General features: G+C 50.9%; 90 protein-coding genes (2 of these 90 cut by a window edge). 14 read left to right on the forward strand and 76 right to left on the reverse strand.

Features of this window, described 5'->3' with window-relative positions:
- The 3 genes from ACFQ0N_RS21170 to ACFQ0N_RS21180 form a co-directional block, all read left to right on the forward strand.
- Positions 1-260, forward strand: the 3' portion of a protein-coding gene (locus ACFQ0N_RS21170; RefSeq protein ID WP_379329883.1) for an NINE protein. The gene continues 172 nt to the left of window position 1, outside the view; the window shows 260 of its 432 coding nt (coding positions 173-432); the start codon falls outside the window, past its left edge; its stop codon occupies positions 258-260.
- A 130-nt stretch (positions 261-390) separates the two neighbouring features.
- Positions 391-1,665, forward strand: a complete 1,275-nt coding sequence (locus ACFQ0N_RS21175) for a DUF445 domain-containing protein (protein ID WP_379329885.1) — start codon at positions 391-393, stop codon at positions 1,663-1,665.
- 8 nt (positions 1,666-1,673) lie between these two features.
- On the forward strand, positions 1,674-3,044 hold the full coding sequence (locus tag ACFQ0N_RS21180; RefSeq protein ID WP_379329887.1) for a DUF445 domain-containing protein: 1,371 nt from the start codon (positions 1,674-1,676) through the stop codon (positions 3,042-3,044).
- Between the two features lie 55 nt (positions 3,045-3,099).
- On the opposite strand, the gene ACFQ0N_RS21185 is transcribed toward ACFQ0N_RS21180, so the two are convergent.
- The 3 genes from ACFQ0N_RS21185 to ACFQ0N_RS21195 all read right to left on the reverse strand — a co-directional run bounded on the left by ACFQ0N_RS21185 (position 3,100) and on the right by ACFQ0N_RS21195 (position 7,216).
- Positions 3,100-4,683, reverse strand: coding sequence for a peptide chain release factor 3 (locus ACFQ0N_RS21185; protein ID WP_379329889.1), 1,584 nt, complete (start codon positions 4,681-4,683; stop codon positions 3,100-3,102).
- A gap of 111 nt (positions 4,684-4,794) precedes the next feature.
- Positions 4,795-6,324 carry a glucose-6-phosphate dehydrogenase gene (gene zwf, locus ACFQ0N_RS21190; RefSeq protein ID WP_379330185.1) on the reverse strand — a complete coding sequence of 510 codons (1,530 nt, stop codon included), beginning with the start codon at positions 6,322-6,324 and terminating at the stop codon, positions 4,795-4,797.
- A 121-nt stretch (positions 6,325-6,445) separates the two neighbouring features.
- Complete coding sequence (locus ACFQ0N_RS21195) at positions 6,446-7,216, reverse strand: YwmB family TATA-box binding protein (protein WP_379329891.1); 771 nt, start codon at positions 7,214-7,216, stop codon at positions 6,446-6,448.
- 134 nt (positions 7,217-7,350) lie between these two features.
- Here ACFQ0N_RS21195 and ACFQ0N_RS21200 point away from each other — a divergent pair, with 134 nt between their 5' ends.
- Complete coding sequence (locus ACFQ0N_RS21200) at positions 7,351-7,704, forward strand: hypothetical protein (RefSeq protein ID WP_379329893.1); 354 nt, start codon at positions 7,351-7,353, stop codon at positions 7,702-7,704.
- Positions 7,705-7,909: 205 nt separating this feature from the next.
- Here the strand turns inward: ACFQ0N_RS21200 and ACFQ0N_RS21205 are convergent, their stop codons facing one another.
- From ACFQ0N_RS21205 to ACFQ0N_RS21420, 44 genes are all read right to left on the reverse strand, one after another.
- Positions 7,910-10,018, reverse strand: coding sequence for an ADP-ribosylglycohydrolase family protein (locus ACFQ0N_RS21205; protein WP_379329895.1), 2,109 nt, complete (start codon positions 10,016-10,018; stop codon positions 7,910-7,912).
- A gap of 43 nt (positions 10,019-10,061) precedes the next feature.
- Positions 10,062-11,213 (reverse strand): ADP-ribosylglycohydrolase family protein, encoded by a 1,152-nt coding sequence (locus tag ACFQ0N_RS21210; protein ID WP_379329897.1) that lies wholly within the window; start codon positions 11,211-11,213, stop codon positions 10,062-10,064.
- 12 nt (positions 11,214-11,225) lie between these two features.
- A complete protein-coding gene (locus tag ACFQ0N_RS21215; RefSeq protein WP_379329899.1) occupies positions 11,226-12,737 on the reverse strand; it encodes an extracellular solute-binding protein in 1,512 nt (503 codons plus the stop codon).
- A gap of 119 nt (positions 12,738-12,856) precedes the next feature.
- On the reverse strand, positions 12,857-13,732 hold the full coding sequence (locus tag ACFQ0N_RS21220; protein ID WP_379329901.1) for a carbohydrate ABC transporter permease: 876 nt from the start codon (positions 13,730-13,732) through the stop codon (positions 12,857-12,859).
- Positions 13,733-13,746: 14 nt separating this feature from the next.
- Positions 13,747-14,640 carry an ABC transporter permease gene (locus tag ACFQ0N_RS21225; protein ID WP_379329903.1) on the reverse strand — a complete coding sequence of 298 codons (894 nt, stop codon included), beginning with the start codon at positions 14,638-14,640 and terminating at the stop codon, positions 13,747-13,749.
- Positions 14,637-14,969, reverse strand: a complete 333-nt coding sequence (locus tag ACFQ0N_RS21230) for a DUF4387 domain-containing protein (protein ID WP_379329905.1) — start codon at positions 14,967-14,969, stop codon at positions 14,637-14,639. Before ACFQ0N_RS21230 ends, ACFQ0N_RS21225 begins: the two co-directional genes overlap by 4 nt.
- A gap of 40 nt (positions 14,970-15,009) precedes the next feature.
- A complete protein-coding gene (locus tag ACFQ0N_RS21235; RefSeq protein ID WP_379329907.1) occupies positions 15,010-16,359 on the reverse strand; it encodes an acyclic terpene utilization AtuA family protein in 1,350 nt (449 codons plus the stop codon).
- A 101-nt stretch (positions 16,360-16,460) separates the two neighbouring features.
- Positions 16,461-17,159 carry a FadR/GntR family transcriptional regulator gene (locus tag ACFQ0N_RS21240; protein WP_379329909.1) on the reverse strand — a complete coding sequence of 233 codons (699 nt, stop codon included), beginning with the start codon at positions 17,157-17,159 and terminating at the stop codon, positions 16,461-16,463.
- Positions 17,160-17,982: 823 nt separating this feature from the next.
- A complete protein-coding gene (locus ACFQ0N_RS21245) occupies positions 17,983-19,302 on the reverse strand; it encodes a glycoside hydrolase family 125 protein (protein WP_379329911.1) in 1,320 nt (439 codons plus the stop codon).
- Positions 19,303-19,323: 21 nt separating this feature from the next.
- On the reverse strand, positions 19,324-20,250 hold the full coding sequence (locus ACFQ0N_RS21250; RefSeq protein WP_379329913.1) for a carbohydrate ABC transporter permease: 927 nt from the start codon (positions 20,248-20,250) through the stop codon (positions 19,324-19,326).
- Between the two features lie 24 nt (positions 20,251-20,274).
- Positions 20,275-21,213 (reverse strand): ABC transporter permease, encoded by a 939-nt coding sequence (locus tag ACFQ0N_RS21255; protein WP_379329915.1) that lies wholly within the window; start codon positions 21,211-21,213, stop codon positions 20,275-20,277.
- 76 nt (positions 21,214-21,289) lie between these two features.
- A complete protein-coding gene (locus ACFQ0N_RS21260) occupies positions 21,290-22,792 on the reverse strand; it encodes an ABC transporter substrate-binding protein (RefSeq protein ID WP_379330187.1) in 1,503 nt (500 codons plus the stop codon).
- Positions 22,793-22,938: 146 nt separating this feature from the next.
- Positions 22,939-24,462 carry a response regulator gene (locus tag ACFQ0N_RS21265; RefSeq protein WP_379329917.1) on the reverse strand — a complete coding sequence of 508 codons (1,524 nt, stop codon included), beginning with the start codon at positions 24,460-24,462 and terminating at the stop codon, positions 22,939-22,941.
- Positions 24,455-26,299, reverse strand: coding sequence for a sensor histidine kinase (locus tag ACFQ0N_RS21270; RefSeq protein WP_379329919.1), 1,845 nt, complete (start codon positions 26,297-26,299; stop codon positions 24,455-24,457). The genes ACFQ0N_RS21265 and ACFQ0N_RS21270 overlap by 8 nt, the downstream gene beginning before the upstream one ends.
- A 140-nt stretch (positions 26,300-26,439) precedes the next feature.
- Positions 26,440-27,099 carry a response regulator transcription factor gene (locus ACFQ0N_RS21275; protein WP_483874989.1) on the reverse strand — a complete coding sequence of 220 codons (660 nt, stop codon included), beginning with the start codon at positions 27,097-27,099 and terminating at the stop codon, positions 26,440-26,442.
- Positions 27,074-28,231, reverse strand: a complete 1,158-nt coding sequence (locus ACFQ0N_RS21280; RefSeq protein ID WP_379329923.1) for a sensor histidine kinase — start codon at positions 28,229-28,231, stop codon at positions 27,074-27,076. Before ACFQ0N_RS21280 ends, ACFQ0N_RS21275 begins: the two co-directional genes overlap by 26 nt.
- A gap of 96 nt (positions 28,232-28,327) precedes the next feature.
- On the reverse strand, positions 28,328-29,017 hold the full coding sequence (locus ACFQ0N_RS21285; protein WP_379329925.1) for a PspA/IM30 family protein: 690 nt from the start codon (positions 29,015-29,017) through the stop codon (positions 28,328-28,330).
- A gap of 2 nt (positions 29,018-29,019) precedes the next feature.
- Positions 29,020-29,559 carry a PspC domain-containing protein gene (locus ACFQ0N_RS21290; protein WP_379329927.1) on the reverse strand — a complete coding sequence of 180 codons (540 nt, stop codon included), beginning with the start codon at positions 29,557-29,559 and terminating at the stop codon, positions 29,020-29,022.
- Positions 29,556-30,251 carry a PspA/IM30 family protein gene (locus tag ACFQ0N_RS21295; RefSeq protein WP_379329929.1) on the reverse strand — a complete coding sequence of 232 codons (696 nt, stop codon included), beginning with the start codon at positions 30,249-30,251 and terminating at the stop codon, positions 29,556-29,558. The genes ACFQ0N_RS21290 and ACFQ0N_RS21295 overlap by 4 nt, the downstream gene beginning before the upstream one ends.
- Before the next feature lie 72 nt (positions 30,252-30,323).
- Positions 30,324-30,614, reverse strand: coding sequence for a LiaF transmembrane domain-containing protein (locus ACFQ0N_RS21300; RefSeq protein WP_379329931.1), 291 nt, complete (start codon positions 30,612-30,614; stop codon positions 30,324-30,326).
- Positions 30,615-30,965: 351 nt separating this feature from the next.
- Positions 30,966-31,652 carry a response regulator transcription factor gene (locus ACFQ0N_RS21305; protein WP_379329933.1) on the reverse strand — a complete coding sequence of 229 codons (687 nt, stop codon included), beginning with the start codon at positions 31,650-31,652 and terminating at the stop codon, positions 30,966-30,968.
- Positions 31,649-33,139, reverse strand: a complete 1,491-nt coding sequence (locus ACFQ0N_RS21310) for a sensor histidine kinase (protein ID WP_379329935.1) — start codon at positions 33,137-33,139, stop codon at positions 31,649-31,651. Before ACFQ0N_RS21310 ends, ACFQ0N_RS21305 begins: the two co-directional genes overlap by 4 nt.
- Positions 33,140-33,172: 33 nt before the next feature.
- Positions 33,173-33,922, reverse strand: coding sequence for an ABC transporter permease (locus ACFQ0N_RS21315; RefSeq protein ID WP_379329937.1), 750 nt, complete (start codon positions 33,920-33,922; stop codon positions 33,173-33,175).
- Positions 33,915-34,664, reverse strand: a complete 750-nt coding sequence (locus ACFQ0N_RS21320) for an ABC transporter ATP-binding protein (protein ID WP_379329939.1) — start codon at positions 34,662-34,664, stop codon at positions 33,915-33,917. Before ACFQ0N_RS21320 ends, ACFQ0N_RS21315 begins: the two co-directional genes overlap by 8 nt.
- A gap of 70 nt (positions 34,665-34,734) precedes the next feature.
- Positions 34,735-35,628, reverse strand: coding sequence for a hypothetical protein (locus ACFQ0N_RS21325; protein ID WP_379329941.1), 894 nt, complete (start codon positions 35,626-35,628; stop codon positions 34,735-34,737).
- 537 nt (positions 35,629-36,165) lie between these two features.
- A complete protein-coding gene (locus ACFQ0N_RS21330; RefSeq protein WP_379329943.1) occupies positions 36,166-36,555 on the reverse strand; it encodes a RidA family protein in 390 nt (129 codons plus the stop codon).
- A gap of 28 nt (positions 36,556-36,583) precedes the next feature.
- Positions 36,584-37,579, reverse strand: a complete 996-nt coding sequence (locus ACFQ0N_RS21335) for a Gfo/Idh/MocA family protein (RefSeq protein WP_379329945.1) — start codon at positions 37,577-37,579, stop codon at positions 36,584-36,586.
- Entirely contained in the window at positions 37,572-38,711 is a 1,140-nt protein-coding gene (locus tag ACFQ0N_RS21340; RefSeq protein WP_379329947.1) for an aminotransferase class V-fold PLP-dependent enzyme, read from the reverse strand. The genes ACFQ0N_RS21335 and ACFQ0N_RS21340 overlap by 8 nt, the downstream gene beginning before the upstream one ends.
- 20 nt (positions 38,712-38,731) lie before the next feature.
- Entirely contained in the window at positions 38,732-39,472 is a 741-nt protein-coding gene (locus tag ACFQ0N_RS21345; protein ID WP_379329949.1) for an MBL fold metallo-hydrolase, read from the reverse strand.
- Positions 39,469-40,653, reverse strand: coding sequence for a M20 family metallopeptidase (locus ACFQ0N_RS21350; RefSeq protein WP_379329951.1), 1,185 nt, complete (start codon positions 40,651-40,653; stop codon positions 39,469-39,471). Before ACFQ0N_RS21350 ends, ACFQ0N_RS21345 begins: the two co-directional genes overlap by 4 nt.
- A 21-nt stretch (positions 40,654-40,674) precedes the next feature.
- Positions 40,675-42,798, reverse strand: coding sequence for a hypothetical protein (locus ACFQ0N_RS21355; RefSeq protein ID WP_379329953.1), 2,124 nt, complete (start codon positions 42,796-42,798; stop codon positions 40,675-40,677).
- A gap of 181 nt (positions 42,799-42,979) precedes the next feature.
- Positions 42,980-43,669 carry a DUF6033 family protein gene (locus ACFQ0N_RS21360; RefSeq protein ID WP_379329955.1) on the reverse strand — a complete coding sequence of 230 codons (690 nt, stop codon included), beginning with the start codon at positions 43,667-43,669 and terminating at the stop codon, positions 42,980-42,982.
- A 76-nt stretch (positions 43,670-43,745) separates the two neighbouring features.
- Positions 43,746-44,132, reverse strand: coding sequence for an MmcQ/YjbR family DNA-binding protein (locus tag ACFQ0N_RS21365; RefSeq protein ID WP_379329957.1), 387 nt, complete (start codon positions 44,130-44,132; stop codon positions 43,746-43,748).
- A gap of 50 nt (positions 44,133-44,182) precedes the next feature.
- Positions 44,183-45,121, reverse strand: a complete 939-nt coding sequence (locus ACFQ0N_RS21370) for an Rpn family recombination-promoting nuclease/putative transposase (protein WP_379329959.1) — start codon at positions 45,119-45,121, stop codon at positions 44,183-44,185.
- Between the two features lie 128 nt (positions 45,122-45,249).
- On the reverse strand, positions 45,250-45,948 hold the full coding sequence (locus ACFQ0N_RS21375; protein ID WP_379329961.1) for a GntR family transcriptional regulator: 699 nt from the start codon (positions 45,946-45,948) through the stop codon (positions 45,250-45,252).
- 155 nt (positions 45,949-46,103) lie between these two features.
- Entirely contained in the window at positions 46,104-48,026 is a 1,923-nt protein-coding gene (locus tag ACFQ0N_RS21380) for an alpha-L-fucosidase (protein WP_379329963.1), read from the reverse strand.
- 166 nt (positions 48,027-48,192) lie between these two features.
- Positions 48,193-49,167, reverse strand: coding sequence for a Gfo/Idh/MocA family protein (locus ACFQ0N_RS21385; protein WP_379329965.1), 975 nt, complete (start codon positions 49,165-49,167; stop codon positions 48,193-48,195).
- Between the two features lie 21 nt (positions 49,168-49,188).
- The gene (locus ACFQ0N_RS21390; protein ID WP_379329967.1) at positions 49,189-49,929 is read right to left on the reverse strand and encodes a sugar phosphate isomerase/epimerase family protein; all 741 of its coding nucleotides are present in this window, start codon (positions 49,927-49,929) and stop codon (positions 49,189-49,191) included.
- Positions 49,930-49,957: 28 nt separating this feature from the next.
- On the reverse strand, positions 49,958-53,845 hold the full coding sequence (locus ACFQ0N_RS21395) for a DUF4838 domain-containing protein (RefSeq protein WP_379329969.1): 3,888 nt from the start codon (positions 53,843-53,845) through the stop codon (positions 49,958-49,960).
- Positions 53,846-53,886: 41 nt separating this feature from the next.
- Positions 53,887-54,723 (reverse strand): carbohydrate ABC transporter permease, encoded by an 837-nt coding sequence (locus ACFQ0N_RS21400; protein ID WP_379329971.1) that lies wholly within the window; start codon positions 54,721-54,723, stop codon positions 53,887-53,889.
- A gap of 15 nt (positions 54,724-54,738) precedes the next feature.
- Positions 54,739-55,677, reverse strand: coding sequence for a carbohydrate ABC transporter permease (locus ACFQ0N_RS21405; protein WP_379330189.1), 939 nt, complete (start codon positions 55,675-55,677; stop codon positions 54,739-54,741).
- Positions 55,678-55,710: 33 nt separating this feature from the next.
- The gene (locus ACFQ0N_RS21410; RefSeq protein ID WP_379329973.1) at positions 55,711-57,159 is read right to left on the reverse strand and encodes an extracellular solute-binding protein; all 1,449 of its coding nucleotides are present in this window, start codon (positions 57,157-57,159) and stop codon (positions 55,711-55,713) included.
- Between the two features lie 210 nt (positions 57,160-57,369).
- A complete protein-coding gene (locus ACFQ0N_RS21415) occupies positions 57,370-59,433 on the reverse strand; it encodes a helix-turn-helix domain-containing protein (RefSeq protein WP_379330191.1) in 2,064 nt (687 codons plus the stop codon).
- A gap of 22 nt (positions 59,434-59,455) precedes the next feature.
- Positions 59,456-59,587, reverse strand: a complete 132-nt coding sequence (locus tag ACFQ0N_RS21420; protein ID WP_379329975.1) for a hypothetical protein — start codon at positions 59,585-59,587, stop codon at positions 59,456-59,458.
- Between the two features lie 165 nt (positions 59,588-59,752).
- Here ACFQ0N_RS21420 and ACFQ0N_RS21425 point away from each other — a divergent pair, with 165 nt between their 5' ends.
- Positions 59,753-61,333: an extracellular solute-binding protein gene (locus ACFQ0N_RS21425; protein ID WP_379329977.1), complete on the forward strand. Its 1,581-nt coding sequence runs from the start codon at positions 59,753-59,755 to the stop codon at positions 61,331-61,333.
- A 326-nt stretch (positions 61,334-61,659) separates the two neighbouring features.
- Here ACFQ0N_RS21425 and ACFQ0N_RS21430 read toward each other — a convergent pair whose 3' ends face one another.
- From ACFQ0N_RS21430 to ACFQ0N_RS21440, 3 genes are all read right to left on the reverse strand, one after another.
- On the reverse strand, positions 61,660-62,958 hold the full coding sequence (locus ACFQ0N_RS21430) for an aspartate aminotransferase family protein (RefSeq protein ID WP_379329979.1): 1,299 nt from the start codon (positions 62,956-62,958) through the stop codon (positions 61,660-61,662).
- A gap of 27 nt (positions 62,959-62,985) precedes the next feature.
- Positions 62,986-64,707, reverse strand: a complete 1,722-nt coding sequence (locus tag ACFQ0N_RS21435) for a dihydroxy-acid dehydratase (protein WP_379329981.1) — start codon at positions 64,705-64,707, stop codon at positions 62,986-62,988.
- A gap of 246 nt (positions 64,708-64,953) precedes the next feature.
- Complete coding sequence (locus ACFQ0N_RS21440) at positions 64,954-65,727, reverse strand: IclR family transcriptional regulator (RefSeq protein WP_379329983.1); 774 nt, start codon at positions 65,725-65,727, stop codon at positions 64,954-64,956.
- Positions 65,728-65,947: 220 nt separating this feature from the next.
- Between ACFQ0N_RS21440 and ACFQ0N_RS21445 the strand changes: the two genes are divergently transcribed.
- Positions 65,948-67,147, forward strand: coding sequence for a M20 family metallopeptidase (locus ACFQ0N_RS21445; RefSeq protein ID WP_379329985.1), 1,200 nt, complete (start codon positions 65,948-65,950; stop codon positions 67,145-67,147).
- Between the two features lie 163 nt (positions 67,148-67,310).
- Here ACFQ0N_RS21445 and ACFQ0N_RS21450 read toward each other — a convergent pair whose 3' ends face one another.
- From ACFQ0N_RS21450 to ACFQ0N_RS21480, 7 genes are all read right to left on the reverse strand, one after another.
- Positions 67,311-68,888 carry an FAD-dependent oxidoreductase gene (locus ACFQ0N_RS21450; protein ID WP_379329987.1) on the reverse strand — a complete coding sequence of 526 codons (1,578 nt, stop codon included), beginning with the start codon at positions 68,886-68,888 and terminating at the stop codon, positions 67,311-67,313.
- A gap of 21 nt (positions 68,889-68,909) precedes the next feature.
- Complete coding sequence (locus tag ACFQ0N_RS21455; protein WP_379329989.1) at positions 68,910-70,436, reverse strand: extracellular solute-binding protein; 1,527 nt, start codon at positions 70,434-70,436, stop codon at positions 68,910-68,912.
- A 106-nt stretch (positions 70,437-70,542) separates the two neighbouring features.
- Complete coding sequence (locus ACFQ0N_RS21460) at positions 70,543-71,442, reverse strand: carbohydrate ABC transporter permease (protein WP_379329991.1); 900 nt, start codon at positions 71,440-71,442, stop codon at positions 70,543-70,545.
- Positions 71,443-71,454: 12 nt separating this feature from the next.
- The gene (locus ACFQ0N_RS21465) at positions 71,455-72,411 is read right to left on the reverse strand and encodes an ABC transporter permease (RefSeq protein WP_379329993.1); all 957 of its coding nucleotides are present in this window, start codon (positions 72,409-72,411) and stop codon (positions 71,455-71,457) included.
- A 132-nt stretch (positions 72,412-72,543) separates the two neighbouring features.
- Complete coding sequence (locus tag ACFQ0N_RS21470) at positions 72,544-74,145, reverse strand: response regulator (protein ID WP_379329995.1); 1,602 nt, start codon at positions 74,143-74,145, stop codon at positions 72,544-72,546.
- Positions 74,142-75,980 (reverse strand): sensor histidine kinase, encoded by a 1,839-nt coding sequence (locus ACFQ0N_RS21475; protein ID WP_379329997.1) that lies wholly within the window; start codon positions 75,978-75,980, stop codon positions 74,142-74,144. The genes ACFQ0N_RS21470 and ACFQ0N_RS21475 overlap by 4 nt, the downstream gene beginning before the upstream one ends.
- 318 nt (positions 75,981-76,298) lie before the next feature.
- Positions 76,299-77,072: an SDR family NAD(P)-dependent oxidoreductase gene (locus tag ACFQ0N_RS21480; RefSeq protein WP_379330000.1), complete on the reverse strand. Its 774-nt coding sequence runs from the start codon at positions 77,070-77,072 to the stop codon at positions 76,299-76,301.
- Positions 77,073-77,336: 264 nt separating this feature from the next.
- On the opposite strand from ACFQ0N_RS21480, the gene ACFQ0N_RS21485 reads away from it, so the two are divergent.
- A complete protein-coding gene (locus tag ACFQ0N_RS21485) occupies positions 77,337-78,536 on the forward strand; it encodes a Gfo/Idh/MocA family protein (RefSeq protein ID WP_379330002.1) in 1,200 nt (399 codons plus the stop codon).
- Positions 78,537-79,062: 526 nt separating this feature from the next.
- Here ACFQ0N_RS21485 and ACFQ0N_RS21490 read toward each other — a convergent pair.
- The 4 genes from ACFQ0N_RS21490 to ACFQ0N_RS21505 are packed head-to-tail and all read right to left on the reverse strand — an operon-like array spanning position 79,063 to position 82,692.
- Positions 79,063-79,977 carry an NAD-dependent epimerase/dehydratase family protein gene (locus tag ACFQ0N_RS21490; RefSeq protein ID WP_379330004.1) on the reverse strand — a complete coding sequence of 305 codons (915 nt, stop codon included), beginning with the start codon at positions 79,975-79,977 and terminating at the stop codon, positions 79,063-79,065.
- 13 nt (positions 79,978-79,990) lie between these two features.
- On the reverse strand, positions 79,991-80,698 hold the full coding sequence (locus tag ACFQ0N_RS21495; RefSeq protein WP_379330006.1) for an SGNH/GDSL hydrolase family protein: 708 nt from the start codon (positions 80,696-80,698) through the stop codon (positions 79,991-79,993).
- Positions 80,698-81,717, reverse strand: coding sequence for an alcohol dehydrogenase catalytic domain-containing protein (locus tag ACFQ0N_RS21500; RefSeq protein WP_379330008.1), 1,020 nt, complete (start codon positions 81,715-81,717; stop codon positions 80,698-80,700). The genes ACFQ0N_RS21495 and ACFQ0N_RS21500 overlap by 1 nt, the downstream gene beginning before the upstream one ends.
- Before the next feature lie 18 nt (positions 81,718-81,735).
- Complete coding sequence (locus ACFQ0N_RS21505) at positions 81,736-82,692, reverse strand: zinc-dependent alcohol dehydrogenase (protein ID WP_379330010.1); 957 nt, start codon at positions 82,690-82,692, stop codon at positions 81,736-81,738.
- Positions 82,693-82,868: 176 nt separating this feature from the next.
- Here ACFQ0N_RS21505 and ACFQ0N_RS21510 point away from each other — a divergent pair, with 176 nt between their 5' ends.
- Positions 82,869-83,729 (forward strand): helix-turn-helix domain-containing protein, encoded by an 861-nt coding sequence (locus ACFQ0N_RS21510; protein ID WP_379330012.1) that lies wholly within the window; start codon positions 82,869-82,871, stop codon positions 83,727-83,729.
- Positions 83,730-83,736: 7 nt separating this feature from the next.
- Here the strand turns inward: ACFQ0N_RS21510 and ACFQ0N_RS21515 are convergent, their stop codons facing one another.
- The 5 genes from ACFQ0N_RS21515 to ACFQ0N_RS21535 all read right to left on the reverse strand — a co-directional run bounded on the left by ACFQ0N_RS21515 (position 83,737) and on the right by ACFQ0N_RS21535 (position 93,635).
- A complete protein-coding gene (locus ACFQ0N_RS21515) occupies positions 83,737-87,918 on the reverse strand; it encodes an S-layer homology domain-containing protein (protein WP_379330014.1) in 4,182 nt (1,393 codons plus the stop codon).
- A gap of 38 nt (positions 87,919-87,956) precedes the next feature.
- Positions 87,957-90,329 carry a right-handed parallel beta-helix repeat-containing protein gene (locus ACFQ0N_RS21520; protein WP_379330016.1) on the reverse strand — a complete coding sequence of 791 codons (2,373 nt, stop codon included), beginning with the start codon at positions 90,327-90,329 and terminating at the stop codon, positions 87,957-87,959.
- 35 nt (positions 90,330-90,364) lie between these two features.
- Positions 90,365-91,243, reverse strand: a complete 879-nt coding sequence (locus ACFQ0N_RS21525) for a carbohydrate ABC transporter permease (RefSeq protein ID WP_379330018.1) — start codon at positions 91,241-91,243, stop codon at positions 90,365-90,367.
- An 18-nt stretch (positions 91,244-91,261) separates the two neighbouring features.
- Positions 91,262-92,137 carry a carbohydrate ABC transporter permease gene (locus ACFQ0N_RS21530; RefSeq protein ID WP_379330020.1) on the reverse strand — a complete coding sequence of 292 codons (876 nt, stop codon included), beginning with the start codon at positions 92,135-92,137 and terminating at the stop codon, positions 91,262-91,264.
- A 79-nt stretch (positions 92,138-92,216) separates the two neighbouring features.
- A complete protein-coding gene (locus ACFQ0N_RS21535; protein ID WP_379330022.1) occupies positions 92,217-93,635 on the reverse strand; it encodes an ABC transporter substrate-binding protein in 1,419 nt (472 codons plus the stop codon).
- A 133-nt stretch (positions 93,636-93,768) separates the two neighbouring features.
- On the opposite strand from ACFQ0N_RS21535, the gene ACFQ0N_RS21540 reads away from it, so the two are divergent.
- The gene (locus tag ACFQ0N_RS21540) at positions 93,769-94,707 is read left to right on the forward strand and encodes a cache domain-containing protein (RefSeq protein ID WP_379330024.1); all 939 of its coding nucleotides are present in this window, start codon (positions 93,769-93,771) and stop codon (positions 94,705-94,707) included.
- Here ACFQ0N_RS21540 and ACFQ0N_RS21545 read toward each other — a convergent pair.
- Positions 94,688-96,460, reverse strand: coding sequence for a sensor histidine kinase (locus ACFQ0N_RS21545; protein ID WP_379330026.1), 1,773 nt, complete (start codon positions 96,458-96,460; stop codon positions 94,688-94,690). The genes ACFQ0N_RS21540 and ACFQ0N_RS21545 overlap by 20 nt on opposite strands.
- Positions 96,457-97,263, reverse strand: a complete 807-nt coding sequence (locus ACFQ0N_RS21550; RefSeq protein WP_379330028.1) for a response regulator transcription factor — start codon at positions 97,261-97,263, stop codon at positions 96,457-96,459. The genes ACFQ0N_RS21545 and ACFQ0N_RS21550 overlap by 4 nt, the downstream gene beginning before the upstream one ends.
- A 272-nt stretch (positions 97,264-97,535) precedes the next feature.
- Between ACFQ0N_RS21550 and ACFQ0N_RS21555 the strand changes: the two genes are divergently transcribed.
- Genes ACFQ0N_RS21555 through ACFQ0N_RS21575 form a run of 5 tightly spaced genes read left to right on the forward strand, consistent with a single transcriptional unit; the run spans position 97,536 to position 105,110 of the window.
- Positions 97,536-98,444, forward strand: coding sequence for an ABC transporter permease (locus ACFQ0N_RS21555; protein WP_379330031.1), 909 nt, complete (start codon positions 97,536-97,538; stop codon positions 98,442-98,444).
- An 18-nt stretch (positions 98,445-98,462) separates the two neighbouring features.
- Positions 98,463-99,326, forward strand: coding sequence for a carbohydrate ABC transporter permease (locus ACFQ0N_RS21560; protein ID WP_379330033.1), 864 nt, complete (start codon positions 98,463-98,465; stop codon positions 99,324-99,326).
- A gap of 45 nt (positions 99,327-99,371) precedes the next feature.
- The gene (locus ACFQ0N_RS21565; RefSeq protein ID WP_379330035.1) at positions 99,372-100,961 is read left to right on the forward strand and encodes an extracellular solute-binding protein; all 1,590 of its coding nucleotides are present in this window, start codon (positions 99,372-99,374) and stop codon (positions 100,959-100,961) included.
- Between the two features lie 12 nt (positions 100,962-100,973).
- On the forward strand, positions 100,974-102,785 hold the full coding sequence (locus tag ACFQ0N_RS21570; protein ID WP_379330037.1) for a heparinase II/III domain-containing protein: 1,812 nt from the start codon (positions 100,974-100,976) through the stop codon (positions 102,783-102,785).
- A gap of 15 nt (positions 102,786-102,800) precedes the next feature.
- Positions 102,801-105,110 (forward strand): helix-turn-helix domain-containing protein, encoded by a 2,310-nt coding sequence (locus ACFQ0N_RS21575; RefSeq protein ID WP_379330039.1) that lies wholly within the window; start codon positions 102,801-102,803, stop codon positions 105,108-105,110.
- A 360-nt stretch (positions 105,111-105,470) separates the two neighbouring features.
- Here the strand turns inward: ACFQ0N_RS21575 and ACFQ0N_RS21580 are convergent, their stop codons facing one another.
- The 8 genes from ACFQ0N_RS21580 to ACFQ0N_RS21615 all read right to left on the reverse strand — a co-directional run.
- Positions 105,471-107,111: a response regulator gene (locus ACFQ0N_RS21580; RefSeq protein ID WP_379330041.1), complete on the reverse strand. Its 1,641-nt coding sequence runs from the start codon at positions 107,109-107,111 to the stop codon at positions 105,471-105,473.
- Positions 107,086-108,858, reverse strand: a complete 1,773-nt coding sequence (locus ACFQ0N_RS21585) for a cache domain-containing sensor histidine kinase (protein ID WP_379330043.1) — start codon at positions 108,856-108,858, stop codon at positions 107,086-107,088. Before ACFQ0N_RS21585 ends, ACFQ0N_RS21580 begins: the two co-directional genes overlap by 26 nt.
- 136 nt (positions 108,859-108,994) lie before the next feature.
- Positions 108,995-109,885 carry a carbohydrate ABC transporter permease gene (locus ACFQ0N_RS21590; protein ID WP_379330045.1) on the reverse strand — a complete coding sequence of 297 codons (891 nt, stop codon included), beginning with the start codon at positions 109,883-109,885 and terminating at the stop codon, positions 108,995-108,997.
- A gap of 16 nt (positions 109,886-109,901) precedes the next feature.
- A complete protein-coding gene (locus ACFQ0N_RS21595; RefSeq protein ID WP_379330047.1) occupies positions 109,902-110,822 on the reverse strand; it encodes an ABC transporter permease in 921 nt (306 codons plus the stop codon).
- Positions 110,823-110,912: 90 nt separating this feature from the next.
- Positions 110,913-112,547 (reverse strand): type 2 periplasmic-binding domain-containing protein, encoded by a 1,635-nt coding sequence (locus ACFQ0N_RS21600; RefSeq protein ID WP_379330049.1) that lies wholly within the window; start codon positions 112,545-112,547, stop codon positions 110,913-110,915.
- A 575-nt stretch (positions 112,548-113,122) separates the two neighbouring features.
- A complete protein-coding gene (locus tag ACFQ0N_RS21605; protein WP_379330051.1) occupies positions 113,123-114,070 on the reverse strand; it encodes a nucleoside hydrolase in 948 nt (315 codons plus the stop codon).
- Positions 114,051-114,980 carry a carbohydrate kinase family protein gene (locus ACFQ0N_RS21610; RefSeq protein ID WP_379330053.1) on the reverse strand — a complete coding sequence of 310 codons (930 nt, stop codon included), beginning with the start codon at positions 114,978-114,980 and terminating at the stop codon, positions 114,051-114,053. The genes ACFQ0N_RS21605 and ACFQ0N_RS21610 overlap by 20 nt, the downstream gene beginning before the upstream one ends.
- Before the next feature lie 13 nt (positions 114,981-114,993).
- A protein-coding gene (locus ACFQ0N_RS21615) for an ADP-ribosylglycohydrolase family protein (protein WP_379330055.1) crosses the window boundary here: on the reverse strand, positions 114,994-115,343 show its final stretch. It continues 1,747 nt past the right edge of the window; the window shows 350 of its 2,097 coding nt (coding positions 1,748-2,097); the start codon falls outside the window, past its right edge — the gene reads right to left on this strand; its stop codon occupies positions 114,994-114,996.

The raw sequence follows: 115,343 nt of genomic DNA on the forward strand, positions 1-115,343 counted from the left end.
TTATTGCAGCCATACTGTTTTACTTTTTGGCGATCGTTAGTTCATCGCAGGAAGCTGAACCGTTTTTCATTCTCTGTATGGTCATGTTCGTTTTGTCCGCTATTGGCCTTACGATTTGGATCATTATCGATCTTTTTCTGCTGCCGCACATGCTGCATGAATTTAATAGCCATGTCGAGCAGGAGATTATCCAGGCCATTTTGCATCATCGGCATATGGAACAGCTAATGGGGCGCAGCAAGCCGGAACAGCATTTCTAAAACTGACTTTTATGGCAAGCTGACCTCTCTTTTGACAGAGAGGTCAGCTTGTTTAGTTACTTTTGTCAAAAAGAGCGTATAATGACACTAAGGCTTATCAAAAAGTCATCTTGCGCATAAGGGGATCATAATGATAAAAGCTTATATTAAACGTATCGCCGACGCTTCACTTGCCGCAGCCTTTGTCGGGACGATGGCTGCTTATCCATTCCAGCATACCTTCGCCGGGGGACTGCTGTTTGCCGGCTTCAGCGCGGCTACCATCGGCGGCATTGCCGACTCCTTTGCTGTTTCAGCCTTGTTTCGCCATCCGCTCCGCATTCCGTGGCCGCGTTTCATGGGAACGCGCGTTATTCCCCGCAACCGCGAGCGGCTCATTAACGAGGTTGTCAATATGGTCCAGCACGAGCTGCTGTCGATCCCTAATATTTATAAGAAGCTGGATAGCTACCATGTTGCCGGCCTGCTCATGCACTACTTGCAGGAGCGTGGTGGACGGGCAGAGGTTGAACGATTGCTGCAGCAATTTATGACCGATGCGCTGTATACAGTCGATCTCAGCGAATTAGCAGCAGGGCTGCAATCCTTCCTGCTTGATCAGGCTGAACGTTGGCCGGTCTCCGATACGGTGGCTGATATCGGCGAATGGACGATCAAGAACGGATATGATGAGCGTATTATCGACTTTTTTATTATGGAGCTAATTCGCCTTGTCAGAACAAATGAATTCAGGACGCTGGCTGAGCAGCTGATCGCTTCCGCTATCGAGTCCTACGAAGCCGGCAAACGAAATCGCAAATTCGTCAATGCAGTCGCCGGCATTCAAGCTGACCAGCTTAGCGGCATTGTCCAGCAGAAGATCATTGCCTTGCTGCAGCAGCTGCAGTCGCCGGAGCATCCGAATCATATCCGCCTCAAGGAGCAGATCGCCGCATTCGTTACCCGATTGCGGGAGGACGAGCAGCTGCGCGACCGCGTAGAAGCGATCAAATTAGCGCTTATTGCTACAGCCAGAGAGCAATTTCAGCTATGGCCTTACTTGGAGCGCTGGCTGGAAAGCTACCGCAAGCAGGACGCGTTGCGGTCCGGCGATTTTGCTGACGTGTTTCCGCGGCTGCACCAGCTGATCGGCGATTTGATCGAGAAGCTCGCTCGCGATGAAGCGTCGCTGGATCGGTTGGACACGCTGATCAAAAAAAATGCGATGAAATGGCTGGAGCGCAAGCATGACAGTATCGGCAAGCTTGTCCGCGATGGCCTGAGCCGCTTTTCCGAAGAGCAGCTGCTGGAATTCGTGCATGATAAGGCCGGACATGATCTGCAGTTCATTCGGCTTAACGGCACCTTCGTCGGCGGACTGATCGGTATTGTACTTTACTTGGCTACTTTTTGGGTCGGGAGGTGAGCGGCAGCATGTCACGGAAACAAAAAGCCGATCTTACTCTGCTCGCCGTCGCCATTTGCTTCATCGGCTCCTCAGCGGCGCTTTATTTCCATCCCGCATGGTGGACAAGGCTGCTTTTCTATATGACCGAAGCCGGTCTCGTAGGCGGTCTTGCAGACTGGTATGCGGTTACGGCATTATTCAGACATCCGTTAGGCATTGCCAGCAAGCATACAGCCATCATCCCCCGCAATCGCATTAAGCTCATCGATGGCGTCGTTACGATGGTGGAGACACAGCTGCTCCCGCCGGACCGCTTGAAGGAAAAGCTGAGCGACATCACCATTATGGACACGGTAATCGAATGGATTGACGATCGCTTCCCGCGCGGCGCACTCGGTGCGGCCGGCTGGAAATGGGCTACATCATTGCTTGCCAAATTCGATTTCAGCCGCATTGCCGCGGGCTGGGATTCCCAGCTCAAGCAATTGCTGCGGCGCACAGACATTACGCCATACGCCGGCAAAGCGCTGAATGCGCTGCTCGAACACGGCAATATTCATGTATGGCTCGATCGGATCATTGAGGAAATCGAGAAGCGTACGAGCAGCCCTGAAGCAAAAGCGTTCATTCTCCAGTTGCTGCAAAAGGAGCATGAAAAGCAGCTCAATGTCGGCAATGCTTTTACCCGTTTTTTGAAAAAAGCTGCTTCGATATTCGCCGAGGAATCCGATGCGCTCAATTTGGAGGATGCTGCCGAGGCGCTGTACCGCGACCTTGGACAATTCATTCAAGATTTAAAGCGCCATGACCATAAGCTGCGGCTTTTGCTAATCGACACGCTGCGCCGCCTTGCAGCCGATTTGAATCAAAACCGCGAGCTGGCGGCCACGATCGAGGAATGGAAGCTGGAGGTGCTTGAACGCATCACGCTTGCTCCTTCCATTGAAGCGCTGCTGGCTGCCCTGAAAAATCTGCCTGCAGATGCTGAAGAACAGCCGGCTCCTGAGCTTCAGGAAGATACCGGTCAACAGCAGCCTGCTACTGCTGCGCCTTCCAGCGGCTTGCTGGGCCTGCGCAGCGGACTTAGCAATCTGATTGAAAACTATTGGGCACAATTCAAACAGGACGAGGCGAAAAAGCTGTGGATCGAAGGCTATATCAAGTCGTTTCTGACGACCGTTATCGATAAGGAGCATCGTTTAATCGGGCAGATTGTCCGCGATACGCTGAACGCCTTCACCGAAAAACGGCTCATTGCCTTTATCGAGGATAAGGTCGGCGAAGATTTAAGCCGCATTCGGATCAATGGCTCGCTTGTCGGAGCTGGTATCGGTGCGCTGCTGTACACTTTTCTTCACGGGATCTACGACCCGCTTTTGCGGCTGCTCGGATTATAACGCCAAAAAAAGATCGCCTTCAGGCATGGGCATGCCGGAAGGCGATCTTTTTTTATTATGGAGCCATCTCCAAAAACTTGGAGGTTGGATTTTTTTCCATAGCGGTACGCATGGCGTACTCATTCTCAAACAGCGCTACGTAATTCTCCTTCTTATCCTTCACCAGCGTCGAATTAATCCGATACTTCGCCGGATCGATATTATCATCGATAATCCACCGCGCGAACTGGAACGGCATGCGCTGCAGCTGTACCTCTACCCCGTACTCGGCGCGCATCCGGTATTCGAACACCTCGAACTGCAGCTGACCGACTACGCCGAGAATCGTATCTTCAAAGCTTGTCGTACGGAAAACCTGGATTGTTCCTTCCTCCGTCAGCTGATCGATTCCTTTTTGGTACTGCTTATGCTTCAGCGCATTTTTCACCGTTACTTTGGCAAAAATTTCTGGCGAGAAAGTCGGCAGCTCGGCAAATTCAATGCCGCCGCCTTGCGCCAGCGAATCGCCAATCCGGAAAATGCCCGGATCGAACAATCCGATAATGTCGCCCGGATAAGCCGACTCAACAATGTCCCTGTCCTGAGCCAGAAATTGCTGCGGCTGCGAGAGCTTAATATCTTTGCCAGCGCGCACATGCTTAACGCTCATACCGCGGTCGAATCGTCCCGAGCAAATCCGCAGGAAGGCAATCCGGTCACGGTGAGCCGGATTCATATTGGCTTGAATTTTAAAAATATACCCGGAAAATTTCTCATACGTCGGTTCAACAGTCCCTTCCAGCGAGTTGCGCGATGTCGGATGGGGTGCAAGCTGCAAAAAGTTCTCTAAAAACGTTTGTACGCCGAAGTTGTTTACGGCACTGCCAAAAAACAGCGGTGTCAGCTCGCCGGCACGAACTTTGTCATAGTCAAACGGATCGCCGGCGACATCAAGCAGTTCAAGATCCTGAATAAGCTGCTCATGCAAATACTCGCCCGCCATCTCGCCAATGATCGGGTCGCGGTAATCGGTGACTTTGCGCACTTCAATCTTGTCATGATCATTGCCCTGGAACAGCTCGACCTGGTTTTTCATCCGATCGTAGACGCCGCACAGCTCGCGCCCCATGCCAATCGGCCAATTCATCGGCACAGAGCGAATGCCGAGCACCCGCTCCAGCTCTTCCATCAGATCGAACGGACTTTGCCCCTCGCGGTCCAGCTTATTAATAAAGGTGAAAATCGGAATTTTACGTTTGCTGCAAACCTGGAACAGCTTGATCGTCTGCGCCTCGACGCCTTTGGCCACGTCAATCAGCATGACTGCGCTGTCGGCAGCTGTCAATGTCCGGTACGTATCCTCACTGAAATCTTGGTGGCCAGGCGTATCCAAAATATTGACGCGATGGCCGCTATAATCGAATTGCATAACTGACGAGGTTACCGAAATCCCCCGCTGCTTCTCAATTTCCATCCAGTCAGAGGTGGCATGGCGGCTTGCTTTGCGCGCCTTTACCGAGCCTGCCTCGCGAATCGCGCCGCCAAACAGCAGCAGCTTCTCGGTAAGTGTCGTTTTCCCGGCATCCGGGTGGGAAATAATCGCGAATGTGCGGCGTTTGTCGACTTCTTTTTTCAGTTCTTCTGTTAACGATTTACTCATGGCACTATCCCTTCATTATTGCGTGCCGCCGGCTCGCGGACGACGCAGCGCGCCACTGGCGCAGCCACGCTCCGAACCGGATCGACTTCCTGTAAGATACCTTATACCGCTTTATTTTGGATTGCCGGAAATCCAGATGACATTGTCCTCATCCTGTCCATTAACCGGCCACCAGTGAAAGCCATCCTCGGCCAGCAGCTCATCCGTATGCGCAGGTCCCCATGTCCCCGCAGCATAAGTATGCAATTGCGAGCTGTCCTCGCGCCAAGCTGCCGCAATTTTGTCGACGAACGCCCATGCCTGCGCTACCTCGTCCCAGCGTGTAAAGTAGGTCGATTCGCCGCGGCTTGCATCATGCAGCAGACGCTCATAGGCTTCCGGCGTATTCAGCCCGATCTGGCAGCTTTGGCAAAATTCCATAGATACCGGCTGAACGACATTGTCCGAGCCCGGCTTTTTGGCATTGATCTTAATGTAGATCCCTTCCATCGGGTTAACGCGAATGACGAGCAAGTTCGGCGACAAATCGTGACGGCGCGCGAACAGCACATTGTCCGGCACATTTTTAAACTCGATGACAACCTCGGTCGTTTTCACCGGCAGCCGCTTTCCTGTCCGGATATAGAACGGTACGCCCGCCCAGCGGAAATTATCGACAAAGACGCGGGCGGCAAAATACGTCTCCGTAACGGAAGCCGGATTTACCGAATCCTCCTGACGGTAGCCTGGCAAAGACTGACCTTTCAGCGAGCCCTCTATATATTGTCCCCGTACTACGTGACGGGCTACCTCGTCGCTGGTCGTATATGGACGCAAAGAACGCAGCGCCTTCACCTTCTCATCGCGAATATCTTCGGGATGGAGGCGGCTTGGCGGCTCCATGGCAATCATCGCCAGCATCTGCAGCATATGATTTTGCGCCATATCGCGCAGCGCGCCAGACTTGTCGTAATAACCGCCGCGTTCTTCTACCCCGACCGTCTCCGACAACGTAATCTGCACATTAGCAATATGCTTATTGTTCCAGAGCGGCTCAAAAAAGGCGTTGGCAAAGCGCAGCACTTCGATATTTTGCACCATTTCCTTGCCCAGATAATGATCAATGCGGTAAATTTCTTGCTCTTTGAACACCTGGCTTAACTGCTCATTCAGCTTGCGCGCTGATTCGAGATCGTACCCAAAGGGCTTCTCGATAACAAGACGCGTCCATCCGCTCGTCTCCAGCAGGCCGCCATCGCGCATATTGAAGGAAACTGGCCCAAACAGCTCCGGCGCCAGTGCCAAATAAAACAAGCGGTTGCCCGGAATGCTGAACTTGGCGTCCAACTGCTCGGTCAATCGTCTCAATTCGCGAAAACCGTCAACATTGTTAATATCCAGCGACATATAAACGAAATGCTGGGCAAACTTTGCCCACAGCTCGGCATCGTCGGCCTTGTACCGGCAAAACTCGCCGATCGAATCATAAACATCTGTTCGAAATTGCTCATCCGTGCGAGGTCGGCGCGCCAAGCCCACTACTGCGAAATCTTCGGCAAGCTTACCTTCCTTGTATAAGCTGAACAGCGCGGGGAAAAGCTTTCTCCGTGCCAGATCGCCTGTCGCTCCGAATAGGTAGTACACCGCACCCTCAGCGGCCATCGCCTCATGTTTGCTCACGAAAGTCATTCCCTCATTCTTCCCTCTGTATTTTGTATGCTCCAGCCCAAGTCTTATTGCACAATTTTATGTAATGTAGTTTAGCATAACGAACGGCCAGATGCTACATGCGATAATCGCCTGTAATCAGCGGCACGCCAACCACGAGCTCGCGCGGCGCTCCCGCATCTCCGGAAATGTCCGCAATTTGTAAATTAACGGTCGCCGCCCCGCTCGCTACACCGGTCTGTAATTCGGGACTGCTATATGTAATGCTTTCCGTATGGCCGTCATTATACACCTCCCGCCGCTCCGCTTTCGCTTTGCCGGCCAATACGGCAGCCGCATCCTCCTGGCCAGGCTCCCCCCGGACAGCAAAGCTACCCGCATAATCCAGCTTGTTGACGGTTGCCGCCTGCTCCAGGCTCAGAATAAGCTCAGCCAGCTTCGACTTCGCCGCACCCGCATCGGTCTGAACCAGAACGACCGCAGCACCGGCTTCGTAGCGGACGATCGTCCGGTAAACGCCGTCAATCTCCGTCTTGCCGCTATATGCCTGCCCCGCTGTCGCTGCCCCGAGCGCCCCCTTTTCCGCCGCCGGCTCCGCAGACAGCGTCACCCCGAGCGCACCGGCCAAACGCGCCGTCTCCTCCTGCGACCATCTTCCGTCCATCCGGAAGGACCACCTGCCTTGCGCCGCCCCGTCGGCAAGGACGTCATCCATCCAATCCCACACCGCGGCAAAATCGTGCATCAACCTCGTCTTGCCATGCACGCTTTGCTCCAAGTGTTCTTTATTCCACAAACTATAAATCGCGGTAGCCAGCAGCACAATGACTGCCAGCGCAATGCCGGCCGAAAATTTTCTCGATGTCTGTTTTGCATGTAAGGTCATACGTACACGCTCTCCTTTCATCGAATTTTAAGCATGGGTGATCAGGCTGCCGGCGGACCGCTCTGGGCAAGCGTCCATACGCATCAGCCTCTGGGTGAATATACTCCTACTATATAAGGAGGTGTCGATAACGGATGGAACCGATTTATCCGCTCCATGAGGAGCGTATTAAACGCTTTAATGGTATGCCTGTTTGCGTCATTACGAAGGACGGCCAGCGGCATATCGGGATACTTTCCGCTTGCAAGGATGGCCGGGTATTGCTAAATGGCCATTCCACTGGTCCAGCTTCCGGTCCGCAAGGGAAGAAGAAGAACAAGAAGAAGCGCCCGGCTGCAGCAGCTGCCAAAAACATGAAAACGTCCGAGAAAACGCGAATACAGGGTCATTCTCCCTATCAGCCCTATCCCCCGCATCCGTACAATCCGTGGGGAAAGGCTATTGCAATCGATCAAGCGCAGATCGCGTTCCTCTTTCTGCTATTCTAGCCGGTCGTTATAAATTCTATAAAATCAAAAAAGGCATGAATGTAGCAGTATGTTGCTGCCCTTCACTCATGCCTGTTAGTTCTTCAATTTCTCATGTGATTTTTATTGGCAATGCCTTATTAATTATAGATTTTACACATTTGGGTTGTCAAGCTTGCGGGCAAGCAAAGCAGAACCAACGTGCGTAACCGTGCTTCAAGATTCCCTAATCCAAGTGCACCAGCACATCCCTGATCTCGTTCTCTCCCCGCTCCAGACTGCCGAATCCGAACATCCCTTTGGTGAAGGCCGCATCCCTGCATTCCAGCACATTAGCGCCGTTAATAAATAAAGTAAAACGATCCTTGTCCGCTACCAGTTTCATCCGGTACTCCTCGCCATGCCGCCAGTCGTAAGCCGCGCTGATCAGACGTACGGGCCCAAAATCCTGGCGAATAAAAGATACGGTTCCTTCGCCGTCGAATCCGGCCAGATAGTGGCGCATAATCCCTTGTGCCCGTACAATAATGCAGTGGCTGCTCCCGGCGATCGGCTTAATCGTTGCTTCCACGACAGCTTGCTCAGCATAATAATTGCCCGAATATGCCGAGCAATCCGCCGTGTCGCTCACGCAATGCAGCGCCCCGTCCTTGAGCTCCCATTTGCCGCGATGCTGGGAGAAAGGAGTGACGGAGCCGAATTCTTTGTACTGCTTCGCAAAATCTATGGAATAGTTCGCCGCGCCTGTTACATGGAACCGCCCCAGGAACAAGCTGCCGATCGCACGGTCGGTTAGCGGCGAATCGCTCTCCAAAATCCAGCCGACCTCGTCGATGACGGCTCCTTCCGTATCGGGAACGGTGAACGCGATCTCCAGCCACTGACCGTTTGCCGGCATGACAGGCGTAAGCTTTATTTCTTCCTTCGTATGCGAGTTGCGCACATATGGCGTAAGCGTCAGCGGCTCGCCTTCCCATTGATCCAGATAAAACTGCCCCTTCACCTGTTGCCCGGCGCAAACAAGCGGTGCAAATACCGGCTTGTATTTTTCATCATTGAAGTCCTCACGGCGGTAGAACGGTTTGAAATACAGCTTGCTGCTGTCGCCCATGACCATCCGGTCGAAAACGACTTCAAGTGAGCCTCTGCTGTTCACCGTATGCTGCTTGGAATGACGGATGACCGGCGTCTTGAAGCTGTTGCTCGTACGAAACCCATGCGTCGACCCGGGCAGATCAAAGTCAAAGTATAGCTCACCTGGCTTTACTCTCCGTAGCAGATCTTCCGGCGCCTCCTCTCCGTTCACGCGATAGCCAAGCAAGGCCAGTTCCTTCGAGAACGTCGGGAAATCGACCAGATTAAGGTAACCAGACACGCTGGAAGCAACAATAAAGTCATTGATCGGTTTGCGATAATGAGCCGGTATTCCGTCAAGACCGGCCATGACGCCAAGTATAGTCCCGACATTGCCCGCATTGCAGTCCGTATCCCAGCCGCACATGGAAGCTATCTCTACCGTACGTGCAAAATCTCCGGCGCCGTACAGCATCGCAAGCACACAGACGCCCGCGTTCGGAATGATGTGGCAGACGCCTGTATACTTGTCATAGCCCCAGTTAGCATCAAGATAATGCCAGCATGCCCGAAAATCGTCCGGATGATTCCGGTGAAAATCCATCACTGCCTGCACAACTCGTGCATAGGTGGAATCACCCGGGATCACGCTTAGTCCGGCGGCGATTACTTCGTCGACAGATGAGGCTTCGAATGCTTTGGCGATGCAAGCCGCCATAAAACGGGCACCGTACAGCCCGTTGCCGTCATGGGAAACGCTGGCCGCTTTCTCGGCGTAATCCGCCGCCTTCTCCACATTGCCCGGAAACAGCAGCCCCCAGGAATCGATAAATATTTGGCCGCCGATCTGCTCGGCCAGCTCCAGACCGTTCACTTTAATCGAGCCTGAGCGGGGAGCAGCAATGCCTTTCTGCAAATTCAAGTAGGCCGTATGCTCGGTGCTGATATTCTCTCCGCCCCACCAGAACATGCCGATGCCCTCCCGTGCATAGTTCAGCCACGCTTTACCGACATCGTCCGGCTCCAGTTCGCGGTTAACGGCATCGTCGTACAGCGCGCGGACAAAGAATACCGGACCGTTGGCATCATCATCCGCTGAGAAAGTCTTGTAATCTTTTACATATGTCCGTATATCACCGTATACCTGTTGAATGTGGTCATGCGTCCATACGATGGGCTCGATCGGCGCACCGAGACGGATGCCGACGTTCATGCCGAGAAAACCCGCATAGATCGTTTCTACATAATTGTTTGGAATCAATTCGTTTCACTCCGTTCCTCTTTCCCCTTATGCGTAATGCGCTTTATACCAGTATGGCTTTCCTTGCGGCGTGCGCGCGAAGATCCGCTTCGATAATACTGGCTGCAACATCGCTGAACCTGTCAGATATCGCAAACAAATCCAGACGATTAACCTTATTCAAGCGCTCGATATCTAATGGCGCAATCGCTTCGTAACCTTGCATGGCCCCCAGAATGACGCCCGCCATAACGCCGATCGAGTCGGTATCCCGCCCCGAATTGATCCCGTCCAGAATGGAGCGGTAATACTCGCCGTCGTTTAGCACGATAAATGCGAGTGCGAGGGGCAATTCCTCGATTGACCACAGACGGTTCGGCGTATAATGATTGCTCGGCACGCCAACCTTGTCGATATGGCGGTTCACATCGTCGCCCATCGGCGAGTATTTGAGCAGAATGTCTTGGAATACACTTATCACCTTATCCATGTCGTCCCGTTCCGCCCGCAGCTCCCTTGCCGCTGCTGTCAGCTCCCGTATCGCCTCTCTCGTCCCGTCCTTCGCAAGGTCGATGGCAGTGTTCACGATGTCCTCCACAGTTGCCTCCGGCTCAAACGCCTTGGCTACGCACGCTGCAAGCACGCCAGCCGCCTCCAGCCCATAGCTGCTCTGATGCCCCATCGCAAACAAAATCGCTTCATCATACGCCGCCTTCGGATGACCGGCATTGACGATGCCTACGGGGGCGATATACATCGCCGCCCCGCAGTTTACCATATTGCCGATGCCCGCCTCCCGCGGATCGCAATTGGCCAGTACATGGCGCATAAAAATATATTTCTCCGGATAGAACAGACGGTCGATAATGGCCGTCTCACGCTCCAGTTCCGGAACGTAGGTTTTGCGAAAGGCAATCTCTTTTACAAATTCATTGCCCATGTCATAGGCATCCAAATGCCGGCCTTCCTTCAAATAGACGTTGATCAGCGCTAGGGTCATGAGCGTATCGTCTGTTACAATGCCGTCTCCTCTGACCCGGCCCTGCCGCGCGTCTGCCGGCCAATCTATCTTGTGCCAGCGGGTCATCAGCGACTCCACCCGACCATACTGCGACTTGATCTGTTCGTATGTCAGCTTCTCAACCGGCGCTCCCAGCGCGTCCCCCAGGGCAGTCGAGGCGACAACGCCTCTCACCCGGTCACGAAATGATGTCATTGCGTTCGCTCCCTACTTGATATTCTCGTTGGCATATTTCGTCAGGTCGGTACCGCCTGCGGCGTTCCAAGCTTCAACAAACTTATCGAACTCGGACAGCGGCTTTTTCCCGGTAATGAAATCCGTCGCATATTCCTTATACAGATTGTTCATCGCATCCCAACTCGCGACATATTGCTCAGGAATGATAAAGCTGTTGTCCTCGGTATAAAAATCGGCGGCAGCTTGCAGCGATTTCGTCCCCGGTTCGCCAAGCAGCGGAGTTTTGAGCGGCGTTTCCGGCTTCATTTCCTGCGGTTCCCAGAAACGCGCATACCATTCGCTGTAATATTTGTCATTCAGTTCGATTTGGCCGTCAACAACTTTGTAGTGTTCGTTCTCGAATCCGAGTCTGTCCAGCATTTGTCCTTTCGGGCTTGCCAGATAATCGAATATCTGGAACGCCACGTCTTTATGCGCTGATTGCGAGGAAATTGCCAGCCCCCGGGATTCCTTCGTCACGTCTGTAGCTCCGAAGCCCTGACCCTCGCCTTTTGCCGGAGGCAGGACCACCAGCTTGGCGCCGGCTCCGTTCAGCTCCGTCATTCTGCTGTTATACAAGTCGATAATTTTGCCTGCGGTACCAGTAATGACAGCCGCTTCGCCTTTATAGAAAGCATCTTCCTTCGTATCCCATTGCTTCGTAATAAATTGCGGGTCAAGCAGCCCTTCACTGTACAGCTTATTGTAAAATGCCAGCTTTTCCTTCTCTTTCTGCGAAATTTTCGCAAATTCATACGTGCCGTCGTCTTTTTTCAGCCAAGTTGTATCCAGGCCGAAGGCCGAGTTGAAGATGGTGTTAATTTCGGCAATATCACCGGCTGCCGTCAAAGCGTAGCCCGGTTTGCCGCCGCCCGGCTTCTTCTCTGTAAGCTCCTTGAAAAACGCATAATAGTTGTCAACTGTCGGATTTTCCAGCAGCGCCTTGGAACTGTCCATCGCCTTGAGCCAATCCTCGCGGACAACCGGCGTCTTAGATCCCAACGGCTTAACCCACAGCAAGTACGGATAGCTGTCCATTCTTGTTTTATTATGCGGCTCCATAATCGATTTGATATACTTGGACTTCTCGATATAAGGCTTCAGATCCTCAAGCAAGCCCTGGTCGGAAATTTGTTGATCTCCGCCTTGGAAGTAGATGATATCCGGAATTGTGCCGCCCAGCAGCAGCAGGTTCAAATTTTCGGCATAGCTGCCCTGCGCCAAATCAACCAGCTCAAACTTGACATTAAGTCCTTCATCTTTCAGCAGTGCCTTCTCCAAGGTTTGGAAAAACTTAACCGATACCGGGTTGGTCGTCCCTTCATCCTTATAGACGATTTTCAGCGTTACAGGCTCGCCGGAATTTGGTTGGCCGGTGTCTGTCGAGCCGCTCTCCGGCTTCTCGCCGCCGGACGAATTCGCAGGCGGGTTAGAGTTGGAACTGCACGCAGAGATAACCATAGCCAGCATTGCTATGATGAGAATGAGGCTTACTTTTTTCATTTGACTTGCTCCTCCCTTTATTGTGCGTGTTTCTCATATAAGTTGAACTTTAAGATTTATCTGATATCCGTAAAACGCAGCGACGAGAAAGGATTGAACTTCCGGCCGCTGTTGTTGTGCTAATCCTTCACCCCTCCCTCAAGCGCTCCTTTCGCATAATATTTCAATATGAACGGATACAGGACCAGGAGCGGCACAATCGCAATGATTATCGTACCTGCCTGCAGGGAAGCGAAATCAAACGCCACAGAACTGTCGAACAGATTGTTTTGGTTGCCGATAAGCGACGTATTGTCTTTTCTGACGATGAATTGTCTTAGTACCACTTGCAACGGCCATTTGCTCGGTTCTGAAATGTAAATGGTCGCTCTAAAATATTCATTCCAGCGGAACACGCCGTAGAATAACCCGAGTGTTGCCAGTGCCGGCTTGGACAGCGGCAGCATAATTCGCGTATACATACGGAAGTGGCCCGCGCCATCGATTCGTGCCGCCTCCATAATTTCTTCGGGAATATCTTGAAAGAACCGCATCAGAATAAACAGATAATAGACATTTACAGCTTTATATAGAATGAGCGCTGTGAGCTTATTCATCAGATTGAGATCCTTCACCAGCAAATACTCCGGAATAAGGCCCGGCTCAAACACCATAATGACAATTAGAAAGAGCAGAATCAGCTTTTTTCCGATAAACGTCGTTCTGGCCAGCACATAGGCCGCCATGGAGGTCAATACCAGATTGAGCAGCGTACCTACGCCTGTAACCCAGACCGAATTTGCTATACTGCCCGTAATGAGCGGGTTGGATAATAGCAGCTTGTAATTCATGAGTGAAAATCCTTTGGGCCAAATGTCGAGCCCGCTCATCAAATGCGCCCTGCCCGGCGCCGTCAAGGAAAGTGCAAGCAGATTCAGGAGCGGAATCAGCACGGCAAGAGTCGTCGCAAAAAGAATGATGTAAATGATCACTTTGGATAGTTCCAGTCGTCTCATGCTTAGTCCCTCCTTTACCAGACGCCCTTGCCCGAAATGCGTTTTGAGATGAAGTGCGTGCCGAGTATCAACACAATGCCGATAACACCCTTGAACAGACTGGCAGCCGTCGCGTAGGCGAACTGGCCGCTACCGATACCGATTCGGTACACATACGTATCCAAAATGTCCACGACGCTAATGATCGAGTCGTTCATAAAGTTGAAAACCTGATCGAAGCCTGCATTCATGAAAAAACCAAGATTCAGAATGAAGACGGTTACAATTGTACTATATAAGTGGGGCAGTGTAATGTAAGTCATTTGCTGAATTCTTGTCGCTCCGTCAATCTTCGCCGCTTCATACAATCCCGGACTGATCTTCATGATGGCTGCCAGATAGATAATAGAATCCCAGCCTGCGCTGCGCCAAATTTCAGACGACACGAACACCCAGCGGATATGCTCCTTGCTCGTCATATAATCGACCGAAGGCAAGCCGAAGAAGTTGCCGATGAGGTTGATGCCTCCTTCTGCAGGGTTCAGCATGCTGATCCAGATGCCTGCAATGACGACCCAAGACAGGAAGTGAGGCAAATAGACGACGGATTGTACGTATTTCCGGTATTTCGAGCTGCGCACCTCATTAATGAGCAGCGACAGCACGATCGGAACCGGAAAGACAAAGATGATTTTCATCAAGCTGATAATAATCGTATTCTGCATCACTGTCGCAAAAGCCGGAGAGCTGAACAATACGTCGAAGTGCTTCCAGCCGACCCATACATGATCGCCGATAATCCGGTAATCCTGAAAAGCAAGCTTCATGCCGTACAGGGGAATGAGATGGAATATGATAAAGTAAAGCATCGGCAGGGCCAGCATCGCGTACAGCACCCAATCCTGCAGCATGCGTCTGGCAATTTTCATGTCTGTCCCTCCTCCGCAGTGTCAATGGCAAACGCCATGAGCGGCGCATGCTGCTGGGCTCCGTACACGTCGCGGTCGCCGACCGTACCAGACGATACGTCTCTGGAGATCGTAATTTTGAAGCCGCGCGCCTGATCAAAGAAGACCAGGTGATGAATCTGCTCCTCCGCAATATTGTACAGCTCGCAGATTGCCCGTTTTGTAATCTGTCCGGATTCCTTTACGAACCGATAGTTCTCTTCGGAATCGAACAGTACGTCCAATGTGAGCTCGAAGGGTCCGGAGTTTTTGCTTCTCAGCACCTTCGCAAGCTGTCCGAGTTGTTTCACTGTTTTAACCTCCCAAATGTATAGCTAATGCTTGAATAAATTACAGGTGTTCGATACGGAAGCTTTCCCGCGTCATCTCCATGAGATGGTATACCGAAAATTCGTAGACAGGACCAAAATCGATATCGCTCGGTGCGAACGGAAATGCCAGATTGCCGGCTGTCGACTTGCGGCCCTCATATCCGTAATGCAAGAACGTGGAACGGACGGTAGCGCATATGCTGCTTGCCAGCTCCTGTGTTTTGGCTACGACTTCGAACATAACACCGACTTCATGCGCCCGCCGCAGTTCCGTTTCCTTAACGCCAAGGACCCCGTTTATGCCGTAATTATAAAAATGAATGCTGTAATCAGACTCCGGGATGTCGCTGTAATATTCTTGCGCCCCTCGCTTGACCAGATCCTCAACCTCTTCCAGCTTGCCAATCAGAATCGGGTCCCGAATGCCTGCCACGACAAAGGTACGGTATGCTACCTGTCTGGCGCCCTCCAGCTTGACGTAATGCTTCTCAGCCGGCAAATACCGGCTGCCTGTCACCCGGACAACTCCTTCGTCAGCTTGCTCGAACCGGCACTGCTCGAGATCCAGCGTAAAGCCCGGCCCATGCAAAATGTAGGGGTGCTCTTTCTCGTAAAAGGTGTGGGCTGCCACGCTCGTCGGACTGCATTTCCGGGCCGGATTAAGCGACTGCACCAGAAAGGAATCCGCAGTAATGGTACCTAAGATACTGTCCTTGGTCGTACCCGGCTCCGCACATAACGCTCCGCACTCCAATATTTTGCCGAGATGATAGGACAGTCCGGGGTCCATTCCGTGGAAGATGCCGATTGCCGCGAACGGAGACGGGTCATATGCGCGGCCGCATACGATAATGTCAGCGCCTTGATGCAGCGCCTCGACGATCGGCTCATGCCCCATCTGAGCGACGATGCCGTTCGTGTCGCGGATCGCTTCGTCACTGAGTGCCGGAATATTCGGACTAAGAGGAAGAATGCGGCCCTCCTGCTTCGCCTGCATGACCTCCTCATGGGGAATATCCGCCCATATAACAGACAGCTTCGCCTGCAAGCTTCGTTCCTGCAAAATTTCCCTTATAATTTCCAGCGTCCAGTTCACATGCTTCTTGGCACCAGACCCGCCTGCCGACCCGATAATAATCGGAATTTGGCGCGGGACGCCGTGGCTGATCACGATGTCCAGATCCTTCTTCACAGCCCGCTTGCTGACGATGGATACACCGGCTCCCAGCTTGTGAGGTCCCGCATCCGTCGATCCTGCATCGACAACGATGCCATGAAGCTCATATTCCATGCCTCTTAAAAAGGATTGCTCCGGGAATCCGTATCCCAGCATGCCGCATGGCGATAAAATCCGAATGTTAGTGTTCATTTGCAATCCCTCTTTTTTCTTATACTTGTCTATGAAAATTTTGGATAACTGGGTCATCCAATTTTATGAAGAAGAAAGGGGAATTCATTCCCTTCCCCATCTTACGCATGAACATAATTTTTCTGAATGTTTTCCTTAACTCTGCCGAGATGATGGAGCAGCGCCAGCTTCGCTTTCACCGGGTCGCGTTCCTTGATGGCTTGCAGGATCAGCAGATGCTCTTCATACACTTCGCTCTTGCGTCCCGGAATTTTGGCCGTCTTGTTCAGCGTCCTCTGCAGCAAATCCATATGCAGCTCAATCATATTGACCAGCACAACGTTATGTGTCGCCTTCGCGATCGACAAATGAAAAGCTTGATCCGGCTTGGAACGGTCTTCACTTTCCCGGTCGATCTCGCCCCACTTCTCAAACGCCGCCTCGATGTCCGCTATGTCTTCCTCCGTCGCCCGCTTTGCTGCTAGTTCCACGATCCCGGTCTCGAACAATTCTCTTGCTTCCAGCAATTCCATAATGGTTGCCCGTTCAATATTATCCATGATGCGGTACTTGTCTTCCGCAACGTCCAGCGCCTTGCTAAGAAATCTCCCTCCGCCCGGCCTGGCTTCGATCAAGCCTTCGCGCTCCAGAATGCGAAACGCCTCGCGCAAGGTTCCGCGGCTAATGCCGAACGCTTGTGCAAGCTCCCGTTCTGTAGGCAATGCATCTCCTGGTGTTAAATTCCCTTCTAGAATCAGGTTTTTGATTTGTTCGATAACATCTTCGTACACTCGATGATATTTAATCCGCTGAATGGTCATTTGAATACCCTCTCGCCATGTAGTGCTCGCAAGTTAATTGGGTGATCCAATTACCCGCACAACTAGCATAACCGCTCTTTATGTACAGTGTCAAGCAAAAATATAACGCTTTCTTTTAAAATCGGATGATTGGATGATCCAATTATGCCCTCCATTTCATCCTCCCTATGTTGGCGATGAGGGCTAACGAACCTGAGACACGCTATTGGCTGAAAAATCGGCTTGCTCCGCGTGTAACGAACCTGAGACACGCTATGGATGGAAAAAAGGTGGGGAAGCGGCCGATTTTCGGTGAATAACGATCAGTAGATTCGTTACAGCATACGAGGCCCCATTTTGAGCCGAATAAGGATTGTCAGGTTCGTTAGCGGCCCTTCAAATCTTATCAGATTGATGATGCCGCCAAGCAAACAGGCAAAAAAATCTCAACTCCAACAATGGTTCTTAGGGTTACCTATTGGCGAGGAACAAGTTTCTTCCCCTGAAATTTTATAGCATTCATCGCTGGCAGCGAATCTCAGGGTTGAAGTTCGAAGCGGCAATCTGCAAAGCTGGTTGATCTAACGGAAACCACAGACGCTATATCGTCAATAACCCTTCTTTTTGAAATCTAACGGAAGTAAGCGATCTTAATTGGACATTTTCTTGCGAAATCTTACTCATACTCATCAAATAGCGGCGCACAGTTCCGTTACAATTTCAAATTCGTCGATTTTTCGAAAATAGCGTCCGTGACATCCGTTAAACTTTCTGGCGTGTAACGTTGAAAAAAAACGCACTGTCCGCTTTTCCTGCGCGTCAGGAAAAGCGAACAGCGCGTGTCTTACAAAATCCCGTCCTGCATCGCCTGATGGACAAGCTGGGCAAACAGACTGTTCGACCAGGCGAACCAGCTTCTCGTAAATTGCTTTGGATCATCCGCATGGAAGCCTTCATGCATAAAGCCGGTATCGCCGTCTGTCGCTTCCAGCATCGCGATCATCGCAAGCCGCTCCTCTGTTGTCACAGCGGTCAGCCCTTGCATGGACAGCGCCATTGGCCAAATATAGCCTGCCGGCGTATGCGGACTGCCGATGCCGCGCGCCGCCTTCCCTTCAAAATAGTAAGGGTTCTGCTTACTCAGCGCAAAGCGGCGTGTGTTTTGGTAAACCGGATCATCTGCACTGACATAACCTAGGTATGGAATCGACATCAAGCCCGGCGTGCCGGCATCGTCCATCAGGCAATAATTGCCGAACCCGTCCGTCTCATAAGCATAGATCAGGCCAAATTCCGGGTGGCGGTAGCGTCCGTACAGCTGGATGCCGTGATCGACCTCTTGCTCCAGCTGCTTCAGCTCGCGCACAAACGAGGTATCGCGAAATACCCATTCAGCAATTTCGCCCATTTGCCGCAAGCAGACGACAGCAAACATATTGTCCGGAATATTGTAATGGAAGTCGCAGGCATCGTCGCTTGGACGGAAGCCTGACCAGATCATTCCAGTGTAATTGACCGGCATGCCCAGCCCGCCATTGCGCAAGGAATCCTCTGGAATGCCGTTATCGCGCACGAAGCGGTAAGGCGACAGCTCCATATGCCGCTGCTCGGTTTTCCATAGCGCTACGATTTGTTTCATCGCTGCCTTGAAGCCGGTATCGAAGATGTCGGCACGCCCGGTCTCCTTCCAGTAACGGTAAGCCAGACGCATCGTAAAGCAGGCTGAGTCAAGCTCAAATTTGCGCTCCCATACGAGCGGCGACATTTCCGTCTGGTCATCTGTATTCCAATGCCAGTCATTTTCCATCTCATTGAACGCATTCGCATAAGGATCATGAAGCAGGCAGGCGACATGGCGCTTGATCAAACCGGCGATAATCCGCTGCAAAGCGGCGTCATTTTTAGCCAGCGGCACGTAGTGGATGACCTGCTCGACAGAATCGCGCAGCCACATCGCCGGAATATCGCCGGTAATAATAAAGGTCGTTCCATCGTCAAGCAGCTTCGTTGTCGTCTCTAATGTGTTCGGAAAGCAATTTTTGAACAGCTGCAGCAGCTTCGGCCGTCCCTGCAGTTTGATTTGCGCTTCATCCAATACATCCTTAACCGCCTGTGGCAGCTCCATAGCCGGCATGGCAATTTGGGGCAATCGGAATTGTTCCATAATATAGCTACCTCTTTTCTGTTACTCTTTCACCGCGCCAACGGTCAGACCTTGTACAAAATAACGCTGGAAAAACGGATAAGCGAGTACAATCGGTCCCGTGGCCAGCACAACCATTGCCATCCGCGAAGAATCCTGCGGCATCGATTGCAGCAGTCCTGTGCTGACAGAAGCATTTTGCGAGTTTTGCAAAATAAATTGCATACTGTTTTCGATCCGCATCAGCATCGATTGTAACGGCACGAGGGTCGGCTCGTCAATATAGAGGAGCGCATTGAACCAGTCATTCCAATAGCCAAGCGTACTGAACAAGCCGATCGTCGCCAGACCGGGCAGCGACAGCGGCAGCACCAGCCGGAAGAAGATGCCGAACTCGCCTGCGCCGTCAATTTTCCCCGATTCAATGATCGCATCCGGTACGCTTGTCGAGAAAAATGTCCGCATAATCATAATATAGAAGGCATTAACCGCCAGCGGCAAAATGAGCGCCCAGATCGAATCCTTCAGACCCAGCAGCTGTGTCGATACAATATAAGTCGGCACCATCCCGCCATTGAACAGCATCGTAAAAAAAGCAAAGAAGGCGAAGAAATTGCGGTATTTGAACGTTTTACGCGAAACGGCATAGGCAAATAAAGAAATTAGCACCATGCTGATCACCGTTCCGACAAGTGTCACAATAATGGTAACACCGTAGGAGCGCAGCAATTGGTCGCCCGCTTTGAACAAATAGCTGTAAGCGTCAAGACTCCATTTTTCCGGAATAAGCCGGTAGCCATTATTGTTCAGCGCCGATTCGGCCGTAAATGAAATAATCGTTACGAACAGAAACGGAAACACGCAGACGAAGGCGAATAGTCCAGCAGCCACATTGAACAGAATATTCCATACAGGGGTCAGCTGCTGAAAATCGCGGCTTTTCACTTTGTTAGGACTCGTTGCAGCCATCTTTACCACTCCTTTCCTGCAGGTTTAGAACAGTGCATTTTCCTTGTTGAACTTGCGTACAATCCAGTTCGAGGTCAAGACAAGGACAAAGCCGACAAACGATTGATACAAGCCTGCCGCTGTACTCATGCCGATTTCCCCGGTCGTTTTCAATCCCCGATATACATACGTGTCAATAACGTTCGTCACCGAGTACAATGTACCCGAATCGCGCGGAACCTGATAGAACAAGCCAAAATCGGCATAGAAAATACGGCCGATCGCCAGCAAGGTCAGAATCGTCATGAGCGGCTTGAGCATCGGCACAGTAATATGGCGAATTTGCTGCCATTTATTAGCGCCATCGATCATAGCGGCTTCATAGAGGGAGCGGTCAATGCCCATGATCGCTGCCAGGTAAATAACGCTGTTGTAGCCCACCGATTTCCATAAGAAGACGACAATCAGAATGAGCGGCCAGTAAGTAGGATCGGAATACCACTGCACGCTATCGATGCCTAAGGAAGCAAGTATTTGGTTGAGCATCCCTTTGTCCAGGCTCAAAAAGCTGAATACAAAATAACCGACAATAACCCAAGACAAAAAATAAGGCAAAAACATGCCTGTCTGATACACTTTAGCCAACCGCTTGTTGGCAATTTCCGATAAGACAATCGCCATCGCTACTGCAATCACCAGGCCCAGCACAATAAAAACGACATTGTAGAGGACCGTATTGCGTGTAATGATATAGGCGTCATTCGTGCTGAACAAAAATTTGAAATTGTCAAAGCCTACCCATTTACTATTTAAAATGCTGGCCAGAAAGCCGTCCCGGCTCACCCGGTATTGCTTAAACGCAATGATCATCCCGGCCATTGGCAAGTAGGCAAAAAGAAGAAACCATACTGTGCCTGGCAGCACCATTAGCAGCATAGCTCCGTTACGTCTCAGATCCTTCAAAAATCTGCCCACTGCTTTCATCAACTTCACCCCTCGTTAAAAAAGTGGGGCGAATGATCGTCATCTCGTCATTCGCCCGCTCTCCACACTACTTAACTTACTTGTTAGCAGCTCTCCATTCGTCGATTTGACGCTGTGCTTCTTCCATAATTTTATCAAGGCCGGCAGCTTTGAACTTCTCAATCGCTTGCGGCACATATTTCTCAGGATCTACAGTACCTGTCATAAGCGGTGCCCAGAACTCTTCCTTCACGTTGTTGACCGCGGCAATTTCCGTTGCCACATTGGTCGGATCAAAGTTGAATCCAAGCAGCGGAGCCGGTTTACCTGTATCGTTAAAGGTTTTAAATTGCTCCCATTTGTCGGCAGGATCAGCCGGTGTCAAATATGTGAGCATAACATTACCCAGCGAGAAGGTCGGCATGTCGTAGTTTTTGCTTTCTGGCAAGTTCTCCGCTACATTGTCGCCCACTTTTTTGAAGTGAACATTTTCAATGCCGGAGTCAACCATGTTGCGCAGCACAGGATCTGTGTTAAGCAGGTTGAGGAATTCCATCGCTTTTTCCGGATGCTCCGAGTTAGCCGAGATGGCCTGCATCGAGCCCATAACCGACCAGTTATAGATCAGCGCTTCGCTTGCCGGAGTCGAAATGACCGGGTAGCCATTGTTGGCAGACCACAAATTGTCGGCCAGCGGCTGTGTTGTCGCACGGTCTGTAAACCATTTTCCGGATGCTTGCAGATCTGTAAGCGAGCTGATCGTAGCCGCTTCAGTCGGGATATAGCCCGCTTTGTAATATTTGTGCATCGTTGCCAGCGCTTGTTTCATTTCCGGCGTTTCCAGAACGTTAACGAGCTTGTAATCTGTTGTGCCTACTTTAACTGCCAACGGCATTTTTTCAATGACGTAATCGTAAGGCACGTAAGGGCCATAGTTTTTATCAACTGCGAATGGTGTAACGTCCTTTTCTTTTTCCTTGATCGTTTTCAGCATCGGCTCCAGGCTCTCGAGCGAATATACTTTGGAAATGTCCAAGTTGTATTTGTCAAGCAGCTGCTTGTTGAAGCGCCACACTTCTTGCGCAGGCAGCTCTTTATTGGCCGGAATACCATAGTTGTGGCCATTTACTTTCGTACCTTCCAGGAAGGCAGGGTCAAGCGCATCAACAATGCCTTTGCCTTCTTTTTTCAGCAGATCGTCGATTTCGTAAAACGCGCCTTTACGGGCATTTTGCACATAATCGAATGCCCATGAAGCAGTGAACAGAATGTCCATCGGCTCGCCGGATGCAGTCATAACCTGCATTTTTTGATTATAATCGCCCCAGTCGATCTGCTTCATTTTTACGGTGACGCCAATTTTTTCTTTCGTATATTTGCTTACTTCCTCCATAACACGGTCGGTATCTTTTTGCGGAGTACCGATTGTATACCACAGCAATTCAACTGGTTTTTCATTTTTGCTTCCTTCGCCGGACGCAGCTTCGCCCGATTTGGAATCATTTTTTCCGCCGTTTTTGTCCCCGCACGCGCTTAGTGCGAGCGTAAGTACAAGCATAAGTGAAAGCAGCGCGAACAAACTTTTTTTCGATCTTGCCATCATAAGTCCGAACCTCCCTTTTATCGCCTCGTTATCCTATCCAAAGGCTACTTTAACAATACCGCATGAAAACATTTGCAAATAGAATATAAATTAAAGCTTTGTGGTATAAAATAAAGAAAAGACTATCCGAAAAAGGACAGTCTTTAAAACAGCGCCTTATATTCCGTAGGCGAAATGTTGACATACTTTTTAAATTGCTTATAGAAATAGCCCGTTTCCCAATACCCCACCTGGTTGGCAATCTCATGCACCTTTAGCCGCGGATCCTTGAGCAGTTCCTTAGCCTTTTCGATACGGTATTTGTTGATGTATTCCGCAAAGGAATCATTCGTTTCTTTGTGAAACAGCTGACCTAAGTAAACGGGATGGATGTTATAGAGCTGGCCCAATGTTTTAAGCGACAGACTTTCGGCGTAATGCTCATGGACATGATGCAAAATTTGCTGAATAATCGGGCTTTTGACGTCGCGATCCAGGGCATCCACCGTCAGCCCCGCCGCTTCTTTGACCGCTACCGTCAAATCCGCGATTGTCGTGGCATGAAGCACCCGCTCCAGCCCGGGCTTGAACAGCTCCGACTGCTCAGTATGCCTGATTTCCTGCAGTTCCATTTTGAAGCGGACTAACAGTTCCAGCGCAATGGTTTGGGCTTCTTTAGGCGTAATGCCATCAAAGCTCAGCAAACGGGCAAAGTCCTCATCAATGCGGGTGAAAAGCTGGTCTTTGTCCTTGGCCACAATCGATTTGGCATACTCACCCCACTCGACCGGAAAAGCTTCCAATTCGCGCGATTCAGTCGGCAGCTCGCTATAATCGATCCATTCCCTGTCCGGATATAAGAAAAAGTACTGCCACGCCCTGTTGGCATTCGCATAGCTGGTCGCCGCAATGTCCATCGGCTCAATACTGCCGCACGCGATGCGAATTGCCGTTCCGGACAGACCCGGCAGTCGCTTCAGATCCTGCAGCTGTCCCATCGCCAGCGCTTTATCCGCTTCCCGGTCACGAAGCGTAATGATGACATCAAGCTCCCCTTCCACATTGCGAAACGGAATCATCCCGCGGAAGCTTGCCAAATGCTGCTCCAACTGATCTAATAGATGAGTTGTATCCTTCTCAGTCTCGATCCGCACGAGCGCAGCCATTACATAAGGCGCAGACAAGTCGATATGGAGCACTTCCGCTCGCTCCTGCATAATAGCCGGCGTGATTTGCCAAGTAAGCCAGCGGTACAAGATGTTGTCGCGGATAATGCGCACATCAAATTCCGCAAGCGCCCGCTCCATGCGGGTAGCGTTAAGCTTCCGCACCGTGCCCTTCAATGTTTCCTGCAGCTCGTCAATATTAATCGGCTTGAGCAGATAGTTTTCAACACCCAGCGTGAGTCCTTCGCGGACATATTCAAAATCATTATAGCCGCTCAATATAATAACCTTGAGCTCCGGATGCGTTTTGCGGGCTTCACGAATAAGCGACAGCCCGTTCATAACCGGCATCGAGATATCGGTAATGAGAATATCGACCGGTTTATTGCGGATGCCTGCAAGCGCCGCCTGACCGTTCTCCGCATGGCCGGCGATCTCAAGGCCAAATTCCGCCCAATCCAATATATCGTACAAGCCTTCGATAATAAACGGCTCGTCATCGACGATAAAGACATTAAACATCGCTTTCTTCCACTCCTTCCGCATCGCCGGGAAACCATAAGCGCACTGTCGTTCCTTGCCCTTCTACACTTTCCAGCTCTATGCCTGAACGGGCGTCGCCATACAGCAGCTTCAGCCGCTCACGGATACTGTGCAAGCCGAAGGAATCCCCGCCGGTGTCCGGCCATTGCAGCAGCTGGCGAATCTGCTTTAATTTCTCTTCGGGAATCCCGCGCCCATTATCGCTTACAACTACTCTGATCTGCCCGGTTTCGTGCTCATGGGCAACGGAAATATGAATTTCATTGTCATAGCGGCTGGCATCGAGGCCGTGAACGATGTAGTTTTCGACCAGCGGCTGCAGCAGCATCCGGGTTATAGGCCGGGCCGCCAGCTGCGGCTCGCAATTAATTTCATAGCTGAATTTATCTTTATAGCGAATGCGAAACAGCTCCAAATAAAGCCGGCAGGCCTCCAGCTCATCCTGCAAAGTATAAACGGCTTTAACCCTCACAAGATTTTGGAATAAAACCGATAAGCTGTAGATCATTTCCGCCACATCTCTTGCCCCTTGAGAAATTGCGCGCATACGGATCACTTCAAGTGTATTGTACAAAAAATGCGGATTCACTCTTGCTTGCAAGGCGGCAAGCTCGGTATGCTTTTGTTTAATTTCCGCTTTATAGACGCGATCGATGTAACGCACCATCTCATCCACCATTTCATTAAAGCTGCGCGATATTTGCCCCAGCTCATCATCGCGCTCGTCATGAATGCGGGCATGCATTTCGCCTGATTTCACCTTGCGCATAAAACGGATGATGTTATGCGTGCGCTTGGCATAATTCACTACAAACAGCGCAGGTATGATGATGGCAATTAAAATACAAGCTGCACCGATGAGTAAAATCGTTTGCTTCAGCCCCGCATACGCGGCAGCCACTTCGCGCTTGGGAGCAACGCTTACGATCGTTAAGCCTGTACTATTTTGCGTGTAGGCCGACACATATGCCCCTTCCTCAATATCAGCCGAGTCATCATACAGCGACAATACCTGCTTGGCAAACGGATATTTGCCGCCATAATAGCGATCAGAGGAATCGAATATGACATTGCCATCAGCAGTCATCACGATAATATAGCCGCGCAGCTCCTCCTCATAGCCTCGGAGCGCCTGGCGAATGCCGTCTGAATCGAAAAACACCATCATCTGGCCGATATTTTTCAATGTGCGCTGATCATTAATTGGTGTGCGAATCGCATATAAACGCGGTTCATTCTGCTTGATCGTATTCCGAACCCAGCGATTGGGAGCGGTAACGCCGCCGCCATCCATCGCCATAACATCCGGCACGTAGGAATGGGCCGCATTCGTATCGATCAGCCGAAAGGCAGAGATCCGGTCATAGACGTACATATATTGCTGCTCGGCACTATAAACGATAATATTGCGAATATCGCTATCGCGCTCCAGCTTGTCCTGAAAATAACGCAGGCCGTTAACGGCCCCCTCCGCAGCTACATCCGCATAATAGCGATCAAGTCTGAAGCCGATGTAATCATGGAATGGATGCTTAAGCAAATAATAAATATTTTGCGCCAGCCCGGCATCGCGGTAAATATCGGAAACCATCGCTTTTGCATTCTCATATTTGCCGACCAAATAACGGTCCACATTATCCATCGCCTGCCGTTGGCTCGCCAGCTCACTGCGGATGATGGAATTGGTCATATTCTTATACAGGACGTAGGATAGTGTAACAATCGTCAAAATCGTAATACATGAAAAGAGCAGCAGCAGCTTGATAAACAAATTGCTTTTAAAAAAATTGCGATATAAATACCTAAGCCTCATCATGTTCGCGTCGTTCCTCTCCTCCGCGGAAGCACAAGCTGTCTAGTATTATCATACCCATAGCGGCAATTTTGTTGCAAGAGCCAGTTCTGGCATCATAAAAAAAGCCGCCCGCAAGCGCGAGCAGCTTAATGCACTACATATTATTCGGCAATGCCATGCTTGTGGGCATAGATCGCCGCTTGTGTGCGGTCATCAACGCCAAGCTTGGCGAAAATATTGGTCACGTGGAATTTTACTGTTTTAATGCCGATAAACAGCTCCTCAGCAATCTCCTGGTTGGAGAGACCGCGTCCAACCAACTTAAGCACATCCATCTCCCGCTCGGTCAATTGATCGTGCGGCGCTGCCTTCTGCTCGACCTTCGGCTGGCGAAAACGGTTCATCATCTTCGCCGCAACCTGCGATTCGAGCACCGATTGCCCCCGTGCCGCCGCGCGGATCGCATCGGCAATTTCGTTCGCCCTGGATGTTTTGAGCAAATAACTGAAAGCACCCGCCTCGATGACAGGATACATCTTGCTGTCATCCAAATAACTGGTAAGAACGATTACTTTGCATTCCGGGTACAATTCCAGCAGCTTGCGCGTTGTCTCGACCCCATCCATACCTTCCATAACAAGATCCATAAGTACAACATCCGGATTATAAGCTGTAGCAAGCCGGATGCCTTCCATGCCGTTGCTGGCTTCCCCGACCACTTCTATGCCATCTTCCGTGTTAAGTACGGCCGCAAGGCCGATTCTAACCATCTCATGATCATCTACCAGCAGCACTTTAATTGGCTGTTCGTCTGTCTCCATCCGTTCCATCGACTCCATTCGCTCCGATGTCTCTCCCTTCCTGAACCGTCAGCGGCACCCATACATCTATTGTAACACCTTCGCCCGGGGCTGTAATCAGCTGTATTGCTCCGCCAAGCACATTGACGCGTTCTTCCATCGTCAGCAAACCATAAGAAGCCTGTTTTTTCTCCTCATGCTCAAAACCTATGCCATTGTCGCGAACCGTCATTCTGGCATCGTTGCCATACCGCTGTAAAAAAATATCGATGCGGTCCGCTTTGGAATGCCGCAGCGTATTGGATAACGCCTCTTGCGCGATGCGAAAAAGATGATCCTCGGCAGCCGAGTCAATTTTGATTGTCTCATCAACTTCGAGCGTGATGGCCATCGGCACTTTTTGCTTCAGCTCCTCCACAAGACTGCGCAGCGCTTGAGCCAAATTTTTGCCATCGAGATGAACCGGCCGCAGATGCAGAAGCAGGGCCCGCATTTCGGATTGGGCTACCGCAGCCATCTCTTCGATCAGCTGCACCTGCCGCTTTGCCCGCTCCCAATCCTTCTCCAGCGTACGGCTGACGGCAGTTGCTGTCATCGATATGGCAAATAACTGCTGGCTAACGGCATCGTGCAGCTCGCGGGCAAGCCGCTGCCGCTCCTCGATGACAGCGGAAAACCGGACCTGCTCTGTGTAGACATCGTCCGTTTCCGCAGCTCCTTCATTCTCCGACTCGCCATCGACGGACGGCAGCGTAACCGACTGCTTGTTTCGTTTTTGCTGCTCCGTTAGCCGCTTAATAGCCGCGCGAAGCTTAATCCCTTGCAAATAACTATAGGCAGCCGCTACAGCCATCGCGATCGCGATGACCAACAATCCGCCGGCAGCATAGCCGCTTTTCATAGAAAACAGCTGCAAGTATCCGGTTCCTTGCAAAACCAGGGCAAGCATACCTAAAATAACGACCAGCCAAATAATGGTTTCCAATGCATTTTTTCGTTTCTCTTCCTTGGGTGTTGCGTAGCCATTCCGATTGCCCGAGTAGCCGGGAGGGGGAGGAAGCGGCGGAGTTTGCGGCTTCGAGCCGCTATTCGTGCAGACGATGTCTTCTGTCTGATTTTGCTCTCTTCCTTCCGATGACATACCGTTAGCCATTACGGCGCCCCTCTCTTCTCTATTTTGTCTATAAACAGCTTGAGACAGGCGCCCCCTAAAGAGACGCCTGCTCCATGTCTTTCTATTTTACACGAATTACTCTCCGGATGGAGGATTCATTTTTTGTTTCAGCGCTTGCAGCTGCTCTTCAATTTGCAGTTGCTTCGCAGGGTCGACTTGCGTGTAGCTTCTTTCTGTGTTATATACACCGCTGTAAGGAACGCGCATGACGTCGGCTTCAGCTTCCAGTTGCATAATTTTTTCTTCCATCCGGCCAAATCCGCGGGCGGCATTGCCGCTTTCAATCGAATGCACCGACGTTACTTGCGCCATTTGCTTTTTCGCTTTTGCCATTTGGGCACGGGCTACCAGCTCATTGCGCTTGTTGCGCAGTTGGTAGAACTCGTCCTTCATGCTGTGCAGTTGCTGCATCAGGTCGTCTGCTTGACCTTTAGCTTGAGCGTGCAGCTCTGTATATTCGGAAATTTTTTGATCGAAATAAATTTTTTCCTCCAGCAATTTGCGCGCCAGCTCGTCTTGTCCGGAACGGACTGCCGTTTCTGCCTTCGCTTCGCGATCGGCTGCGCTGCGGAACGTCTCATCCAGACGCTGCTTCATCCGGCGTTCGTTGGCCATTTGCTTGGCTACCGTCACCTCGGCAGTATGGATCTCGCCCTCCATATCACGCAAATATTGATTCAGCATTACTACCGGATCTTCCATTTTATCAAGCAGCTCATGCACCGACGCTTTTGTCATATCCTTCATTCTCTTGAAAATATTCATGTTTATTCTTCTCCCTTCTCTTGCTTGGCTAATTTTGCTCGTAACTCATCTATTTCTTTGCGCATTGCTTTTTTCTCCAGATCGTCCATCATTGCATCAAGATTTGAGGCGGCCTGCTTAGGCGCTCCCGACGCTTGACCTTGCTGCCAGTTATTGAATCCGTCCGATGGTTCCGGACGTGGCGGCGTACCCGTGTAAGGACCGCCATACTGATTGCGGTTAGCCTGCCGGCCATAGTTTGGCGGAGGTGCACCAAAGCCGCCGTTGTAGTTGCCGTTATAGCCTCCACCATTATAAGGCCCGCCGTTGTAACCATTGTAGCCGTTATGTCCATATGGTCCGAATGGATCATAGGAAGGCGGCTCCTTCGGAACGACCATTCCGGCCAATATATAGATCAGTATTAGCGCTCCGCTAGTAAAGACAGTCAGGACAATCAGAAGAATCCGCAGCAGCGTCGCATCGACATTTAGCATCTCGGCGATACCGCCGCATAAACCAAACAGCTTCTTGTCGCGGCGCGACCGGTACAGCTTCTTCATGGTGATTTCCATCCTTCCTGTTCAAGTTTGCGTTTCAATTGCTCCATCTCACGCTCAATCGTAGATTGCACCGCATTGCCTGTATTCGTTAGAAACTCTTGACCTGCCCGGCGGATATCCCGCAGACTTTTGGCCTCGATTTCCATATCGCTGATTCGATCCTCAAGCCTACGGAACATACCGTCCGGCTGAGTTCCCGGCGAGCCGTTATAGCCATGCTGCGCATAACGGGAATTCATTCGCTGCTGCAGACGGAGCGATTCCATCCGCGCTGCATAATATTCGCGTTTATCGTAAACGCTTTGGTATTCGCTGCGCAATTCACGAAGCTGCTCTTCCAGTTCAACGACATTTTGCTGCGTCTGATTGTACAGTTCGCGATATTGTGCCGCGCGTTCTTCATTCGCCGTTTTGTCTTGCAGCGCGATGCGCGCCATATGCTCTTCGCCAGCCTTGAGCGCTGTCATTGCTTGCTGCTCACGCTTTTCTTTCTGCTGCTCCGCTTGCAGCCATTGTGCTTTCAGATGATTTGCATGTGCGGAATGTTGTTGATATAACCGCTCAACTCCGATAATTTCTTCCCGAGTCGACCATAGAAACTGATCGATCAATCTAACCGGATCTTCAGCTTTCTCCAGCCGATCGTTTAACGATGCGATGGTAATATCGCGGACTCTTCGGATAATGCTCATCGGTTGCCCTCCTTTATCAGAACTAAATTACGATATGTGTAAAATCTGCTGCTCCGTTTGTTTGACTGAAACTTAGTAGCGTTTTTGCCGCGAGAACATCGAGATGCCCCACAGAATGACTGCAATAGCTACGATCAAAGTCACAAAGCCTGCAATTTTCGGAAGCAGCATGAACGCTCCGACTACAATCAAAATGTAACCGACTGTTTTGCTGTTGTTTCTCACCCCGACTACGCCAAGACCAATCAGGATGAATGGCATTAGCAGGCTGATAATCCAGCCGAGGCTGATGCCGAGAAACTTAAGTACCATCAAGCCGCCTACCACTACAAGTAATGCACCAAGAGCTGATTTACCGTTCATTGTTTTAGTCACCGCCTTTCATTATTGAAAAGATAGATTGTTAGCTTCTATATTGCTTGCTGCTGCGCCTTTGTTTTCAGCACCGCTTGCTTATGTCTTTATTGTAGGTGGTTTCGCACTTTTTCAAAACGGACCCGCGACGGTATTTGCACCTAGACCTCGGTCCAGTACGCTCCCCTACTCCAAGCGTAGTGTCAACTTTTACAGCTGGAAACGCATTCAGCCGTGAAGACCGACCGGCGCGAATTGAAGCGCGGCGTCTTATGTTCTTTATATGTCGTTTCATGGCTCGGATAAGTCAGACTATACGCGGTTTGACAAAGCTCGTCAAGAAGTTACGCATGTCGCCCACTACAAATTAAAACGGTAGCCAACGCCCCAGATCGTTTCAATATACTGCGGCTTGGACGGATTGGGCTCGATTTTCTCACGAAGCTTGCTGATATACACGGTAACCGTAGCCAGATCGCCAAGTGAATCCATTCCCCAAATTTTTTCGAACAGCTCGCTCTTCGTAAATGCCCGGTTCGGATGCAAAGCCATGAACAGCAGGAGGTCGTATTCCTTCGATGTCAGCGACAGCTCCTCGCCGCCAACAAAAACTTTCCGCGCCCGCCTATCGATGCGAATGCCGCGGATATGCAATTCATCTGCGGGCCGAGCCTGGTTCGTCAAACGATCGTATCTGGTCAGATGCGCCTTGACTCGCGCGACCAGCTCGCCGAGACTGAACGGCTTGATGACATAATCGTCCGCTCCAAGGCCAAGGCCGCGTATTTTATCGATATCCTCCTTTTTGGCGGAAACCATCAAGATCGGAACATTTTTGACGCGGCGCACCTGCTTGCAAATTTCGAAGCCATCTACGCCAGGCAGCATCAAATCGAGAATAATCAGGTCATATTGTTCATTGATCGCTTTCTGCAAACCGGTAACTCCGCTTTCGGCGACCTCCACCTCGTAGCCGCTTGCCTCCAAATAATCCTTTTCCACCTCGGCAATGACCGTTTCATCCTCTATAATCAATATCCGCTTCAAGCATGCCCACCGCCCGCTCCTTCAGTGATTTCAACCGGCAACGTAAAAGAAATTGTCGTTCCTTCGCCGATACTGCTTGCTGCCCACACTTTTCCCCCGTGCTCCTCCACAATATGCTTCACAATCGCCAGGCCAAGACCGCTTCCCCCGGTAAGTGTATTGCGGGACGGCTCCGCCCGGTAAAACCTGTCAAAAATATGCGGCAGCGCTTCGACGGCAATCCCGGGACCGTTATCCCGTATGTGGATCGCAACTTCCTGCTTACGGATAGTCAGCCAAATCTGAATGATTTTATCCTCTCGCTTCATATATTTCATGCAGTTGTCCACAATATTTATAAGCCCCCTTTGCAGCTTCTCGCGGTCTGCCATCACATAGACCGGCTTGCCGCTGTCTTCCTGAAAGTAAATGGCCACGTTGTTCATATGAGGATCAATCCGCAGCTCGCTGACGTAGTCGTGCAAATAGGAGACGATGTCGAATTTTTCATAATGAAACGGCAGCCGTTTCAAATCCAGCTTGGAAAATAACAGCAATTCATCAATAAGATGATCCATGCTTTGCGCCTTATTTTCAATCATTTGGATATATTTATCTTTCTTTTCCTCTGTATTGGCGATGCCATCGCGGATGCCTTCGACACATGCTTTGATTCCTGTTATCGGCGTCTTCAAATCATGCGAAATATTGGAGATCAGCTCCTTGCGGTTTTCCTCATACTGCATTTGGAGCTGCAGCGACTGCTTCAGCCGCTTCCTCATTTCTTCGAAGGCTTCTCCAACCTCTCCGATTTCGTCCTTGCCGGCAAGATGCAAACGATAGTCGAGATCCCCGTCTTTGATTCTTTCCGCCGCATGCTTGAGCGTGTACAGCGGCTTGATGATGCTGCGGGACATCAAATAGGTTAACAAGCCGTTCGTTAATCCAATTACGATGAGCAAACTTAGCAGCACTAGCGGAAAAAATTGACGAATGCCGCTCAAGAACGGCTCCTGGTCGGACAGTAGGTAGAGCGTTCCGGAGCTTTGATCGGTAAATTGGATCTCTTTTTTCTCCACGGTGAACCGGCCGTCGAATTTATCGCTCCATTTTCCGCTGCGCTCCGTTTTGAATCGCTTCAGCCGATCATAAAGGCCCGCGCTGTCTACAAGCGGGGAGACATAAACCGTGCGGTCATCCTTGGCAATGACCAGACCTGCATGAAGGCTGCTTAGCGCTTCATCTGTTTCTTGCAAAAACTTGCGGTCTAACAGACGGTCGGGTTCGTAGCCGGCCATAAACTTGATCCCCGTGAGCAGATGCTCCCGATCGTCAAATGATTCCCAGAGCTTGGGAAGCGGACGGGCCGTTCCGCTCATTGCATCGCCGGTTCCTGTCATGCGATCAAAGAACACTCCTGCCAAACTGGTTGCGATGATGGCAAACAGCACAACGGGAATCAAGACCATGGCGATATAGGATAGAATAAGCCGTTTGCGGATCGTCACGGATATACTCCTTTCAGCACTTCAAATTCGCAGTTAAAATCGCTTGCGTTCAAACATCATCATACTTCCCGCATAGGCCATAATACAATAAGAAAGCAGAATTCCAAAAGCAGTGAACAGCTTCGTCGGCGAAACTCCGCTGCCAATCCACAAGGTATGCCAATTTGTGTAAGAGTACGCGGACCATACAGCTACGGATGGAAATATAAACGGCAGCAGCTTGGCGAAGATATAAAGGAAAAGGATCAAAGCCAGCGCTCCGATGCTGTTATTCATGCTTTGTGCGATCAACACCGCGATTAAAGCGACAGTGATCATCGGCACAAAGGCGACTCCATAAGCAACAATGCTTTCGAGCAAGCTGCTCCATTGCAGGCTGCGATTGACGAACAAGCCGGCCAGGACGGAAGCCAGCCCAACCGCTCCAAGATGAATAATCGCATAAGCTGCTAGAGCCAGCACCTTGGAGGCGAATACTTTGGCACGGGAGACCGGGCGCACCAGCACAAGCTTGATCGTTCGCTCTGCAATTTCGCCGGCAAAGGATTCCACAGCCATCATAAACAGAAACAGCGGCAAAAGAAGAGCTGTGAACAAGGACAGCATCAGCATGGGCAAATCGGCTCCAAACCCGGCAACAAGGGCAGAAGCATTCTGCACATTGGCCAGCACTGCCGCCGAGGCTGCCGGAATCAGAATGCTAAGCAGCAAGAAGACTTTCGTTTTTCGCCGCGCCCACAGCTTTTCCATTTCATTCAGCCAATTTGCCTTCAAACTATACATAAGACGGGCCCTCCTTCTCCTTAGGCTTGGCTGGATAGATTTGCGACATATAATATTGCTCCAGTGTCATTTCTTCCGCTGCCGCATCCCGTTTGTTCCCTTGCTTGATCAATCGGCCCTCCTTCAATATGCCAAACCGGTCGACCAGCTTTTCCATATCGCCAATCATATGACTGGAAATGAGAAACGCAGTGCCTTGGTCATCTGCCAGCTGTTTGATCGTTTGCCGAATGTCGACCATGCCTTCAATATCAAGACCGTTGGTCGGTTCGTCAAGGATGACCAGCTGCGGCTCGGGAAGCAAGGCGCCGGCCAGCGCCAGTCTCTGCTTCATGCCAAGCGAGAAATGGCCTGCTTTCTCGCGTTTATATGGACTTAGGCCGACCAGTTCGAGCACCTGATCGATCCGCCCTTTCTCCAAATGCGGGTAAAAACGGCCGGCAAGCTTCAGATTGTCATATGCACTCATATATTCATAAACGTCAGCCGCTTCAATTACGCAGCCGACACGGGCCATTCCAAGCTCAAATTGTTCCGCGGTATTGTTGCCGAACAGGTAAATGGTTCCCCGATCCGGCCGGATCAAACCTGTAATCATTTTTAGCAATGTCGTTTTCCCCGCCCCATTGGGACCGAACAACCCGACGATCTCTCCCTTTCCCGTTTCGAAACTGATATCGTATATCCCTCGGCCATTGTTGAACTGCTTCCTTATTTCCTTCACTTCCAATATCGGTTCCATCTGCATTCAGCCCCCTATAAAGAACCCGGCATATGCAGCCGGATAATCCGGCTGCCGCCCGTTAATTTGATTAATGGAATCGTCCGTTCCATTCCTTGCGCTTCATGACTTCAATCTGCTTTCCCGTCAAGTCGATGGTGTCAGGCACCGTTTGATTAAAGCCGGATAATTTAAAATCGAGAGAAACCACTAACGTATGATCGAGACCGGACTCATCGATTCCAGTCACAATGATTTCCCCTTTCTGCTGGTCCAGATAGTTTTCCGGGCTGATCCCCGCATCGAGGTTAATTTGCTGCACTTTGACGTTTTCCGTCAACTTGGGAAAACTTGCCGTCAAATCTCCGAACGGATGAGACTCTGTCCCAACGTTGTTCCAATGCCCTCCGCCATCAGCAAGATTGGACACCGCCAGAGAACCTAGTGCATTTACTACTGCCGGAACTTGGCTTCCAGACAAATGGAGCGAGGCGTTCTTGCCCCCATCGGGCGCATCTTGTACAGTAGATATATCTTTCATATTGCCCATCAGTGCATCGATCACCGTTTCCACCTGCTTGGGGGGCCCGGATTTATGCTCCCCGTTCGTTTTCCATTTCGCCTCTCCAATGTCCATTTGCCGGTAGACGTCGCTTTGGTCATTTTTGAAGATGACTTTGTTTTCTTGTTTAACCATTTGGAATGTGTGCTTCCCGGCTCCATTGCCAAGCGTCACTGATGCACTCATCGCATTTTGCTCCCGATTGATTTTGGCGAGAATATCCGCTCTTAAAACCTCAGCGCCGTTATCCGTTACCGTTATGCTTCCGGTATTCGTCAGGCTGGTTACAGAGATGTTGTTTTTCAAAGCCGATTTGTACGCCTCATACCCCGATGTACCAGCCATCGCCGAGAAGCCGCTCGCCAAAAGCATCACCGCTCCCACGCCAAAAGCGGCTCCCATCGTCAACCATTTTTTGTTCATTTTCCTTCCTCCGATATCAATTATTGAAAGCATCCCAACAAGCTTTCTCTATCCAGCATAGACCTCAAGTCTAAAAGCCTTCTAATCGAATTCTAAAAAAAGTATAAAAATGAAATTGGCCCAGCTTTCGGGTGTTCCCCCCCAACGGGCTCCTTCGCGGACCCGAGCGACCGCGTTTAGCTGTTTCAGCTAACGGATGCTACAGACGCTATTTCGACATTCACCCTCTCTTTGGAAATCTAACGGATGTGTGCGATCTTAATTAGACGTTTTCTTGCGAAATCGGGCTCATCATCATCAAATAGCAGCACACAGTTCCGTTACAATTTCGAATCGGTCGAATTTTCGAAAATAGCGGCCGTGATATCCGTTAGCATTCGATCATCATGAACGAAGCGGACACGAGCAGACTGCGGTTGACGTTCTAGTACCTTAGCAAGTTACCCCCCAGTTTAGGCCACACCAGCCGAAATTTTATAAATTCTGGCGCACAAAAAAGCCACAGCTCAAATGAGCCATGGCTTCTGTTTTAACTCTCTATTCCAAGCTTCTCGCAGACTTCGTATAAGCGACAACGTCAATTTCAACCAAATAAGTGCCGAGATCGCACGGTACACTCGTTCTTGCCGGAAACGGCTCGCTGAACGACTCGCGGTATGCCGCATTATAGCCGGCCAGCATTTCCGGATGAACGAAAGCATTTACTTTAATGACATGATCCAGCGTCAAGCCTTCCGCCTGCAAAATCGTTTCAATATTGCGCAGGCACTGCTTCGTCTGCTCCTCCACCGTCGCCCCCACCACTTCCCGGGTTGCCGGATCGACACCGACCTGACCGGATACATAAACAAAATCGCCGGCGCGTACAGCATGGGAGAATGGCAGTGGAAATTGTGGCGCTTGCTCAACTAAAATCGCTTTGGACATCGATAAATCTCACCCTTCATTAAAATTTTTACAATTGCAGCTGTTGCCCTGTCTCTGCCGACTGGACAATCGCATTGGCCGCTTCGATTCCGTGCAGCGCATCGGCAAACGAGGTGTGAACCGGAGCAGTGCCGGCCGCAATGCACGCGCACACATACTGCAGTTGATCGTGCAAAGCTCCGGCAGCATTCCCGTTCAGCAGGCGATGCACGCTAAGATCAGGAGTCTGGCGCCCTGCGCCTCCCCAAATCTCGAGCCCGCTGCCGCGATTGTCAAACTGAGCCGTACCTGTTGTTCCAATAATTTCTATGCTGTCATTGTATACGATACCACAGCTGTCCGGGGTCATCCAGTTGCTGTTGAAGCAAGCAACCGCTCCATTCTCGAACTCCAGCAGCGCCCATAAAATATCCGGAGAAGCCGCCCCTGTCACCCAGTTGCCGCTTGCCTTAACCGTTTTTATCCGGCAGCCCGCATACCAAATCGCCAAGTCAAGATCGTGTACGGTTGATAAAAAAGCAGTATGAGTACGGTTATAAGTTTGGAACATTTCCTTTGTCCGGGCTCTTCTAAAATACATGCTTTGCGGCTGACCGATCTGCCCTGACTCGATCGAACGGCGAATTTCAGCATAGCGTGGCTCAAAACGCAGCAAATGACCCGGTATAAGATGACGCTTATACTGAGCTGCGGCCTCGAGCATTGTCCGCGCTTCTTCCGCCTTCGTCGTAACCGGCTTCTCCACCAGCACATGCTTGCCCGAGCTTAAAGCTTGCACAGTGGATGGCAGATGGTTTTCTTCGAAGGTAACGACACTCACCAAATCGATATCATCCCGCCGCAGCAGATCCTCACTATCGGTGTAACGTCCGGCGATGCTGAACCGTTCCCCGATTTCCTGCACCTTCTGCTCCCGCGTATCGCAAATTGCCACAATCTCTACATTAGCAAGCGAACGGTAAGCCTCCACATGACATTCTCCCCAGCTTCCCAGACCGATTACGGCTACACGCACTTTACTCACCTTTATTCCCCCATTCGCGCTCCAGCAGCTCTAGGAAACGTTCGATGTCGGCAGAATCATTGAACAAATGGACTGAAGCCCGAATTCGTCCGTCCCCGCCCCACACATAAACTCGATGCTCCTGCTGCAAACGGCTGGCGATCTCTTCTCCCCGCTCGCATACAAAGCTGATATTTCCAGCCCGCTCCAGCTCGTCACGCGGCGTCATCACCTCATAGCCCGCTTGCTCCAGCCGCTCTATCAAATAACTGCCCAATTGCAAAATATGACGCTCAACGCGTTCTATTCCGGTCTCCAGCAGCAAACCCGCCGAAAAATTCATCGTATAAATCGCCGGATAATTCGGATAGCCAAGCTCAAATCGCCGCGCATCCGCCAGAAATTGAAAGGAGTCAAACCGCTCTGGATAAAATAATTCCGTCACCCCGCGCCAGCCTGCAGAGACCGGCAGCAGCTTGCCTGTCCTGGCTGGGTTAAGCGCCAATAGGCCTAGCCCATGGACGGACATGAGCCACTTATAGGAGCTGCAAACCACGATGTCCGCCGACTGTAAATCGACTGCCACTGCACCTAGAGACTGAGTAACATCGAGCAGCAGCAGCGCTTCCGTCTGCATAAGTCGCTTGTACAGCGCCCTGTAATCAAGCCGCGCGCCGCTGACGAAGCTGACATGGCTGGCCATAACCACTTTTGTCCGCTCATCGACCTGCCCCATGATATCGTCAACAGACAATTGCCAATCACAGTGCTTCACCAGACGTACTTCTACCCCTTGCTCGCGCAGCATAAGCCACGGGAATACGCCTGACGGAAATTCCAGATTATTTATGACGACATTGTCGCCAGCCTGGAGACACAGCGACTGCATCATTAACGTAATCGCCTCCGAGGCATTCGAGACGAGAGCAATTTGCTCCGCCGTCCCATTGATCAGCTTGGCGATATTTGTCCGCAGCGACTGTTCAACCTCACTGTTGCGCTGGCGTCCATCCGGGCCGCCCGCCCGGTTGCGCATATAGTCATTAATCGCTTCTACCGCACCTGTGTGCGGAGGCGTCTCTGCCCCGCTATATAACCAGGTGCTATTCTCCAACCCGTTAAAATGCCGCTTCGGCAATAATGATTCTATCATTGCTAGCTCCCTTCCATGTGCTACAAATTTGGCGGAATATCGAGCCGCTCAAAACAAGCCTGCGCCCGTGCACTATGCTCGTGCGCTCTTGCCAGCAAACAGGCGCCGTGCCCGGGATACAGCCGATCCGCTCGCAAAGCGTGTAGCTTGGCAATGGTGGCCGCATAATCCTGAATGCTGCAATCCCACGAATTTTGAATATAAATTTTCCCTCCGGCGAACAGCGCATCCCCAGAAAACAGGCTGCAAACCCCGCCTTCATTCAGCACAAAGCTAATATGTCCGCGGGAATGCCCTGGTGTATCCAGAACTTGCAGCGATATATCGCCTACCGTCAAAACATCGCCTTCGGATAAACGGCGAGAAGCCGGGCAGGCCGGGTAACGAAAGTCTTGCGGATAGACACCTGCGCGCTGCGCTGCTGTCAAGCTCGTCTTCTCCATATCTCCTTGCTCCAGCCAAGGCGCCGCCTCTGCCGAAACAGCAATTTCCATGCCATAACCGGCATAGAAATCATAAGCACCGGCGGCATGATCGCCGTGAATATGGGTCAGCAGCACACGCTTGACCCGCTCCAGCGGTATACCTGTTGCAGCAATATTCGCCACTAGCGTCTCATGAGCCAGACCGCTGCCGGCATCGATAAGCACCGCTTCCGTACCGCCATCGAGCAGAAAGACATTGCAGTCTTTCGGATGGCTTAATTCGCTGCCGTCCTTGCCGCTGCCGATCAAGTATACCCGCTCGGATATTTGGATCATGACGCACCTCCGTCTTCAGGCGATCCAAAACTTCTCGCTAAATGATAATAAAACTGCGCAGCCAGCCCCACCTCATTGGCCGATACCCATTCTTCCTTCGAATGCGCCTGCGCAATTGACCCGGGGCCATATACAATTGTCGGAATCCCTTGCCGCTGCAGCTTGCTCGCATCGCTGCCGTAGGTAACGCCGACTAATTCATCGGACAGCCCAAGCGTCCGAGCAGCATGGCGGGCAAAGGAAACAACTTCGGCATCCTTCGGCGTTTCCAGCGCCCAGTCAAGCAGCAGCTCCCGTACCGAAACCTGCACTTGCAGACCTTCACGCTCAATGTACTCCCGTAGCTGCCGCTCAAACTCGGCAATGGCTGTCTCCGGCAGCTCGCCTGGAATGATCCGCCGATCCACTTCAATCTCGCACTGCTCAGGCACAATATTAATTTGCGTCCCGCCATGAATCGTGCCCGCCACAATTGTCGGAGAACCGCAAAGCGGATGGCTGCGTGTCCTCAGCTCGGGCTCGACAACGTCGCGCATAAATTGCAGCACCTGCACCATCTGGAAAATCGCGCTGTCCCCTTCCTCCGGCATCGAGCTGTGCGCCGCTTTGCCATGTGTCATGACAGCGAAACGGGCGCAGCCTTTATGCGCAACAACAATGCTGAGCTCCGTCGGCTCGCCGACCACCGCTCCGGCAATCGGCATCCCTGCAGCCATAAAAGCCCGCAAGCCGCGATACTCATGCTCTTCATCGACGGCCGCGCATAAGACGACATCCGCATGCAATTGCTCCGGATGCTTGGCGCATTCTTCGAGCGCCCAAATCATGCCAGCCAGCGAGCCTTTGGCGTCGCAGGCGCCGCGCGCATACATGCGGCCATCACGATAAATCGGTGTTAGCGCATTCTCCATCGAACCGATCGACACCGTGTCCATATGGGTTTCAAACAATAAGGTTGCATCCCCATGCCCTGTCCGCAGCTCCAGCACTAGATTATCCCTTCCCGGAAATACAGGCTGGCGGGACACCTTGACCTTCGTCCCTTGAAAACGCCGTTCGATATATTCAGCAACCTTGCCTTCTCCACATGCATCGCTGCCGTAATGAGGATTGACGCTTTGAATGCGGACAAGATCCTCCAATATGGCGAGCGCCGGATGGCATTCTTTTTGTTCGCTCATGTTCATTCGCCTTCCCTTGCTTCATTCTGTTAAGGCCAGCGCCTTCCGATAGGCCGCAAACTCGCTGTCCACTACAGACTGCACCTGGCGGATTTTCCACTCCAAATGCTCCACATCCGTCATATAGTCCATGCTAGGCTCCCAGCCAAGCCGCGAATCGGCCGCTACCAGAGGTTTTGCCGCCTCTGCATTGGCGATTTCCGCTTCCGCGAGCGCCTCCATCTGCTTTAAAATCAGCTCCGCCTTCAAGCTGCTCGGCTCGGCAAACAGCTGCTGCTTCAGCAGCCACCATTGCTTCACATTTAACGTCGTCTGAACCGCGGCCGCAATAAAACGCCCTAGCCCAAGCATCCGCGCAGCATCCTCTTGCTTCGCGGGCGGCGTCTTTCCGACTGCCGCAGCCAACCGTTCATTGCCTTGCTGCATCAGCTCCAGCATCCTCGCCAGACTGCGAATTTCTACTGGAAAACGGGCAATGCCGAGCGACTGTCGTTCACTTTCCTGAGGCTCATACGTTGTCATAACGATTTCATTGCCGAACATGGCGTGGCTCGCTGCGGGAATTTGCACCGGCTTTTTGAACACCAGCGGGTAGGACGGGCCGACGCGAAACGGACCATATTGATCCTCGTTCGTTGGGATGTAATACTGGATTGCCTCGCTCCACAGCTTCCATGCCTCCAGCACGTCCTGTTCAGCATCCGGGCCAAAATCACGTCTGGCGAGACTCGCAAGCACTTCCTCATAAGACGGGCTTGGGCGCCAGTAGTTCCATTTTGTCATTTCACTTACAAATGAAGGCCACCAGCCGAAATGATGCGATTCCATCAGCCCCGACAAGCCCCATACCGCCCGTGCTTGCAGCAAGGCTTCATGCCTTTTCACCCATTGATGCGGGAACGGCTCATAAGGAATTACCCCGATATCCCAGGTCATGCCGCCTGTATTGCTCATCGTATACAGCTTAATGCCTCGTTCCTTTGCTGCCGCAGCCTCGCTGCTGAAATATTTGCCCGGTCCGGCAAAGGATACCGTATAATCAACACATACGTTAGTTACGCTTTCATGCTTGATCTGCTCAAACATTTCGAAAGTAACCTGCAGCGTAATTCCTTCCGGTAAGGCATGAATCAGCTTTAACCGTTCCTCTTCCGGCGCCCAGCCCCAATTGTAAGTCCAGAACACAATTTCCGCCTCCGGGTTATGCTTGTGAACCGTCTTCTTCAATAAACTGAGCCACTGCGGATAATCCGTACATGGCCACCAGCCTGGGCTCGGCTTCGTTTGCGGTTTATCTGCCGGCCATTCCAGCCTGAGCATGCCGGTCGTATTCGGATCTTTGCTCGGAAACTCGCACGATTCCCCAACAAGGATAACCCCTTTAAACCCCGGGCATGCCGCGAATAACTTACCATACGTCGAATCGTAATAATCTTCCGCGTCCGGTTCGTCCGGGTGCTTGCGGCTTATCAGATAGCTGTAGGCGTATACATCCAAGCCGTATAAAGCGGCCCGCTCGATCAAATGATTGAAGTCAAGATAACCCTCCGGCGTGCAGTCGACATCTTTGACGAAAACGAGGATCGCATCGATGCCGGCATGTGCCATTGCATTGAGATGCGCATCCGGGTACTTATCCAATCCCCACCCCGAATGAGCCATCCGCGGCGAAAATAACGGTTCCCGCGATATATCTTGCGGAGACAAATAAGGCGCTTCGCGCAAATTCATCAAGTCCTCCAAATAAAAGCCGCCTTGGGCCGCTCCGCGATGTTCATGCCCGCATACGACAATACGATTTTGTTCGGCAACAATCCGGTAGCTTCGTGCCGTCTCAAGCGCATAACCGTATTCCGGCAGCTCTGCTTTCGTTCCGAGTATAATTACGTTATTCGCCGATTGAGCCGCTTGCGCAAGATCGCTCATTCGCGCTAACCGTACCGACACATTCATACTTCTATATAAGTAGTCCTGCAAATCTTCGGCCGTCATCGCCAACAATTCGCTTGCATGCTCACCAATGACGATGCGCCATTCATCCGTAATTTCCAATTCATCGTCCTGCAGCTGCACATGCGGATCGCGGCGGTTAGGCTTATGTACTACATCAAGGCGATTGCGGAATCCATATTTTCGTTCCATCATTTAAGCTCCTTTGCGGATTCATAATGAAGAGGCTAGGTTAATATGATAGAAAAATAAAAATGATATATATTTAATTTAAATTATATATAATTTATGCGTGATCGTCAATGACTTACCTAAACCTTATTGAAAAATAAAGCCAAACCCATTCACACACGAACGGATTTGGCTTTCGCTTCCCTTAATTAAATTTATTCAGCTTATTCATCTTTAAAAGCAAATTCTGTTTTAGCCAATCCTGAGTTGACATGACTCCCCCAGAATAAGCATTCAAAGAACTGAATGGATGCGCAGGCAATAACTCTGTAAAATGAAGCGGGTGCGCAGATGTATATTTCTCAGCATCCTGGGATGCTTTACGTTCTTGTTCCGCTTTTTCTTTTCGCTTCTCGGCCTCGATTTGTTTGCCTTTCTCTACTTCCTCTGGAGAAGTTTCGCTGGCCGACCAGATGGTATAGGTACCGTCTTCATGAATAATCAAACTGCGGCCAACTACGTTCACACCATACATTTGCTCCATTTGCATGAACGCTCTTTGATCCTCATTAGTGTAATAGTTAATATACCCATATACTTTCTCTCTCAGGGCAGTATCCGTCTTCATTTTTTGCAAGATGCCAGGTGCGATAACTACATCCTGCAAGCTTCCGCTTCTCCCACGCCTGACGATCTCTTGTTCATTCTTTGGAATGTTCTCTATCCCAACCGAGAGGCCGTATTTTTCTGAAATGGATTGCGCCTCTTTTTCAGTGGCAGCAGTCAAGACTTTTTCGAAAACAACCGAAGTAGCACCAGTCGTTGTCTTGTTTTTTTGTTGTTCTGAACGTGTTGTTAAAGAAACATTATTCGTAACAGGTAACGTAATATTCATCGAACACACCTCCGACATTATATTCGCTATAATTATCGGCAATACTGGAAGGTTTATGAATATCTATTTTTGAATGTCAATCAATTGGCTGTTTCGTGATTTGTTCCCGAAGCTTCTTAGGTGCCCGAGTCAGATAGGCATTGCTAATCGCATGGGAGATATCTTCCCACTTGGCCTGACGGTCAAGCCTAACACCGACCCATCCAAGGTGGCCGACATAGGCAGGAACGTAGTAAATATCCGGTTCGGTCTCGACAAGCATGGTCTGAACGCCTGGCGGCGCCGCGCACCATAGTGCGATTTTTCCGTCTCCGTGGTGGTTATTGCGATATTGGACAAACGAATTTTTCCCGTTAACAAAGAAAGATGGCGCTCCGTGACTGACCCGCTCACTAGTACCCGGAAATGACAAACAAAGCGTTCTAACCTCATCCAACAAAGGATTGTCGTTCGAAATAGTCATTATCCCGCTCCCCTCCAATTTAAACGATTGCTAACACTGCTTCCTATAGGCTACTGCTTCCCCAGCTTCATGACCTCGTCAACAGAAATCTCGAGCGTTTCCGCTAATTGTTCAGGTGAAAATCCTTTGCCCAAAAACTTCTGGATAATCACCTTGCGTTCCATCGTTTTGCCGTTCTCTTCACCCTTCTCTATGCCTTCTTTTATCCCCTCTTCATACCCCGCGCGCGACCAGGCTGGCATCAGCTTCATGATTTTCTCTCCTTCCTGTGGATTTTCCTTGCTTATTTCACGCAAGATCTCCTGATCCCGCTCGATATCTGGTTCAAAATATAAATCTGCCACCGACATAATGAGCGCCAGTCGCGCGTCATCCAAATTAATCTGCAATCGCAAAATCATGCGCAAATAGGCCGTCCTCACTTCTCGTTCTTCCTTCTTATTATAGCCCATTTTTGCTAACAACGCAGCCGCTACCGGATTATCTGACGTGATAAAACTCCGCCAATTTTGCCGCCTTAATTCAACCTTGTAAAAGTGAAAAAACAGAATATCCTGCTCCGGTATAGACATCGTTAATATATTTTGTTCCTCGCGCACATCGTCTGCGGAAAAAATCGCAATCGGGATGATAAGCGGATACGTCTTGCGGTATTTCTCAAATAATCGGCTGAAGTAAATAAACATGCGTTCATGAAAATCACGCTGCCGGTAGGATTGCGGCTCGATATGTACAAGGATAAAAGCGTCCAGCGATTTGTATCGCGTCTCCACCAATAAATCCAAACTACGGGACTCTTGGCCCACAACATCGACAAGCAGTTCCTGCATCAGCAGCCTTGTATGCGTATGATCCAACAGCCTGTCCAGCTCGGGAAAAAACAAGGCGATAAACTCTGCGAAAAAGGTTTGCAGCAGCTTCTTGAACGCTTCATCATGCGGAACAGCCTGATAGCTTCCTTTCTTATCCTCCAATTCGATAAATTCCACCCCTTCTCCTCCCCTCCCATGGCCCGCAAAAACAAAACGCCGCCCAAATCTCCCGCTAATGCGAAAGATTCAGACGGCGTATGCTTCACGACCGTTGTTATTATATCCAGTATAATCGGACTTCACGATTAAATCCACTCATTTTGCGCCAGATCAGAATGATCAAACATCCCGGTATCGACAAACTCGCAATAAGCGCGGTGAATATGCTCCCGCATAATCTGCTCGGCATGATCCGGATCGCCTTTCTTCAACGCCTCTATCAATTCCCAGTGCTCAGCCACTTCGCGTTCCTTGCTGTACTTTTTGCCTACGATCCGGTTTACTAGCTGAATGCGGAACGAAATAAACGAGAAGGTCTCCTGCAGTACCGCATGCTTGGATAATTTAAAGATATAATGGTGGATGTAGCCGGAATCCTGCTGCAGCGATTGGATCGAGACATCGTCCATCTTATTCTTCATCTCTTCATAAAATTGCTCCAAATGCCGAATGTCGGTTAGCGATGCATTTTGCACGGCCAGCCGAATGGCCATTCCTTCCATAACTGCGCGATACGAATAGATTTCGAATATATCCGCCGCGCTGAACGTCCGAACAAGAGGTCCCTTATTCGGTACGATGGTAACGACACCCTCGCCAGCTAACTGACGAATCGCCTCACGAATCGGGGTTTGGCTAATATCCAGTTCCCGTGCAAGCCGCGTCTCGACAATCCGATCGCCGGGATTCAGCTCACCATCAATAATTTTCTGTTTAATTAACGCCACAATTGAAGTACTTAAACTGCGTTTATCCGTCGTTTTCAAGTCTATCGGCCCGAACATTGTTTTCACCCTTAGTCCATAATCAACTGGCTCACCAGCCGGATTCGGGTGATCCAGGAAAACAGTCCTGCTCCCCCCGGATATTGTCGTATTGCCACCGAATCCTTCTATATAACATCTATTTATTATATAAAATAATCAATAACGCTGTCAAATCATACACAAACGATCATCGCATAACCATCGACTGTTGGCAATGCTACCCGCAAATAACCATTTTCCTGCTCATAAGCAAGCGGCTCACGGCTTGGCGCCAAATAAACCTCTTGAATCGGCTTATCTTCCCGAATATAGATTACCCCATCTGACAACATTTGTCTGTCCTCGATGACATTATAGGCTCCGCGCGGCTCTGGATGTGTCAGCTTAATATGAACCATACGCATATTTTCCTTTGCTGTCATCGTAACGCGTGCGGTAGTGGGAATTCCTTCACAACGAAGTACCGGCGCAGGCAGCAATTGCTTCAAACAATAGTCAATCATATATTTGTGTACAGGGACAGCGAAATCCATATAAGAAGTAAAGATTGCAAAGCAGAACTGAAAAATGTTGCCCGATCTTGCTACGGCAGGACGTCCGGCATAACGATCCGGCGGTGTATAGAACCGGCCATGGAAGCCATCCCATTGCCTGTTGAAGTACGGCTGATAATAATCGGCTATCGCCTCGGCCCCTTCCTCCGCCTGCAGCAGTATCGCCTGATTATAAATACCGCAGAGCATCTCTGGAACTGCTCCCTCTGTCGGCTCCAGCATCCGGAAGTAAGAGCTGTTCCACGGATCTTCGCCATCATAGCGCATCTTCCACTCCGGCATGGCAAAAGCAGTACCCTCCGGATTTAACCCGGAATGTCCGGAGCTAATAATCCCGCCACCTGCCTCTATAAACGCTCTCAGCTTTGGCTCCAGCATTGCCGTAACTCTAACGTCGTCCGGTAGAATAAGCACTTTATACTTCGACAGCTCATGCTGCTCATTGATAATATCATACGTATAGTTAAGCTCCCCGAGCATTCTGACCGCGCCATTGTGGCAAGCGGCCAGTTCTCCTCCAGCCAGCGTCAAGATGCCGATATCGGCGACAGCAACGGCATGATCCGTCCACGGTTCATAAGGCATTATTTCCTCATGGATCTCCTTAATCACTTGATATACGGCTGGATCGAGGCCGTCACGCGGGTGCATATGATCGCCTATAGACGTCGGGACAGCATTGCAGAGCGCATCCCAGCAGTCATTCAACAGAGAGGCTTTGCTTTTTAGACCGCCAAAGTCGCCCCAATTAACATTAAAACGCCCTGTCATATAAAAGGTCTGCTGCCCCAAATTGCGAGCATAAGCGACTTGGGCCGGGAAAAAATCATAGCTCCAGCCGCTCGGCAAGCACTCGATCTCATTATGCGTGCGCATCCCTTCCGTATCCGCTGGCGCCAGCCCGTTCAAATAAAGGAAACGATCCGGCCCGACAATCGCCTTGACCTCCCGGCAAAAATCAAGAATACGCTCTTTGGCAAAGGCAAGCACATCCCCATCGTCAAGCGGATTCATCCCCAGCTCCTGCATACCTTCGCAGCATTCATTGCCGTAACAAGGACGAACCACGATACAATCGAGAAACACGCCTTCAATAGCCGGATACTTATCTACCACCTCGCGAATCATCGCCAGCATATAGTCACGATATTCCGAGTGAAAACACATATTGCGGAAAAAGTTTTCGGTACGGTCGCCATAGATGACTTGCCCCTCTTTATTGACCACCGTCCAGTCGCGATGCTTACGCGCCATTTCGTGATCCAGACCAACATTGAAGTAAGCGGTTACACCAATGCCCTCTTTATTACATTCCTCCAGTATTTGCCCAAACATATCAAATTTCAACTGGGGATGCATCACGCCAACCTCCGTCGGATAATAAGCAAACCCGATATTGCATTTGGCAAAAGCGTTAATGTACTCGACATGCGCCTCCTTCAACGTGCGGGCAAAAGCTTTCGCATCGAAATGCGCCCCAAAATCCGGAATGTCCGGCAAAGTGTGAAAATCAATGTGCACGGCTCGTTTTATTGTTCGCATGATAAAATCTCCCTTAATTATATATAATTTAGTTTCATTATATATTATTATTAAAATAACATCAATCCTTCTTTCAAATTCCCTGACAATAGCGCAAAAAATCTCCATATCCACTGCATGATGCGATGAGCGAGTCGGTGGATATGGAGACTATAGCCGTAAATTTTCAGGCAAATACAGTTCCTTTTTTAGCCTCGGTGATGACTCTCATCACCTCGACAGCCTCATCAATCTTAATAGGGAAAACCGCTCCATAACGGATAGACGCATAAAGCTCATCCCAGAAATCGTACTGCTGCGTTGGCCGGATGGGAATCGTCCGCTCTTGCCATTGCCGATTATCCGATGCTGGATCGAGAACCTTCATTTGGATGCTGTCACCTTGGACAGTAAGTGCGCCATTGGAGCCATATACCGCATAAGAGGGGGAGGGGAGCGCTACGCTCCCGCTTATTTCCACGTCGACAATACGGCCATTCCTCCCTTTCAAGACGATCTTGATATGATCCTCCGCATCGCCTGCCGAGGCAAGCCGCTGCAAATCGCTCCACAGGCTTTGAATCGGGCTATCAAGCAACTGCAGCGCATGGTCAATAATATGCGGCCCCCAATTAAGCAACTGACCGCCGCCATATGCGATCATCGTCTGCCAGTCGTCGCGCCATTGAAAGCTATGCCGATAAAGTTTGATCTCGAACACGTCGCCGAGCAAGCCGCTTGCTATAATTTCTTTAACATGCAGAAAATCCGGATCGAACCTGCGATTATGCCGTACGAATAGCTCTCCCCCAAATTTGCCGGAGGCTTCTCGCAGCCGCAGCGCTTCATCATAGGTGAGACAAAGCGGCTTCTCGATTAACACATGCTTGCCTGCCTCGAGCGCCATTATCCCTTGTGCAAAGTGATCGGACGATCGCGTCGCGATATCGACAAGCTCAACTTCGGGATCTGCAATAAGCTCTTCAAATCGCTCATAAGTGCGGCAGCCATACTCCTGTTCCATCTTATCCCTGCAGGATTTGAGCGGATCACCTGCAGCCACGAACTTAAACTGCGCTTCCTTGCCTTTCAACTCGGCGGCATGCATGCCTAAGCCCGCTCTGCCTAATCCGGCCAAGCCGATTAATATAGGGTTGTTCATCTTCTCCTCTTCTCCTATCTATTAATATCCGGCTTTTCGCAAATATTGGCGGCTGATCGTCAAGTCCAGCAGCGGTTCTTGCAGATGTGAATCTTGCTCTACGAACACCCAGCCGTCAAAGCCGCCTCGAAGAGCAGTGCGCAGTACTTCAATATTGTCAAGTCCAATATTGCCGGCGCCTAGCTCGCAAAACCTGCCGCGCTTTGTCCAATTCGAATGATCCGAATCGGTCATGATCCAATCCTTCAGGTGAAGGGCTGCGATACGGTCTGTATACTTGCTTGCAATCTCCACAGCATCGCCGCCCATGGCCGCCAGATGCGCCGTGTCAAGTACGAGTTTGTTGTCCGGGCAGTCTGCCAGAAACTGCTCCAGTTGCTCCTGCGTCTCTACCGGCGTTCCCATATGATTATGCAGAGCTGTGCTAATGCCGTAACGTGCGCAAGCTGCCGCCTGAATGCGCGCCTGGCGGCTGAAATCAGCGTAGTTGTCGCCGTTCACAAACGTCCATATATAGCTCTTCCCGAAGGCTGACGTCCACTGAATAGACAGCTCCTGATTGGGCGCACGCACCGTGCCGAAATCCATTCCGAGCCGCTTCATGCCTGCTGCGAGCTGCACCGCATGCTCACCTGTCAAAGCGGTCACTCTCTCAACGCCTTCATAGCCGATTTCCTTAAGCTGCCGCCAGCGCTCCGCCTGATCGAAGCACTCCCCTCCGTCCCACATGTTATATCCGTAATCCGCAATGCCAATTTTCATCTTCCCTGTCCCTCTTCCCGTTTCATAATCATTTGACGACACGTACGATTATCGGCTCGCTGAAGGCTGAGCCGGCATCATTAATAAGTTCGCATTGATACTTATAAATGCCGGTGTTTTTGTCCCGAATGGCTGTCACAGCCGTTTGCGCTGACGGAGAGTTCGCCGTAAGCAGCTTCGTTTCGATCAACACTCCATTTTCATATAAGCGGTATGTGGTTCCGTTCGTCCCCCACCACATATTCATATATAAATTGAAATGACTGCCTCCATTCCAGTTGTCGCTGGAGAGCACCGGCTTGCCCGGCGCAGCCTGAGTCACGGTAACAGTAAGCGTGTCGCTCCTTGTTATGCCATGCTCATTGATCAGCTCAGCGTAATAACGATAAACGCCGTTCTTCTTATTAGCGATAGAAGTGGCCACGGATTGGGCGTTAGGTGCCTTATCCGCTAAAACTTGCGTATCTATTAAGCTGTCGTTTTCATACAGTTTATAGATTTTTCCATTATCGCCCCACCACATGTCCATACTTACCGTGTAGCTGCCATCTTGTATGCCTGTAACGAAACCGAGGTTGGAGGAGAGCACCGGCTTGCCCGGCGCTCCAGTGCTGTTCGCAATAATGTTCGTTACAGTAGCCGTCGCCGTTCCTTTCCGGCCTGCAGCGTCGACAAACTCGAAGGTGAAGCTGCCATTCATCAAAAATGTATAGCTGTCCGCTCCTCCGTTGTTCGTAATCGTAACAGGTTTGCTAGGCGTAATTGTCGCAATTACATGATCGTGTGTCGCTGCAGTGCTGCTGTATGTAACGACGGCGGTCGGCGGTTGTCCCTGTCTCTCCAAATGAATTGGCCTAAAGCTCTGTGCCTTCCAGGGTGCTGCGCCTCCCCAGCTCAAAAAGGCGGATTGGCCATGATAATTCCGGAAGAAAAAGCCTTGCAGCTCCTGGATCTCCTCCGGATTAACGCCAATACTGGAGAACGGAATGACTTGCACCACATTCCAGCGATCATTGCCAATACTTGCGCTTGCTTCCCAATTGGCATCCGTATCCGGTTTAGGACTCGAATCCGGCGCTTTGCTGTAAACAAATTTGACCCCCTGCGGGTTGGTGAAATAGCCGCTATAAGTCCCATGTAGATCGGCAGTTACATAGGTTTCCACGGAGTCGTCCCCATTGCTTCTCCACCAGCCGTTAGGTGCATCATTACTGACAATCATCTTTGATAGATCATTGTCTTTATTTTCGTAACCAACATACAGATTTTCATCATCCCACAACAAATATACTGTGGTGAGAGCAGGCGGCAGCTTATAGCTGTCCATGATCAGAAATTCATCAAACGGCTTTGCCTCAGCCCATGGCCCCTGGCTGAAATCTGGTGCTTGCAACAGTTCCGCTTTGGTTGCCGCCGTTTTTACTGCAGTTGCTGCGAGTTTCGTCAGATCGGGGATTTGTTCGACATATTGGCGGCGAATATCCTCAGGAAGCTCCGCCAGAAATTGATCTACTCGCATGCGAACAGGGCCATTGGCAGGCTCTGCAATAACGTATTTCATTAGTCCGTCAAACCAGACACGCTGCACGCCATTCCATTCGCCGCCGTATGTTGGAGGCTTAAGCGGCAAGTGTAGCGCCGGGTGCTTAGCGAACTCATTAATCAGTTGTCCCCGCTTGTTCCCCATCTCATAGCTGCGGGCGATAACCTCCAGCATTGCTAACGCTTCCTGCTCGGTTTTAGGAGGATCAATAGCTCCAATCTGCGGATAGCTTAGCGCTGACGCTTCGTAAAATTCGAATGCACGCAGCAGCAGCCCTGCTCTCACCTTCTGCTTCTCCGTCCCCGCATGCGCGACAGCCAGTTCAAGCAGACGCCGGCTTTCGGCGATATCCACCCTAGCCACTTCCTTCAAATAGCTCTGATCGAACAAATTCAAATAGTTGCTTCGTCCAGGTCTTTCCTTCCACTCCTTGTACCAGCTTGAGCCAAAAATGCGCGTTGTCCAAAACCCTTCCCACAGCTCGTAATATTGCCGCAAATACGCTGCCGCCTCTTCACCGACCGCAGACGTATACCATTGCTGCAGCAATTGATCGACATCTTGATTCGGGTTCCATTGCAGCTTGGCGGAAACCCACGGCTTGGGCCCTTCACCAAAATTCGGATACAGCTCCGCTACATGGCCAATTACACCATGCTCGTCGCCGTAACGATAATTTTCTGCCATTTTATGCAGATAGATGCGCGGGACGTTATAGGGCGAACCGTACAAATATTCATACCAGCCCAAGCTTGAAGCCGACTGCAGCCAGTTTTCCGTATGCTGCTTACCCGCAGCTCCGATCGGCTCATCCGTCCACGACATCCGGTCATCCGTAATGTACGGAATAACACGAGGATGCAGCTTGAGCGGTGTGCCATCATCATTCATGGGCGGATCATACATTTCCCGGTAAGAAAGCAGCCCGAAATATTTATCCGGATACTTCTCGCTGACGCCCTCGGCAATTTTGTTGACCCAGCGGTAATACAAGTCGGAGCGATGCAAATTGCCGACCGAATTGGTCCTCGTAGGATAATCCGGATGGCCGGGCGTTTCGCAATAATTGATGCTGTCATTAATTCCAAGTGAATATGAGCTTGCCTGCGGATTGGCGCTAAAATACTCATCAATGCGCCGGATTGCCGCTTCGGCCGTCGCATCATTGAAGCATGGCTGCCAGTTCCACGGATGCGAAGGCACAACCCCGCCGGCATAATACTCCGGATGATCAGCAAAAACTTTCGGATCGAACAAATTATTCATATTGTGATGGAACTGAATATTGTTATCCATCCTGTTGCGCACGGCCCATTCTGTAAAGGAGGCCGGGCCTTCCGTGCCAAAAAAATGGCGGGAGATCGTCGCTGGCTCTTCACGGACAAGCTCTCGCGGAATCGTGATAGAGCTTCGCTGCGGCACCTCCTCCCCATCGGGGCCAGGCATGAGCCAACGGACACCCACGTAACGCTCAAGAAACTCGTAAATTCCAAATTCTGTAGCCTGCGGCGTGTTGCCTACAATCGTAACTGTATCTTCCTGTGAATCGATAATAAATCCCTGCTCATTCATATCGTGCAGCAGCGCATGATGCGCCGCTTCATCCTCTGCCCGGCTAAAGCCGAGATAAATAGCTGCCCCATCACCGTCTGACGGTTGACCTGCCACTACCGGCAGCTCGACACCGGCAGATTTCTTCACATACTCGACCAGCGGAGCGGCCAGTGGACTGGCGATCTCTTCAAACCCGGGATTTTTGAGCAGATTGCGATTGGCATCCTCCTGGTAGACTAAATAATCGTCTGCCAGCACTTGAATTCCCTCGCCGCTTTCAACCGTAATCCACACCTGGGCTTTCGTTACAGCCTTATTGCCAATCTGCGCGGGAATCGTTCCTTGCATGCCGATAGCAGCCCATTCGCCGGCAGTTGCAGAGAGCGAAATCAGCTGGGATTGAAGGGTAGACAAGTTTTGGTTATCGGCATCACGCAAATTCATCCCGATCCGAATTTTCCCCTCTCCGGCAGCGGCGGTATAATAATACAGCTGCGCTGTGACTGGGCCAGGCTTCACATCAATAACCTGATAGACGCCCCCCTGCTTCATGTTGTTCAGCGACAGGCTTGCTGTTCCGCTATGCCCAATCTCCGCATTGCGCTCCGCACTTCCCTTATCATTCGTCCATAACGTCCAATTTGGCGTTTTTTTGCTCTCGGAGGGCTCCGCTGGAACGACAATAACAGCTTTCGCCGCTCCTTCCCTTACAACAGTCAGCGAATCCTCATTGCCGGCTTGCGCCCTTTCGACTGTTAAGAACAATGGAGTTACACCAATCAAAGCAAACAAAAAGATGATCAAGGCTGGACGCTTCATAGATGAAATCACTCCTTTGAGTTGGATCTCTTTTAAGTTAGTTAGCCCTTCACGGCTCCCAAGGTCGCCCCCTCCATAATTCTGCGTTGCAGGAATATGTACATAAGAACGAGAGGGATCATGGTGATCATAAGGCCTGCGAATAAAGTAACCCAGTCTGTCTGATATTGCATAATCAAGCTTGCCTGATACATCGCTACCCCAATTGTGTATTTCTGCGGATCGGACAAATAAATAAAAGGCCCGAGGAAATTGTTGTACAAGCCGAGAAACTTGAAAATAGCTACTGTCACTATACCGGCGGTAGAAAGCGGCAAGATGATCCGGAAAAAGATTTGAAAGATTGATGCCCCGTCCATTGCCGCACTCTCTTCAACCTCTTTCGGCAGCGATTGCATAAATCCGCCCAACATCATCAAATAAAAAGCGCTTTCACTAAAACTGTCCAAAATAATCAGCCCTGTCAAACTATTCGTCAAATGTAAATCCCGCATCAAAATATACTGCGGCACCAGGGCATTGATACCTGGCAAAAACAATGACAGCATAATAACTGCCCACATCAGCTTTCGTCCTCTGAATTGAAGCCTGGTCAGGACATAAGCATTGATCGCAGTTAGGAAGGTGCCAATGACGAGACTGGCGCCAACATAATACACCGTATTCAACATTGCACCTTTAATCCCGTACGTTTCCCACGCCTTTTCATAATTCGTCCATTTCAACTCCTGTGGAAGCTTCCAGACATCCTGAAAAAATTCCTGATTCGTGCGAAGCGACTCATAGCATACCCAAATTAAAGGGAATAGAATCGATAGCGACCAAATCAACAGAAGGATGTTCCACCCTACATCGAATATAGTCCGTTTTTCCTTCACGGCTGCTTCCCCTTTCTAGTATTCGGCTTCCCGATTTGCCGTGAATTTGTCTATCGCTAGCTTCGCCAAAACAAGTATGACAAACAAGAGCATGCCAATCGCCGAGGCGTAGCCGTAATTATGCGTATTGTCGCCAAACGCAATATTGAACATGTATAGCCCGATTACCTCTGTGGATCCGGAAGGTCCGCCATTCGTAAGAATAAGCACATTCTCGAAGCCTTTGAATATACCGAGCATTAAAAATATTGCAGATATTCGAATAATTGGCATCAACAGCGGTATGGTAATCCGAAACAAACGATCAATATGATTTGCTCCTTCAAGCACGGCCGATTCGTACAACGATTTCGGAATTGTGCTCATGGCATTCAAGAAAATGACAAAGTAGAAACCAACTCCACCCCAGACAGATGGTGGTATAATCGCCCACAGCGCTGTCCCTTTCTCGCCCAGCCAATACCATTTCCCAACATCGATCCCGATCAGTCGCAGGCCAGCATTTAATAGACCGAAGCTGCCATCGTAAATAAACGCCCACAAGATAGAAATAACGACGGTAGAGAGTACGTTAGGGAAGAAAAACAGTACCTTGTAGATCGAGCCTAAGCGATAGCTCTTATTCGCCAGCAAATAAGCTAATACTAGCGAAATAAAAATCGTAAGTGGGGGAATCGTGAACATGAACAATAGATTATGCCATAAAGCCCGCCAAACATAATGGTCGTAAAATATCTGCTTGAAATTATCCAAGCCGACAAATATCGGCTCGGTAATTCCATCCCAACTGAGCAATGAATAATATACAGACAGCAAATTGGGGTAAAGTGTAAATAAAATATATCCGCCAAAAGCAGGTGTTGTTGCCAGCAAAATAAACAACCGTTTTTGGACTGTGGCCTTATGTCGCCAACTTCTTCTGAATTGTCCGGGATTCGCGGCAGGCGCAGCCATTTCCTTCAAATTGATATTGCCCTCCTCTGTCATTTACTTCTGTGCCTCGATCGATTTCTGCAACAGCGCTTCCGCCTCTTCCAGCTTCGGCAGCGGCTCCTGCTTGCCTGTTGCGATATCGTTCAAATTCTCCAGGATAAGCTTGGACGCACTCGAGGCATTGGCATCATTTCGCAATACATTGCGCGTTTCACTTGTGCCTTTCACCTTGTTGTTTTTCATATATTGCAGCACGGCCTTTGGCGCATCCTGAAGCTTATCAACCAAAGCCGGGTCATTCATAAAATCGTTCCGCACCGGGATGGAGCCAGCTTTCTCTGCTAATCGCTGCTGTACATCAAGGTTCCACATCCAAACGATAAATTCTTTGGCCCATTTCTTATTCAGCTCCGGCTTGGCTGACCAAATATAGTGGCCTCCACTTACATAGCTCTGGTAGTACTTTGTATCGTCTGGCTGATCTCCCATCGGAGCAAGCATGAAGCCCCACTTAAATCCATCCGGAATCGAATCCTTCATTTCGTTTTGCACCCATTCGCCTGTGGATGCGAGCGCTGCTTCTCCTTGCAACAGCTGCATTTGCGACTGTGTATGTGTTAAAGCAGCTACGCCGTCAGGAAATGCTTTTTTCTGTCCAAGCTCATAAATACGCTTATACAGTTCTTGGCTTTCCGGAGACAAATAAGAAGGAAGTAAATAATTTCTGTGCGTATGCTCAAACTCATTCAGCCTCCCATTGATCTCGGCAAGCTCGAATTGCTGTGCAACACCGAATGTAAAGCGTACATAGTCTGGAAATTTACCTGGATAAGTAATCGGAATCAAGCCCGCTCCCTTAATCGTGTCCACGAGCTCAGTGAATTCCTTCCATGTTTTCGGATTCTCGTTCCATCCGTTTGTTTCAAACAGCGTCTTGTTGTAGAACAGCCCAGTTACACTTTGGCTATATGGAAGGGCATACATCTTATCAGAAATTTTGGTCCGAGCCTCAAAAAGACCCGATTGCAGCTCCTTCAAAGTTTTCCCTTCATTATCGTAAGCCTTGTGATCCCACAAGTCGTCCTGTGGTTCGATCTTCCCAGCCTCCGCCAGGCTCGTCGCCATCCCTCCAGGCAAGGCTACGGAAAAAATATCAAACATATCGTCATCATTGTTGGCGGCAATTTTCGTAGCGGAAATGGTATCGATTTTAGGAGAATAGGTCGTTTCGAAACTGACATTCGGAAACTTCTTTTTAAATGTATCCATTGCATAATCGATCCACTCTCTGCCGTTGCCGTTTTCCAAAAAAGCAAATTTAAGCGTGACCTTCTGATCCTTGGGCAAACCGTTTTCAGGGTATACATCTGCTTCATTAGTATCGACTGAATTGCGATTTTCCGGTGCTTGTTTTTCCGTCTGATCATTGCTGCAACCGATTACAGCGACGGATACCATAAGACTACACGCCACTAGACCCCATTTTGTCATTTTTCGTTTCAATTCCTTTTCCTCCCTGATTGTATTTTGCATACGCCAACAACGTATCATGTGCGATAAAACCGCGTAAATAGGCGATTTGGTATCCATAGACAAAAAGGAAACAAAGCGCCGCATAATGCGTAATAGACATTTTGAAACTGATAGATTTTTTCTCTTCAGACCTGATTTTCCGCCAAAAAGAAGAGCCCGAACCGCAACAGAAGGCTCAGGCTATAACTCCATCTTCCGGAATTGGCCGGGAGTGAATCCGGTATGCTTTTTGAACACGCGGATAAAGGTTAGTGAATGCTCGTAACCTACTGCCTGGCCGATCTCCTGCACCGTATGACCGGTTTCGAGCAGCAGCTGGCGCGCTTTTTCCATCCGGACCGTTGTGACATATTCCACAAATTTCACACCAAATGCATCCCGGAACAAGCGGCTCAAATATTTGGCGTTAAATCCAAAAGCTTCACTGACGCTGGCAAGGGATAAATCGGGACTATGCGCATGTTCGCCGATGTACTCTTTCATTTGATACACGAGCTGATGGGTTGATTTCTTTTCGCGCAGCGCATTCATCTTTTGAATCGTCTCTTGCAGTATGAGGCGAAGTTCATTATAAATTTCGTCCAGCGTTTCCTTATGCTCCAGCGCCGCCAGCAAGGCACAGTACGCCTCATCTCTCCATACCCGGTACAGCTCCTCCGGCAAGTCAGCCACTTCTTTTTGCAAATGTTCAATCAATACTTGCATCAGGCTGGACAAATCATCATGGGAGTACAATTGTCCCTGCAAGCCTTCGTACAGCTCCCCTAAATGCGCTTCCCACTCCGCTTCTCCCGCGCGGAACGATTGACTAATCGCCCGTATGCATTGCAACTGGCGGAATAATTCGCCCTTCGGTTTGGCTTCAAGATGTTTGTGCATAATTATCCGATTAATACCCAGCGACGATTTATAGCCCGCCAGAGCGACAGCCTCCCTAAACGAGCCCGCAATCCCCTCCAGTCTGCCAGCCGGCCTGCCGATACCAATCGTAATCGTAAAATCGAGATTTTGCTCTACCCACTGGCGCAGCTGCTCGCAAAACGACTTCGCTTCATGTTCACTTGCTTCATGCTGATGGTACATCGCGAGAATCGCCATCCGATAAGCATCAAACCATTCTACCCAAACGAGGTAAGGCTTCATCTCTGCCATCTCTTGTACAACCTTGCTTAATACATGTTTGAGCAAATGCTGATCGCTGCCATATTGACGCTCAAATTCGGCATAATGATCAACTTCAACCAAGGAGACACTAAGGCCTGTCAGTGTTCGTTCGACGCCCAGCTGTTCCAGTTCACGCTCCCATACCTTCGGATTTGAACCTGCCGCACCTTCCAACATATTGAGAAACAGATGTCTTCGGCGGTACACTATATTTTCCTGATGCTGCTCCTGCAGCATATTCGATTCATCCAGCAGCCCTTCAATTGTCTTTTCGATAAATTTGAATTCATCCAGCTTGCCGCTCTTGCTGCCTTCAGAAGCCTCTGGCATGACATGAGAAATCCGGTTCATGAGCGACAAGATCGGCTTGTAATTTCGTTTGGACACATAAATAATCCAGAGCAGGCCTGCCAAAATCATCACAAAGCCCAGTCCCATCCAGACATAAAATAACGATGAAACCAGCTCGGCAAATCCTCCTTCCCGATTGCCGCTTTTTACTGTCCAATTAGTCTTCGATGAATATACTTCAGAAAGCACCTTGCCAGCATGACCAAGCGCGCCGCCGGTCGAAACGATCGGATTGCCTTCAGCATCAGTTAGTTCCACAAATGTCGATTTCGAATCGGCCATACTTTCGATCAGCTCACGCAGCTTTTCCGTGCTGATATTTACAACGATAATGCTGTAATCGAGCAAATTGCCGATTTTGGCTAGGCTCACAACGAGCTTGCCCTGTCCTGTTCCCTCCCGGTCGATTAATGTCCTGAACGTCCATTGATAGGGTTGTTTACTGCTGACTGTAAGACCGAGAAAGCGCTTGTCGGGAAATGTTTGCAGATCGGAGCGCGTCGATGGCGTCACTACAATCTGATCCAGCGTACGATATAAATAAACAGAGTCAATTAGCGGATTGTTTTTCACAAGCTCTCTCAATACCCGCGATGTCTGGTAATCATCATATTCATTCGTCCGCGGATTGAGGCTGCCGGAAAAATACTGCTTCAGCCCGGCATTGTTTTGCAGCTCATTAAGCATAAGAGCATCCATGCCGTCCAATGTGTGATCAATCAATTTCATCACATTTTGCGATAAGGCTTCATTAGCCTTGATGGCAGATTTTTTGGCACATCTCGTTAATCGTCAAATAAGTCATTAGCAGCAAGCTTAGACTAATAATAAAAAACACTGGCAAATAAGAAAGTAACAACTTGTAGAACCAGTTTCTTTTCATTGGCCCCCCTTGATTTGGCTGCTGCCGAGTAATGTAGTTCTATTATGTGAGCAAAATGTTATTCTGTAAATATGTATTCGTATTTACAACCTGCAGGAAAACAGGTAACATATTTAAGATAAGAAGGAAGCGGTTACATATAAAAGTAAAGGAGGGATGTTACACATGAAGAGACATACCCGCGGTTTGGTGATCATTTCGGCCGCTTTACTGTTTGCCTACTTCTGCGCAGCCTCCCTATTTCTTTACTTGGACAGAATGAACCAGAACGGGGATCGGGCAGCAGCAGCCAGCGTCAGCTCCGGCCAGCCCACACTGCAAATTTTGCTCAGCGGCACATTTCCTTCCCGCCTTGCCGAGCAGGATGATTTTATAAAAACAATAATCGAACAGAAATTCGAAGTCAACCTTGATGTTACAACGGCACCTGCAGGCAGTGATTATACCGCATTGATTGCCGCTAAACTTGCGGCGAACAACCCGCCCGATATGTGGCTCAACATCACATCTGACGGCGGCGCCAAATATACGCTTGATAATGTGCTGGCAGATATGACTTACTATGTAACTCCCTCTACTATGCCCAATTACTTCAAATATTGGATTACGGAAAAGGAATTAAAGGAATATCAGGTTCACAACAAATTTGCGCGCGCTCCGATTCCATATGATAAAAAATCTTATCACGCCTATTATATCCGCAAAGATTGGCTGGATCGGCTCGGTCTCGATATTCCGCAAACCTACGAGCAGTATGTGGCGACGCTTAAAGCCTTTACCTATCAAGATCCGGACAGCAATGGCACTCGGGATACATTCGGCTTCTCTACTTCCGGCAACGGAACGTCGATCTCGACAGATTGGCCGGAATATGTGCGGCATGGTCTGCTTGCTCCCGTCTACTATTCAGAGGGAAAATTGATCGATATGCAGACCGATTTGCGTGTCGGCCGCGTTATCGATGATATTATCAAGCTAACCAAAGAAGGCGTCATCGATCCCGACTGGTTTCTCAATATGGGAACGCAGCATATCGACAAAGCTGTTCAAGGCGAGATTGGTGTTGTGCTGGGGGAAACGTCCGGCTTTGCTCTCGATTCCAATCCCGACAGCCTGCAAGCAAGAAGCAAGGCAATCAATCCGAAAGCGGACTGGATGCCTTTCAACCCGTTTGGCAATAAACAGCCGCTGCGTGCCGAGGTGTCAGCCAATTATCCGTTCGTCTTCTCCAACAATACAGCTGGCGGCGAACCGGAGAAGCTGATGAAGATTGCCGGCATACTGGACTGGCTGGCCAGTACAGAAGGCTTTCTGCTGACCCACTACGGAATTGAGGGGAAGCATTACACGCGCGAAGGCAGCCGCATTACACTGCTGCCAACCTATACGGATAACGAGGCAGCGGCGATGGAGCTTTGGAGCTTCTTCACACCGAACACCCCTGAGATGCTTGGGCTGACGGTCATTGATCCGCGGGTAACGGAGCGTGACAAGCTGGTTTTGCAGACGCTGGCGGACATCCCTGTTTATGAAGGTCTTGGTACAACTTTGACTCCGCCGATCGGTATTGACGTTGAGGAGATGCGCGCCAGACAGGACGAGCTGCAGGTCAAAATGCTATTCTCTGACAAGTCAGGCGCGAATTGGCCGCAATATCGTCAGGAACTGATGAGCAGCTACAATGGCGATGTGATTTTGAAACAGTATGAGAGTAAAATACGCAGCTCCCACAAGGAACGGCAATAATACCTGCGATAACGCTTTAACAAGCCCGCCTGGTTTTCCAGGCGTTTTTTTGTATTGTCAGCAAGCCTCATAACCGTGTAAATTATGATAATGATAATCGTTATTAATTAAATGGGGAGCGACAACCCTTCCTGCAGTCCAAAACGTGAAAAAGTATCCCAGCCGTGAAAAACAATCGCGTGATCGAGATCGACACAGAAGCGTCCACTTACAGCGATCCTATTACTGCTGGCTATCTTCAAGGAGCAATTTCTCGCAAAATCTTAAAAAGCTTCCGACTCCGCCAAGTCATCGCCTGGCAGTGTCAGAAGCTTTGCTATCCATACTTATTTTTTCCCTTTCAACTCGCGCAGTACAGCTTCGATGCTTTCCAGCGTGTAGTCGATTTCTTTGTCGGTATGGCTGTAGCTGATATGGTTGCGCTTGATGTTCATCGGCAGCTTGAAGATGCCTTTTTCCATCAATGCGCGGCGGTATTTGACGTAGAATTCAGCGTCGTTATGCTGCAGATCGGTATAGTTTTTCGGCTCGAAGCCCATAAAATATGTCGTGAAGACAGACCCGAAGCCGGCTACATACGCTTCAATGTCAAGGCGATTCATAATGTCGCGCAGACCAGCGCGCATTTTGTCGCCGAGACGGAAGACATGCTCATGCACAGGCTCGTTCTCCATCATTTCCAAGGTAGCGATTGAAGCCGCTGTGCCCACTGCATGGCCGTTGTACGTTCCTGCGAACCATACATCGCCGCCCGGACGGGTGTTGAAGCGCTGCATATATTCCAGTTTCCCTGCAACTGCTGCGATCGGGAAGCCGTTCGCCATCGCTTTGCCCATCGTTGTCAAATCCGGCGTTACGCCGGCAACCTTTTGATAACCGCCGATATCGTGACGGAAGCCGGTAATAACCTCGTCGAAAATAAGCAGTGCGCCGTATTGATCACAAAGCTTGCGAAGCCCTTCAAGGAAGCCAGGCTGCGGCATAACGCACCCGATGTTATGCGGGATTGGCTCCACAATCAAGGCGGCTACTTCGCCCTCATTCGCCTTGAACGTATCCTCTACACTTTCCAAATCGTTGAAGGTACAAATTAAAGTGTTGTCGATCGCTTCTTCCATCATGCCCGCTGATCCCGGATCGCGCTTGCCGATCATATCCCAGGAGCTCAGCATGTTGCGGGCCACGTAGTCGTGCCAACCATGGTAGCAGCCTTGGAACTTGATCAGCTTGTAGCGCTTCGTCACTGCCCGCGACAGACGAATCGCATGATAGGTTGCTTCTGAACCGGAGTTACAGAACAGCACTTGATCTGCAGAAGGCACATGCTTACAAATTTTTTGCGCCAGCTCAATCTCCAGATCTGTTGTACCCGTACCGTAAAGGTCGGTTTGGCTGAGAGCCTCAATAACTTTATTGTTCACGTATGGATGATTATGACCTAAAATATAAGGGCCGAAAGCAGCTTGATAATCGATATATTTATTGCCGTCAGCATCATAAATGTAGGCGCCTTCGCCTTTTTTGAAGATCAGATGCGGCTCCAGGTTGCGAATGGACGTATGAACGCCGCCTGGCGTATATTTTGTAGCTTCCTCATAAAGTCTTGCGCTCTCTTTAAATTCCATGTTGTGAAACCTCCATATATAGTATCGTTAACCCCGTCCGACAATCGGCGGCACAAACTTCGCATCTTCCTTACTCGCCGGACGAAGGAAATCAAGATCGCAGCCCTCGTCGGCCTGCAATACATGATCGGTAAACATCTTCAGAAATCCCCGCGGATTGCGCGGCTTGAACGGCGGTAAAGCTTGCAGCCGCTCAGCGATTTGCTCATCGGTTAGCTCTACGCGGAGCACACCTTGCTCGACATCGACTTCAATCATATCGCCATTTTGGACTGCGGCCAGATTGCCGCCTGCAGCCGCTTCTGGCGATACATGCAGTATAACGGTGCCGTAGCTCGTACCGCTCATTCTGGCATCGCTGATTCGGACCATATCGTCGACGCCTTCCTTTAACAGCTTAGCAGGGATCGGAATTTCTCCCCACTCCGGCATGCCAAGCGCTGCCGGTCCGCAATTGCGCAAAATCAGTACTGTCGAAGCGTCAACCTCCAGATCGTCGCGTTCCAGCTCATCAAGCATTTCCTCATAATCCTCGAAAACATAAGCTTTACCGCGATGCTTCCACAGCTCTCGCGAACTGGCTGACAGTTTCAATATAGCTCCTGCAGGCGCCAAATTTCCTTTTAACACCTTGATGCCTGATTCCGACTTGAACGGCCGCTCAAGCGGCGCAATAATATGCGGGCTCTCCGGCTTCTTCGTATAAACCTCGCGCAAAGGCTTGCCGAGCGCGGTCAGGCACCCGCCGTCCAACAGCGGCATCAATTCGTATACAACTCCCGCCAGACCGCCGGCATGGAAATAATCGTCCATCCCGTATTCTCCGCTTGGCTGCAAATTGACGATCAGCGGAATGTTGGCCGCTAGCTCCTGATACTGCGCCAGGTTAAGCCGTATTCCAAGCCGGCCGGCAATCGCCGTCAAATGTAGAACCGCATTGGTGGAGCCGCCAAGTGCGGTCAGCAGCTTGATTGCATTGTGGAAAGCCGCTTCTGTCATCAATTTGGAAGGAACCAGCCCTTCCTTCACCATCTCCACGATCCGTTTGCCTGTCTGTTCAGCGGCAATTCTTCTGCGCGAATCCGTTGCCGGAATATCGGACGTTCCCGGCAGCATCATGCCAAGCATCTCGGACATGCTTTTCATTGTTGAAGCGGTGCCCATGACAGGACAGCCGCCAAATGAGCAAGAGATCCCCTTCTCTAGCTCCTTCATTTCCTCATCCGTCAGCTCGCCCGCTTTGTACATATCCATATACTTCCACAGATCTGTCCCGTAGTTAACCGCTTTCCCTTTGAAATAAGCCGTTGCTCGATGTCCGGCAGCAAGCTGCAGTGTAGGCAGGTCGCAGCTGGCCGCCCCCATTAATTGAGCGGGAGTCGTCTTGTCGCACTCACAGAGCAGCACGACACCGTCAAGCGGCAGGGAGCGGATCATTTCTTCCACGTCCATCGACATCAAATTGCGGTAGGGCAGATCAGACGGCTTGTTAAAATCAGCCGCTGTCGTAATCGTATGCATCTCAAGCGGATACCCGCCTGCCATGAGAACACCCTTCTTCACAAACTCTACCAGCTCTTTATGTGGAGCATTGCAGCTATTTAGATCGTTCCAAGAGTTAAAAATGCCGATTATCGGCTTGCCGGCATACGATTCCGGATCATGCCCGCAGGCACGCATCGCTGCCGCATGCTGAAAACGCGTCTCAAATGTCTTGTGATTAAACCATTCTTCACTTCGCAAGCTCATAGTCAACGGCCCCTTAACCCCTTTAAGTATGGAATTCAAAATATTGAATTAAAATTATAATAATGATTATGATCTGAATTTAGCACAGCTTTTATATGATTGTCAACAAGAAGAAACGGCCTGCACTGCCTCAGGCGGACAACAGTTTATTCATTAATTAAAAAAGGACCTTATTCCCACTCGGCTGTGGAACTTAAGGTCCTTTTGCTTATCGTTTTACCTGCCAGGTTCTGATGCTATGATAGGTTATGACAGCTTGCGGTATCCCATTTCTTCAGAGATGCGCTGCGCCGTTTCTTTGATCAGATCGCCAATCGCCGGGAATTTGATGGCCGGCAAATCCTTGCTCAGCGCAGTGATACTGATGGCTGCGATTGTGTTGCCGTCCTCGCCGAACACAGGAGCGCCAATGCAGCGAATCCCTTCCTCCATCTGCTCATCTTCAATGGAGTAGCCGTGTTCCCTGACGAATTGCACATCCTCCAGCAGCTTGGCGGCCGCCTGCTGCCCCTTCACTTCCTCTGCACCGGTTATCGCTGTAATATCAGCCAAGATCATCTCATCGCTCATTCCAGCGGCGAGTGCTTTGCCTACGCCGGAGAGATGGAGCGGCAATGCTTGCCCGGCGCTTGTAGCAAAGCGGACGAACCCGTTCCCCTCGCACTTGTCAATATATACCGCTTTATAATTCATCATAACAGCCAAATGAGCGGTGAATGGCGTTTCCTCCACCAGCCGCTCCAAATGCGGATGGGCAATTTGCTTAATATCATTTTGCTGATAATAGTTCATTCCCCAAGCCAACACACCGTGACCAAGCAAATATTTGCCGTCCTCGCGTTTTTCAACTAATGAATGGCGCTCAAGCGTACTGAGAATTACAAATACGGTTGTCTTCGGTATTTTCAGCTCGGAATGAAGCTCGTTAACATTCATTCTGCCATTTCCGGCAATACAATTCAGTATTGTGATTGCTTTTTCAATCGCTGGCACAGAATAGTCTTTTTTTGTTTTTTCCATCGTCTCGTACGCCCTCCTTATGTCAACATACTAGCATAACAGATAGAAAAACGACAATAACAAACCAATAACTAACCAGGCAACAAACCGAGTAACGAACCTGTTTTCCCTTTGCCGCATGTATTGACCGAATTATCAGCTTGTTTTATTATCAAGATAGCAAATGCTGTTCCGTATTTAGAATGATGTGATTTGAGCTTAGCCATAGAGAGGTGCTATTATGTCTGATTTAGTGGATTATGTACATGTCAGTAACGCTGTTCGCAATACTCTTGATCTGGTATCCATCTCTAGTGTAACCGGGGACACGCGCCAGGTCGCAGCCCGTTATGAGCAAATGCTTCGGGATTCCGGCTGTACAGTAACCCGTTATGATTTGGTACCCGACAACCCTACATTGATCGCTGTTTATGAATCACCGGCTTATGCAGAAGCCGCCGCTTCAAGTGATGAGCTGGAGCGCAAGCGGGCCAAAACCATTTTATTGAACGGACATATGGATGTCATTCCGCTGCCGCATGAGCCGGCAAGAATTGAAAACGGCCGCATATACGGCCGCGGCACCTGCGATATGAAGGGCTCGCTTGCCTGTGCCATTGAAGTGCTGCGCGTGCTGCGCACCTATGGCGAGGATGTGCCTGTACGCCTCATGATTGTAGCCAACAGCCTGCATGAAAGCCCGGGTGGAAGAGGCGAGGATCTGATTGCCCTTACCGAACAGGTGCAGCTGCAAGCCGATGCCGCCATTGTTTTGGAAGGGGCGACCCGCGAATGCACGATTGCACAGCTCGGCTCCGCAACCTTCAATATTACGGTGCGGCGGGCTGGCGAAACGAGCCACCAGCTTTACACGCCAGAAGGAACGCCTCATCCGATCCATGCGGCAGCAGATGTGATCCAAGCGCTGGAACAAGCCAATAAACGTCTGGAAGAGCATTATATTGATGATATCGGATTTGCCTCTTACTTTATCGGCTCTGTGCACTCCGGCACATTTTACAACCAATTCCCTGTCGTTTCGGAGATCGTCGGTGTTCGTCGTTATGCGCCTACTGAGGAGTTTGAAGCAGTCAAAGCCGAGTTCGAAGCGATCCTGCAGCCGATCGCACAGCGGCACGGCCTGTCGATTACACTTGAGCTTGAAAAGGTGCGAGACGGCTATCGCGTCAATAAAGAGGATGCCGCGGTCAAGGCCTTGGTCGCCGCCATTCATGAGGTGCGCGGGATTGATGCGCCGCTGGTCGGCAAAAAGCTGGTGACGGATGCCGGCATTCTCTCCCGCGCATTAGGAATTCCAGTGCTCTGCCACGGTCCTGACGCGATTACGGCGCACGGCGATGTTGAATACGTCGAAGTTCAGGAGCTGGAGCTTGCCATTAAAACTTATCTGCAATTTATCGAGGAATACGTGCGATCCTGATAGCTGGGATTACTAGCAAGGACATTCTACAAAGCATGCATAGTTGTACTGCAAAACGCAGAGGTGCCCTCACCGTCCAATTGTGGCGGGAGAGCCCCTCTGCGTTTTTTTGCCGCTGGATTCTGCAAAAACAAGAAACCAAAAATTGTAATTATTGTATTTTTTACAATTCAATGTTTTCCGGCCAGTGAATTTCCACACCGTTTTGCTGGATAAGCTCCTGAAATGCGAACAAATGATCTTTTTTTTCTCTAACTTCCCTTGGAGCAACTTGATTTATAATCGCATAAGCGCTCAAGTACCCGGCCACCTCGCCAATGTTCCATTCTGTCGGGTGCAGGCGATAACAGCCATTCGTAATTTGCGTCGTGCCTATATTTTTGCACGCAGGCAGCAAGTTTTTGATCCGTACGGGCAGCAGCGCTCCAAGCGGAATTTCATAAGGATAAGTTGGAATATAGAAGCTGCGGTTCGTCTTCGTCGTATGGTGCAAATCAAGGTGATAGCTGCCGACGCCGACGCTGTCCTCATATCGCTTGGTCCCTTGATCCCCGCGCTGTTCGACGCTGACATCATGCTCGGTAATGGTATAGAGCGCTTTGATTCTGCGAGATTCCCGAATATACGGATGCTTGGCCAGGCCGTCATCGGTTCCAAGCACGTCCTTTCGCAGTCTCACTCCGGGATATCCGGCACCGCCATCGGGGCGGGGCGCCTCCGTTTGCAGCCAATAGATCAGGGATAAGCTTAATTGCTTGGCTCCATACAAGTGCCGCTCCCTTTCGGCCGGCGGCACATCAATAATTGAGCCCAGAAAATAGTCATTTTGCGGCCAATTGATCAGGCTAATATCACTTTCATAGATTCCTTCAAACAACGTTTTATCAATAATTCTCCGGTAGGTCCATAACGGGAGCTGCTCGCCCTCATCAGGCAGAAACCCAAACCTCCTCACTTGATCCGTCTTGTTGCCATCCTGCACAAACCAGCTAAACAGCGGATAAGACGAGTAACCCGGTATAAATTGACGCCAAAAATCGTACTGCTCCGGCTTATCAATCGTGTGATCTTCACTCTCCATGTAGTCCAATGCGAACACATAGGTAAAGGCTTGAACATCCAGCGGATCAGCGTGCTCAGACGCATGCGGCTCGCCCGTCTCGCTTCCCGCTTCGGCTCCAATCACATATTCCGCACCGGCCAGCGGAAGCAAATCGCCGCATTCTGTAGCATCGATGAAATAAGCGCCTGTTAATCGCTCCTTTTCCCCGGAAGCCGTATGTTTCACCTGAACCCACTGGATCGCATCCTGATCCGTAAAGGCCTCTTCCGGAACGCAGCCATGCAAAACGGTAATCCGGCCGCTGCTGATATAAGGGGCCAGCATATCCTCTATAATTTGCAGCGCGACTCGCGGTTCATGGCAAATCCGGCTCACCCAGCCGTTTCCCGGGTTTAAACGTTCTTCCTGCTTCGCCGCTGCTGTCAACGGATAATTGTCTCTGTAATATTGCCGCACGCGATTGCGAAAATCGCGGTACGTGCCAGTGCATCCAAAGCTTTCAATCCACGAATGCTCATCAGGCGGAACAGCCTGGCTTGTCAACTGCCCTCCAAGCCAATCTGTTTCTTCCGTCATGACGACCTTCATCCCCATCTTCGCGGCAGCAAGAGCGGCCATGCAGCCTCCTGTACCGCCTCCCAATACGATTACGTCCGCATTTCTTCCGTTGTTCTCCATGAAACACCCACCTTTCTATCCTTATTTCACAGCCGCATACCATTCATTGGCCGCCTTCATCATCTCATCTCCGCCATCTGCCTTCCACTGCTGCAAGAACTCCCCGTATTTGCTGATCGGTTCTGCCCCGGTAATAAATTTGATAAACTCATCCTCCGCAAATTTAGACAGCCTTTGCTTATGTTTGGATACCTCGGCGATCGGCGGGGCAAATGTCAAGGCGTCATAGTAAGTAATTCCTTCAGCATTTTTCCGGAACGTCTCGAAATAGTTTTGTACGAACGGATTTTTGCGAACGCGCGCCTGCCAGTAAACCGGGTAGTTTTCTTCGTCGATTCCTGTCAGCAGGTCGCTGGCAAAGTTCCACTCCTCCTCGAATATGGGAAGAATCGGATAATATTTTCCATCCTCAACTTTATAATGCTTGCCTTCTTCTCCGATTGCAAGCTTTTTGAATATAGATTCCTCGAATTTCTTATCTATATATTTGATCGCTTCTTCTTTATTTGGCGCCCATTTGGGAATGCCGATAAAATATCCGATTCCTCCGGTACCGTTTGCTCCGGCCGCACCGTCCGCATCCTTCATCGGAGGAAGAATGCCGATCTTGGCATCAGGGAAATTGGAGGCAAGGGCATCATTAACCGTCGCCGCATTCCACCAGCCTTCACGGTACATAAATGCCTGGCCGCTCGTAAAACGTTCGATCAAAATATTGGTCTGGTTAATGGCCCACTCCGGATCAAGCAAGCCCTCCGTATATAATTGGTTCATCAACGTCAAATATTCGACCGTCTTCGGATCTTCAACCATATGAATGATCTTATCCCCGTCTACTTTAAACTGGGTGCCCAAACCGTATTTCCAGCCCATCGCAGATCCAATCTCACCCTGGAAAGGATCCTTGCCGCCTGTTAATGGAATCACCTTCTTCTTAAGTTTAATTTCTTTCAGCACATGCAGAAGCTCATCCAGCGTAGCCGGGACCGAAAGATTCAGCTCATCCAGCCAATCCTGCCTGTATATCAGGGAGTAACCGATGCCTATCCCGGCCGAAGATTCGGGGATGGCAAGTATTTGGCCGTCCAGGGTTGCCCCTTCCCAGCTGGTTTGGCCGATCACTTTCTTCATATTTGGCCCGTACTTGTCTATTAAATCATTCAACGGCTCCAATGCGCCCGAGGAGGCAAGCTGGGCAAACTGCACGGAGCCAAGCTTCATAAAATCGTAAGGCTCCTGATTGGCCATCAAGAGATTCAGCTTCTCGTCAGCATTCTCAACAGGCAGCATATCATATTTTACTTCATAGCCTGTAGCCTCTCTCAAGAAATCGGATACGACATTATTGTTCGGATCAAAGCGGTTATAAGGCAAAAGCTGCCGCAGAACCGGTTTTGCCTTGTCTGTTTCGGCCTGTTTCCCTTCAGCAGCATTGCCGCCCGGGGATGCCAAACCTTTATCAGGTTCCTTCTGATCGCTCCCGCTGCAGCCTGCAACCCCGGAAATGATCATAACAAATGATAGCCCAGCAAACAGTTTCCTTTTCATAGCTTTGTTTCCTCCTTTATAATCTCTTATCAACATCCTGTCGGCAGCACAATCCGCGTCTCAGCCAGCTTGTTTGGGATCACCTCCTGCAATTCGTCTGCTGGACTCAGCCTTTGACAGACCCGATTAGCACACCTTTGACAAAAAACTTTTGCACAAACGGATAGACCAGCACAATCGGCAGCGTTGCCAGCAAAATAGAAGCCGCCTGAACAGACTGCGGTGAAGCATTCATCGCCGCCTCTGCGCCACCAGTGCGTAAAAAGGCATCGCTGGACGAAACGAACAGTTCCTTCAAATAGAGCTGCAACGGCTTCAAGTCCGGTGAGTTCATATAGATTAGCGAGGCAAAATAATCATTCCAGAATTGTACGGCATAGAACAAAGCAATTGTCGCAAGTACTGGCAATGACAAAGGCAGCGTAATTCGCCAAAGAACCACCAGGTTTGAAGCGCCATCCAATTTGGCCGACTCCTCCAGGCTATCCGGCAAGCTTTCAAAGTAGCTTTTTATAATCAGCATGTTGTATACGCTGATCATTCCCGGCAAGAACAAAACCGGCAAATGATCCACCAGCCCAAGGCTGCGCATCAGCAGATAAGTTGGGATCAAACCTCCGCTAAACAGCATTGTAAACACATACATGATGATAAAAAAGCTTCTGCCGTGCAGCCTTGGCTTAGACAGCGGGTACGCAGCCAAAGCCGTCATAAACAGGGCGCATAGCGTTCCAATTACCGTGACGAAGACTGACACCTTAAACGCATTAAGAAACAAACTGTTGCTGGCTACAAACTTAAAGGTCCCAAACTGGATACCGACCGGGACGAGAGTAACATTTCCCGACAATACGGCTGCTTCACTGCTGAGCGCTTTGGCAATCAAGTTAATAAACGGAAACAGCGTCGTTAAGCTAAAAATGACGAAAAAGCAATAATTAAGAAAGGTAAACAGTTTTTCCCCGATAGAGCCTTGAATCGTTTTTTTGGCTGCTGCGCCCTTCATACTCGTCCCTCCTCACCAGATGCCTCGCTGCAAATACTTTCTGCTTAACCAATTTCCTGTAATAATTAGCGAAAATGCGATCACAGATTCAAACAAGCCAACTGCGGTCGAAAAGCTGTAATTTTGTTCTCCAAGTCCGACACGATACACATAAGTGCCGATAACATCTGCGACATTATAGACGCCTGGGTTATACATGACTAAAATTTGCTCTGTGCCGGCTTCAAGTATTGCACCAAGCCTTAAAATAAACATCAATAGAATAATTGGTGTAAGACCAGGCAAAGTAACGTGCAAAATCTGTTTCCATTTGCCTGCTCCATCGATCTTGGCCGCTTCATACAACTGGGGGTCAATGCTTGACATCGCCGCCAAATAAATAATCGAGTTCCATCCGATCTCCTTCCATCCTGCAGAAGTAATCAGAACAGAACGGAAAATGCTGTTATCCAGAAAAAAACGGATCGGTTCTCCTCCCAAGGACACAATCAGCTTGTTGACAAGGCCGCCATTGACAGATAACAGATCGATGAATAAACCGCTTACAATGACCCAGGACAGAAAATGGGGCAAGTATACAATCGTTTGCACCGTTCTTTTGAACAAGGCATTTTTCAATTCATTCATCATAATCGCAATGATGATGGGCAGCGGGAACAGAAATAAAATTTTATAGACCGAAATAATGAGTGTATTGTGCAGCACTTGCCAGAATGCCGATGAAGAAAATAACCGTTCAAAATGCTTGAAGCCGGCCCACGAGCTCTCCGCCATGCCCTGAAAGATATTAAAATCTTTAAAGGCGATTATAATTCCGTACATTGGCGTGTATTTAAAAACGAGCAGAAAAGCGATGCCGGGAAGAAGGGCGAGATATAAGTCCCAGTCTTTTTTAATATTGGCGGCAATTCTTCGGACATTGGTGCGCCGCAGCGCCAGGTCAGTCTTCACCTGATTCATCGGTTTCATAGCGTTCCTCCCGAGTAAAGAAGTTGAATCTGTAATTATTTTAGTGGGAACCGCTTTACTTTTATAGGTGTTGATGATGACCTTTTTTGGTACTCTCATAACCTTCTGCTCACTTTTGCAGCAGCATAACAGCTAATTTTTCACTTCGCCTGGCGTCACTCCCCAATATTTGCGGAATACTTTCGTAAAATAACTTACATCCCGGTAGCCGACTCTGTTGGCCGCGTCGTATACTTTAGCCCCTTGCTGCAGCAGTTGCTTGGCGCGCTCCATCTTTTGCTGAATGACATAGGCTGAAAAGGTAGCTCCCGTCTCCTGCTTGAACAATCGACTTAAATACGAAGAATTCACATAGAGCCGGTCCGCGATGGTATGCAGCGTTAGCTCGGTGTCGATCTCGTCTTCAACCATTTGCAGAATCTTTTTCACAGTCTGATTGCTCACAGCCTTTCGCCGGTCTTGTACATGAGCCAAAACACGTTGTACCGACCGATGCAGCCAGGACAAAATTTGCTCCTTGGTGGCGAGCTGCTGCGGCATGTGCAGAAAATCAATGTCCGGACCCAGCACGTCTTTCAGCCGCCAGCCCTGCTGATGAATGATGCGAATTAATAAGCTGCTGAAATCAAGGACGTGTTCATATACATCTTCAACCGACTCGGTTCTCGCAATTCCGTTCTGCCATAAGGAATCCAGAAGCTGGACAGCCTGCTGCCCGTCACCTGTTTCAAGCGCAATTTCAAACCTTTTTGCAAGATCCGGAACCATCGTTAGCACGGCCATGCTTCCCTGCTGATCCTGATATGGAATGGCAAGGTTATGCCCATAAACGACCCTGCTCTGCAAAGCTTTGATTGCCTGGGCGTAACAAAGCTGGAGCTGTTCCATACTGCCGGGAAAACCGCAAATCCCCGCACTGGCAGTGAGTTTCAAGCAATCCTTAACCTTTGACAAAAGATGGGTAACAGCCCCGTTCACATACAGCATCATTTGATTGGCGTCTTCGCTCTTCCACCGTTTAAAGACAAGTACGGTGTAACCCTCCTGCGCCGTGAACACCCAAACGTTATTTTCCAGCTCCATCATCTCTTCTACAATCATGTTCAATGAAAACTGGAGCAAAGAAACATCGCCGCCGCCAAAGCGGGTTTCATTATCAGGTAATGGGTCCATATCAAGCGCAGCTACTGCATATTGATCCTCTGCAGACAATTCAATATGCACCTCATGACTGTATTTCTCAATCTCCCACACCGTATATTTGCCACTCGTCCAATTCCGGAAAAAATTGTTTTGCAGCTGCGGCAGCTGCTGGCTCCATTTTTGCTGCAGCAGTTCCTGATTATGGAGCTGATCCAACTGTTTCCTTAGCTGTGCGGCCGCTTCCAAAACAGATTGTAAAACCTCAGCGTTGCCGGCCGGTTTCAATAAATATTTCGTGACACCAATCTCCAGCGCGGACTGCGCAAAGGAAAAATTATCATGACCGCTCAAGATCACAATTTTAACAAGCGGATTGGCGGCCAGCATTTCACGCGCCAGCGCAATGCCATTCATTTCCGGGATATGGATATCCAGCAGGACGATATCAGGCTTCTTGCGCTGGTACAGTTGCAATGCCTCTAATCCGCGCCCGGCCAGACCGATGACTTCAATCCCATGATCTTCCCACGGAATATTATTCGCCAGACTTGTCCGCAGGCGAAGTTCATCTTCAACAATAAACAGATTCATGCTTCTTTCCCCCTATACTGCATATTTATTATCGGCTTCACATTGAAGGTTTCCCGGCACTGCTCCAACGGGAGCCTCAGTTCGACCACCGTTCCGCTGCCTTCCGTGCTATCCAGGTGCAGCTCGGCCTCATTGCCATAGAACAGTTTCATTCGCGAAAACACATTGCGAAGTCCAAATGCCTCTTGAACATTGCTTTCCAGAAAGGAAAGAGGACCGATATTAAAGTCGGACAGGTTGTCAAGCAGCTCACGAATATAAGCTAGCCTTTCCTTGGGGATGCCTGCACCATTGTCCCTCACTGTAAGAATGAGATATTGATGGTCCGAGCGGCTGGAAATTTGCAGGCGGCCATCCGTTTTGTCCTCCAGGCCATACAAAATCGCATTTTCAACCAGTGGCTGAAGCAGCAGTTTCAGTACGTGAATCGATTTGCTCTCCTCCTGCAGGTCATAGCTTACCGTGAATGATTCCAGAAAGCGCAATTGCTGGACTCGGATGTAATAATTGAGGTGCGTCACCGTTTCCTCCACAGTAAATGTTTCCCGTCCTTTATTGAGGCTAAGCCGAAAAAAACGCGACAAATTAAGCACCATCTCGCTGATTTCAAGCACATCGTAATTGATGGCTGTCCAATAGATTGAATCCAGCGTATTGTATAGAAAATGCGGATTAATTTGGGATTGCAGAAACTTCAGCTCCGTATTGGCCAGCCGTAATTGCTGCTCATAATGGTTCTTTATCAAATTTTTCTGTTCTTCCACCATCTTGTTAAACGCGTGGGTCAGATGGCCAATTTCGTCGGTACGGTCATTTTCCAGCCTTACATTGAAATTGCCGCTTCCTACAGACTTCATGCCTCTCCACAAGCGCTGAATCGGGGAGGCAATCCCCGAATAGACGGCCCAAGAAATTAATAGTGCCAGAATGACACTGACAATAATGATCAAATAGGTGAAAACTCTGGTTGCGTTAATTTCCTTGAACAATTCTTTTTCTTGCTGCAGCAGCAGCAGCGTCCATTTGGAATGCCGCGAATCAACCTTTACTGCAAACATCCCGGGTACCGATGCTTTCAAGCCTTTGCCCTGAGGATCGTATGTCCCGTTTCCGGCTACAAGTTCTTGCTGGTTCGTGTACAAATAAATTTGTGCTTCCGGGGATGGAAGCAGCGACTTCATAAGGTCGAGCAATTTGTTCTTGTTTAGTGAAAGTACCAGCAAATTCGGTTCCCTGTCCATATTGTTCAGATCCATCACGCGGATCAATGAAATGCTGTTTGTGTTCATTACCGAACCAAACGTTTCGTTTTCAGATAATGGGTATTCAGGCATAATATACATGATACCGGTTCCATTACTTGATGCCAAATTGCGCAAATGGTTAAGAACCTGCTTGTCCTTGATTCTTTTACCGCCGTGATCCGTCGTGAACAGCATCGTAGACTTGGAGTGGAAGAGAGACACTTGTGAAACCATATGGTTAACCGAAGTAAGGTTCGTCAGCTCTTTCATCACATCCGCAAACAAAATGTATGACTTCGCCTCCAAATTCAAACCGATTTGATTAAGCTTTTTCAACAAATTATTATCCGTAGTCGTTAATGTTGAGAGCTCTTCAATATTTTTCAAGGTTACATCGATATAATCCATGGAGGAGGTGAGTGCAGCCTTCGTCCTTTCTATGGTGTGCTCCAATAAAATACTTTGCGACCTTGAATTTCCATATAAACTAACAATAACTAATGGCAGCAAAATAAGCAGAAAATAAATCGTCAAGCGAATTTGTACTTTACTGGCGTATTTTTGATGGAACCATATAAGGATTCGTTTCATAGAGCCTCCCATTCATATGTAGTCGCTTTGCCATATAAGTTGAACGAAAGAACTTGGCAGTTGAATTTGATGCACAAGCGATCAATAATGATCTTACATTCGACAAGCTGGTGCAAATCCCCTTGTTATTCTTTGTCAAAATCTTTGATTCAACTTATATAACGTGTGCTCCTACAGCAAAAAAGCCTCTCCGAAAATCCAACTGCGACGGATTTCAGAAGAGACTTTGAAATTTCTTGCGGTTTTATTATCGCTAGCTTTGCTATTCAAACTGTTCACTTTACAACAGCAAATAGCGATCTGTTTGGTTCGAGTCGTTTAGAGTGAACCGCCATTGGCCATATGGCCGCCATCGACAACGAGTGTAGTACCGGAAATATAAGAGGCGTCCTCAGATGCCAAAAACATGACAGCTTGCGCCACTTCATCAATGGTCCCCATCCGCTTCATCGGCGTCCGCGTCAGCTCAATCGTTTCATTGCCGCCCGCTGCCTTCACTTCCCGGTCAAGCGGCGTATCGATAAAGCCCGGCGCAATGGCATTGACGCGTACATTATGCTCCGCCAGCTCGACGGCCAGCGATTGCGTCAGCATGACAACGCCCCCTTTAGAAGCGTTATAATGGGCCAGTTTAGCTTGTCCGACCAAGCCGTTTTTGGAAGCCATGTTGACGATCGCGCCTTTCGTCCCGCTGTTCATCCACAGCTTGCCCGCTTCCTGGCAAATGACAAACATTGCATTCAAGTTGACATTCATAATGTCCGACCAGGTATTATAGGTGATTTCTTCGAACGGCTCCAAAACCGCAATGCCCGCATTGTTAACGACAACATCGAGGCCGTCCCACTTCGCCCAAGCCTGCTGCACAGCTGCCGCCGCCTGCTCCGGCTGGCGCAAGTCCGCTACGATATAACCATAGGCTGCGCCAGCCGGCAAATTTGCCTTATACTTTTCCGCCTGCTCCGCAAGCTGATCCTCACGATAATCCAATGCAATGACCTTCGCGCCTTCTTCAAGAAATCTTCGGGCAATCCCTTCGCCAATCCCGCGTGCAGCACCTGTTACAAGCACTCTCTTCCCGGCAAACTTCACCGCACTCAGCCCTTTCTATTTTGTGCGCATCCGCACTATAATCCAGTTCTAAATATTAAATCCCATTCAACATGTAAATTTTATTACAGGAATAACGTATCGTCAATGTGCTTTATAAGCGTATCGCAACGATGATAAACTATTTAATAAAATTAAGTAATGTCGCATCTTTCGTTATTGACATTCCCTATCGTTGATTGTACATTATGGGGGTATCTAATCTGTATTATGAATTTAATTCAAAAAAATACAGGAGTGAGGAAGATGACAATTTCAAAAAAGCCGATTCGTCTGGCCGTAGTTGGCGGCAATCGCGGCTTCTCTGTCCAAAATGCATTAACCGTCTTACCCGACCTCATTGAACTGACAGCGATTTGTGATTGGAATGAGCAGTTGCTCCAAAAATGGAAGACGCAGTACCCTGAAATCGCTACATATACAGACTACAACAAGCTGCTTGAGGCTCCTGATGTTGATGCCGTCTTGTTGGCTACTCCGCTGACTGTGCACGCACAGCAAGCTATTCAGGCGCTTAAGGCAGGAAAGCATGTACTGAGCGAGGTGATTGCTGCCCATACGCTGGAAGATGCATGGGAATTGGTCGAAACAGTTGAAAAAACGAAGCTTACCTATATGTTGGCTGAGAATTACTGTTACATGCGCCCGAATATGATGATCAAGCATATGATTCAGCAAGATGTGTTTGGTCCGATTACCTTTGTAGAAGGCGCTTACATTCATGACTGCCGCTCTTTGACCCATTATCCGGACGGCAGCTTAACGTGGCGCGGCGAGCTTAACCGCGATTACAATGCGATGAACTATCCGACCCACTCTCTTGGCCCGCTTGCACAATGGCTGGGCATTAACCGCACCGATGAGCTTGAATATATGAGCACCTACTCGACCCGCAACGGCTCGGTGGCGAACCATTTCCGCGAGCATTTTGGCGACAGCCATCCCGGAGCAAACCCCGAGTATTGGAAGCAGGGAGATTGCACCGTTACGACCATTCGCACAAAAAAAGGGATCGTCATCTCGCTTCGTCTCGACTGGACATCCGGACGCCCGCATAATATGACGCATTACGGCCTGCAAGGCCATCGCGGAGCCTACCTCTCTGCCCGTACCGAAGACGAGAACCCGCTCATCTGGCTCGCAGACCGCTCTCCAGGCAGCTCGCCTGACGGCAGCGCGCAGTGGGAACCTCTATGGAACTATGCCGGACAATATGATCATCCGCTCTGGCAGCGATGGCTCAAGGAGGCCGAAGAAGCTGGACACGGCGGAGGCGATTTCTTCGTCATCGATGAATTCGCCCGCGCTATCCATGAGTATCGCCGGCCCGCGATCGATGTTTACGATGCAGTCGCGTGGAGTTCCGTTTTCCCATTGTCTGCCCAATCGATTGCCGGCAATGGCGCAACCGTACAATTCCCGAATTTCACTAAAAACCGCAAGTAGCATGATCCTGTAGAAGGTGACTAGTCTAAAGCGCTATCTGCCTGATCGTCCACTGGCCGCCGGACAGCTGCTCTACATAGACATATCGTGCATCTTCCGCGATACAGAGTGCTTGCCTCAAGTATCAGTTATTGGGGAAGGGGAAGGGCAACTAATATTAACTCGCTTTTCCTGCCCACCAGACAGCGGCTCTGAGGCACAATTGTTGCACAGAATACAACATTCGAACCGTGATACCACCGTATTTCTTGAAAATGTTGTACGATCTGCAACAATCATAGCCATTTACCACCCTTGAAGCAGTAGATTGTTGCATTTTGTACAACAATTCGGGGAACACTCACTTTCCCGCCATGGATTTGTTGCATAACCTGCAACATTTTGCTCGTTTTCCCGTCCGCCCGAAGGTGGCAGGCCTCATCCCCCTGCTACTTGTATTTAAAAAAAACAAAAGGAGGCCAACTAGGCTTCCTTTTAACTAAAACCTTCACATTTTAAACTAAGGTAAATCGGCATACGAGTAAAGTCAACCCCTGACCCCTGCGTCCAGCCGATACTGAGGCTTGTAGCCAAACGCTTCATGGGCCCTCTCGATCGAAATCAACGAATCCCTTCCTTTCAGCGTACCAGATAAACGGCCGGCATATTCAGGTTTCCATCGCTGAAGCAACTCCATGGTCGGTTCCGGGCAGCGTGTATCCGCAGCGTTTAATGTGTAAACTCCGCTGCCGGGCAACCGATCTGCCTCCAGAGCTTGGCGGATAGCCGTCACAATATCGTGAACGTGTACCCAGGTGAACAAATCGTCGGACCACGCCGTCGTGGGGGCAAGCCCCGATTCGATCGCCTGGCGGTACATTTCTTCCGTCCACACCGCTCCGAAGCGCAAAGCCGCCGTTTTTATTCCATAAGCCCGGTGAAACGCGGCGCAGGTCTCCTCATTGACCCGTTTACTGAGGCTGTACGGGTCTTGCGGCACCGGAGTGAAGTCTTCGGTCAGCGGCAATTGGTCATAGGCCACCGGCTCCTGCTTAATTCGCCAATAAAATGTTCCAAACGCATTGATGCTCGATGCCGTGATGAACCTGCCCACTCCCTGCAGACGGCACGCATCAAGCAGAATGAACGTCCCGAGCGCATTGTACTTGAACGTTTCCACCCCCTGCTCCGGCAATCCGGTGGGCGAAGCGGCCAAATGTACGACCGCATCAACCCCTTCCATGCAGCTCCGCATTTGTTCATGATCCATAATGTCTGCAAGCAAGAAGGGCCACTGCGTAGTCAACGGAGAAACAACCCGCTCCGCAGAGCCGGGTGCGAACACCGTCGCCTCCTCCGGCCGCTGCCGATCCGCGAGTATGAGATCATGCCCACTGGCCTCGAGCTCGCGAATGAGGTTTCTGCCGATAAAGCCGCATGCCCCTGTAATGAGTACCTTCATACCGCTCCTCCGTTCATTCCGCCAACAAGATTTCTTCCAACGCTTTGCCCCATTCGAGATGGAACTCCGCATCGGGATGGTTAATGCCGTTGGACAAGCGCGAGGTGATGTCCATCCCGCCCCGCTCCATGTCTTCCCACATCGCGTAGGTATCAAACAAAGGAATGTCCTCCCGGAGCGCAAATTGCTTTAGCGCTTCGACATAACGCGACAGGACGCCTTCCTCAGCCAGCTTCAGAAATGCGGGAACGAGCGGTTTATGCTCTTCCGCAATACGGTCGTTATCCCGATTCATCATCATGCACGGGGTCATCAGCAGAATCTCGGCTTCTGTTTCGGTGCGAATCCGCCTGACAAGATCGCCAAGCTCCCGAACGAAAGGCCCGATCCCATCCATGCCGCCATGAGCATCGTTATGACCGAAGCAGATCGTGACGAGATCGGGCTTGTAATGCAGCACATCCCTCTCCCATCTGGAGCGGGACGCCTGCAGCGTATCGCCGCCTACGCCCGAGTTGATGACGTTGAACACCGTCCCCGGATACCGCCGATGGGTGCCGCGCCACAGCACCTGATGATATACCCGCTCATACTCGAGGACACCGGCCTGCATGCAGCCTTGCGTGACACTGTCTCCCAAGGCGACGTAAGTAACGGCCCGTTCCCTAGCGTCTTGAGCTTTTTCGCGCAGTCTTTTCCGCAATCGTAAAAAAGGCTTCATCAAGATTCGGCTCCCGTCCGCACCGGCCATTCCAATACGACGCCAAGGCACGGTTCTTTTTTATCCGCAATCAAACGCCATGCATCTTCTGCGCGCTCCGCCGGAAAACGGTGCGTAATCAGTGCCCCCGTTTTCAGCCATCCGTCGCGGATCGCTTGCAACGTCTCATCCATGCGCGTTTTTGTCCATCCCGCCGGCGCATGCAGCGTGACCTCCTTCAGCCTGAGCCGCTGAATATCGATGCTCCCCTGCGTTCCGTAGAACCCGGCCGAAACAAAATGGGCTTCATGTCCGAGAAGCGGAAGCAAGGCATATACGCTGTCCAAATCGCCTACCGTATCGACGACGACCGCCACCCCGTCCGGTGCAAACCCGCTTACTGTATCGGTGATCGGCGCCTCCAGCCTTTTCGTATTCACCCCCACCGCCTGCTCGGGAAAATAGCGAAGCCGGTCGTCGTGCCTGCCCAGCACCATAACCTTGGCGCCCCGGTGCAGCAACGTCTGGGCCGTCCAATTGCCCACAAGGCCGTCACCGATGACTACAGCACAATCGCCTTGGCGAACGGGTGCCCGCATGCCGCAGTTATACCCGACCTGCGTCAAGACGAGCCCTGCATAATCGGCGGACGGAAGATCATCCGGCAGCTTCCACACCTCAGATGCCGGCGTTACCGCCGGACTGACATGCCCGCCGAACGGGTCAAACATGCCTTCGACCCGGCTTATTGTGGCAAACACGCGATCTCCGGCTTTCAGATCCGTCACATTCTTGCCCACATGCGTCACGACGCCCACCTTCTGATAACCCGCCACAATCGGAAACGGCCATGGCGATCCCGCAGCATACGGGGTGTCCCCCGCGATCCGCTCTCCGCGAAAATAAGATGACTCCGTTCCGTTGCTGATCCATGAAACGGTAACATCGACGACCACTTCGTTATCCCCGGGCTCTGGTATGTCCACCTCTTGAAATGACGCCTTCAGCCGATCCACAAATACGACCGCTTTTCCTTTCATCTTCCCCACTCCCTTCCCTTAGACAAAATCTTGCCCCGGATAAAAATATACTTTGACCGCTTCCTGTGCCTGCAACAGCTCCACCGCTTCGTGATACCGGGTGAACGGAACATGGTGCGTCTGAATGCATACCGTGTCCAAGCCTTTATTCACAACGGCGTCGAGCAGCAGCTCACGGTCCCTCTCATTGAAGCGGCGGTATTGATAGGATTCCAGCTTCATTCCCTTGGCCCATAGATGCTCCTCATACTGCAGCGTTCCTTTTAAAACCCCGAAGATGACGACATGGCGGTCGACAAGACGCAGCAAATTTTGTACGGAAGAGGCGGCTCCCACACAATCGTACCCGAGGTCGAAGCGGCGGCCCTCCACCTCGTCGACATGCATGGCCTGCCCGATTCCAAGCTCGGAAACGTGACGGATGCGCCGGTCGTTCACATCAACACCGATCACCTCTGACGCCCCCCATATTCGGGCCACCTGAATAGCAAGCATTCCAGCCGGCCCCAGGCCGGAGACGACCATCGATTTTCCGCGCAAATCCCCGAACTGCGATAGTCCGATCATCACGCATTTCAACAGCTCGAATGAAACCGCCTGCAGAAAAGAAACCTGATCCGGCAGCTTGATCAGCTCGTGCTCCCGATAATTCAAATATTGGGCGTATGCGCCTCCGCCTTCGATATGCTCAAGTGCCGCCACTCGGTCGCCCACCTGAAACCCGCGCACCCCCGGGCCGACGGCCCGGACAACTCCGGCCGCCTCGTGGCCGGGCCAGCCCGGCGTCAGCGGATACACCGGCGATTTGGAATAATCGAACATGTCCCGGCCGGCCATCATGTTCATGTCCCATCGCGGACAAGTGGCGACCACCTCGATTTCCACCAAAACCTCGTGATCCTGAATCTCCGGAACATCGACATCCACGATCGCATATTGCGCGGGGCCGTTAATCTGCAATGCTTTCATCTTCATGAATTGATCCTCTCCTTTTCATTCCCATGCATCAAGTGTACAATAGGGTTAGCCATCCGTCTTTGCACTAGATCTACCTGAATCATACGCATCAAGGGCTAATTTTAGAGCAGTATTAAAGCATTTTTCATTTATTAATTGAACAAAATTGACATTATGGAATAGGAGATCGCCGTATGAAAATCCGGTTATGCGGAACTGGCACGCTGACCCGGCTGGACGAGGTAATGGCCGGAGGCGTTCACACCTCCACCCACGAAATCCTCTATATCGTTTCCGGCAAGGCAAAATTCCGCTGGAACGACCGTCAATGCATCGCGGAAGCACCTGCTGTATTCGTCATCCTTCCCTCGACGCCGCATCAATTGGAGAGCTTAAGTCCGGAAATCAAATATCGCTTTTTGGAAATCACCGACATCAAGGAATCCCCGCTTGCAACGCAGCTCATGGATGATTGGAACAGACAACAGGCCCAAAACGATTTTTATTCCCGATCGATAATCGGCGCAGCCATTCTGGAATCGTTTGATTGGGTCCATCATCTGCATGTGACCGGCGAAGCCCGGAGGCATCCGGACATGGAGCAGGTTTGCCTGCTGGAAATACGCAAGATTTACCACCTGATTTCCTTTTTGCTGGGCCCCTCGCCGGACATAGACAGCTCCCGTAACCGGACGCCTGAATGGGATGCGAAAGAAACAGTCGACCAGCTCATCAATTATATGGAGTGGCGTTACAAAGAAGAGATCACGCTGACGTCGCTTGCCAATCTGGTGCACCTGAATCCTTCCTACCTGATCCGCTTGTTCAAAAGCCATACGAACGTCACGCCATTTGAATACTTGCGAGACTTGCGGCTGAAGGCCGCCGCCAGTCTCTTGTCGGGCAGCCAAATGCCGATCCATGAGATCGCCCAAGAGACCGGCATCGGCAGTGTGCATTACTTCTGCAGGATTTTCAAGAAAACCTATGGCTTAAGCCCAGCCGAATGGCGCAAGCAACTGCGTAAAGGAGAATCCGGGCCAGGATTGCAATGAGATATCCCTATAACCGGGTACAAAGACGGCCCAACACAACGGCCGCCTGGGCCCGGGTAGACCATGCTTTCGGAGCGAAACGTTCCCCTGTACCTTTCAGTATGCCGGTTGCCTGCAAAGACTGCACCGCTTCGGCCGCGTAACCGGATATCTCGGCGCGGTCGATGAATTCGGTCCGAACCGGCAGGCTTACACCGCGATCGAGCTTGAATGCCTGCAGCGCCCGATCTACCATCACCGCCATATCCTGCCGTGATAACGGTTCATTCCCGCCAAACACTCTCTCCGATTTGCCCTGAACGATACCTGCTTCCAGAGCCGCAGCAAGCGAACCGGCATACCACGCGCGCTCCTGCACATCGCTCATGGATACCGGGATCCGAGCTTCCGGCTGTTCCCGATCAAGAGCATTCATCAGCATCGACACGAATTCCGCCCGGGTAACGACGCTGTCTGGCCGGAAGCGACCGCTGCCGTCCCCGCGGACAACATCCCGGGCCGCCAGCGCTTCGATTTCCTTGCGTGCCCATGGCGCCATTTCCAGATCGCTGAAGGATGCGCTGGAATAAGCGGCCGCGAAGCGGCCTAATCGGGCAGGCTTAAACGTCACACCACCGGCCTCCTTGCCATACTTGCTGTTCACGATCGCTTTCGGGTTGTTTCCGCTCAGATCATAGGCGACGATCCGGTGCTCCTTTTCCCTAGGCAGGGGCGAATAAGGCAAGCGAACTTGCAGATCGCCGGCGGTGAATGCGAAGTCCGTTCCGTCCACCTGCAAACGCAACTCGCAAGCGGCCGCATCGCCCAATCGCTTCCGCGCCGGCTCTGGCAAATCATCTAGCCGAGCCGCCTTAAGTTGCAGCCGTTCGGGTGTTTTACCGCCTTTCACCGCCGCAGCAACATTGTCTGTCCGCAGAACAATTTCCGCAAACCCGATGTCAATCGCGATTGTGTCGATTCGTCCCTTCGCCGCGGTAAGAATCGGCCCTGCAGGCCATTCCAGCCGCAGTTCCCGTGTCTTCTCGCTTGGTTTCATTTCGATGCGAAGTGTCTGGCCGACCGCCCCGCCGATCGCAGCCGCAAGCGCTTCTTCCCCGATTGCGACGGAGGCGAGCCCTTCACCATCAGGCTCCGCCTTCACCTTCAACGTCCCTGCTTCGACGGTGAAGTCCAGTTTCGGTTTCGGTTTCGTTTCGGTCAGCGCTCCAGACGGAGTGACCGGTACCTCGGGCGTTTCCGGCGGATTGGATGGCTCCTCCTCAACCTTATAGGTTCCGAATCCAGCGATTTCAAAGGACGGCACATCGGTCAATTGGGTATTGATGCCAATCTGAACGCTGGTCAGACGGTCCAGGTCGAGACGGTCATTGTCGTCCGGCGGTCCGAACGTGGCGAGGCTAAGCAGACCGAACGGAACGAGGAACGAATTCCAGCCTTTTTTGATGGCGAATCCGTTCAGCGTGTAATACCGGCTGCCATTGCGCTCGTTTACGATCAGCTTCAGATCGGTCTGGGCGATGTCCTCGTCTGCAAATATGTTGAACGCGAACCCGCTCATGCTGGAAATATCGAAACCTTCCGGGAGATCCAGGAACGGGTACGCCCATTGATTTGGTTCCCCGAACGAATACTTGAACCGCACTGATCCTGTCTTCCGCCCCGCTTCGACCATCCCGGTTCCAGAGGGGGCAATAGCGTCGTTTCGCTTCAGGTCCCAACTGCTGGGCGACTCCGCGCCGGGAATCGGTATGGATTGTACGCGGGAGGCGCCGGTCAGCACATAGGCGACGGAGGCACTTGTAGCTTTTCCTCCAAAGACGCCCTTGAAGGTGACCTTGCTCTTTACCATCGCCTTCATATCCGATCCGGCTTTCAGCCGAAATTCGATCGTTTTTTTCTCGCCGGGCGCAAGCGATATCGCCTGATCGCTGTGATCCAGCTGCCAGCCTCCCGACGCTTCCCCATGAATTTCGCCGTTCATGACAGCATCGTTGAAGTTGTAGACATCCAGCCAGACGACATTCTCTTCCTTCTCCTTCAATTGATAAGCGCCGAACATCTTGGCGTTGCTTCTCGCATCGTTCTCATACGATTGCGCCAACACGACACGCTGCTCCGGCGTGAGCGGAGAGGCAGCAAACGCCGGCTTGGCGGGACGGGCCGGAGACAGGTCCGGCAATTGCATCCTCTCGTCTATCCGCAGAAAGACGGGATCGGGACCTATCGGTAGCGTGAATCCTCCGTTTTCCACGGCCGCCGACCGCTCGCGCCCCATAAGATCCGTCCACGACGCCTGTTCACCTTCCGATAACAAGCGAATCGTCTGCGCCTCCTCGGACCAAATGACCAGCACCTTTCCCTTGCCGCTGTCAAACAGATGTCCCTCCGCCCCGGAAGGCAACTGCCGCACTTGCCCCATATACATGCCCTTTCCCAGCATGTCTGTTACGTTCGCGATGGCCTGATAGGAGGCATACGGCGCGTTGTTTTGGCTGAACATGCCGTATTGATTGCCGTTCTCCAGATAGTTCGGCATGACGAACCAGAAGTGCTTGTCGACACCGGCCGCCAGAGACTGCACCGCAGAGGTGGCCATGTAGCGGGCCTGGGCGGCCTGCTCCTCTTGTGTCAATTCGTGCAGTCCGCCGGTCGGAATCGTAATACCCGCTTCTGTCATCCAGGCGTTCAGGTTCGATGCGGAACGCCCGGAAAGGAACTCCAGATGTTTTGCAGCATTATTGGGAAACGGGATAACGTTGGTGTCATACGTGCCATAAGGCAGCGGATATCCGTGAAAGCTGTACGTATCGATGTACGGAAATACCTCATTGTCCGCTACTGTCTTCACGTAATCGTCGGCTGCGCCGGCGAAGCCTGCGGCGGATACGGCGGGCTTGGCTGCGCTATCGCGATAGCCGATCGCCATCGCCTTCAGGAACGCCGCATAGCGGTCGCCGGCCTCGTTAGCGCCGGTGAATCCGCCGTCAGGCTCGTTCCAAATTTCCCAAGCGGCGACACCGTCGCCAAAGTGGTCGGCCGAATCGCGCGCGAATCGGTAGGCAGCCTGCAGGTCGTCCGGCAGTTTGTCTTCCGGTCCATGCATCCAATCCGGCGAGTCCGCGTAGACGTTGAGGATTCGAATTCCCTTGTCCGCCACCGCCCGAACCGTCGGGTCGAAGGCGGAATAGTCGTATGAGCCCGAAGCGGAATGAACGCTTCCCCAATGAAACCGGTCCCGCATCCAGGTGACGCCTGAGCGCTTCAGCGCCTCGGCGAAAGCGGCCGTTTGCGCCGGCTTGACCAGCAAGGAAGCAGCCGCGTCGATCGCGAACGGCGAATCCGCCAGCGGCTGCCGGGACGCATGCGGCGTCACGACCGAGAAGAAGCTTTCCGCCGTCGTCCCGGCGCCGTTCAACGAGGCCTTCACCGTATAATGCCCCTTCTCCAGCGTGCCGAGCGTGATCTCCGCCCGGGTCTGGCCCGTTTCCAGCGGAACGGTGTTCTCGTAAGCCGTCCCGCCCCAGAAATCCGTCACGCGAATATGAACAGCATCCGCTGCTTTCACCGCTCCGACGAGATCGACAGTGAGCGTGGCAGCCTCGCCCGCCTCGAACACGTTGAACGGCGCCGGTGTTGAGATCGCACGAACGCCGGACGGAAGTTTGCGGAAGGAAAATGAATCCAGATACAGGACGTAGTCCCCGTAGCTGCGCCTGTCCTTCACCCGGAACGTCACCGTATTCTCGCCTTCTCTCAAGGTGACGACACCCGCCTCATATATGCGAACCGTATCGTTAATGTTGCCGACTTGCCGGGCATTCCGGATCGGCATATCCTCGCCGTCGTTGATCCGTACCGAATACGGTGAAGTCCAGATCTCTTCCGGCGGCGTAGAAGTGATCCGCATCTCATAATCCCCCGTTTCTGGGACATCGAAGCGGTAAACGGCGGTATAGCCGTCCGGTGGCGCCTCCTCCCGCGTCTCCAGACGCAGCAGCTTGCCGCCGCTATACAGATCTCCATCTATAATGTCAGAGAAGTCGTGGGTGAAAGCGCTCTCCCCCTCGATCCAAATCTCTTCTGCCGTTTCGGCACCCGCCGCTATCCCGGGGCCAGCCGCACCGCATCCGAGGCAGACAGCCAACAGGATCGCCAGCGCCATTCTTAATCGAGCCGAAATGCTCATCATGACCGAACTTTCCTCCTTTAACTTGTTAAAATACCATCTCAATGCACGACCGCTCCATCCACAATCATGTACGTCCCGCTCGCTTTAACCGCTTTCAGTTTGTGATAGCCGATGGGCAGTCCGCTTATGCTATAGACCGGGCTCATCGTCTGGCGGCTTCCCCCCGTATACGCATCGACCCGCTGGCGAAAGACGCCGTCCACGTAAATATCCATCAAGCCTTGCACACCCGATTTCTCCGAGAGCAGATCGACGCCGCTGCCGTGAAAATAAAACTCGACGCTGTCGCCGGCCGCTGCCGTATAGTGAACGTCGTTGCCGTAATTGCCGACGTCCCGCTGTCCGGATGCTTGCCAGGCGCCTTCGTAGACGAAGGCGGAATCCGTATCGTTCACATAGGCGGGCACAACAACGGCGTCCACAGTCATATACGAGCCGCTTTGCTTCACCGCCTTCAGCGTGTGCGGTCCCGGCGGCAAACCCCGCTTGACGTAGACATGGCGCTGTGCCTGACGGGCGGGTGAAAACGTATCGATCGTCCTGTCGAAGACGTCGTCGATAAAGATGTTTACAAGCCCTTGATCGCTGTTCGTCTCTCCGACCAGATCGATCCCGTCGCCGGTGAACATATAGCTGGCGGTATCGCCGTTCCCTGTCGCATAATGAACGTCATCCCGGTAGTCGCCGACGCCCCGGTTCCCTGACACGCCCCAGGAAGAGCCGGCATATTCGAGCTCGGAATCGTTGCGTGCAGAAGAAGGCGCAGGGCCGACGGCCGCGCCGTTGTAAGCACCTCTGTTCGGCGCTCCGGTTGCCGGGACCGCATTTCCCCAATAATCCCGTCCTCCGTTATAGGAGACGGCCGTACCGCTTGCGAGTGCCGGCGAGCCGGAAACCAGTCTGTAGCCTCCAACCGAGGCAAGGCCGTCCGTGCCGGTCCCCGGCGCCTGCAGCAGCGGATCCGCCGTCAGCTTGTGCGCGTCCGCCGGACCGGTGAAGCCCGCGAATACGTTGTAATCGTAGCTATAATCGCCGTCAAAGCGGCCTTCGTTTGCGACGAACAGGTTGTTCCAGAAGTAAACGTTCTGCTTCAGGTCTCTCCCGCAGACGGCATTCGGATCGCCGAGCTGGCAATACGCCTGTATTTTGCCTGTCGTGTAGATCGTATTGTTGTAGGCCTGTACGCCCGGCTTGTCGATTAGGAAGCGGGCGCCCAGATCCGTGCCGGCCCCGTCATTCTGGCTGATGTTATAGCGGAAGACCAGCCAGTTCGTACGCGTATTCTCCTGCTGCAGGATGATGCCGCCAGCGTTGTCGTGGCTGTAATTATACTGATACGTCGTCGTGCCTGTATTGCCCCAGTCATTGTCCCACGCCTCGCCGTCCTGGCCGGGCCCGAGATCGGCGATTCGCGCCACCTCGTTGAACTGGAACAGCGGATTGCGGCTGACAAAGGCGAACATGCCGGCGATGAGCCGCTGGTCGCTCACGCCGTGCCGGCTGATATGACCCAGATCATAGGCAGCGTTGTATTCGATGACCGGCGCGTCCGCTCCCCCGATCACGATCCCATCCCGGCCGATGTTCCGAATCGTGTTGCCGATCACATGAACGTTCGTACTGTAGTGGAAATTCAGCTCCGGATCAGCCGTAATCGGCCCAAAGCGGTTCATCATCAAAATGCCGATGCCAGTGGAATCGTGAATATAATTGCCTTGAATCAGCAGATCGTCGAACTTCGCGTCGATGACGGGATTCGGCGAGCCCCCATAATTGTTCGGATCCTCCTCCGTCATGACGAATATGGCGGCGTTGTTGAAGGCGCCGGCCGGCTGGCCGTTGCCGTCCGTGCATTCCCAGCAAGAGATCGATTTGACGTTGTAAATGTCAAGATTTTTTAGATGAATGCTTCGATACGTCCCAGGCACGCTGGCGTGGATGTAAACACCGCTGCGCCGCCAGTTGTCGCTCGCGGACGTATCGAAGGTGACCGCAAGGTTTTGCACGGTCCAGTAGCTTTGATTCTCCAGCTTGATCGCCGCCGTAATGGCAGGATCGGCCGTATTGTCGCCCGCGATTACCGGGGTGCTGCCGCTGCCGTAACGGTCGACGGCGATCGGACTGCCCGCGCTGCCCGATCCCTTCGGCCACAGCTGGCCGGTCCATGTGCCGCCAGCCTTGAACAAGATGCGGTCGCCCGGACTGAACGTCGTCGCATTAACTTTCGCCAGCGTCGCCCAAGCCGTTCCCTCCGACAGCCCGTTATTGGTGTCGCTGCCCGCCGGATCGACGTAATACGTCGACCCTCCGGCGGCTTGGGCGGCCAGCCAGGCATACCCGATCCCCAGCCACACCAGTAGTCCTGCCAGACAGACGCGGGCCCCGGCGAACCATCTCCTTCTGTTTCGCATGATCATCCGCTCCTTTGGTTTCAAGATCAACACTGTCAACCCTTAATACCGCTAAACGTAAACCCTTGTACGATGAAGCGTTGGAAGAAGATGAATAGAACCGCAGGCGGCAGGATCGACAACGCGAGCGCGACGAACATGACGTCCATAGGAACGGTCCCTTTCAGATTGAAAATCGCTACCATCACAGTCCACAGCCGGTTGTCCTTCAGCACCATATAAGGCCAGAAGAAATCGGACCAGGCGTTGTTGACCGTTAGAATGGACACCGCCCACAGCACCGGCTTGCTGAGCGGCAGCGCGATGCGGACGAATAGTCCGACAGGCGTGCACCCGTCGATACGCGCCGCTTCCATCAGCGCCTGAGGAATGCCGTCGAAGAAGCCTTTGAAAATGAGGATGAAATACGCGTTTGCCCCCGCCATGAGCCACAACGGCCAATACGAGTCGGTCAAATTGAGGCCGAGAATCGGGAACTGCACCAGATTTTTGAACACGCCGACCATACCGACCGTATTGGGGAGCAGCATCGTCCACAGCACAAGCGTCATCAGCACCCCGCTGCCGACCGGCTTCAGCCGGGACAGAACAAAGCCGGTGACGCCGTTGAAGACGATCGTTGAGACGAGCGTTCCACCCGTTACCAGCAACGTATTGCCATAGATGCGCAAAAATTTGTAATCCTGCCACGTCCGCACGATTTTGTCCGTCTCGAACGAGCGCGGTATAATTGTGGGCGGAACGGCGAAAAATTCCTTCACATCCTTCAAACTCGACAGCAGCAGCCACACCGGCGGAAACAGGCAGACGACCGCTACCGCCATCATGCCCGCAAACAGCGCCCAGTAGAGCGTCTTTACGCGAAGCCGCTTCATATCCTGAACCCCGATGATACCTTCCGAATTCGCTTTCATTTTGATCACCTCCTGGTATTACTCCGCTCTCCGATTGATTTTGTAATAGACGAAGGTAAGCGCGAGCAGTACCACAAACGTCATGCTGCCTACCGTCATCGACTTGCCTGCATCGAAGTAGCGGAACGCGTAGAAGTAGCTCTGCAGCATCAGCGACATGGAGGAATTGCTAGGTCCCCCTTCGGTCATCGTAAGCGGTTCGTACATGACCTGAAATACGGAGATGATCTGCAAAATAAACATGATGCCGATAATAGAGGAAATTTGCGGAATCGTGATGTTCCACAGCCGCTGCCTGATGCCTGCCCCGTCCAGCGACGCCGCCTCGTACAGCTCCCGGTTGACGCCCTGCAAGCTGGCCAGATACAGAATGACCGACCCGCCGAACGATTTCCAGGTCATCGTAATTACGATGAGCGGAATGCTCATATGCGGGTTTTGCAGCCAAGACAGCGGCCCCAAGCCGATTCGATTCAGCAGCAGATTGAGCAAGCCTCCCTCCCCGGGATCGAAGATGAACATCCACATCATGGCGGCGGCGATTCCCGGTACGATGACGGGGAAGTAGACCGCGAATTTGAACCAGCTCTTCAGATGGGACATCTCGTTAATCACGATCGCGATGAAGATCGGCAGCAAAAAGCCGATAACTAGCGACCAGCCCACATACAGGAATGTGTTCAGCAGCGTCTGCCGAAACTCGGAATTTTGCAGCACTTCGATGTAATTTTGCCAACCGACGAACCGTTCCGCCGAGTACCCCTTCGTCTTGAAGAAGGACAGATAGAGGCCGGACACTAACGGCTGCCAGGAAAACACGATAAATAAAAACAGGCTTGGCATGACCAGCCCCCATACGGGAATGTCCCGCCATAGCCTTCTTGTCAGTCTCATTATCATTCCACCATTCATTGTTCATGAGGGGCTTCCCGCGCGCCCGATCCCGTTCACAAGGGAAGCCCGCCGCCTGGCCTCAGGCTTTGTCCAAATAATCGCGCTGGAAATCCGCTACCGCCTGATCGAGCAGCGCCTGCGGGTCCGCTTTCTCGTTCGTCAGAACGGCCTGGATGACGACGTCAAGCGCTTTGTACAGCTCTTGCGAATTGACCGGCTCCTCCGGGCGGATCGTCACGCCTTCGTTTTTCATGTAGTCGTCCCATAGCGCCATGTTGACGTTGACGTATTTGTCCCGCACCTGATTTTGCGCTTTCACGACGTCCGGATCGACCCACAAAGACATGCTGTGCGGACCGACAACACGATTCAGCTTGCTGTCGTTCGCCAGCGATTCTTCAAACACTTTCAAAGCTTCCGCCGAGGTATCCGGCGAAATTCCGCGGTACTTCAGCCACTTGAACCCCGCCCTGATCTGTTCGGGTGTGCTTTTGTTGGAGAACATGTACAGCGATCCGCCCATCAGGGAATATCTTCCCTTAGGCCCTTCCGGTATCGCCGCCATCGCTTGATCGTCTTTGCTCATCTTGTAGTCATTAATCGGCTGGTTGGCCCAATCCGCCGTTCCGAAACCCATACCGACCTGATCGGTGCCGATCATCCTGAACAAGTCGCTGACGTCCACTAGATTGTTGTCTGTCAGCGCTCCGTATTTCCACTTCAAATCCTTGACATATTGAAGCGCCGCAACCGCTTCGGGGCTGTTGAAGACGGCTTTCCATTTGCCGTCTACCTGCTTCTCGAACTCGGCGCCGAACGACCAGGCAATGTTCATAAACTGCCAGCCGCCCTGTCCGTTCTTGGTCGGGAAGAAAAAGCCGGCCTTGCCCGTTTTTTCCTTGATCGTCTTCGCCGTAAGCGCAAGCTCCTCGTACGTTTTCGGGAATCGCGGAACGCCGTTTTCGTCGACCAGACCCGCCTGCTCGAACAACTTGACGTTCAGCCATAATCCCATATAGTAACCGCTCGCCGGAAAGCCGTAGGTCCGCCCATCCTTTTTGACCAGTTCGAGCATGTCGGGATTCAGCGCCTTGTCATAGCCATATTCCTGCATAACGTCAGTCAAGTCGGCTGCATAGCCGGCATTGATGATTTTTTGCGGTTCCGTGAAATAAGTGCCGAACAGGTTGGGCAGCTGGCCGCTTTCCGCCTTAGGCAAAAAGGTGCTGGCATCGTACGGGTAAGGCTCCGTCTTCATGGTCACGTCCGGATTGGCGGTCTCGAACTCCGCCTTCCACTTCTCGTACTGCGGCAGCGACTGATCGTTTGTCTGCGGCCAGTCCCCGTTGACGAAGGAAACGGTTTCATTTCCGTTCTTTGACTCACCACTCTCGGCCTGGCCGGATGAGTCCCCTCCACTATTGCTTTTCAATGCGCACCCGGTTACAATGACTGCAACGGCTAGAGCCGACAGCGACGTTTTCAATAACGCTTTCAAGTTATTACTTCCCCCTTATGTAGAATTGCTTTTATTATAGTGTGACGGCTGCTCACATGAATAGGAATCAAACATGCCATTTCTTCTAAATTCCTGCCCATTGTTCATTGTGACATACAAGGAGGTTTTCGACATGTTCCGCCGTTTGACCGTCCGGATCGTCCTGCTCGTGACTGGATCGCTATGGCTCGCCACGCTCCTGATCGGCACCTTCGCCTATCTCTACGCCGGAAAAACGATGACGGAACAAGCGCGCAGCGTCTTCGACAGCTATTTCAAGAGCAGCTCCGACAATTTGGCGCACGATCTGAACTACATCTTGGAGATGTTCCGCATGATCGGCTCCAACCCGCCGATTCGCCGGGCGCTTGACAGCCCCGAATACAATTCCCGGCTCCCCCACCAGTTGGACAGTCTGGTCGTCAATTCAACCTTGCACGCGCAAGGGGTGACGCTTTACAGATCCGGCGGTCCGACGTATACGACGAGTTTGACGTCCAATCCCCCTTCGCTGGAACAATTGAAATCTTTACCGGCATTCGCGGCCTGGATCGTGTCTCCGATCGAAGATCCGCTATGGTTTTGGCGAGACGCTGCGGAGGTACGTGAATTTTACAACGGCAAGTATGGCGGCGACGGCGTGATGACCATGGCGCTCAAACTGAATCATTCTTCCGCGAACGTGTCCGCTTACGTAGTCGTCGATTTCGTTCCGGCCGACCTGTTCCGCTTCTTCGAAACAAAAAACGCCCTGCTGCACGGCGCGGGCGTAGGCATTATGGACGGGAGCGGACAAGTGCTGGCCAGCAGCCGAAACTTGCCGTTGCAGGAAACCGGCGCTTTCTTCACCGCCGATTATCCGATTGAGAACTCCGGGTTGGTGTTGACTGCACGGCTGTCCGAATCGGCGGTTCGCAAACCTTTGGCGGATTTGCAGCGGTTTCTGCTTGCGGTCACCGGCTTCTTTTTGCTGTTCTCCGTAGCTGCCGGCCTATTGGCGAAGCGGCTGATCGTTGCCCCGCTGAGCAGGCTTTACTTGCGGATGAAAGGGTTCAAGTCCTTTCATCCTTAAGACCGATCAGTACGGTTGCCGTCGTTCCTTGACCCTGTACACTGCGGATCACGATACCGAACTGCGGCCCGTACTCCATCCTGATGCGCTCGTCCACGTTGGCGATGCCGTAACCTCTTCCGCTGTAGGTTTTCGGGATTGCGTACGACAGCTTGTCCGAATCGAAACCGATCCCGTCGTCCGTAATCTCGAACTGCAGCGCACCGGGCTGATGCTGTCCCCGGACCACGATCCGCCCGCGGCCGGACTTGGGCCCGATGCCATGGATAATGGCATTCTCCAATAGAGGCTGCAAAATAATTTTCAGCATCGGCAGGGCCAATATTTGCTCATCCACCTCATAGACCACGTCGAATTTATCGGGGTAACGGATGTTCTCGATCGCCACGTAGCTTTTTACAATGCCAAGTTCTTCCCCGACCTGAATGTACTTGTCCCCCTTATGCAGACTCAGCCGGTAGAAGCTGGCCAGCTCCAGTACAAGGCGCTCAATCTCCGTCTGTCTATTAATTTTGGCGATCCAGCCTATGGCATCCAGAGTGTTGTACAGAAAATGAGGGTTGATTTGCGCCTGGAGGGCGATCAGTTCTGATTCCCGCTGCTTGTCTTTGGATTCATTGTTGTGTGCGATCAACTCGTTGATCCGCACCACCATATTGTCGAAGCTGTGGGCTAGCACTTGCAACTCGTCCCCCTGATGCTCGAAACCTTGCGGCGACTCGATGCGATTGGACTCGTCCGCTCCTGCCTTGCCCAACCTGCGAATCTTTCCGAGCAGCCCGCGCAGCGGTTTGAGCGTCATGGCCGATAGATAGAAGGAGAGCAGGAGCACCGCAACCAGCAGAAAACCTTGGATCCAAGAAGAAAAGTTCTTCATCCGGTGTATACCTGCATACATTTTGTCCTCGGATGCGACATTGACAATCGCCCAGTGAACGCCGATCTGCTCCATGGCGCCGGACAGCTGATACGCCGAAACGGCATAAGACGGACCCCCGTCCAGCTGAATTTTCCGCATCCGCTTCCCGTTATCGTCGAATGAAGCCCAGGCCGCCCCCTCCGGCGTCCAGTCGTAGAGCACGCCTCCCAGTTTGCTCTTGTCGCCAGCGGAAATAATACGGTCTCCGTCAACCAGCACGGAGTACCCCCAAGGATGAATCGTATTCCGAATCAATTCATAAAGAGCCGTCTCCCGGATGTCCACCACGAGAACCCCCAGCTGCTGCCCGGTATAGAAGTTCTGGAATTTTCGTCCAAGCTGCAAATAGGCCGCCCCTTGCTCGTCCTTCCTGATGCCGCCCCAGACTGGCGTTGGAGACGAGCGAACGCGTTCGAGAAACGAACGCTCTAGTTCCCCGATTGAGGACGAAGCCGGGTATTCGTATATCGCTCCGTCTTCAGTCTCGATGTAAAGTTTGCCGACGACCTTCCAATCAATGATGGTTTCCGCCAGCAGTCCGTTCAGAGCAGCTTGCTTATCTTCCTTGTTCCGCTCCTTGCTGTTCAGCAGGTTGTAGATTTTCTGGTCGGTCAGCAACCGGATCGACAGCATATTCACCCCTTGAACGAGCAGCTCGATGCTGTTGCCTATCTTCTCGTAATTGACTGCCATCTGTTCGTCGATCGTATTTTTCATGCGGGTTTGCAAGTAACTCTCGGTACCACGAAGTATTACAGTGGAGAAAATCAGCAGCGCAGGCAACAGCACAAGAAGCAGCTTCGTGCGCAACTTCATCCGGCCGGGGCCGATCACGATTCCGTCCCTCCCGGCAGCGCCGCTTGCCGCTGATATTCCTTCGGCGTGAGCGCGACATGCTTCTTGAACAATTGGCTGAAATACTTCGGATCGGGTATGCCCACCTTAGCGCCCACCTCGTACACTTTCGTGCGTCGATCCTGCAGCAACAGCTTCGCCATATGAATCCGGTATTCCGTCAAATAGGCGTTAATCGTCTTATTTTTGTACTCTTTGAATATCCGCATCAAATAATATGGGCTGATATGAAGCCGATCAGCCAACTGATTGACGCTCAATTCCTCCATATAGCGCGCCTCGATCTCACGAACCGCTTCTTCGACAAGCAAATGGGACTGTGCAGCCTTCCGGTTGCGCGCCTGGCGGAGTGCCACAACCAGCCGTCCCAGCAGACGCTCCCGATAGAGCTGCTGCAGCAGCGAATCCTGGCGAATCTCTCCGGCCAGCTTGGCCAGCAACTCCTCCAGCTTGCCATTGTCCACTGGCTTTAGAATATAACCCGAAGCGCCGTAATCGACCGCTCCCTTGGCATAAGCGAAATCCTCGTAGCCGCTAACGACAACAAAACGCGTTGTGCCGGTCCTTCTCCGAACTTCACGCATCAGCTCGATTCCGTCCATAAGCGGCATCCTTACATCGGTGACGACAAGATCCGGTTGCATCTTCTCTATGCTTTGAAGCGCTTCCACTCCGTTGGCGGCTTCTCCCACCACTTCGTAGCCAAGTCCCTCCCAATCGACCGTGGCCCGAAGACCCATGCGGACCAAATACTCGTCATCGACAACCATTGCTCTTATCATGACGCTCCCCCAATGCTGTTCGCTTAAATTGCATCCTCTTCTTCTTTGGGAGAATGCTTGCATTCAATCTTATGTTAGTGATAGCCGGAATGATTGTCAACAGAACAAGTCTGATCTCAAATGGATGCCGCCTGCATTTCGGCCAGGTATTGTTTCTTTTTTTGCAGCCTGTTTCCTCATTTACAGCGCTCGTATATTTTGAAACTGTCGCTTTCCAAGGTTTCCTTTTATACTGGCCAAAACAACAGGATCGCAAAGAAAGGAGACCGCTAATGCTCAAATATCCCCTTACTCAAATCTGGAAAAGCAGGTACGCCTACCTCTTCATTATTCCAGGCATGTTATACTTCCTAATTTATAAATACGTCCCATTACTTGGCTCCGTCATCGCCTTTCAAAAGTTCAATCCATTCGAAGGATTCATTTATAGTCCTTGGGTCGGCTTTGAGCATTTTGCCCGCATTTTTGAAAACTCTGATGTGCTGCAGGTGCTCTATAATACTGTCATTCTTTCTTTTTTACAAATCGCTTTTGCTTTCCCGGTGCCGATCTTGTTAGCGCTCATGTTAAATGAAGTAAAGCATCAAACGTTCAAACGCTTTATTCAATCGATTGTTTACTTGCCGCATTTTCTATCTTGGGTTGTAGTCGTCGGCATCGTTACGATGTTTTTGCGCAGTGATGGCCTCATTAATCAGATGCTGTTCAGCTGGTTCGGGATCGAATCGATACCTTTCCTGCAAATGCCTGAGCTGTTCAAGCCGCTGCTCGTACTTGAAGTCATCTGGAAAGAATCCGGCTGGGGCACAATCGTATTTTTGGCTGCGCTTACAAGCGTGAATCTTGAATTGTACGAAGCGGCTATCGTCGATGGCGCGAATCGTTTCCGCCGTATTTGGCATATTACACTGCCTGCCATTCGCAGCACGGTCATTATCCTGCTTATCTTGCGCCTCGGCACCGTTCTGGACAACGGATTTGAACAAGTCTTTCTCATGTTGAATCCTTACGTCGATCATATCGGCAATGTCCTCGACACCTATGTGTACTACAAAGGAATTGAGCAGGCAGATTTCAGCTTTGCTACAGCGGTCGGACTATTCAAGTCCGTCGTTGGCCTTGTGCTTGTCCTTGCAGCGAATAAACTTGCCAAGCGATTTGGCGAAGAAGGCATTTATTAAGAGAAGGAGGCACAAGACATGATCGTCACAAAATGGGAACGATTTTTTAATGGCATTAACGCGCTGCTGCTTGTTATTATTGCATTAACAATGTTCTTCCCGTTCCTTTATATATTCACTATTTCTTTCTCCTCCATAGAGAGCTATCTCAGCAATGAGCTGCTGCTCTGGCCGGAGAAATTCGTCACCGACGCCTACCGTCACATCTTATCTAATGACCGGTTTATTCACTCGCTCGGTGTTACAGTGTATATTACTGTTATTGGGACATTGCTAAATTTACTATTCACAACGACGATGGCTTACGGACTATCCAAATCGTTCTATGGACAAAAAGCATTTATGCTTGGTGTCCTGATCACCTTTTTATTCAGTGCCGGCATCATTCCGACCTATCTGGTCGTGCGGGCAACCGGGCTGCTGGATACGACATGGGCGCTTATGCTCCCGATTTTGATCAGCCCGTGGAATTTAATTATTTTTCGCCAGTTTTTCCGCGGCATTCCGGAAGAGCTGTCAGAAGCTGCTCATATCGACGGGGCAGGCGAGCTCACAATTTTTCGTACGATTATCCTTCCGTTGTCGAAGCCGGCATTAGCGACCTTCGGTTTGTTTTATGCGGTAGCGCACTGGAATTCATATTTTACAGGTATTCTATATATTAGCGATTCATCCAAATGGCCGATTCAAGTGCTATTGCGGCAAATTGTTATCGTCAACGATTCAAATGCTTTGCAGCAGCAAGTGCTTACGAATCCTCCGCCTGCCGAAACGATCCAGATGGCGGCCATCCTGCTGGCGACGGTGCCAATTTTGATCGTCTATCCTTTCCTGCAAAAGCATTTTGCGAAAGGGGTGATGCTCGGTTCGGTCAAAGGTTAACACCGCTTTTGTTTAACTACAATGATCATTAGGGAGGTTCTTTCCATGCCACGACACACTACAATGCGTTTACTGACAGTTGCCAGCTTGTCTGCGCTGCTCCTTACAGCCTGCAATACGGAACCAAAAGAGACTGCAAGCCAAGGAAATGAAACGAAGCCGTCGCCAGCAACCGATAAGCAAAATGAAATGATCGACATCAGCTTTATGAATTTCGCCTATACGATTTTTCCGCCTAGCCAGAGCAAGGGTGTCGAAGCGATCAAGGAAAAATTCCATGCAAATATTCAAGCTGAGTTCATTCTCCAATCGGACTATAAAAACAAATTAGGGGTCGTGATGGCATCCGGCAATATGCCTGACGTAACGGCACTTACGGAGCTGGATTCCAACTTCTATAAATGGGCAAAGCAAGGCGCCTTTCTGCCATTGGACGACTATGTCAGTCAATATGAAACGCTTAAAAATATTCCCGAATCGATTTTGAATCAGTTTAAAGTCAATGGCAAGCTGTATGCGATTCCGATGTATTCGCCAACGTACACCTTTAGCGGACTCATCCGTCAGGACTGGCTCGACAATTTGAACCTCAAAATGCCGACGAACTATGAAGAATTGCTAAAGGTCGCGATCGCCTTCACGAAGGACGATCCAAATAAAAACGGCAAGAATGACACGTACGGCTTCGCGCTCGGCGAAAATATTAATCCTGGGCACAATATGGGCGCTTACTGGTCAGGTGCCTGGTATCATAAAAACGATAAAGGTCAGTACATTCCCGGCACCATCTCCGAAGGCCGCAAAGAGGTAATCGAAACGCTGCATCAAGCTTACAAGGAAGGCGCTGTTACAAAGGACTTCGCTGCCTTGAACTGGGCGCAAGTGAACAAGGAGTTCTACTCCGGCAATGCCGGTATTTTCATCGGGACCCCTAAAGGGATGATCGAGGATTACTACACTGGTCTGCTAAGTGTAAACCCGGAAGCGAAGCTTGTATCAATTCCATACTTCGAGGCGCCTGACGGCAAGCAAGGAAATTTGAATGGGCCTGGCTATCTCGGCATGCTCGCACTATCCTCCAAGCTGAAAGATCAGCCGGAGAAAATTAATAAAATACTCGAGATTATGGATTATGGCCGTGAATTTATTCCGATGTCCGAGCGCACGCCTGATAATGAAAAATTCGATTGGCTCATGGGCGGCGAGGAAGGCTACGAGATGATCGACGGCTTGCCTGTCCAAAAAGAAGGCTGGGAGGCTATCGCTCCGGTGCAATATATGCTGCATCGCCACGAATACTGGAATCCGTGGGCGCCGAGCAATGATGCGAACGAATATGAAAAAACGTATAAAAGCGCAGAAATGAAGGCCTTCATCCACTCGATTGACGAGATGGAAAAAACCTATAATCGCGATCCGTACGACGATCCAAGCTACGGCGTCTACTCCGAGACGAACTCGCAAAAAGGAGCCGAGCTGAACAAATATCTGATCGGCGAGCAGACGAAAATGATCGCCGGCCATCGCCCGATTGCGGAATGGGATCAAATGGTTCAGGAATGGATGGATCGCGGCGGAGCACAGCTTGTCGAGGAAATCAACGCAGGCATTGCGGAGCGAGATGCAGCGAAATAAGGAGCGGTATCCATGAAAAATCATTTTCGTTATGATGTTGCTGCCTATGAGCTTTTCCCTGCTCTGCAGCCAGAATTAAAGCAATGGTGTCAAGCCGATTATGAAGCTGAATTGCAAATTCGGATCCTGCAAGAGAAAGAAAAGCAAGAGCTGCAAGTCTATTTTTACCGCATAGGCTACACACTCGCATACCCGCTCCCGCTCGCTCGGCTTCCAGACATGATGCCTAAGGGTATTCCGCACCTCGCGGAATACCCTTGGAATGTTTGGCTGCTCTGGACACTCAGAGAGCGCTGGGACGTTTTGCTCGCAGCTTGGCACTATTACGAGGATGAGGACGCATGGCTGCTCTTTCAGCAAGAGCTCGCAGCGACGTATCATTGGGATACCATTAGCGGCCGCTCCGGTCTAGCAGAGTTATCCACAGGCCATCTTGCCTCCTATCTGGCCTATGCCCTGCAGCAGCCCGGATGGGATGAGCATTACAAAGCCCGCACAGCTGCATCCGCCGCCAAGCTGCTCGAACGCGGTCTGCTGCCCTATGTGCGGAAGGTCTGGCCTGCGGGGCAAGCCATTACGCTGGAGCAATTGCACAATATTAAACTTATTCTGCTTATAAGCACGACACATTTATGTGATGCGCTAAAGCTTCCTGTTGCCGATGAACTTGCAGCCCAGACGATGCAAGCGTTCCGTGTATGGGCTGATGGTGTTGCCAGCAAGCATTATTCCGAAGGGATTGCTTATGAGGGCTTTTGGCTGGAGACGCTGCTCAGCTGGCTCACTTGGTCAGAGCGGCTAGCGGCGCTGGATTCCAGCCTGCATGCCAGCTTAATCCGGTTTGCTCACAGCTCTTTGCACCTCGCCCTGCCTGGACGTCTCGATCTTCAGGCTCCGCTTGGAGATAGCGAGGCCGAGATGGGCTTCTGGATCAATGTCGTCATGCAAGTCGCCAAGCATACAGAGGATACCGCTGCTCGCTGGCATGCACAGCATTTGCCGCCGGCACGTATGCCAGCTTCGGCAATTATGCTCCGGCTGCAGCTGCAGTTGCTCGATGAAAAGGCTCCTGTTCCGTCAATAACGCCGCCTCTGCCTCTTGCCTATGAGCATCCGCAAGCAATGACCTTACGCACCGGCTGGCAAGAGCATGATCTGCTGGCTGCGGTCAGCGCCAGCCGTTATCCGCAGCATCATCTTCATCTGGATAGCGGTCATGTCGTTATCGGGACAGCGGGACGATGGTGGATTACGGATCCGGGTTATCAGCAATACCGGGAAGGCGCTGAACGCGATTTTACGCTTGGCCCGCATGCGCATAATGTCCCGGTCATTGATGGCCTTTCCCAGTCAGAGTATAAAGCGCGGCTCGTTGGATTTTCGAATGAAAGCGTTGACATCATGCTTGACCAGGCTTATTCTTTGCCGGACTTACGCCTGACTCGTTCAGTTCGGCTTAGTCAGGGCAGCCAACAAGGCAAGCGGCTAATTATTGTCCAAGATTTTATACAAAACGAGGGGCTAGAGCGGTCAATCTGTTATACTTGGCTAGGCGGCACTTATTTGAGCTGGTCCTTCGCAGCCGGCTGGGGCCGTCTTAGTGACGGACGGCATACTCTGTGGATCGGCTTATTTTGCCAAGAGCAGCAGCTCCCGGTCACCGCCGGGCAATTGCAGCGGCATGAAGGCAGTAGAGGCTCCCTTAGCTTGATTCATAACGGAGAGCTGCCGACAGGACAGTCGCGCTGGAATTGGGCATTCTGCTGGCAGCCGGCCGTGGAATGGACGCCGCCGTCTATAAAAACCGTTTTGAATTCCCTCTAAAAGGAGCGCGCGCCGATGTCAAAAGAGCCTGCACATACGCTTAAGAGTAAATGGAGCCTGCCCTATAATCGGCAATTGCTCATTTATTCGATCTTATTAAGTGTCATACCGGTTCTTCTGTTCGGTCTCATTTCATCTACGTTTTCCAAGCGGGCAATCCAGCATGAAGTAGATGAGAAGCAGCAGCTTACCTTGCAGCAATTGAAATATCAGGTTGATACCTTTCTGTACAACATCGAGTTTGCTTCTTTGCAAATTACGAATGATATGACAATCGAAAAATCACTGGACGTCGGCATCTCCATGGACAATCCGGTTGCCCTGCAAACGACGCTCGACATGCTCGAACGGGTGAAAAACTATCGCAGTTACTCCGACATCAATTACGATGTTACACTCGTTTACAACAAATATGATTACGTCTATTCAAGCCGCTACGGCATTATTCCATTACTGGAATTTCCTTATCGCAGTATAATTGAGGCATTGCCCAAGGTGATTGACCGCTATGTCGTCGTACCGCCTAAGGTATATCCCGATCAAGAGCAGCTTATTCTAGTGCGCCCGATTCAAAGCACGGCTGCGCCGGCCAAGGGCTTGCTTGTCATGGAGGTCGATGCCAAGCGGTTTTACCAGTTTTTCCAATCACTCAAGCTTAGCCATGGCAGCCAGCTGATGATTATCGACCATGAAGGGCGTATTGTGATGAGCCAGAATGAAACGCAAATCGGCTCAAAATTCCATACCTTGGTCGGCCAGGATCTCGAGCCTTTTCTGGGCAACGGGCCCGGCACCATTATTCAAATTAACGATACGCGCTACCGGCTCTCCCTTGAGCAGTCGAGCATGAACCAATGGACGTATATGGCGCTTACTCCGATGAACGAATTGATGCAAAAATCGCGGGCATTAAGTCAAATGACGTGGCTGTTCGTTGCTGGCCTGGCGATCATCTGGACTATTATTTCGTTTTTTGGTTCCAGAAAAATGTTCGACCCGCTTAAGCATCTGGCGGTCAAAATCAATCAGCAGAGCAAGCAGAAGCATGATGTGCTGCAGACCATCGATGACTATATTCAACGCTCGCAAGAGCTGACACAAAAATTGCAAGAGGAAATGAACAATCGGCTGCCAGGGATGAAGGAATATGTATTTCTGCAATTGTTAAATGGCGAAATATCCGAGCAATCCTTTCTTGAGCAAGCGAATAAATATGATATTCCGCTCGGCGGAAAATACTACTACGTCTGTGTCATTGCCATTGACCAGTTTATCGAATTTAAACAGAAGTATATTGGCAGAGACCGGGCACTCATGATGTACGCCTTGTCCAAAACCATTCAAGAGATTTGCGAAGAGCATCAGCCATGCTTTGTCGTCTCTCAGGAAACAGCCAAGTTTGCCTTTATCTATAATGCAAACTCGCAAGACTCCGAATCGGAGATGATTTTGCAGCAAATATGCGATAAAATCCGCGACAAAATCGATATGTATTTCGGCTGGTCGGTGACGATCTCGTTCTGCCGCGCAAGGGATAATCTGAAACAAATTCATAGCGGCTATTTGGAGGCGCAGGAATTGCACCATCTCAGCTTCTGGATTGGAAAAAATCGCACCATATTCAATGACAATCTGGATCATATGGAGCCAACGCTGCTCACTTACCGGGCATTGGCCAAAAACAAGAAGCTGCTGCTCTCCCGTCTCGCCGAAGGGGATCTGGAAGCGGCAGAAGCACAATTTTCACACATCGTCACGACCGTATTGGAGCCGGCCTCCAACTCTCCTCAGGCGAACAGCTTTTTCGTCCATCTTATCGGAGATGTCGACAGCATCCTGGAAGAGAGCGGCACTGACCTGGTGCGCCTGTTCGGGGATGAAATCTATCAATGGGTCTACTCTCATAAATCAATTGCCGAATATACTGAATGGTTTCAGCAAACGTTTTTCCCGAAGATCAGGCAATATCTCGGCTCATTGAACCCGGCTGAAAAGCAGTCGCTTATTCGTCAGACAACCCAATATGTCCAGCAGCATTTCGAATCCGATCTGTCCTTGCAGCTCGTAGCGGAGCAGCTTAACGTACAATCGTACAATTTGAGCCGCTACTTCAAAGAAGTGATGGACATGAACTTTATCGATTATGTCATCATGTTCAGAATGAACAAAGCTAAGGAATGGCTCACCTATTCGGATATGTCGATCAAGGAAATCGCCGAGCGGCTGCGCTACGCCAGCACCCAAAACTTTACCCGTGTCTTCAAACAGATGACAGGCATCCCGCCAGGGAAATATCGGCTCGATCAGCGGAATCAGGGGAATTAGGAGGAGGGACGGCTAGCGCCGTCCTTGGACAGGAGCAGAATAGCCCCGTTTGGCTGGGGATTTATTCATATTGGCCGACTAAATGGATTTTCTACGGTTAGTTTTTTGTTTTGTTCGCTAGATCGTCGGACTAGATGGAAAACCTACAGTTAGAATGGGAGTTAGAGATGGATAGACTCGATTTGGCCCGAACTAGCTGGATGATTTCCAGTTAGACTGCATAAATCGTCTGTTCTGGGTATTCTACCTGCATAAAATCCAGTTAGTTGTGGGCAAAGGAAGTCGAGATCAGATTTTAAGGTTGAGCCCTTCTATCTGATCGCTATCGGTTGCAAAAGACAGGGAAGGCGCCCGCCCCCTTCATCCCTGACCTGCCTGACGTCCGGCGGGAATCTCTTGTCCCTGCTTCACCTCGCCAGGCGTATATCCCCAATACTTGCGGAACACTTTGATAAAATAGCTGACATCACGGTACCCGGTCAACCTTGCAGCCTCCACAACCTTCATGCCGTCGGCCAGCCCCTTCATCGCTAGCTTCATTTTGCGCTCCAGCACATAATCCGAGAACGATTGTCCAATCTGCTGCTTGAACAGCCGCGACAGATAGGAGGAATTGACGTAGAGCTTCTCGGCAATCGTATGCAGGGAAATGTCTTCGTCCATGTTTTCTTCTACCAAGGCCAGCATTCCTCTCACCGCCTCATGGCAGTGAGTCGCATTGCGCATCTTCACATAGGCGGAAATACGTTCGACTGAACCGTGGAGCCAGCGGACAATATGCTCCTTCGTCGTCAGCCTGTCCGGCTGGCGCAGCATGTCCGCATACTCGCCCAATGCTTCGCGGACCTGCCAGCCTTGCCCCTGTATCGTGCGCACGAGCAGACTGAAAAAGTAAAGCACATATTCGAACACCTCATCTACTGATCCCGCTGAACCGATTCCGCGCACGATCAGCTCGTCGATCGCTTTTTTCGCCAGGTCGGCATTGCCCGCCTCCAGCGCATGCATCAGCCGTTTTTCGATGAGCGCATCGTACGGCATGCTTGCCTCTGAAGAAGCCTCCTCGCGAAAAGGAATAACAATATCAAGCCCGTACAGCACCCGTTCACGCAAAGCGCGACAAGCCTGCTCATACGAGCGGGAAATCAGCTCCGGCTCACCGCTCACGAGCCCGATGCCCGCACTTGCCGTTACCTTCAGCACCTCTTCTACACACCCAAGAAGACGTGAAGCATGCTGCTGCACCTCTCCGAGAAATGCATCTCCGGCCGCGCCGCCTTTATTTTCAAACAGAAGCACCGTCCTTCCCTCCAAATCGGGGAATACGACACATCCTTCAGCTTGCAGCTGGTGCTCCTCGGCAAGCTTCTTCAATGCAAATTGCAGCAAGGCCGTATCCTTGGCGGTAAAAGATTCTCCTGTATCCGGCAGCGGATCGGGATCAAGCACCACGACGGCAAATCCGTCAGCCCCCTCGATGGCGATGCCGAGCTCCTTACTTTTGCGCTGGATTTCCATCCGGTCATATTTGCCGGACACGAGACTTTGAAAGAACAGTTCGCGCAAGCGCGGCAAATGCTCCTCCCAGCGGCTCTGCAGCTCCGCTTGACTGTAATGGAGCGCCCTTTCCTCCCGCAGACTGTCCCGCGCCTCAAGCACCGCTTCCAGCAGCTCCGCTTCACTTGCCGGCTTGAGCAAATATTTTACGACACCGAGCTGAATCGCCTGCTGCGCAAAGCTAAAATCGTCATGACCGCTTAAAATGATCATTTTCGTCTGCGGCTGCTTAGCGGCAATATGCTTGGCTACAGTAATGCCGTCCACTTCCGGCATCTGAATGTCCAGCAGCGCAATATCCGGACGCAGCTGGTCAAACAAGCGAATCGCCTCTCGGCCGTTCTCCGCTAAGGCAATGACTTCAATGCCATGTTCATCCCATGGGATATAGTTAGCGATGTTTGTGCGCAGTCTTATTTCATCTTCCGCGATCATCAGATTCATCGTCACGTCCTCCTATCGGAATCCGTATCGTAGCTGTCGTTCCCTCATTTTCCCTGCTGTCAATCTCCATGTCGGCAGCCTTGCCGTAATGCAGCTTCAATCTGGCCTTCACATTCCATAATCCGTACGAAGTTTTCGCCGCACTTTTCGCTTCCGAGACGGCCAGCAGCGTATCGGCGTCAAGCGTGCGCAAATGCTCCTGTAATTCTGCAAGCCGCTGGGCAGACATCCCTTTGCCGTTATCGAGCACCTCTATACAAAGATACCCTTCCTGCAGCGAGCAATGGACAATTAACAAGCCGTCGCTTTGCTTTTTCTCCAATCCGTGCAAAATCGCGTTTTCTACCAACGGCTGCAAGATCAGCTTCAATATCGGCATATTCCGGCTGTCCGGATCGATTTCAAACCGCGTCTCGAATACATCCATATAACGCAGCTGCTGCACCCGCAAATAATATTGTAAATGCTCGATCGTCTCGGAGACGGTCAGCATCTCTTTTCCTTTGCTTAAGCTGAGCCTGAAAAACTTCGATAAATTGTACACCATATCGCTTATTTCGTGAGCATCGTAATTTTTAGCCGTCCAGTAGATCGCATCCAGCGTATTATACAAAAAATGCGGATTAATTTGCGATTGCAAAAATCGCAGCTCCGATTGAGCCCGCATAAGCTCTTGCTCATAAATATTTTTGATCAAATGCTTTTGCTCCCGCGCCATTTCATTGAAGGAGCGGTTCAAAAAACCGAATTCATCCTGCCGCCCTTCCGCCAGCTTCGCATTGAGATTTCCTAACCGAATTTGCTTCATACCTTGGGCGATAGCCGATAATGGAGCAGCAATCCCGCGGTAAACAACCCATGAAATCACCAATGTCAAAACAATGCTAACCGCAATAATGCCATACATAAACTGCCGCAGCTGATCGGTCTGCGAATAAATTGCCGCTTGCGGACGCTCCAGCTCAATCATCCAGCCCGAGCTTCTTCCTTTGACTGTCGCAGCGATATAAGGCTTGCCGCCGACTGTAGCCGTACGAAACTGCTGCTCGGCGTGTGCATTTTTGCCGCTGCCTGCTGTTTGCCCAACTGAAGAGACGACAAGTCTGCCTCTTTCATCGTACAGATGCACGCGATCCCCTTCGGTCTGCAGCAAGTTTTTCAACAAGGCGAGCAGCTCATTCTTTTTAATGGCGACGAGCAGCACATTGCTGCGGCTGCTGCGGTTGCTGCCGAACATATCCATCAAACGGACGATATACGCATCATTATCGCTAAAAAGGGTATCAGTTGCCGCTATGCCCGCTTCTTCCCGCGATAAATAAAAGTATTGTTGCTTGCTCTTCTGCTCCACCGCCTGCCGATACCAGGCCTGCTGCCGGTAACCGGGCTCGGTTCGCCCGCCAATTTTGGAGGAGACCAGCATACCGGAAGCGCCATGATAAACATCGACATGCGAAATAAAGGCATTGATTCCGTTTACATTGGATATTTGCGCAAGTACCTTCTGGAAATCCAAGATAGCCGAGTTCGTCAGCTCGTTGCCCTCGTATAACAAGTTTTGATTCAAACCCGGATCGGTTGAAAAAAGAATGGCAAGCTCCGCAATCGCGTTCACCGTCTGATCGATATACGCCATTGCCGTCTGCATGGCGCTGTTCATTTGTTCATTAACCTGCTTCTCCAAAATCGTCCGCGACTTGGAGACCCCATACAAGCTAATAACGACAAGCGGTACGAGAATGAGCAAAAAGTAGCTCGTTAATCTGACTTGTGTTGACTGAAAAAACAACCTTTTGCCATAACTCAGCCATCCTGCTATAACCTTCGCCTCCCTAGTACGCCTATAAAGCGTATTCGTCCTGGAAAGCCGGAACTCCTGCTTGTCAGCCTTTTACAGCGCCAATCAGCATCCCTTTAATAAAATACTTTTGCAAAAATGGGTATACCAGCATGACCGGCAATATCGATACGACGACAGTCGCCATCTTCACAGTCTCCGGCGGCAATGTATTAATTGCGGCCGCATTGACGATTTGCAATTCTTGGCTGACATTCGGCGTTTGAATCATATTGCGCAGCACGACTTGAATCGGATAGAGCGATTTATCGGTTAAGTACATAATGCCGCCAAAGTAAGTATTCCAGTGGCCTACGCCATAAAACAGGCCGAGCGTCGCCATAATCGGCATCGACAGCGGCAAAATAATCCGGGCCAAAGTGGCGAGATCGCCGCAGCCGTCGACATGCGCCGCATCTTCAATTTCAGAGGGCAGGTTTTCAAAATAAGTCTTCATAATAAGCATATTGAACGTGGAGACCAGTCCGGGAATGATCAGCGCTCCAAGCGTATTCGTCAAGCCAAGCCCGCTCACGATCAAGTAAGTCGGAATCATGCCGCCGCTGAACAGCATCGTAAATACAAGACCGAGCAAAATGAAGTTGCGCCCTGGCATCGTTTTTTTCGACAAGGGATAGGCCAGCAAAGTGGTCACCAGTAAATTGAGCGCTGTCCCGACAATGGTAATAATGACCGAAATTTTAAGCGCCTGCGGTATACGCGGGCTGGAAAAGATTTGCGAGTAAGCGTCAAAGGTAATTTTGGTCGGTATGACGACAAAGCCGCCATTTTTGAGCACCTCAGAAAACGGTGTAATCGACATCACCAGGACGTAGTAAAGCGGAAACAGAGTCGATAAAGCGAACAGCCCCAGCACAATATATATCATCACATCAACAACTCTGTCCCACTTCGTCTTATGCAGAAGAAATGTCATCGTAATGCCCCTTTCCTTACCATATTCCGGAGCCGCCGAAACGCTTGGCCAGCTTATTCGCCAAAAGAACGAGTGTAAATCCGATAATTGATTTGAAGAAGCCGGTAGCCGCCGCCACACTAAAATCCAACTGCTCGATGCCGCGCCGGAATACCCATGTATCGATAATGTCGCCAACCTCGTACACGCGCGCGTTTGCAAAGATATAGATCTGCTCAAATCCCGCATCCAAAATACTGCCGAGCCGCAATATAAGCAGCAGCACGATAACATCGCGAATGCCGGGAAGCGTAACATGCCACATTTGCCGCCAGCGTCCGGCGCCGTCTACGACAGCCGCTTCATACAGCTCCGGGTTGATCGCCGCCAATGCGGCCAAATAAATGATGGCGCCAAAGCCGGTATTTTTCCATAAATCAGATAAAATGAGGAGTGGCCGGAAAAAATCCTTATTGGTCAGCAGGTCGATCGAGCCCCAGCCGTTATCCCGGAACCAGGTGCTGATGAGCCCGGAATTGGGCGCAAGGAAAGCGAAGGCAAGGCCAAAGACGATAATCCACGATAAAAAATAAGGTCCGTACGTAATCGTTTGTACGATCTTCTTGAACCATCTGACCCGAACCTCATTCAACGCCAGCGCCAGCAAAATGTCAGGCAGCATGTTGAACACGATCCGGTAAATGCTGATGATGATCGTATTGCGCAAAATAATCGGAAAGTCTGGCGTATCGAACAGCTCCCGGAAATTATCAAAGCCAACCCAGGGGCTTCCCCATATACCCTTCATCAAGTTGTAGTCCTTAAATGCTATAATCAGACCGCCCATAGGCGCGTAATGGAACAGCACATAGTAGACAATTCCCGGCAGCATCATCAAGTAGAACCAACGAAACCGGAAAACCGTTTTCCATGTCGGGCTCATGCGGCTCACATTCATCGCTTGCTCCTTTCTGCTTTAAGCAGTCGCAAAGATTGTATGGTTTGAATAAGGGCGGGGAGCCTTATGGCTCCGCCGCCGTCATCAAATCTATTTAAACGTGTACGTTTGGCCTTGAATTTTCGATACTTGCTCCGCGTAGGAGCTGAAGATATCTTGGCCTTTATATTTACCCATCAGCTCTTCACGATACTCCGGCCATTTTGACGAATCTTTATCCTCCAGCAGCATTTGGGAAACCACTTTGCGCATCTGCGCGCGGAAGGCCCCCAGATCAAGCCCGGTAGGCGGTGCCACATTGCCGCCAATCGAGGCAATATATTTGTAGGATTTCACTTTTTTCACAATTTCGCGATCGCGGTCGGTCTCATTCGGATCCATTTTCTCCAGTCCCAGCACTTCAGGCTCATCCGGTGTAAACGCACCATAGATGCCAGTGAAATTGCCTTGCTCGACAATATCCTTCTGGAACGCTTCATTATTAATATGGATTTGATTGCCCTCTCTCGTGTAATGAACGCCCTCTTGACCATAATGCGTCAGCAGGAAGCCTTCTTCGCTGGCGAGCCAGTCGAGCACTTCTATACTGCGCTTAATTTTGTTTTCCGGCGTTGTTGCTCCGAACATGAAAGCATTGCCCGGCAAAATTTCAGAACCGACGCCTTCGCTGGCGAACGGATGGAATGGCTGCCAATCCACCTTTTCAGCTGTGGCTGCGTCATCCTTCAAAATTTCCTTTGTCCGCTTCTGAATACTGTCCGGATGGTTGTCGAAAGCAAATGCTTTGCTTGCTCCATATACGATGCCCGCTTTGCCCGAGACCGCTTTGTTGACGTTTTCCGGCGCTTTTTGCAGGAACCAGTCCGGGTCAACGATCTTCATATCAAGCACTTTGCGGATATCGTCGATGACAGCACCGATCCGGGCATCGCTTTGCGAGTCAATAAACTGCCCATCCTGCAGCATAAATGCGCCGTAAAGGCCGTTCTTGCCGTATTGCGGCCACTCCAGGCTAACCGTTGTTCCGCCGCCCGCTGTCGTAAAGCCGAATGTATCCGGCTTGCCGTTGCCGTCCGGATCCTGCTCGGTAAAGGCTTTCATCACATTGATCATGTCGTCATAGGTTTGCGGCATCGGCAGCCCTAAATTATCGAGCCAGTCTTTTCGCACATAATAGGAGATGTATTGCTGCTTCGCAAACGGGATCGGCGCCCGCTTGAACACATCCTGAACCTGGTAACGCTTCAGTTCATCCTCTTTCACCCATTTGAAGTAATTAGGCATTGTTGCTGTTGTCACATAGTTCGTCAGATCAACCGGAACGCCGTCCAAAATGTATTTGTTGGAGGAAGCGCCGTCGGTAATAAACATATCCGGCATATCGCCCCCGGCAATTAACAGGTTCAATTTATTGGAGTAATCGTCGCCAAGCTGCATATGAGTGATTTGCAAATCTACATTGAACTTCTCATCGATCGCCTGTTTTATAAAATCTTTATCTTTGCCAGGCAGCGCATAATTGTTGGGCGCGTCCACAAACCATTTCAGTGTAAGCTTCTCTGACGTTGCCGTATCCTTTGGAGCATTGTCTTTTGTTGGCGTATTATTCGGAGTATTTGTTTCTTTTTCAGCATTCTTTTCTGCATTGCTGCCTGTTGAACTGCTGCAGCCCGTTACCAGGCTAATGGCCAGCATAGCGGCAGCACCTGTCATCCATGCTTTCATCTGAAAACCTCCCTTTGATTTGCAACCGTTTTCATTATCATAATATATGTCCTGGATGAAAAATAGGAAAGGATCATGACATTCAGATAGGATTCTGATGACATCCATTATAACAATGCTGTGTCGAAACGTCCCGACAAATTCATTGCACTCTTACTTCAACAATTGAGAAGAAACGGCTGACGCCGTCCTTGGTGCTATCGCCAAGTTTTTTCTTCTAACACCGGAGTGTAGGGGGCAAAAGCTCTGAAGGAGGGTCGCCTGCAAAGTGATTTCATCATATACGGAAGCCACGGACCTTATTTCGTCAATTACCTTCCTTTTTGAAATCTAGCGGAAGTGAGCGATCTTAATTCGACGTTTTCTTGCGAAATCGGGCTCATCATCATCAAATAGGGGCTCACAGTTCCGTTACCATTTCAAATCGGTCGAATTTTCGCAAATAGCGGCTGTGGCATCCGTTAGATTAGGCCACATTCTGTGCTATTAAAAAAAGGATGCTCAGCTCGTAATCCAGCTGAAGCATCCTCTTCGTAATTTGGGGCATTGAACGCTGTCAGCCACAAACTGCAGCGCTAACCAAGTATAGTATGAAGAACGAGGTCGTTGAATCGTTTATAGTCCGCTTCTGCTGCGATGTTGATTTCAGGAAGACTGTTCCACGTATGATGATGTCTCGTATCCAGCACCGTCATGCCCAGCGTCAGTTCCCCTTTCGTTTCAACGCCTACCTTTCCGCGTATGCTGCGAATAAACGTCTCGTCGATTGCCGCCGCTACCGCCATCGAATCAATCAGCACACAATACGATTCGAATCCCCGCTTCGTAACGAACTGAATCATGTTGAGCAGAAAAGCCGCTTCTGGCTTATCCGATTTTCGCAGCAGCTCCAGATCCTCATCCGTAAAGTTTACATCGAAATGTGTAGCGACATCCAGTCCGATCGCTGTCAGCGGAACGCCGGAGCCGAATACGATTTCCGCCGCTTCCGGGTCAACATAGACGTTCCATTCGCTTTGCGGATTGTCCCCGGTCGCATTTGCCGCGGAATATTTATTTAGGCCGAAAGCGCCGGCGATGGCATATATCCCTTTAATCATCTCTTTAATTTCAGGACATTTGGTGAAGGCCAGCGCGATATTGGAGAGAGGACCGAGTGCGAGCAAATAAAGCTCGTTCGGGTATTTCTTGACCGTTTCAATGATTAAATCGACGGCATGCATCTGCTCAAGCTGCTTGGCAGGCTCAGGCAGAAACGCTTCTGCCTGGCCGTCAGCGCCATGTGTGAACGGATCGGATGCAAGCGGACGAACGAGCGGCTTCGCCAGCCCTTTTGCAACCGGAACATCCAGCCGGCCAATCAGCTCCAGCGTTTTCAACGCATTGACCGATGTCACATCGACATGATAATTGCCGGAGACTGTCGTGATTGCCTTTACATCCAATTCCTTGCTCTTGCAGGCAAGGATAAGCGCCAGCGAATCGTCCATGCCCGGATCGCAATCAATCAATACTTTTTTCATGTTCATTCCTCCCCATTTTGTTAAAAAGCCGGACAGCCCGTTCCCTCAGCTCTCTGTCCATTTTCATAGGCACTCCCTGCTGCTCCAAACAAACCGAAGCCGAAATACTGCCGATAACGCCTGCATCGTAAGGCGAATAGCCTTCACAGATGCCATATAACACGCCTGCAGATGAGCTGTTGCCGCCGCCGGTCGCGTCGGCCACCAACACATTCTCAACAGGCGGCACATGGACATGCCTTTGGCCGCCGATCATATAAGCGCCTCGTCCCCCATCGCGCAGGAAGATATGCGGCGTACGCCACGACTGAAATTCCGCAATCAGCTCATCTATCGACTCCCTTTGCAGCAGCGCACGTGCTTCCGTTCGATTAATGGAAAAAATATCCACATTTTCAGCGATCCTTTTTACGGCCGCAACCTGGCTGAAAACGGCGGAATCTGCATTTATCTCCCACAATAGCGTAAATCCGAGCTCGCGCTTCAACTGGCCGATATCATCCCAAAATTCAGGTATTGCCTCTTTAAAAATGTAAACGCCCTTTACCTTCGGACCGAGGGATGCCCGGATCTCGTCTAGCGAAGCCTCCATCAGCCGATAATGCTCGGGACCGTAGACCGGCGTTTCCACTCTTTCTCCATCTTCGAAATACGTAATGCGAGTGGTCGGCGTATGCTCCGCTTTTACAAGCAAATGCTCCGTCCGGAGCCCGTTAGCCTCGAACCACCCGCCATGCTTGCCTGCAAAATCTGCTCCTACTCCGGTCAACAGCGCGACATCATCGGTCCAAACCTTCACCCCGGCTAACGCGTACGTCCCTGCGCCGCCGAGCATTACTGCGGGATCGGCGCTTCCCCAATGTTCAATCTCATCCGTCACAGCCGTTGATATGATTGCATACTTCATCATGCCCGACTCCCCGTTAATCACATGTAATCGTAAATCCGTCGGCCACCATCGTGCCTTCCTCAATCAGGAAACCGGCCGCCCCTCCGGCATACAGCGCCTCCCCATCTGCCGCAAAGAGCAGTTGCTGCCCATCTATCGCCAAAGACAGCTCGTTTCCGCTTACTGTAAATTTAAGTTGATACAGCCGGTCCTCCTCATAAGTGTATGGCGCAGAAGCGAGCGTTCGCACCTCGCGATCCTTCCGGACGATAATGGACACTTGATTGCCGCCTTCAAAAACAGCGGCATAATATCTTCTGTGGCCATTGCTTCTTGCCGCCAAGCCGGCCCGCTTGTGGAGACTTAGCGACAATCGGGATTCCA

Source organism: Paenibacillus sp. GCM10027626 (genome assembly GCF_042676285.1).
Classification (GTDB): Bacteria; Bacillota; Bacilli; order Paenibacillales; family Paenibacillaceae; genus Paenibacillus_Z.

Excerpts from the sequence above, each read along its gene's own strand:
- ACFQ0N_RS21175 (WP_379329885.1), top strand. The coding sequence starts at position 391 with ATGATAAAAGCTTATATTAAACGTATCGCCGACGCTTCACTTGCCGCA.
- ACFQ0N_RS21180 (WP_379329887.1), top strand. The coding sequence starts at position 1,674 with ATGTCACGGAAACAAAAAGCCGATCTTACTCTGCTCGCCGTCGCCATT.
- ACFQ0N_RS21185 (WP_379329889.1), bottom strand. The coding sequence starts at position 4,683 with ATGAGTAAATCGTTAACAGAAGAACTGAAAAAAGAAGTCGACAAACGC.
- zwf (WP_379330185.1), bottom strand. The coding sequence starts at position 6,324 with ATGGCCGCTGAGGGTGCGGTGTACTACCTATTCGGAGCGACAGGCGAT.
- ACFQ0N_RS21195 (WP_379329891.1), bottom strand. The coding sequence starts at position 7,216 with ATGACCTTACATGCAAAACAGACATCGAGAAAATTTTCGGCCGGCATT.
- ACFQ0N_RS21200 (WP_379329893.1), top strand. The coding sequence starts at position 7,351 with ATGGAACCGATTTATCCGCTCCATGAGGAGCGTATTAAACGCTTTAAT.
- ACFQ0N_RS21210 (WP_379329897.1), bottom strand. The coding sequence starts at position 11,213 with ATGACATCATTTCGTGACCGGGTGAGAGGCGTTGTCGCCTCGACTGCC.
- ACFQ0N_RS21215 (WP_379329899.1), bottom strand. The coding sequence starts at position 12,737 with ATGAAAAAAGTAAGCCTCATTCTCATCATAGCAATGCTGGCTATGGTT.
- ACFQ0N_RS21220 (WP_379329901.1), bottom strand. The coding sequence starts at position 13,732 with ATGAGACGACTGGAACTATCCAAAGTGATCATTTACATCATTCTTTTT.
- ACFQ0N_RS21225 (WP_379329903.1), bottom strand. The coding sequence starts at position 14,640 with ATGAAAATTGCCAGACGCATGCTGCAGGATTGGGTGCTGTACGCGATG.
- ACFQ0N_RS21235 (WP_379329907.1), bottom strand. The coding sequence starts at position 16,359 with ATGAACACTAACATTCGGATTTTATCGCCATGCGGCATGCTGGGATAC.
- ACFQ0N_RS21240 (WP_379329909.1), bottom strand. The coding sequence starts at position 17,159 with ATGACCATTCAGCGGATTAAATATCATCGAGTGTACGAAGATGTTATC.
- ACFQ0N_RS21245 (WP_379329911.1), bottom strand. The coding sequence starts at position 19,302 with ATGGAACAATTCCGATTGCCCCAAATTGCCATGCCGGCTATGGAGCTG.
- ACFQ0N_RS21250 (WP_379329913.1), bottom strand. The coding sequence starts at position 20,250 with ATGGCTGCAACGAGTCCTAACAAAGTGAAAAGCCGCGATTTTCAGCAG.
- ACFQ0N_RS21255 (WP_379329915.1), bottom strand. The coding sequence starts at position 21,213 with ATGAAAGCAGTGGGCAGATTTTTGAAGGATCTGAGACGTAACGGAGCT.
- ACFQ0N_RS21260 (WP_379330187.1), bottom strand. The coding sequence starts at position 22,792 with ATGGCAAGATCGAAAAAAAGTTTGTTCGCGCTGCTTTCACTTATGCTT.
- ACFQ0N_RS21265 (WP_379329917.1), bottom strand. The coding sequence starts at position 24,462 with ATGTTTAATGTCTTTATCGTCGATGACGAGCCGTTTATTATCGAAGGC.
- ACFQ0N_RS21270 (WP_379329919.1), bottom strand. The coding sequence starts at position 26,299 with ATGATGAGGCTTAGGTATTTATATCGCAATTTTTTTAAAAGCAATTTG.
- ACFQ0N_RS21275 (WP_483874989.1), bottom strand. The coding sequence starts at position 27,099 with ATGGAGACAGACGAACAGCCAATTAAAGTGCTGCTGGTAGATGATCAT.
- ACFQ0N_RS21280 (WP_379329923.1), bottom strand. The coding sequence starts at position 28,231 with ATGGCTAACGGTATGTCATCGGAAGGAAGAGAGCAAAATCAGACAGAA.
- ACFQ0N_RS21285 (WP_379329925.1), bottom strand. The coding sequence starts at position 29,017 with ATGAATATTTTCAAGAGAATGAAGGATATGACAAAAGCGTCGGTGCAT.
- ACFQ0N_RS21290 (WP_379329927.1), bottom strand. The coding sequence starts at position 29,559 with ATGAAGAAGCTGTACCGGTCGCGCCGCGACAAGAAGCTGTTTGGTTTA.
- ACFQ0N_RS21295 (WP_379329929.1), bottom strand. The coding sequence starts at position 30,251 with ATGAGCATTATCCGAAGAGTCCGCGATATTACCATCGCATCGTTAAAC.
- ACFQ0N_RS21300 (WP_379329931.1), bottom strand. The coding sequence starts at position 30,614 with ATGAACGGTAAATCAGCTCTTGGTGCATTACTTGTAGTGGTAGGCGGC.
- ACFQ0N_RS21315 (WP_379329937.1), bottom strand. The coding sequence starts at position 33,922 with ATGTATAGTTTGAAGGCAAATTGGCTGAATGAAATGGAAAAGCTGTGG.
- ACFQ0N_RS21320 (WP_379329939.1), bottom strand. The coding sequence starts at position 34,664 with ATGGAACCGATATTGGAAGTGAAGGAAATAAGGAAGCAGTTCAACAAT.
- ACFQ0N_RS21325 (WP_379329941.1), bottom strand. The coding sequence starts at position 35,628 with ATGAACAAAAAATGGTTGACGATGGGAGCCGCTTTTGGCGTGGGAGCG.
- ACFQ0N_RS21330 (WP_379329943.1), bottom strand. The coding sequence starts at position 36,555 with ATGTCCAAAGCGATTTTAGTTGAGCAAGCGCCACAATTTCCACTGCCA.
- ACFQ0N_RS21340 (WP_379329947.1), bottom strand. The coding sequence starts at position 38,711 with ATGATAGAATCATTATTGCCGAAGCGGCATTTTAACGGGTTGGAGAAT.
- ACFQ0N_RS21345 (WP_379329949.1), bottom strand. The coding sequence starts at position 39,472 with ATGATCCAAATATCCGAGCGGGTATACTTGATCGGCAGCGGCAAGGAC.
- ACFQ0N_RS21350 (WP_379329951.1), bottom strand. The coding sequence starts at position 40,653 with ATGAGCGAACAAAAAGAATGCCATCCGGCGCTCGCCATATTGGAGGAT.
- ACFQ0N_RS21355 (WP_379329953.1), bottom strand. The coding sequence starts at position 42,798 with ATGATGGAACGAAAATATGGATTCCGCAATCGCCTTGATGTAGTACAT.
- ACFQ0N_RS21360 (WP_379329955.1), bottom strand. The coding sequence starts at position 43,669 with ATGAATATTACGTTACCTGTTACGAATAATGTTTCTTTAACAACACGT.
- ACFQ0N_RS21365 (WP_379329957.1), bottom strand. The coding sequence starts at position 44,132 with ATGACTATTTCGAACGACAATCCTTTGTTGGATGAGGTTAGAACGCTT.
- ACFQ0N_RS21375 (WP_379329961.1), bottom strand. The coding sequence starts at position 45,948 with ATGTTCGGGCCGATAGACTTGAAAACGACGGATAAACGCAGTTTAAGT.
- ACFQ0N_RS21380 (WP_379329963.1), bottom strand. The coding sequence starts at position 48,026 with ATGCGAACAATAAAACGAGCCGTGCACATTGATTTTCACACTTTGCCG.
- ACFQ0N_RS21385 (WP_379329965.1), bottom strand. The coding sequence starts at position 49,167 with ATGAACAACCCTATATTAATCGGCTTGGCCGGATTAGGCAGAGCGGGC.
- ACFQ0N_RS21390 (WP_379329967.1), bottom strand. The coding sequence starts at position 49,929 with ATGAAAATTGGCATTGCGGATTACGGATATAACATGTGGGACGGAGGG.
- ACFQ0N_RS21395 (WP_379329969.1), bottom strand. The coding sequence starts at position 53,845 with ATGAAGCGTCCAGCCTTGATCATCTTTTTGTTTGCTTTGATTGGTGTA.
- ACFQ0N_RS21405 (WP_379330189.1), bottom strand. The coding sequence starts at position 55,677 with ATGGCTGCGCCTGCCGCGAATCCCGGACAATTCAGAAGAAGTTGGCGA.
- ACFQ0N_RS21415 (WP_379330191.1), bottom strand. The coding sequence starts at position 59,433 with ATGAAATTGATTGATCACACATTGGACGGCATGGATGCTCTTATGCTT.
- ACFQ0N_RS21420 (WP_379329975.1), bottom strand. The coding sequence starts at position 59,587 with ATGAAAAGAAACTGGTTCTACAAGTTGTTACTTTCTTATTTGCCAGTG.
- ACFQ0N_RS21425 (WP_379329977.1), top strand. The coding sequence starts at position 59,753 with ATGAAGAGACATACCCGCGGTTTGGTGATCATTTCGGCCGCTTTACTG.
- ACFQ0N_RS21430 (WP_379329979.1), bottom strand. The coding sequence starts at position 62,958 with ATGGAATTTAAAGAGAGCGCAAGACTTTATGAGGAAGCTACAAAATAT.
- ACFQ0N_RS21435 (WP_379329981.1), bottom strand. The coding sequence starts at position 64,707 with ATGAGCTTGCGAAGTGAAGAATGGTTTAATCACAAGACATTTGAGACG.
- ACFQ0N_RS21440 (WP_379329983.1), bottom strand. The coding sequence starts at position 65,727 with ATGGAAAAAACAAAAAAAGACTATTCTGTGCCAGCGATTGAAAAAGCA.
- ACFQ0N_RS21445 (WP_379329985.1), top strand. The coding sequence starts at position 65,948 with ATGTCTGATTTAGTGGATTATGTACATGTCAGTAACGCTGTTCGCAAT.
- ACFQ0N_RS21450 (WP_379329987.1), bottom strand. The coding sequence starts at position 68,888 with ATGGAGAACAACGGAAGAAATGCGGACGTAATCGTATTGGGAGGCGGT.
- ACFQ0N_RS21455 (WP_379329989.1), bottom strand. The coding sequence starts at position 70,436 with ATGAAAAGGAAACTGTTTGCTGGGCTATCATTTGTTATGATCATTTCC.
- ACFQ0N_RS21460 (WP_379329991.1), bottom strand. The coding sequence starts at position 71,442 with ATGAAGGGCGCAGCAGCCAAAAAAACGATTCAAGGCTCTATCGGGGAA.
- ACFQ0N_RS21465 (WP_379329993.1), bottom strand. The coding sequence starts at position 72,411 with ATGAAACCGATGAATCAGGTGAAGACTGACCTGGCGCTGCGGCGCACC.
- ACFQ0N_RS21470 (WP_379329995.1), bottom strand. The coding sequence starts at position 74,145 with ATGAATCTGTTTATTGTTGAAGATGAACTTCGCCTGCGGACAAGTCTG.
- ACFQ0N_RS21475 (WP_379329997.1), bottom strand. The coding sequence starts at position 75,980 with ATGAAACGAATCCTTATATGGTTCCATCAAAAATACGCCAGTAAAGTA.
- ACFQ0N_RS21485 (WP_379330002.1), top strand. The coding sequence starts at position 77,337 with ATGACAATTTCAAAAAAGCCGATTCGTCTGGCCGTAGTTGGCGGCAAT.
- ACFQ0N_RS21490 (WP_379330004.1), bottom strand. The coding sequence starts at position 79,977 with ATGAAGGTACTCATTACAGGGGCATGCGGCTTTATCGGCAGAAACCTC.
- ACFQ0N_RS21495 (WP_379330006.1), bottom strand. The coding sequence starts at position 80,698 with ATGAAGCCTTTTTTACGATTGCGGAAAAGACTGCGCGAAAAAGCTCAA.
- ACFQ0N_RS21500 (WP_379330008.1), bottom strand. The coding sequence starts at position 81,717 with ATGAAAGGAAAAGCGGTCGTATTTGTGGATCGGCTGAAGGCGTCATTT.
- ACFQ0N_RS21505 (WP_379330010.1), bottom strand. The coding sequence starts at position 82,692 with ATGAAGATGAAAGCATTGCAGATTAACGGCCCCGCGCAATATGCGATC.
- ACFQ0N_RS21510 (WP_379330012.1), top strand. The coding sequence starts at position 82,869 with ATGAAAATCCGGTTATGCGGAACTGGCACGCTGACCCGGCTGGACGAG.
- ACFQ0N_RS21515 (WP_379330014.1), bottom strand. The coding sequence starts at position 87,918 with ATGATGAGCATTTCGGCTCGATTAAGAATGGCGCTGGCGATCCTGTTG.
- ACFQ0N_RS21520 (WP_379330016.1), bottom strand. The coding sequence starts at position 90,329 with ATGCGAAACAGAAGGAGATGGTTCGCCGGGGCCCGCGTCTGTCTGGCA.
- ACFQ0N_RS21525 (WP_379330018.1), bottom strand. The coding sequence starts at position 91,243 with ATGAAAGCGAATTCGGAAGGTATCATCGGGGTTCAGGATATGAAGCGG.
- ACFQ0N_RS21530 (WP_379330020.1), bottom strand. The coding sequence starts at position 92,137 with ATGAGACTGACAAGAAGGCTATGGCGGGACATTCCCGTATGGGGGCTG.
- ACFQ0N_RS21540 (WP_379330024.1), top strand. The coding sequence starts at position 93,769 with ATGTTCCGCCGTTTGACCGTCCGGATCGTCCTGCTCGTGACTGGATCG.
- ACFQ0N_RS21550 (WP_379330028.1), bottom strand. The coding sequence starts at position 97,263 with ATGATAAGAGCAATGGTTGTCGATGACGAGTATTTGGTCCGCATGGGT.
- ACFQ0N_RS21555 (WP_379330031.1), top strand. The coding sequence starts at position 97,536 with ATGCTCAAATATCCCCTTACTCAAATCTGGAAAAGCAGGTACGCCTAC.
- ACFQ0N_RS21560 (WP_379330033.1), top strand. The coding sequence starts at position 98,463 with ATGATCGTCACAAAATGGGAACGATTTTTTAATGGCATTAACGCGCTG.
- ACFQ0N_RS21565 (WP_379330035.1), top strand. The coding sequence starts at position 99,372 with ATGCCACGACACACTACAATGCGTTTACTGACAGTTGCCAGCTTGTCT.
- ACFQ0N_RS21570 (WP_379330037.1), top strand. The coding sequence starts at position 100,974 with ATGAAAAATCATTTTCGTTATGATGTTGCTGCCTATGAGCTTTTCCCT.
- ACFQ0N_RS21575 (WP_379330039.1), top strand. The coding sequence starts at position 102,801 with ATGTCAAAAGAGCCTGCACATACGCTTAAGAGTAAATGGAGCCTGCCC.
- ACFQ0N_RS21580 (WP_379330041.1), bottom strand. The coding sequence starts at position 107,111 with ATGAATCTGATGATCGCGGAAGATGAAATAAGACTGCGCACAAACATC.
- ACFQ0N_RS21590 (WP_379330045.1), bottom strand. The coding sequence starts at position 109,885 with ATGACATTTCTTCTGCATAAGACGAAGTGGGACAGAGTTGTTGATGTG.
- ACFQ0N_RS21595 (WP_379330047.1), bottom strand. The coding sequence starts at position 110,822 with ATGAATGTGAGCCGCATGAGCCCGACATGGAAAACGGTTTTCCGGTTT.
- ACFQ0N_RS21600 (WP_379330049.1), bottom strand. The coding sequence starts at position 112,547 with ATGAAAGCATGGATGACAGGTGCTGCCGCTATGCTGGCCATTAGCCTG.
- ACFQ0N_RS21605 (WP_379330051.1), bottom strand. The coding sequence starts at position 114,070 with ATGAAAAAAGTATTGATTGATTGCGATCCGGGCATGGACGATTCGCTG.
- ACFQ0N_RS21610 (WP_379330053.1), bottom strand. The coding sequence starts at position 114,980 with ATGATGAAGTATGCAATCATATCAACGGCTGTGACGGATGAGATTGAA.